The 115,343-nt window shown below is 62.8% G+C and carries 96 protein-coding genes, 1 tRNA gene and 1 pseudogene (1 of these 98 running past the window's edge); 56 read left to right on the top strand and 42 right to left on the bottom strand.

The features are described from left to right. The first annotated feature begins 1,121 nt into the window (after positions 1-1,121). Positions 1,122-1,860, top strand: a pseudogene (locus ACVWVY_RS07885) (F0F1 ATP synthase subunit A). A 273-nt stretch (positions 1,861-2,133) separates the two neighbouring features. On the opposite strand, the gene ACVWVY_RS07880 reads toward ACVWVY_RS07885, so the two are convergent. Continuing rightward, positions 2,134-4,104, bottom strand: coding sequence for a methyl-accepting chemotaxis protein (locus tag ACVWVY_RS07880; RefSeq protein WP_456632140.1), 1,971 nt, complete (start codon positions 4,102-4,104; stop codon positions 2,134-2,136). Between the two features lie 450 nt (positions 4,105-4,554). Between ACVWVY_RS07880 and ACVWVY_RS07875 the strand changes: the two genes are divergently transcribed. The 4 genes from ACVWVY_RS07875 to ACVWVY_RS07860 all read left to right on the top strand — a co-directional run bounded on the left by ACVWVY_RS07875 (position 4,555) and on the right by ACVWVY_RS07860 (position 9,562). Beyond that, positions 4,555-5,040 (top strand): (2Fe-2S)-binding protein, encoded by a 486-nt coding sequence (locus ACVWVY_RS07875; RefSeq protein WP_456625838.1) that lies wholly within the window; start codon positions 4,555-4,557, stop codon positions 5,038-5,040. An 84-nt stretch (positions 5,041-5,124) separates the two neighbouring features. Further along, positions 5,125-7,464 carry a xanthine dehydrogenase family protein molybdopterin-binding subunit gene (locus ACVWVY_RS07870; RefSeq protein WP_456625837.1) on the top strand — a complete coding sequence of 780 codons (2,340 nt, stop codon included), beginning with the start codon at positions 5,125-5,127 and terminating at the stop codon, positions 7,462-7,464. Positions 7,465-7,478: 14 nt separating this feature from the next. Further along, positions 7,479-8,279: an FAD binding domain-containing protein gene (locus ACVWVY_RS07865; protein WP_456625836.1), complete on the top strand. Its 801-nt coding sequence runs from the start codon at positions 7,479-7,481 to the stop codon at positions 8,277-8,279. A 173-nt stretch (positions 8,280-8,452) separates the two neighbouring features. Then, positions 8,453-9,562 (top strand): CaiB/BaiF CoA transferase family protein, encoded by a 1,110-nt coding sequence (locus tag ACVWVY_RS07860; RefSeq protein ID WP_456625835.1) that lies wholly within the window; start codon positions 8,453-8,455, stop codon positions 9,560-9,562. A 104-nt stretch (positions 9,563-9,666) separates the two neighbouring features. On the opposite strand, the gene hppD is transcribed toward ACVWVY_RS07860, so the two are convergent. Continuing rightward, entirely contained in the window at positions 9,667-10,782 is a 1,116-nt protein-coding gene (hppD, locus tag ACVWVY_RS07855; RefSeq protein ID WP_456625834.1) for a 4-hydroxyphenylpyruvate dioxygenase, read from the bottom strand. A gap of 120 nt (positions 10,783-10,902) precedes the next feature. Between hppD and ACVWVY_RS07850 the strand changes: the two genes are divergently transcribed. Together ACVWVY_RS07850 and ACVWVY_RS07845 are read left to right on the top strand one after the other, a co-directional pair. Beyond that, positions 10,903-11,370 (top strand): Lrp/AsnC family transcriptional regulator, encoded by a 468-nt coding sequence (locus tag ACVWVY_RS07850; RefSeq protein ID WP_456625833.1) that lies wholly within the window; start codon positions 10,903-10,905, stop codon positions 11,368-11,370. 87 nt (positions 11,371-11,457) lie between these two features. Then, positions 11,458-11,769: a DUF1272 domain-containing protein gene (locus ACVWVY_RS07845; RefSeq protein ID WP_456625832.1), complete on the top strand. Its 312-nt coding sequence runs from the start codon at positions 11,458-11,460 to the stop codon at positions 11,767-11,769. Positions 11,770-11,907: 138 nt separating this feature from the next. Here the strand turns inward: ACVWVY_RS07845 and fahA are convergent, their stop codons facing one another. The 5 genes from fahA to ACVWVY_RS07820 form a co-directional block, all read right to left on the bottom strand. Next, positions 11,908-13,179, bottom strand: a complete 1,272-nt coding sequence (fahA, locus tag ACVWVY_RS07840) for a fumarylacetoacetase (RefSeq protein WP_456625831.1) — start codon at positions 13,177-13,179, stop codon at positions 11,908-11,910. A 175-nt stretch (positions 13,180-13,354) separates the two neighbouring features. Further along, a complete protein-coding gene (gene hmgA / locus ACVWVY_RS07835) occupies positions 13,355-14,701 on the bottom strand; it encodes a homogentisate 1,2-dioxygenase (protein WP_456625830.1) in 1,347 nt (448 codons plus the stop codon). Between the two features lie 2 nt (positions 14,702-14,703). Next, positions 14,704-15,660, bottom strand: a complete 957-nt coding sequence (locus ACVWVY_RS07830; RefSeq protein WP_456625829.1) for an MBL fold metallo-hydrolase — start codon at positions 15,658-15,660, stop codon at positions 14,704-14,706. A 33-nt stretch (positions 15,661-15,693) separates the two neighbouring features. Then, positions 15,694-15,921 carry a DUF2783 domain-containing protein gene (locus ACVWVY_RS07825; RefSeq protein WP_456625828.1) on the bottom strand — a complete coding sequence of 76 codons (228 nt, stop codon included), beginning with the start codon at positions 15,919-15,921 and terminating at the stop codon, positions 15,694-15,696. Between the two features lie 9 nt (positions 15,922-15,930). After that, entirely contained in the window at positions 15,931-17,544 is a 1,614-nt protein-coding gene (locus ACVWVY_RS07820; protein ID WP_456625827.1) for an FAD-dependent oxidoreductase, read from the bottom strand. 183 nt (positions 17,545-17,727) lie between these two features. On the opposite strand from ACVWVY_RS07820, the gene ACVWVY_RS07815 reads away from it, so the two are divergent. Beyond that, positions 17,728-18,195 carry a MarR family winged helix-turn-helix transcriptional regulator gene (locus ACVWVY_RS07815; protein ID WP_456632139.1) on the top strand — a complete coding sequence of 156 codons (468 nt, stop codon included), beginning with the start codon at positions 17,728-17,730 and terminating at the stop codon, positions 18,193-18,195. A 5-nt stretch (positions 18,196-18,200) separates the two neighbouring features. Here the strand turns inward: ACVWVY_RS07815 and ACVWVY_RS07810 are convergent, their stop codons facing one another. From ACVWVY_RS07810 to ACVWVY_RS07800, 3 genes are read right to left on the bottom strand one after another with little or no spacing between them, the layout of a single operon-like run. Continuing rightward, positions 18,201-18,545, bottom strand: coding sequence for a RidA family protein (locus tag ACVWVY_RS07810; RefSeq protein WP_456625826.1), 345 nt, complete (start codon positions 18,543-18,545; stop codon positions 18,201-18,203). A gap of 13 nt (positions 18,546-18,558) precedes the next feature. Then, positions 18,559-19,440 carry an NAD(P)-dependent oxidoreductase gene (locus ACVWVY_RS07805; RefSeq protein WP_456625825.1) on the bottom strand — a complete coding sequence of 294 codons (882 nt, stop codon included), beginning with the start codon at positions 19,438-19,440 and terminating at the stop codon, positions 18,559-18,561. Positions 19,441-19,452: 12 nt separating this feature from the next. Beyond that, complete coding sequence (locus tag ACVWVY_RS07800; protein ID WP_456625824.1) at positions 19,453-20,259, bottom strand: N-acyl homoserine lactonase family protein; 807 nt, start codon at positions 20,257-20,259, stop codon at positions 19,453-19,455. 533 nt (positions 20,260-20,792) lie between these two features. On the opposite strand from ACVWVY_RS07800, the gene ACVWVY_RS07795 reads away from it, so the two are divergent. The 5 genes from ACVWVY_RS07795 to ACVWVY_RS07775 all read left to right on the top strand — a co-directional run bounded on the left by ACVWVY_RS07795 (position 20,793) and on the right by ACVWVY_RS07775 (position 27,820). Further along, on the top strand, positions 20,793-22,259 hold the full coding sequence (locus ACVWVY_RS07795) for a caspase family protein (protein ID WP_456625823.1): 1,467 nt from the start codon (positions 20,793-20,795) through the stop codon (positions 22,257-22,259). A gap of 146 nt (positions 22,260-22,405) precedes the next feature. After that, the gene (locus tag ACVWVY_RS07790; RefSeq protein WP_456625822.1) at positions 22,406-23,083 is read left to right on the top strand and encodes an OmpA family protein; all 678 of its coding nucleotides are present in this window, start codon (positions 22,406-22,408) and stop codon (positions 23,081-23,083) included. Positions 23,084-23,255: 172 nt separating this feature from the next. Next, positions 23,256-24,179 (top strand): efflux RND transporter periplasmic adaptor subunit, encoded by a 924-nt coding sequence (locus ACVWVY_RS07785; protein WP_456625821.1) that lies wholly within the window; start codon positions 23,256-23,258, stop codon positions 24,177-24,179. Further along, positions 24,179-27,343 (top strand): efflux RND transporter permease subunit, encoded by a 3,165-nt coding sequence (locus ACVWVY_RS07780; RefSeq protein ID WP_456625820.1) that lies wholly within the window; start codon positions 24,179-24,181, stop codon positions 27,341-27,343. The genes ACVWVY_RS07785 and ACVWVY_RS07780 overlap by 1 nt, the downstream gene beginning before the upstream one ends. 117 nt (positions 27,344-27,460) lie before the next feature. Beyond that, positions 27,461-27,820 carry a hypothetical protein gene (locus ACVWVY_RS07775; RefSeq protein WP_456625819.1) on the top strand — a complete coding sequence of 120 codons (360 nt, stop codon included), beginning with the start codon at positions 27,461-27,463 and terminating at the stop codon, positions 27,818-27,820. A gap of 263 nt (positions 27,821-28,083) precedes the next feature. On the opposite strand, the gene ACVWVY_RS07770 is transcribed toward ACVWVY_RS07775, so the two are convergent. Then, entirely contained in the window at positions 28,084-28,758 is a 675-nt protein-coding gene (locus ACVWVY_RS07770; RefSeq protein ID WP_456625818.1) for a Crp/Fnr family transcriptional regulator, read from the bottom strand. Between the two features lie 222 nt (positions 28,759-28,980). Here ACVWVY_RS07770 and ACVWVY_RS07765 point away from each other — a divergent pair, with 222 nt between their 5' ends. After that, on the top strand, positions 28,981-31,062 hold the full coding sequence (locus ACVWVY_RS07765; RefSeq protein ID WP_456625817.1) for an AsmA family protein: 2,082 nt from the start codon (positions 28,981-28,983) through the stop codon (positions 31,060-31,062). Between the two features lie 223 nt (positions 31,063-31,285). Beyond that, complete coding sequence (locus tag ACVWVY_RS07760; RefSeq protein WP_456625816.1) at positions 31,286-33,730, top strand: adenylate/guanylate cyclase domain-containing protein; 2,445 nt, start codon at positions 31,286-31,288, stop codon at positions 33,728-33,730. Between the two features lie 148 nt (positions 33,731-33,878). Here the strand turns inward: ACVWVY_RS07760 and ACVWVY_RS07755 are convergent, their stop codons facing one another. From ACVWVY_RS07755 to ACVWVY_RS07745, 3 genes are all read right to left on the bottom strand, one after another. Beyond that, positions 33,879-34,145 carry a DUF1127 domain-containing protein gene (locus ACVWVY_RS07755; protein WP_456625815.1) on the bottom strand — a complete coding sequence of 89 codons (267 nt, stop codon included), beginning with the start codon at positions 34,143-34,145 and terminating at the stop codon, positions 33,879-33,881. A gap of 201 nt (positions 34,146-34,346) precedes the next feature. Continuing rightward, positions 34,347-34,574: a tautomerase family protein gene (locus tag ACVWVY_RS07750; RefSeq protein WP_334391390.1), complete on the bottom strand. Its 228-nt coding sequence runs from the start codon at positions 34,572-34,574 to the stop codon at positions 34,347-34,349. A 140-nt stretch (positions 34,575-34,714) separates the two neighbouring features. Then, on the bottom strand, positions 34,715-36,295 hold the full coding sequence (locus ACVWVY_RS07745) for a winged helix-turn-helix domain-containing tetratricopeptide repeat protein (RefSeq protein WP_456625814.1): 1,581 nt from the start codon (positions 36,293-36,295) through the stop codon (positions 34,715-34,717). Positions 36,296-36,643: 348 nt separating this feature from the next. On the opposite strand from ACVWVY_RS07745, the gene ACVWVY_RS07740 reads away from it, so the two are divergent. The 3 genes from ACVWVY_RS07740 (at position 36,644) to ACVWVY_RS07730 (ending at position 39,433) form a co-directional block, all read left to right on the top strand. Next, entirely contained in the window at positions 36,644-37,504 is an 861-nt protein-coding gene (locus ACVWVY_RS07740) for a class I SAM-dependent methyltransferase (RefSeq protein ID WP_456625813.1), read from the top strand. An 81-nt stretch (positions 37,505-37,585) separates the two neighbouring features. After that, on the top strand, positions 37,586-38,467 hold the full coding sequence (locus ACVWVY_RS07735) for an alpha/beta fold hydrolase (RefSeq protein WP_456625812.1): 882 nt from the start codon (positions 37,586-37,588) through the stop codon (positions 38,465-38,467). A gap of 72 nt (positions 38,468-38,539) precedes the next feature. Then, the gene (locus ACVWVY_RS07730; RefSeq protein WP_456625811.1) at positions 38,540-39,433 is read left to right on the top strand and encodes an efflux RND transporter periplasmic adaptor subunit; all 894 of its coding nucleotides are present in this window, start codon (positions 38,540-38,542) and stop codon (positions 39,431-39,433) included. A gap of 90 nt (positions 39,434-39,523) precedes the next feature. Here the strand turns inward: ACVWVY_RS07730 and ACVWVY_RS07725 are convergent, their stop codons facing one another. Further along, positions 39,524-40,363 carry a caspase family protein gene (locus ACVWVY_RS07725; RefSeq protein ID WP_456625810.1) on the bottom strand — a complete coding sequence of 280 codons (840 nt, stop codon included), beginning with the start codon at positions 40,361-40,363 and terminating at the stop codon, positions 39,524-39,526. 375 nt (positions 40,364-40,738) lie between these two features. Here ACVWVY_RS07725 and ACVWVY_RS07720 point away from each other — a divergent pair, with 375 nt between their 5' ends. The 7 genes from ACVWVY_RS07720 (at position 40,739) to ACVWVY_RS07690 (ending at position 49,870) form a co-directional block, all read left to right on the top strand. Next, positions 40,739-42,466, top strand: coding sequence for a hypothetical protein (locus ACVWVY_RS07720; RefSeq protein ID WP_456625809.1), 1,728 nt, complete (start codon positions 40,739-40,741; stop codon positions 42,464-42,466). 221 nt (positions 42,467-42,687) lie between these two features. Then, complete coding sequence (locus tag ACVWVY_RS07715) at positions 42,688-43,419, top strand: thermonuclease family protein (RefSeq protein ID WP_456632138.1); 732 nt, start codon at positions 42,688-42,690, stop codon at positions 43,417-43,419. A 54-nt stretch (positions 43,420-43,473) separates the two neighbouring features. Then, on the top strand, positions 43,474-44,310 hold the full coding sequence (locus ACVWVY_RS07710; protein ID WP_456625808.1) for an LssY C-terminal domain-containing protein: 837 nt from the start codon (positions 43,474-43,476) through the stop codon (positions 44,308-44,310). Positions 44,311-44,461: 151 nt separating this feature from the next. After that, positions 44,462-45,646 carry a pyridoxal-phosphate-dependent aminotransferase family protein gene (locus ACVWVY_RS07705; RefSeq protein ID WP_456625807.1) on the top strand — a complete coding sequence of 395 codons (1,185 nt, stop codon included), beginning with the start codon at positions 44,462-44,464 and terminating at the stop codon, positions 45,644-45,646. 196 nt (positions 45,647-45,842) lie between these two features. Continuing rightward, positions 45,843-46,904 carry an ABC transporter ATP-binding protein gene (locus ACVWVY_RS07700; RefSeq protein ID WP_456625806.1) on the top strand — a complete coding sequence of 354 codons (1,062 nt, stop codon included), beginning with the start codon at positions 45,843-45,845 and terminating at the stop codon, positions 46,902-46,904. 24 nt (positions 46,905-46,928) lie between these two features. Further along, positions 46,929-47,996 carry an extracellular solute-binding protein gene (locus ACVWVY_RS07695; RefSeq protein WP_456625805.1) on the top strand — a complete coding sequence of 356 codons (1,068 nt, stop codon included), beginning with the start codon at positions 46,929-46,931 and terminating at the stop codon, positions 47,994-47,996. Between the two features lie 155 nt (positions 47,997-48,151). Continuing rightward, positions 48,152-49,870: an ABC transporter permease gene (locus ACVWVY_RS07690; protein ID WP_456632137.1), complete on the top strand. Its 1,719-nt coding sequence runs from the start codon at positions 48,152-48,154 to the stop codon at positions 49,868-49,870. Positions 49,871-49,922: 52 nt separating this feature from the next. On the opposite strand, the gene ACVWVY_RS07685 is transcribed toward ACVWVY_RS07690, so the two are convergent. Further along, the gene (locus ACVWVY_RS07685) at positions 49,923-50,723 is read right to left on the bottom strand and encodes a hypothetical protein (protein ID WP_456625804.1); all 801 of its coding nucleotides are present in this window, start codon (positions 50,721-50,723) and stop codon (positions 49,923-49,925) included. Positions 50,724-51,168: 445 nt separating this feature from the next. Between ACVWVY_RS07685 and ACVWVY_RS07680 the strand changes: the two genes are divergently transcribed. Further along, positions 51,169-53,280 (top strand): S9 family peptidase, encoded by a 2,112-nt coding sequence (locus tag ACVWVY_RS07680; RefSeq protein WP_456625803.1) that lies wholly within the window; start codon positions 51,169-51,171, stop codon positions 53,278-53,280. A gap of 3 nt (positions 53,281-53,283) precedes the next feature. Here ACVWVY_RS07680 and ACVWVY_RS07675 read toward each other — a convergent pair whose 3' ends face one another. Next, positions 53,284-53,889 (bottom strand): TetR/AcrR family transcriptional regulator, encoded by a 606-nt coding sequence (locus ACVWVY_RS07675; protein WP_456625802.1) that lies wholly within the window; start codon positions 53,887-53,889, stop codon positions 53,284-53,286. Positions 53,890-54,075: 186 nt separating this feature from the next. Here ACVWVY_RS07675 and ACVWVY_RS07670 point away from each other — a divergent pair, with 186 nt between their 5' ends. Continuing rightward, complete coding sequence (locus ACVWVY_RS07670) at positions 54,076-55,284, top strand: efflux RND transporter periplasmic adaptor subunit (RefSeq protein ID WP_456625801.1); 1,209 nt, start codon at positions 54,076-54,078, stop codon at positions 55,282-55,284. 138 nt (positions 55,285-55,422) lie between these two features. Next, complete coding sequence (locus tag ACVWVY_RS07665) at positions 55,423-58,611, top strand: efflux RND transporter permease subunit (RefSeq protein WP_456625800.1); 3,189 nt, start codon at positions 55,423-55,425, stop codon at positions 58,609-58,611. Positions 58,612-58,743: 132 nt separating this feature from the next. Here ACVWVY_RS07665 and ACVWVY_RS07660 read toward each other — a convergent pair whose 3' ends face one another. From ACVWVY_RS07660 to ACVWVY_RS07630, 7 genes are all read right to left on the bottom strand, one after another. After that, the gene (locus ACVWVY_RS07660) at positions 58,744-60,186 is read right to left on the bottom strand and encodes an aldehyde dehydrogenase family protein (RefSeq protein WP_456625799.1); all 1,443 of its coding nucleotides are present in this window, start codon (positions 60,184-60,186) and stop codon (positions 58,744-58,746) included. A 55-nt stretch (positions 60,187-60,241) separates the two neighbouring features. After that, on the bottom strand, positions 60,242-60,961 hold the full coding sequence (locus tag ACVWVY_RS07655) for a ribonuclease activity regulator RraA (RefSeq protein WP_456625798.1): 720 nt from the start codon (positions 60,959-60,961) through the stop codon (positions 60,242-60,244). A 63-nt stretch (positions 60,962-61,024) separates the two neighbouring features. After that, positions 61,025-62,116: an SMP-30/gluconolactonase/LRE family protein gene (locus ACVWVY_RS07650; RefSeq protein ID WP_456625797.1), complete on the bottom strand. Its 1,092-nt coding sequence runs from the start codon at positions 62,114-62,116 to the stop codon at positions 61,025-61,027. A gap of 155 nt (positions 62,117-62,271) precedes the next feature. Continuing rightward, on the bottom strand, positions 62,272-64,008 hold the full coding sequence (gene araD, locus ACVWVY_RS07645; RefSeq protein WP_456625796.1) for an L-arabinonate dehydratase: 1,737 nt from the start codon (positions 64,006-64,008) through the stop codon (positions 62,272-62,274). Beyond that, the gene (locus ACVWVY_RS07640; RefSeq protein WP_456625795.1) at positions 64,005-64,868 is read right to left on the bottom strand and encodes an ABC transporter permease; all 864 of its coding nucleotides are present in this window, start codon (positions 64,866-64,868) and stop codon (positions 64,005-64,007) included. The genes araD and ACVWVY_RS07640 overlap by 4 nt, the downstream gene beginning before the upstream one ends. A 12-nt stretch (positions 64,869-64,880) precedes the next feature. After that, the gene (locus ACVWVY_RS07635) at positions 64,881-65,645 is read right to left on the bottom strand and encodes an ABC transporter ATP-binding protein (RefSeq protein ID WP_456632136.1); all 765 of its coding nucleotides are present in this window, start codon (positions 65,643-65,645) and stop codon (positions 64,881-64,883) included. A gap of 5 nt (positions 65,646-65,650) precedes the next feature. After that, on the bottom strand, positions 65,651-66,655 hold the full coding sequence (locus tag ACVWVY_RS07630) for an ABC transporter substrate-binding protein (RefSeq protein WP_456632135.1): 1,005 nt from the start codon (positions 66,653-66,655) through the stop codon (positions 65,651-65,653). A 109-nt stretch (positions 66,656-66,764) separates the two neighbouring features. Between ACVWVY_RS07630 and ACVWVY_RS07625 the strand changes: the two genes are divergently transcribed. The 3 genes from ACVWVY_RS07625 (at position 66,765) to ACVWVY_RS07615 (ending at position 71,732) form a co-directional block, all read left to right on the top strand. After that, the gene (locus ACVWVY_RS07625) at positions 66,765-67,484 is read left to right on the top strand and encodes a GntR family transcriptional regulator (protein WP_456625794.1); all 720 of its coding nucleotides are present in this window, start codon (positions 66,765-66,767) and stop codon (positions 67,482-67,484) included. Positions 67,485-67,728: 244 nt separating this feature from the next. After that, a complete protein-coding gene (locus tag ACVWVY_RS07620; protein WP_456625793.1) occupies positions 67,729-68,160 on the top strand; it encodes a response regulator in 432 nt (143 codons plus the stop codon). Positions 68,161-68,225: 65 nt separating this feature from the next. After that, complete coding sequence (locus ACVWVY_RS07615; RefSeq protein WP_456625792.1) at positions 68,226-71,732, top strand: PAS domain S-box protein; 3,507 nt, start codon at positions 68,226-68,228, stop codon at positions 71,730-71,732. Between the two features lie 46 nt (positions 71,733-71,778). Here the strand turns inward: ACVWVY_RS07615 and ACVWVY_RS07610 are convergent, their stop codons facing one another. Next, the gene (locus ACVWVY_RS07610; RefSeq protein WP_456625791.1) at positions 71,779-72,417 is read right to left on the bottom strand and encodes a response regulator transcription factor; all 639 of its coding nucleotides are present in this window, start codon (positions 72,415-72,417) and stop codon (positions 71,779-71,781) included. Between the two features lie 142 nt (positions 72,418-72,559). Here ACVWVY_RS07610 and ACVWVY_RS07605 point away from each other — a divergent pair, with 142 nt between their 5' ends. Together ACVWVY_RS07605 and ACVWVY_RS07600 are read left to right on the top strand one after the other, a co-directional pair. Continuing rightward, complete coding sequence (locus ACVWVY_RS07605; RefSeq protein WP_456625790.1) at positions 72,560-72,886, top strand: hypothetical protein; 327 nt, start codon at positions 72,560-72,562, stop codon at positions 72,884-72,886. Positions 72,887-72,919: 33 nt separating this feature from the next. Continuing rightward, a complete protein-coding gene (locus tag ACVWVY_RS07600; RefSeq protein WP_456625789.1) occupies positions 72,920-73,165 on the top strand; it encodes a hypothetical protein in 246 nt (81 codons plus the stop codon). A gap of 43 nt (positions 73,166-73,208) precedes the next feature. Here ACVWVY_RS07600 and ACVWVY_RS07595 read toward each other — a convergent pair whose 3' ends face one another. The 8 genes from ACVWVY_RS07595 to ACVWVY_RS07560 form a co-directional block, all read right to left on the bottom strand. Continuing rightward, positions 73,209-73,532 (bottom strand): PilZ domain-containing protein, encoded by a 324-nt coding sequence (locus tag ACVWVY_RS07595; protein ID WP_456625788.1) that lies wholly within the window; start codon positions 73,530-73,532, stop codon positions 73,209-73,211. A 3-nt stretch (positions 73,533-73,535) separates the two neighbouring features. Then, positions 73,536-74,402 (bottom strand): CheR family methyltransferase, encoded by an 867-nt coding sequence (locus ACVWVY_RS07590; protein ID WP_456625787.1) that lies wholly within the window; start codon positions 74,400-74,402, stop codon positions 73,536-73,538. Positions 74,403-74,432: 30 nt separating this feature from the next. Next, positions 74,433-74,822 (bottom strand): response regulator, encoded by a 390-nt coding sequence (locus ACVWVY_RS07585; protein ID WP_456625786.1) that lies wholly within the window; start codon positions 74,820-74,822, stop codon positions 74,433-74,435. Between the two features lie 28 nt (positions 74,823-74,850). Next, positions 74,851-75,324, bottom strand: a complete 474-nt coding sequence (locus tag ACVWVY_RS07580; RefSeq protein ID WP_456625785.1) for a chemotaxis protein CheW — start codon at positions 75,322-75,324, stop codon at positions 74,851-74,853. A gap of 72 nt (positions 75,325-75,396) precedes the next feature. Then, positions 75,397-78,168 carry a hybrid sensor histidine kinase/response regulator gene (locus ACVWVY_RS07575; RefSeq protein ID WP_456625784.1) on the bottom strand — a complete coding sequence of 924 codons (2,772 nt, stop codon included), beginning with the start codon at positions 78,166-78,168 and terminating at the stop codon, positions 75,397-75,399. A gap of 246 nt (positions 78,169-78,414) precedes the next feature. Next, positions 78,415-78,795 (bottom strand): flagellar biosynthesis repressor FlbT, encoded by a 381-nt coding sequence (gene flbT / locus ACVWVY_RS07570; protein ID WP_456625783.1) that lies wholly within the window; start codon positions 78,793-78,795, stop codon positions 78,415-78,417. Between the two features lie 171 nt (positions 78,796-78,966). Next, positions 78,967-81,228 (bottom strand): DUF1522 domain-containing protein, encoded by a 2,262-nt coding sequence (locus ACVWVY_RS07565; protein WP_456625782.1) that lies wholly within the window; start codon positions 81,226-81,228, stop codon positions 78,967-78,969. Between the two features lie 292 nt (positions 81,229-81,520). Next, positions 81,521-81,937 carry a response regulator gene (locus tag ACVWVY_RS07560; protein ID WP_456625781.1) on the bottom strand — a complete coding sequence of 139 codons (417 nt, stop codon included), beginning with the start codon at positions 81,935-81,937 and terminating at the stop codon, positions 81,521-81,523. Positions 81,938-83,010: 1,073 nt separating this feature from the next. Between ACVWVY_RS07560 and ACVWVY_RS07555 the strand changes: the two genes are divergently transcribed. The 3 genes from ACVWVY_RS07555 (at position 83,011) to ACVWVY_RS07545 (ending at position 84,858) form a co-directional block, all read left to right on the top strand. Then, positions 83,011-83,703, top strand: coding sequence for a Crp/Fnr family transcriptional regulator (locus ACVWVY_RS07555; protein ID WP_456625780.1), 693 nt, complete (start codon positions 83,011-83,013; stop codon positions 83,701-83,703). Between the two features lie 285 nt (positions 83,704-83,988). Then, a complete protein-coding gene (locus tag ACVWVY_RS07550; RefSeq protein WP_426531007.1) occupies positions 83,989-84,381 on the top strand; it encodes a response regulator in 393 nt (130 codons plus the stop codon). Positions 84,382-84,612: 231 nt separating this feature from the next. After that, on the top strand, positions 84,613-84,858 hold the full coding sequence (locus ACVWVY_RS07545; protein ID WP_456625779.1) for a hypothetical protein: 246 nt from the start codon (positions 84,613-84,615) through the stop codon (positions 84,856-84,858). A 112-nt stretch (positions 84,859-84,970) separates the two neighbouring features. On the opposite strand, the gene ACVWVY_RS07540 is transcribed toward ACVWVY_RS07545, so the two are convergent. Continuing rightward, positions 84,971-85,543: a LuxR C-terminal-related transcriptional regulator gene (locus ACVWVY_RS07540; RefSeq protein WP_456625778.1), complete on the bottom strand. Its 573-nt coding sequence runs from the start codon at positions 85,541-85,543 to the stop codon at positions 84,971-84,973. Between the two features lie 740 nt (positions 85,544-86,283). Here ACVWVY_RS07540 and ACVWVY_RS07535 point away from each other — a divergent pair. Beyond that, positions 86,284-86,676 (top strand): hypothetical protein, encoded by a 393-nt coding sequence (locus ACVWVY_RS07535; RefSeq protein WP_456632134.1) that lies wholly within the window; start codon positions 86,284-86,286, stop codon positions 86,674-86,676. A 36-nt stretch (positions 86,677-86,712) separates the two neighbouring features. On the opposite strand, the gene ACVWVY_RS07530 is transcribed toward ACVWVY_RS07535, so the two are convergent. Further along, positions 86,713-86,919, bottom strand: coding sequence for a hypothetical protein (locus ACVWVY_RS07530; protein WP_456625777.1), 207 nt, complete (start codon positions 86,917-86,919; stop codon positions 86,713-86,715). A 101-nt stretch (positions 86,920-87,020) separates the two neighbouring features. Beyond that, positions 87,021-88,025, bottom strand: a complete 1,005-nt coding sequence (locus tag ACVWVY_RS07525) for a glycoside hydrolase family 3 N-terminal domain-containing protein (RefSeq protein WP_456625776.1) — start codon at positions 88,023-88,025, stop codon at positions 87,021-87,023. Between the two features lie 214 nt (positions 88,026-88,239). On the opposite strand from ACVWVY_RS07525, the gene ACVWVY_RS07520 reads away from it, so the two are divergent. The 5 genes from ACVWVY_RS07520 (at position 88,240) to ACVWVY_RS07500 (ending at position 92,981) form a co-directional block, all read left to right on the top strand. After that, positions 88,240-88,497: a hypothetical protein gene (locus ACVWVY_RS07520; protein WP_456625775.1), complete on the top strand. Its 258-nt coding sequence runs from the start codon at positions 88,240-88,242 to the stop codon at positions 88,495-88,497. Between the two features lie 480 nt (positions 88,498-88,977). Continuing rightward, positions 88,978-89,799, top strand: coding sequence for a tetratricopeptide repeat protein (locus ACVWVY_RS07515; RefSeq protein WP_456625774.1), 822 nt, complete (start codon positions 88,978-88,980; stop codon positions 89,797-89,799). A 16-nt stretch (positions 89,800-89,815) separates the two neighbouring features. After that, complete coding sequence (locus tag ACVWVY_RS07510; protein WP_456625773.1) at positions 89,816-91,021, top strand: efflux RND transporter periplasmic adaptor subunit; 1,206 nt, start codon at positions 89,816-89,818, stop codon at positions 91,019-91,021. 5 nt (positions 91,022-91,026) lie between these two features. Further along, positions 91,027-92,265, top strand: a complete 1,239-nt coding sequence (locus ACVWVY_RS07505; protein ID WP_456625772.1) for an ABC transporter permease — start codon at positions 91,027-91,029, stop codon at positions 92,263-92,265. Beyond that, entirely contained in the window at positions 92,262-92,981 is a 720-nt protein-coding gene (locus ACVWVY_RS07500) for an ABC transporter ATP-binding protein (RefSeq protein WP_456625771.1), read from the top strand. Before ACVWVY_RS07505 ends, ACVWVY_RS07500 begins: the two co-directional genes overlap by 4 nt. An 87-nt stretch (positions 92,982-93,068) precedes the next feature. Here the strand turns inward: ACVWVY_RS07500 and ACVWVY_RS07495 are convergent, their stop codons facing one another. Beyond that, positions 93,069-94,061 carry a Bug family tripartite tricarboxylate transporter substrate binding protein gene (locus ACVWVY_RS07495; protein ID WP_456625770.1) on the bottom strand — a complete coding sequence of 331 codons (993 nt, stop codon included), beginning with the start codon at positions 94,059-94,061 and terminating at the stop codon, positions 93,069-93,071. A gap of 206 nt (positions 94,062-94,267) precedes the next feature. On the opposite strand from ACVWVY_RS07495, the gene ACVWVY_RS07490 reads away from it, so the two are divergent. The 5 genes from ACVWVY_RS07490 to ACVWVY_RS07470 all read left to right on the top strand — a co-directional run bounded on the left by ACVWVY_RS07490 (position 94,268) and on the right by ACVWVY_RS07470 (position 101,272). After that, entirely contained in the window at positions 94,268-95,032 is a 765-nt protein-coding gene (locus tag ACVWVY_RS07490; protein ID WP_456625769.1) for an IclR family transcriptional regulator, read from the top strand. A gap of 108 nt (positions 95,033-95,140) precedes the next feature. Continuing rightward, on the top strand, positions 95,141-96,742 hold the full coding sequence (locus tag ACVWVY_RS07485; RefSeq protein WP_456625768.1) for an FAD-dependent monooxygenase: 1,602 nt from the start codon (positions 95,141-95,143) through the stop codon (positions 96,740-96,742). Positions 96,743-96,813: 71 nt separating this feature from the next. Continuing rightward, positions 96,814-98,547 (top strand): thiamine pyrophosphate-requiring protein, encoded by a 1,734-nt coding sequence (locus ACVWVY_RS07480; RefSeq protein WP_456625767.1) that lies wholly within the window; start codon positions 96,814-96,816, stop codon positions 98,545-98,547. A gap of 70 nt (positions 98,548-98,617) precedes the next feature. Further along, on the top strand, positions 98,618-99,592 hold the full coding sequence (locus tag ACVWVY_RS07475; protein ID WP_456625766.1) for a Bug family tripartite tricarboxylate transporter substrate binding protein: 975 nt from the start codon (positions 98,618-98,620) through the stop codon (positions 99,590-99,592). 24 nt (positions 99,593-99,616) lie between these two features. After that, positions 99,617-101,272 carry an FAD-dependent oxidoreductase gene (locus ACVWVY_RS07470; protein ID WP_456625765.1) on the top strand — a complete coding sequence of 552 codons (1,656 nt, stop codon included), beginning with the start codon at positions 99,617-99,619 and terminating at the stop codon, positions 101,270-101,272. Between the two features lie 173 nt (positions 101,273-101,445). Here the strand turns inward: ACVWVY_RS07470 and ACVWVY_RS07465 are convergent. Beyond that, positions 101,446-101,535, bottom strand: a tRNA-Ser gene (locus ACVWVY_RS07465). Positions 101,536-101,658: 123 nt separating this feature from the next. Here ACVWVY_RS07465 and ACVWVY_RS07460 point away from each other — a divergent pair. Next, positions 101,659-102,522: an alpha/beta fold hydrolase gene (locus ACVWVY_RS07460; protein WP_456625764.1), complete on the top strand. Its 864-nt coding sequence runs from the start codon at positions 101,659-101,661 to the stop codon at positions 102,520-102,522. Between the two features lie 190 nt (positions 102,523-102,712). On the opposite strand, the gene ACVWVY_RS07455 is transcribed toward ACVWVY_RS07460, so the two are convergent. After that, positions 102,713-103,813 (bottom strand): ROK family protein, encoded by a 1,101-nt coding sequence (locus ACVWVY_RS07455; protein ID WP_456625763.1) that lies wholly within the window; start codon positions 103,811-103,813, stop codon positions 102,713-102,715. Positions 103,814-104,175: 362 nt separating this feature from the next. Between ACVWVY_RS07455 and rplU the strand changes: the two genes are divergently transcribed. From rplU to ACVWVY_RS07440, 3 genes are all read left to right on the top strand, one after another. Further along, complete coding sequence (rplU, locus tag ACVWVY_RS07450) at positions 104,176-104,625, top strand: 50S ribosomal protein L21 (RefSeq protein WP_456625762.1); 450 nt, start codon at positions 104,176-104,178, stop codon at positions 104,623-104,625. Positions 104,626-104,715: 90 nt separating this feature from the next. Next, the gene (gene rpmA, locus ACVWVY_RS07445) at positions 104,716-104,985 is read left to right on the top strand and encodes a 50S ribosomal protein L27 (RefSeq protein ID WP_065744718.1); all 270 of its coding nucleotides are present in this window, start codon (positions 104,716-104,718) and stop codon (positions 104,983-104,985) included. Positions 104,986-105,111: 126 nt separating this feature from the next. Next, positions 105,112-105,714, top strand: a complete 603-nt coding sequence (locus tag ACVWVY_RS07440; protein WP_456625761.1) for a GNAT family N-acetyltransferase — start codon at positions 105,112-105,114, stop codon at positions 105,712-105,714. Between the two features lie 61 nt (positions 105,715-105,775). Here the strand turns inward: ACVWVY_RS07440 and ACVWVY_RS07435 are convergent, their stop codons facing one another. Then, positions 105,776-106,690, bottom strand: a complete 915-nt coding sequence (locus ACVWVY_RS07435) for a DMT family transporter (RefSeq protein WP_456625760.1) — start codon at positions 106,688-106,690, stop codon at positions 105,776-105,778. Positions 106,691-106,991: 301 nt separating this feature from the next. On the opposite strand from ACVWVY_RS07435, the gene ACVWVY_RS07430 reads away from it, so the two are divergent. Beyond that, positions 106,992-107,474 (top strand): MaoC family dehydratase, encoded by a 483-nt coding sequence (locus ACVWVY_RS07430; protein ID WP_456625759.1) that lies wholly within the window; start codon positions 106,992-106,994, stop codon positions 107,472-107,474. 12 nt (positions 107,475-107,486) lie between these two features. Here the strand turns inward: ACVWVY_RS07430 and ACVWVY_RS07425 are convergent, their stop codons facing one another. Next, positions 107,487-108,467 (bottom strand): phosphatase PAP2 family protein, encoded by a 981-nt coding sequence (locus ACVWVY_RS07425; RefSeq protein ID WP_456625758.1) that lies wholly within the window; start codon positions 108,465-108,467, stop codon positions 107,487-107,489. A 38-nt stretch (positions 108,468-108,505) separates the two neighbouring features. Next, entirely contained in the window at positions 108,506-110,251 is a 1,746-nt protein-coding gene (locus ACVWVY_RS07420; protein ID WP_456625757.1) for an adenylate/guanylate cyclase domain-containing protein, read from the bottom strand. Positions 110,252-110,657: 406 nt separating this feature from the next. On the opposite strand from ACVWVY_RS07420, the gene ACVWVY_RS07415 reads away from it, so the two are divergent. The 4 genes from ACVWVY_RS07415 to ACVWVY_RS07400 all read left to right on the top strand — a co-directional run. After that, the gene (locus ACVWVY_RS07415) at positions 110,658-111,827 is read left to right on the top strand and encodes a S8/S53 family peptidase (RefSeq protein ID WP_456625756.1); all 1,170 of its coding nucleotides are present in this window, start codon (positions 110,658-110,660) and stop codon (positions 111,825-111,827) included. Between the two features lie 130 nt (positions 111,828-111,957). Beyond that, positions 111,958-113,010: a GTPase ObgE gene (gene obgE, locus ACVWVY_RS07410; protein ID WP_456625755.1), complete on the top strand. Its 1,053-nt coding sequence runs from the start codon at positions 111,958-111,960 to the stop codon at positions 113,008-113,010. Between the two features lie 92 nt (positions 113,011-113,102). Beyond that, positions 113,103-114,245: a glutamate 5-kinase gene (proB, locus tag ACVWVY_RS07405; RefSeq protein WP_456625754.1), complete on the top strand. Its 1,143-nt coding sequence runs from the start codon at positions 113,103-113,105 to the stop codon at positions 114,243-114,245. A 214-nt stretch (positions 114,246-114,459) separates the two neighbouring features. After that, positions 114,460-115,343 carry the 5' portion of a glutamate-5-semialdehyde dehydrogenase gene (locus ACVWVY_RS07400; RefSeq protein ID WP_456625753.1) on the top strand. It continues 409 nt past the right edge of the window, so the window shows 884 of its 1,293 coding nt (coding positions 1-884); the start codon lies at positions 114,460-114,462; its stop codon lies beyond the right edge, outside the window.

Here is a 115,343-nt window from a genome sequence, read left to right as displayed (position 1 = left end):
CTGATCATTTTAGTCCCTCCCTTGTGTAGGGACAAGCCATTCAGTAGCCGTTGGTAAGGGGCGGCTCAAACGAGCCGCCCCTTCGTCGAGTTTTGTGTCTACTGGCAGCGATACACCAAGCCGTTGTCGGCTTTGATCAGGGTACCGGGCGTACATGCAATGCCGTTGCGCGCCGCGTAGTCCCCCCATCCGCTATAGCTGTACCAGGGGCCACCCCCGTAGTAGGCCCTAACCGCGTCCCAATTGCCGGCAGTGGCTGCTGGAGCCGGGTCACCATAGTAGGCTGCCCTGGCTCCCAAAACTCCTGCCCCATAAGGGCCGCCTCCGTAGTAACCTGTACGTCCGTAATATCGGCCGTCTCCCCATCCCCAGTTGGGTGATGTAGCCGCCACGGCAGCGGCCGTGCCGAGGGCGGCAGCGCCGGCGACGCCAGCGCCGACTACCCCGGCCCCATACCCGTACGCAGCCCGCCGGTTTTGTCGGCGGGCAACACCCGCAACGCTCACTGGGGTCAGCGGGCGACCGACCCGCGCCTGAGCGCTCTCGACTGACAGTGAGATGCCTTCTTGCTGCGACCAACTGAAGGAGAACAATGCCGCACACGTAATGGCGGAAGCTGCAAGGGCAGCCTTTCTTACATGTTTCATGAGCTTTCTCCGTGCGCAAAAGCCCCATACGAAATTCTGCGGCGCTCCTTCGTCGCCGTACTTGACCAAGATCAAGGATCCGACAGTTGCATTGATCACGTTCATGTCACTGGGGCCGGCAAGGGTTAGCGCTCCTGCGTCCACTTCTTGCAATGGATTTCAAGGCGAAATCACCGCTTGTCCGCCAGGGTCCATTCGCGGTCATCCGCCCCCGTGCAGTGCCTTGATCTATCGCAACATGCGGACCCACGATTGGCTTGCACTTTGACGACGTCATCAACTGTGGGAACTCAACTGGAGGGGCGGGCGCTCAACTTGGGGAGGCGCAGGCGTCGCTCGGTTGCGTAATGCGACAGGGTTACCTTGGTGGTTCGTGGCCCAGATTGGGTGTGGGCCATCGATCAATTTGGCCCGTGTCACCATAACAATGATATGACAGCAACTGCTGCTGTTGCTGGTCCGGAGGACCCGCGGATGACCCTCGATCCCATCCATCAGTTCAACATCAACAACATCTTCACGATTGGCCATATCGGCAGCCACACGATCGCCTTCACCAACTCCTCCGTTTACATGTTGCTCACGGTAGCGGTGATCTGCCTGTTCGCGGTTCGGGGGATGAAGGGCCGGCAATTGGTTCCCGGCCGTTTCCAGTCGGCCGCCGAATTGAGCTACGTGTTCGTGGCCACCATGATCCGCTCCACCGCCGGCGAGGACGGAATGAAGTTTTTCCCGCTGGTGTACTGCATCTTCATGTTCATTCTGGTCGCGAACCTGATCAGCATCATTCCCTACACCTTCACGGTAACAAGCCACATCATTGTCACAGCCGCATTCGCGCTACTCGTCTTCTTTACAGTGCTGATCTATGGCTTTTACAAAAACGGCCTGAAATTCTTCAAGATCTTTGTGCCGCCGGGCGTTCCGATGTGTCGCAATCGAGATCATTTCCTTTCTGTCGCGGCCGCTGTCGCACAGCGTACGTCTGTTTGCCAACATGCTGGCCGGCCACATCACGCTGAAGGTGTTTGCGGGTTTCGTCGCCATGCTCGGCACTTCGCTCGGCGCGATTGGCTGGGTCGGCGGCATGGTGCCGCTGGCATTGACCGTTGCGCTGACCGCCCTCGAACTGCTGGTGGCGTTTCTGCAGGCCTACGTGTTTGCGATCCTGACCTGCATCTATCTCAACGATGCGCTTCACGCAGGGCATTAAGGCATACGCGAGAGCCGCGATAATTCGGCCTCCAGCGGCGAACTTGCACACGACCGCAAGGCTGGAGCGCGCGAAGGTGGAGCTGAAGCACCAGCTCGGCTGGGAATGAAAAATCTCCGGCCGTCATGCCCGCGAAGGCGGGCATCCAGTACGCCGCGGCTTCTCGGTCTATCACTACCCGTCTCTGGAATACTGGATCATCCGCCCCAGTGCGCAATTGCGCACAAGGCGGATGATGACACCATATCCTGTTTGCGCGATCGGATTACGAGCTCACGCTGCCCTGATATTCGCCATGAAGCGATCGAGCTCTTCGCGCAAGCGGGCGCTTTCGGTCGACAGCGTGCGCGCCGAATTCAGCACCTCCTCGGAAGCCGAGCCGGTTTCGGTCGCGCCGCGATTGACGTGCATAACATTCGTCGCCGCTTCCTGCGTGCCTTGGGCGACGTTCTGGACGCTGCGCGCGATTTCCTGCGTCGCCGAGCTCTGCTGCTCGACGGCGCTGGCGATCGTCGATGCGATGTCGGAGATTTTTCCGATGGTGCCGCCGATCTCCTTGATCGCGGCGACCGATTCCTGCGTCGCGCCTTGCATGCCCGAGATGTGATTGGAAATCTCGTCGGTCGCCTTCGCAGTCTGGCTGGCGAGCGATTTGACTTCCGACGCCACCACGGCAAAGCCGCGGCCGGCATCGCCGGCGCGGGCGGCCTCGATGGTGGCGTTCAGCGCCAGCAGATTGGTCTGCTCGGCGATCGCCGTGATCAGCTTGACGACGTCGCCGATCTCCTGCGCGGCGCGCGACAGCTTGCCGATCCGCCCGTCGGTCTGTTCGGCCTGGCGCACGGCTGCTTCCGCGATCTGGCTCGATTCCTTGACGCGCCGCCCGATCTCGTCGACGGAGGCCGACAGCTCCTCGGTGGCGGATGCCACCGACTGCATGTTGGTGGAGGCTTCTTCCGAGGCGCCGGCGACCTGACTGGACAGACTTTGGGTGGTCTCCGCGGTCCGCGTCAGCGTGCCCGCCGCGCTCTCGAGCTGCACCGCGGACGATGAAACGTTGGAGACGATGGCGCCGACCGCGGCCTCGAAATCGTCCGCAAAGCGGATCAGTTCAGCGCGGCGCGCATCGCTCGCCGCCTTGTTCTGCGCTTCCTGGGTGGCGGCGTCGCGCTCGGCGCGGGCGACAGCCTGCACCTTGAACTCTTCCACCGCGCTCGCCATCTCGCCGAGTTCGTCCCTGCGGCCGAGACCAGGCAGGACGACATCGAAATGGCCGGCGGCGAGTTCGCGCATCGCGCTGCACATCTTCGTCATTGGCCGGGAAATGCCCGTGCCGAGGAAGACGGCCCAGGCGCAGCCGAGCAGGAAGCCGCCCGCGGCGAGGATCAGGATCAACCGCTCGGTCTCGCCGATGGTCTCATCCGATTCGGCCTCTAACCGCTTCTGATCGGACAGCAGATCCGACTTCATCGCGCCCGAGCCCTTGTTGATGGCGGCGGCCGACTCCGTCATTTCCAGCGTCAGTTCATCGATCTCCTTGGCATTATCGACCAGCTTGGCGAGCGACTGCCGGTATTCCTCCAGCATTCCGGAGACTTCCTTGATCCCCTCGCGGATCTTTTCGTTGGTCGACGAAATCGCCTTCAGCGAGTTCTCGACGAATTTCAGGCGCGCCAGCGCACTGGTTGCGACCGCCTTGTCCGAATTGACGACGAACGTGTTGGCGAGCGCCGTGACCGCCTGAAACTGCTCGGTCACCTTCTTCGCCCCGAGCGTGATCACCGGCATTTCGTCGTCTTCGGCATTGCTCGGGAGATCGTCGAGCTTGTAGCGCAGCGAGTTGCCGGTGCGCATGAGCTGATTTTGCGCGATGCGCGCGCTCTCGTCCTTGACCTTGAGGATGTCGGCAAAAATCTTGGTGAAGGTGCGGAATTCCCGCTCCAGTTTTACGATCTGCTCGAGCCGCGTCGGGTTGGTGGTTGCCTTCATCGAGGACGTGATCGCGTCCTTCAGGCCGGTTTCGGCTGCCAGCGCCGCCTTGCCGTCCTCTTCCTTTCCGGTCGCCACGAAATAGCGGGCAAGCGAGCGATAGGAGATCAGTTCGCGATCGATGTCGCGCGACAGGTCCGCCTCCTGCACGCTGCGCCGGTAGGAATCCACACCGGCCGAAACGCGCTCGAATCCGAGATAGGCAAAACCCATGCTGGCGGCCGAAATCGCCAGCACGACGGCAAAGCCGAGCATGATCTTGGCGCGGAACCGCAGGGTTGGGAGCTTGAAGGACGAGCCGCTACGTTTCAAAAATCGCACGTCACACCCCGTTTTCGTTCTGAAAAACAGGCATTGGGGGTCCAGCCCCCAATCCGGTGCGCAAAGTTAAGGCAGAATGGATAAGGGCGCGTAAATTCGGGAAAGATTGGCAAGGGTGCCTACACCCTCCCCTTGAGGGGGAGGGGCGACGCGCGTGTTGGGGTGAAGGTCTCTCTGCGTCTAACAGTGCCCGAGTTGAGAGAGCACCCACCCCGTCACGCATCTAGCGATGTCCGAGACGAGCAAAGCTCGCTCCTGGGTCGGCACGCGCGCGCGGTTGGCGAATGTCATCACAATGACAGGGGCGACCAAAATCCTAGTTGCAAGTTCCCTCTCCCGTGTTTCTAATTGGAATAATTATAAAACATCGGGGAGGTACCACGCGTGTCTACAGTCAAATTGACGGTGAACGGCAAAGCCGTGTCAGCCGAAGTCGAGGACCGGACGCTTCTGGTCCATCTCCTGCGCGAAAATCTGAACCTGACCGGAACCCATGTCGGCTGCGACACCAGCCAGTGTGGCGCATGCGTCGTCCATATCGACGGCCGGGCGGTTAAATCCTGCACCGTGCTGGCCGGCCAGGCGGCAGGCTCGAACGTCACCACCATCGAAGGCATCGCCAAAGGCGACGAACTGCACCCGATGCAGGCGGCGTTCCGCGATAATCACGGCCTGCAGTGCGGTTATTGCACCCCCGGCATGATCATGTCGGCGATCGATATTGTGCACCGCCATAGTGGCAATCTCGACGAGGAAACCGTCCGGCAGGAGCTGGAAGGCAACATCTGCCGCTGCACCGGCTACCACAACATCGTCAAATCGGTGCTCGATGCGGCCGGCCGCATGAAGGTCGCGCAGGCGGCGGAATAGCCGCCGCACGCCATTAAATCCGAATTCAAGACCGCGTTTCGATGGAAACGGCGGAAACAATAACTCCGGTTGGGAGGACAGGACATGGGCGTTGAAGGCATTGGCGCAAGCGTTTTGCGCAAGGAAGACCGCCGTTTCATTACCGGCAAAGGCCGCTACGTCGACGATATCAAGCTGGTGGGGATGACCCACGCACACTTCATCCGCAGCCCGCACGCGCATGCCAAGATCAAGAGCATCGACACGTCGGCGGCGATGAAGATGCCGGGCGTGGTCGGCGTGCTGACCGGCCAGCAGATCGTCGATGACAAGATCGGCAATTTGATCTGCGGCTGGGCCATTACCTCCAAGGACGGCACGGGCATGAAGATGGGCGCATGGCCGGCGATGGCGCCGGAAACCGTTCGTTTCGTCGGCCAGGCCGTCGCCGTCGTGGTCGCCGAGACCAAGAACCAGGCCAAGGACGCGGCGGAAGCCGTGGTCGTCAATTACGAAGAACTGCCCGCCGTTCCGGACATCCGCGCCGCGATCGAGCCGGGCGCACCGCAGTTGCACCCGGAAGCCCCGGGCAACGTGATCTACGACTGGACCATCGGCGACGAAGGCGCGACCGATGCCGCCTTCAAGTCGGCGGCCAATGTCATCTCCCTCGACATCACCAACAACCGGCTGGTGCCGAACGCGATGGAGCCCCGCGCGGCGATCGCCGAATATAACGAGCCGGAAGAGCATTTCACGCTCTACACGACCTCGCAGAATCCGCATGTCGCCCGCCTCGTGCTGTCGGCGTTCTACAACATCGCGCAGGAGCACAAGCTGCGCGTGGTGGCGCCCGACGTCGGCGGCGGGTTCGGCTCGAAAATCTTCATCTACCCCGAGGAGATGGTGGCGCTGTGGGCGTCCAAGAAAGTCGGCCGTCCGGTGAAGTGGACCGGCGACCGTACTGAGGCCTTCCTCACCGACGCGCATGGCCGCGATCACCTCACCAAGGCGGAGATGGCGTTCGACAAGGACAACAAGGTCACCGGGTTGCGCGTAAAAACCTACGCCAATCTCGGCGGCTACATGTCGCTGTTCTCCTCCTCGGTGCCGACCTATCTCTACGCGACGCTGCTGTCGGGCCAGTACAACATCCCCAACATCTTCGCCGAAGTGATCAGCGTCTACACCAATACGGTGCCGGTCGACGCCTATCGCGGCGCGGGCCGCCCCGAAGCAAGCTTTGTGGTGGAACGGCTGATGGAGACGGCGGCGCGGCAGTTGAAGGTCGATCCGGCCGAACTGCGCCGCAAGAATTTCATCACCCAGTTCCCGCATCAGACGCCTGTCATCATGGCCTATGACATCGGCGACTTTAACGCCTCGCTCGACTCCGCGATGAAGGCGATCGATTACGCCGGCTTCCCCGCACGCAAAGCGAAAGCCAAGTCTGAAGGCAAGCTCCGCGGCATCGGCGTCTCCTGCTACATCGAGGCCTGCGGCATTGCGCCCTCAAAGGCGGTCGGCAGTCTCGGCGCCGGCGTGGGCCTGTGGGAATCGGCGGAAGTGCGCGTCAATCCGGTCGGTACGATCGAAGTGCTGACCGGATCGCACAGCCACGGCCAGGGTCATGAGACGAGCTTCTGCCAGCTCGTCGCCGAACGCCTGGGCATTCCGATCAGCCAGGTGCAGATCGTCCATGGCGACACGGACAAAGTGCAGTTCGGCATGGGCACCTACGGTTCGCGCTCGGCGGCCGTCGGTCTCACCGCGATCCTGAAGGCCATGGAGAAGGTCGAGGCCAAGGCCAAGAAGATCGCAGCCCATCAGCTCGAGGCATCCGAAAACGACATCGTCATCGAGAACGGCGAGTTCAAGGTCACCGGCACCGACAAGTCGATCGCCCTGCCGATGGTCGCACTCGCCGCCTACACCGCGCACAACCTGCCTGACGGCATGGAGCCGGGCCTGAAGGAAGGCGCGTTCTACGATCCGACCAACTTCACCTTCCCGGCCGGCGCCTATATCTGCGAAATGGAAGTTGATTCCGCCACCGGCAAAACCTCCTTCGTCAACTTCGTGGCGGCGGATGATTTCGGACGGCTGATCAACCCGATGATCGTCGAAGGCCAGGTCCATGGCGGTCTCGCCCAGGGCATCGGCCAGGCGTTGCTCGAAGGGGCGGTGTACGACAGTTCAGGCCAGCTCCTGACCGCCTCGTTCATGGACTACGCCATGCCGCGATCCGACGACCTGCCGTCGTTCAAGCTGTCGCACACCACGACGCTGTGTCCGGGCAATCCGCTCGGCGTCAAGGGTTGCGGCGAAGCCGGCGCGATCGGTGCATCGGCTGCCGTCATCAACGCCATCACGGATGCGATCGGCAACAACAAGCTCGAAATGCCTGCGACGCCCGATCGCGTCTGGCATGCGATCCACGGCTGAGAGGGAGCAAGAAAATGTACCAGACCACTTACCATCGTCCTTCCTCCGTCGACGAAGCTGCGGCAGCCTTCGCCAAGGGTACGGAAGCGAAGTACCTCGCCGGCGGCCACACCCTGATCCCCGTGATGAAACAGCGGCTGGCCGCGCCGTCCGACGTGATCGATCTCGGCAAGATCAAGGAGCTGATCGGCATCGAAGTGTCTGCTGACACGCTGACCATCAAGGCGGCCACGACCTATTTCGACATCATGCAAAGCGCCGACGTCAAAAAGTCGATCCCGGCAATCTCCTACCTCACCTCGGTGCTCGGCGATCCTGCTGTGCGCCATCGCGGCACGATCGGCGGCTCGATCGCCAACAACGACCCGGCAGCGGATTTTCCCGCCGCCCTGGTTTCGCTCGGCGCCACCGTGAAGACCAACAAGCGCTCGATTTCGGCGGATGACTTCTTCAAGGGCCTGTTCACGACGGCGCTTGAGGACGGCGAGATCATCACCGCCGTGTCGTTCCCGATTCCCGCAAAGGCAGGCTACGCCAAGATGCGGCATCCCGCGTCCCGCTTCGCACTGACCGGCGTGTTCGTGACCAAGACCAAGGCTGGTGACGTCAGGGTCGCGGCGACCGGCGCCTCGCAAGATGGCGTGATGCGGGTGTCGGCGATCGAAGCGGCGCTGAAGGCGAACTGGGCCGCAGGCGCGATCGACGGCGTCAAGGTTTCCGCCGATGGCTTGATGAGCGATATCCATGGAACGTCGGACTATCGCGCCAACCTGATCAAGGTGATGGCGCAGCGCGCGGTGACGGCGGCGGGTTAATAACGTCTAAACGCAACTTCCAAGCAGGCGGCGCGCAGCGATGCGCGCCGCCTTCGTTTTTGACCAGATTCTCGGCAAAAAGAAGCTTGCCACGCTCTCGCTTCGGCGTGACAATTTAGCTAATCAACTAATTAAGACGTTTCTAGAGACGCTGCCCCTGGGAGAGAAAACAAGTGCTCGACAAACCAGCCACCCAATCCGCCACCCGCACCTCCGGCCCGCTCGCCGGCTTCCGCATCGTCGAATTCGCCGGCATCGGCCCGGGCCCGTTCGCCTGCATGATGCTGGCCGACATGGGCGCTGAAGTCGTGACGCTCGATCGCGTCGGCGCGAAAAAGAACCTGAAATCGGTCGCGGGGCGCGGCCGAAAGGTGGTCGAACTCGATCTAAAGGACAAAGCCGCAATCGCGCAGGTGCTGGACCTGCTCGCTGGCGCCGATGCGCTGATCGAGGGCTTTCGTCCCGGCGTGATGGAGCGGCTTGGCCTCGGACCCGACGTGGTGATGGCGCGCAATCCGCGGCTGGTGTTCGGCCGCATGACCGGCTGGGGCCAGGAAGGCCCGCTGGCGCAGGCCGCCGGCCATGACATCAACTACATCTCTGTCACCGGCGCGCTTGCCGCAATCGGCACGAAGGAAAAGCCGGTGCCGCCGCTTAACCTGGTCGGCGATTTCGGCGGCGGCGCGCTCTATCTCGTGGTCGGCGTGCTGGCAGCACTTCTGGAGGCGTCAAAGTCCGGCAAGGGCCAGGTGGTCGACGCCGCGATGTGCGACGGGGCGGCCTCGCTGATGTCGATGTTCTTCGACATGACCGCGATCGGCCGCTGGGTTGAGGGACGCGAGCAGAATTTCCTCGACGGCGGCGCGCACTTCTATGGCATCTATGAATGTTCCTGCGGCAATTTCATTTCGATCGGTTCGATCGAACCGCAATTCTACGCGCTGCTGCGTCAGCATGCCGGCCTCACGGACGCCGACTTCGACGCGCAGATGGATCGCAAGGCCTGGCCGGCGCTGAAGGAAAAACTGACAAAAGTGTTCAAGAGCAAGACCCGCGAGGACTGGTGCAAGATCATGGAAGGCACCGACATCTGCTTCGCGCCGATCCTGACCATGGCGGAAGCACCGAAGCACCCGCACAACGCCGCGCGCAACATCTTTGTCGAGCGTCACGGCGTGACGCAGCCCGCGCCCGCGCCGCGATTCTCGCGCACGCCGTCGGCGATCCGGGATGCGGAGAAGGCCGATATCGGTGAGCTGACGAGCGCGTGGACTAAGCGATGAACCGTAGGGTGGGCAAAGGCGCTTTGCGCCGTGCCCACCACAACTAGCGAAATCGCTCGTTGGCGAAGATGGTGGGCACGCTTTGCTTTGCCCACCCTACGAAGCTACGCCGCGTCCACCTTCAGCACGCCCCGGCGAATCTGATCCTCCTCGATCGATTCGAACAGCGCCTTGAAGTTGCCCTCGCCGAACCCATCGTCGCCCTTGCGCTGGATGAATTCGAAGAAGATCGGCCCGATCGCGTTCGCCGAGAAAATCTGCAGCAGCACCTTGGTGTGGCCGCCATCGACGACGCCCTCGCCGTCGATGAGAATGCCATCGCGCTGCAGGCGGACGACGTCTTCGCCGTGCTGCGGCAGCCGCGCGTCGATCTTCTCAAAGTAGGTAACCGGCGGCGACGGCATGAACGGCAGACCGTCAGCGCGCAGCCTCTCGACGGTGGCGTGGATGTCCCGTGCGCCGCAGGCGATATGCTGGATGCCCTCGCCGCGATAGATGTTGAGATATTCCTCGATCTGGCCGGAATCGCCGGCATCCTCATTGATCGGAATCCGGATCTTGCCGTCCGGGCTGGTCAGTGCGCGGGAGAACAGGCCCGATGCCCGGCCTTCGATGTCGAAGAAACGGATCTGGCGGAAGTTGAACAGCTTTTCATAGAAGCCGGTCCACACATCCATCCGCCCACGATGGACGTTATGGGTGAGGTGATCGATGTAGTACAGCCCCGCTCCCGCGGGCCGCGGGTCGATCGCGCCCAGCCATTCGAACTCGAGGTCATAGGCCGAACCCTTGGCGCCGTAGCGGTCGATGAAATAGAGCACGCTGCCACCGATGCCCTTGATGGCGGGAACGTCGAGCGTCTTCTGCGCGGCAGAAATATCGGCGGCCTCCGCACCCAGCGAGAGCGCCCGCTCATAGGCGAGCTTCGCATCGACCACGCGAAACGCCATCGACGGCGCGCAAGGCCCATGCGCGGTGACGAAGCCATGGCCGTGGGTGCCGGGTTCTTCGTTGACGAGATAATTGATGTCGCCCTGGCGATAGACGGTGATCTTCTTGGTCTTGTGGCGGGCGACCGGCGCATAGCCCATCAGCCTGAACAGCGCGTGAAGCTCTTCAGGCTTCGGGTGGGCATACTCAACGAATTCGAAACCGTCGGTGCCCATCGGGTTGTCGGCGCTGATGGTGGCGGCTGGCGCGTCGTGCGGAAACGGACCCATGGCGATCTCCTGAAAATTGATCTGGATCAATATCGGTCGAAATGACTGCAAAGTGTGTGCAAACGGGACCGCGTTCAGCTAGTATGATGCACGATCCGTGCACTATGGCGGTATTTTTGCATGATTTCCGTAGACGCCTTCGACATCAAAATGCTGGCCGCGCTGCAGGACGATGGCCGGCTGACCAACCAGCAACTGGCCGATCTCGTCGGCCTGTCGGCCTCGCAATGCTCGCGGCGGCGGATGCGGCTGGAGGAAGAAAAGGTCATCGCGGGCTACCACGCCGACCTCGCCGGCGAAGCACTCGGCTTCAACCTGATCGCCTTCATCCACATCACGCTGGCGACGCATTCGCCCGACAACGCCAAGAAGTTCCGCGCGCTGGTCAATCGCGTTGACGATATCCAGGATGCCTATTCGCTGACCGGCGACGCCGATTACGTGCTGAAGGTCGTGCTGCGCGACCTCAAAGACCTCTCCGATCTCGTCAATAACGTGCTGATGCCGCACCAGAGCGTGGCGCATGTGCGCTCGTCGATCGTGCTGGACCGGCTGAAGGAGAGCGCGAGGTTGCCGCTACGGGGTTAGCATGGCCCAAATCGAGGGAAATCTGTCATTCGCGAATCCCATTCGATTTGCGATGATCCGCGCATCAAATCAACTTACGAGACCGCCATGGCGTTGCAACTCCGGCCGAACTGCGAATATTGCGACAAGGACCTGCCGCCGAACGCTGTGGACGCGCGGATATGCTCCTACGAGTGCACGTTCTGCGCGGATTGCGTGGAGAACAAGCTGCACAACGTCTGCCCGAACTGCGGCGGCGGTTTTGAGCGGCGGCCGATCCGGCCAGCGACAGAGCGACGGCCAGGGGTGTGCGCCACCAAGCAGTTGCCGTCGGACAAGCGCGTGCATTTGAAATACAGCGTCGAGGACGTCGCGGCGCATTGCGCGCGGCTCAAGGATATTCCGCCGCAGGAGCGGTGAAACCTCACGTCGTTGCGAGGATCCGTAGGGTGGGCAAAGCGAAGCGTGCCCACCATTTCGCAGCGCGGCAGCTGATCGATGGTGGGCACGGCGCTTCGCGCCTTTGCCCACCCTACGGATCCTCTTACGCTCCTAGAATTACTCAGAGGCGACGATCGTCCCCTCGACCTCGCCGAAGCCGACGCGGTAGCCGTCACCCTGGCACCAGCCGCGCATCACCAGGGAATCCCCATCCTCCAGGAACGTGCGCTTCACGCCTCCGGGCAGTTCGACCGGCTCGGTGCCGTTCCAGCTAATCTCCAAAAGACTGCCGCGCTGGTCCTTCTCCGGACCGGAGATGGTGCCAGAACCCAAGAGATCGCCGACATTCATGGCGCAGCCGCTCGAAGCGTGGTGCACGAGCTGCTGCACCGACGACCAGTACATGTATTTGAAGTTCGTCCGGCTGATATTCACGGCTTCGTTCATTGTCGCCGCGCGCAGGCCGACCTCAAGCGCCATGTCGTAGTTGTTCGGCTGCACCTGCTGTAGATAGGGCAGCGGCTTTGGATCCTGCGCAGGCCCGTGCAACCGGAACGGCTCCAATGCCTCGCGCGTCACCACCCACGGGCTGATCGACGTACCAAATGCCTTGGCCTGGAACGGCCCGAGCGGCACATACTCCCACTGCTGGATGTCGCGCGCACTCCAGTCGTTCAGGATCACGAAGCCGAAGATCATTTCCTCGGCCTGCTTTTCCGTCAGCATCTCGCCCATGTCAGACGGCTGGCCGACCACCACGCCCATTTCGAGCTCGAAATCGAGCCGCTTGCAGGGGCCAAAACTCGGCACATCGGCGGTCGGCGGCTTCAGCTGCCCGCGCGGCCGGCGCACCGGCGTGCCGCTGACCACGACGGTCGACGCGCGGCCATTATAACCGATCGGCATGTGCAGCCAGTTCGGCTGCAAGGCGTTGTCCTTGCCGCGGAACATCACGCCGACATTGGTGGCGTGTTCCTTCGACGAATAGAAATCGGTGTAGCCGGGGACGGCGAAAGGTAGATGCAGCTTCACATCCGCCATCGGGACCAGCGCGCGCTTGCGCAATTTTTCGTTGTCGCGCAGTTCCGGATGGTCGCGCCGCAGAAGTTCGCTGATCCGCGCGCGCGTGCTCGACCACACCTTTGGCCCCAGCGCCATGAACGGATTGAGCTGAGGTGCTGCGAACACCGCCGGCTCGACGACATCGAAGCGGCAATCCTGCGCAAGCTGCCAGAGATCCAGCACGTAATCGCCGATCGCAACGCCTATGCGCGGGGCGAGGCCATCCCTGGCGGAGAACACGCCGTAGGGGAGGTTCTGGATCGGAAAGTCGGAATCGGGCGCGACGTCGATGAAGGAGCGGAGTTTGGGGTCGTTGGGGTGGGGCATACTTGGGGCTCGTCCTTTCTTCCTTCTCCCTTTGTGGGAGAAGGTGGCGAAATCGACCGGAGGGAGATTGCGCCGGATGAGGGGTTCTCTCCGCGGAGACAGACCCCTCACCCGTCTCAATCGCGCGACGCGCGATTGATCCACCCTCTCCCACAAGGGGAGAGGGGAAGAATCGTTACGGCTTGTTCGGGTCGAACCGCTTCTCAAGTCCCTTCCAGCAATCCGCATAATCGTCCTGCAGGGTCGCCGACTTCGCCGCGTGCGCGGTGACGCGCTGCGGGTATCGCGTCTCGAACATGAAGGCCATGGTGCCGGTCAGCTTCACCGGCTTCAACTCGCCATTGCTGGCGTGATCGAACGCCTGACGGTCCGGGCCATGTGGCAGCATCATGTTGTGGAGCGAGATGCCACCGGGGACAAAACCTTCCGGCTTGGCGTCGTAGACACCGTAAATCAGCCCCATGAACTCCGACATGATGTTCATGTGATACCAGGGCGGACGGAAGGTGTTTTCGGCAACCGCCCAGCGCTCCGGGAAAATGACAAAATCGATGTTCGCGGTGCCGGCGGTTTCCGACGGCGAGGTCAGCACCGTGAAGATCGAGGGATCGGGATGGTCGAAGCCGATGGCACCGACGGGGGAGAACGTGCGCAGGTCGTATTTGTAGGGCGCGTAATTGCCGTGCCAGGCCACCACGTCGATCGGCGAATGCGGCAAGGTGGTCTTGAACAGCGAGCCGCCCCATTTCACGTAGAGCTCGGTCGGCGTGTCCTTGTCCTCGTAAGCCGCCACAGGCGTAAGGAAGTCGCGCGAATTGGCGAGGCAGTTGGCGCCGATCGGCCCCCGCTCCGGCAGCGTGAAGGCGCCGCCATAGTTTTCGCAGAGGTAGCCGCGCGCGGGTCCTGACGGGATCTCAACACGGAATTTCACGCCGCGTGGAATCACGGCGATCTCGCCCGGCTCGATATCGATGCGGCCGAACTCGGTGACAAGGCGCAGATTGCCCTGCTGGGCCACGAACATCATCTCGCCGTCGGCATTGTAGAAGTGCTGATCGACCATCGACCTGGTGATGAGATAGACATGCGCGGCCATGCCGGCCTGGGTGTTGGCATCGCCCGCCGTCGTCATGGTCTGTACGCCCTGCAGGAAGGTCGTGTCCTCCTCAGGGATCGGCGCCGGATCCCAGCGCAGCTGCTCGACCATGATCTCCTGCTCATGGCACGGCGCTGTGCGCCACAGCCCGGCATCGGCTTTGGCAAAGCGTCCCGAATGCTTCACCGAGGGACGGATGCGATAGAGCCAGGATCGCTCATTGCTGCCGCGCGGCGCGGTGAAGGGCGAGCCTGACAATTGCTCGGCATAGAGTCCGTAGGCACAGCGCTGCGGCGAGTTGCGTCCCATCGGCAACGCGCCGGGCAGTGCCTCGGTCTCAAAGCTGTTGCCGAAGCCGGACATATAGCCCGGCGTCAATTGCGCGGTGCTGCGAACGATCTGATCAGGCGAGGTATTGATATTCATGGTCATCCTCCTCCTTGCAGGGCGGCCCACATTTCCTGGTCGCGCTTGTCGGTCCAGATTACGGGATCGTCGATTCCCGAAGCCTCGTCGAACGCGCGCGAGACGTTGAACGGCAGGCAGTGCTCGTAGATCGCGAAGCTGGAGAACTTCGGGTCCATCACCTCGCGCGTCGCCGCCATTGTCTCCTTCAGCGTGCGGCCCTTGGCGACCGAGCTTTCCGCCGCGCCATAGAGCGAGGTGACGAAATCGCGGGTCATCGCGATCGCGTCGCGACCGGTGGAAAGTCCCTTCAGTGCATCGCCGCGGCCCGGCGCGATCGCCTTGGGATTGAAGGCGCGGATTTCATTCAGCGTGGGAGGCCATTCGCGCAAATGCGCGTCGCCGCAATAGCAGGCCGAGTGATACTCGATCAGGTCGCCGGAAAACATCACTTCGGCATCCGGCACCCAGGCGACGATGTCGCCGGACGTGTGTCCCGCGCCGAGCTGCATCAGCCGGACCTCTCGCTTGCCGAGATAGATCGACATCTCGCCTTCAAAAGTCAGCGTCGGCCAGGTCAGGCCGGGAATGCTCTGCGCATCCTGGAACAGGCGCGGAAAGCGGCCATATTCGGAATCCCAGTCCTGCTGGCCGCGCTCCTCGATCAGCCGATGGGTTTCGGCTGACGCCACGATGCCCTGCGCCTTGTAGGCGGAAGCGCCCAGCACGCGCACGGCGTGATAATGCGACAGCACGACATATTTGATCGGCTTGTCGGTGACGGTGCGAACGCGTTCGATCACTTTGTTCGCCATCGCCGGTGTCGACTGTGCGTCGAACACCAGGCAGCCGTCGTCGCCGACGATGATGGCGGAGTTCGGATCGCCCTCGGCGGTGAACGCGTAGAGATCAGTGCCGATTTCGGAGAAGGTGATCTTCTTCTCCGCCATGTCGGTCGTGGACGCGAAACCCTTGGCCATCTATTCGATTCCTGACTTCGTTCGAGACGTGAATTATTGCTGCTGTTGTTGCTGCTGCTGGCTCGCGTCGAGCATCCGCCGCTTGGCGAGCGCGATGGCCTCGTTGAGCACGGCGATATCGCCGATGTGGTTGGCGAGCACGAGAACCAGCGCCGCGTCGAGATCGGCGCTTTGTTCGTCGCTCAAGCCGCGATGCGCCTCGACAACAGCGCGAAAGGCGTCGTCCGGTTTCGCAAAATTCGAACTGGTCGATAATGCCATGACGCAACCTCAGTTGATGCCTGCCGCTCGCGCCAGCGCAGCGTCAAGCCCCTCGCGGGTCGGGTGTCGGAACCGCGCCGCCACATAGCCGTCGGGACGGAGCAGATAGGCAGTGCCCGGTTCGGCGTCGTAGCGCGCAGCGGCGAGGCCTGCCGGATCAATCAGGCCGCTTTTCCCGCCGATCCGGATGGTGCCCAGCCCTTCGGGCGCTTCCGCCGTCGCGCCATTGCTAAACTCCAACAGCGTGAACCGCGTTCCGGCTCCGATGAAAGCGTCGGTGAGGAACATCGGTTCGCCGCCCGGGCCTGCAACGGGCGCATCCAACATCGAGGCGCCAGGACATGGGCCGCCGCGCCAGGAACCGCCATCGGCGGTCGAGAGCGGCGTTGCATAGATCGAGGGTGTCGAGAGCCGCCCTCCGTTCACCATGCGCTTGCCGAATTCGGTTTCCTTGGCGAGCGACAGCACCGCCTTGCGCAACCGCGCCTCCTGGTGCGAATTGGGAGCCATGAAGTCGGTCGAGCGGGTGGATTCGCGGATGTTCTCGTCGGCTGCCGCACTGCGTTCGGCGTGATAGCTCTCCAGCAGCCCCTCGGGCGACGTTCCGCGCAGCACGCGGTCGAGCTTCCACGCCAAATTCTCGGCGTCCTCGAGCCCGGAATTGGCGCCGCGAGCGCCGAACGGCGAGACCTGGTGCGCGGAATCGCCCGCAAAGATCACGCGGCCATGAATGAACTTGTCCATCCGCCGGCACTGGAACTTGTACAGCGAGATCCATTCGAAATCGAACTTGTCATGGCCGAGCATGCGTGCGATGCGCGGCCGCACGTTTTCCGGCAGCTTTTCGACGGTGGGATCGGCAAATCGACTGAGCTGCAGATCGATCCGCCAGATGTCGTCGGGCTGCTTGTGCAGCAGCGCCGAGCGTCCGGCATGGAATGGCGGATCGAACCAGAACCAGCGCTCGGTCGGGAACGCGGCCGTCATCTTGACGTCGGCGATCAGGAACTGATCCTCGAACACCTGTCCTGCGAATTCCGCGCCCGCCATTTGCCGCAGCGAGGATCGGGCGCCGTCGCACGCGATGACGTACTGCGCATTCAGCCGATACGGACCATCCGGCGTCTGGATCGTCAAAGCCACATGGTCGTTGCGCGGCTCGAGCGCCGTCACCTTGTTGCGCCAGCGCAGATCGATTGCGGGAAGCTCGCCGACGCGGTCGACCAGATAGGCCTCCGCGTAGAACTGCTGCAGGTTGATGAAGGCCGGCCGCTTGTGCCCCTGCTCCGGCAGCAGGTTGAACTGGTAGAGCTGTTGCTCGCCGTGAAAGATCTTGCCGACGCTCCACACCACGCCCTTGTCGACCATGCGCTGGCCGATGCCGAGCCGGTCCCAGAATTCGAGCGAGCGTTTTGAAAAGCAGATCGCCCGTGAGCCCTCGCCGATGCGGTCGGCATCGTCGAGCAGCACGATCTTTTGCCCGCGTTGCGCCAGATCGATCGCCAGCGACAGCCCCACCGGACCCGCGCCGACCACCACGATCGCGTGTTCGGCAATGTTCGCACCCGCCCGATCCTGATCGGGATGGCGGCGATAGCCGAACTGGGTTTTAGTCAGCGCCATGCGGCTCAACCCCGTGACTAGCCAAGGGTCTCCGACCCTGCTAAATTAGTCGCATCTGCAACTATCTTAAACCCCGGGCCGGGTTCGGCGTCAACTCAAATTGGAGCGATTTTGCCAAAAGCGTCATCCAGCGAAGTAGCTGCCGGCCCGCGAGAAGAGAGCGCATCCAAGCGAAGCGCCAGGCTGGACCTGTTCGGCTTCGTGCCATTTCGCCTGAACCGGCTGGCCGCCGAAGTCAGTTCGGCGCTCTCGGTCGAATATGCGGCCCGCTACGGGCTCGACATTCCGGAATGGCGCGTGCTGGCGACGCTCGGCTTCCGCCACGACCCCTGCAGCGCGCAATACATCGCCCAGTGCACCCGCACGCATAAATCCACCATCAGCCGCGCCGTCACGGCATTGATGAAGCGGCAGATCGTCGAGCGCGTCGAAAACGAGGACGACCGCCGCGAATTCCGCCTGCGCCTGACGCGCAAGGGCGCAACGCTTTACGAAGAACTGATCCCGCGCCTGTTGCGCAAGGAGCAGGAGATCTTGTCATGCCTGTCGGCGCAGGAGCGACGCGATTTCGCGCGGCTCCTGGGCAAGATCGAGGAGAGCCTCGATCTGGTGCAGACCAGCGAAGAGGCGGACGCGAAGGAGGCTTACTGACCGGCTCACTTCACCGCCGTCACCACGATCTCCACGATGTGCGGCGGCTCGAGATCGACGCCGAGGCAGGCGCGCATCGGCGGATTTTTGGTATCGACCCATTCGTCCCAGGCGCGGTTCATCTCGCCCTTTCGCTTGATGTCGGTGATATAGACGATTGCCGAGAGGATCTTGCTCTTGTCCGTGCCGCACAGCGCGAGGCTTTCGTCGATCCGGGCCAGCGCCTTTGCGCTCTGTTCGTACATCGAGGAACTGACCGGATCGGGCGCGACCGCCACCGTGAAAACCAAATCGTCGTGCGCGACGGCGCGGCTGCGGGTGGGCGTGAGCCCGGCAAAGCGAGTGATCATCAGGAATCTCCGGTTAGCGGCTATCAATATGCTTGGCGATGACAGGAAAATAATTGTCTCCCGATCCGGCATCGATGGCTTCCTGCAACACGGCGCCGATCAACTCAGCGCCGCGGATTTTCAATCCCGCATCCGCCGCCAGCTCCAGCGCATAGGAAAGATCCTTCAGGGCGTACTCGGTCGAAAACGCGCGCTCCGGAAAATTGCCGGGCACGATCGCCTTCATGCCGTGATTGCGTAGCGCAAAACTGTCGGCCGAGCCCTTTGAAAGCGTATCGAGCAGCAGTTTTGGATCGACGCCATTATGCTTGGCGACCGCGACCGCCTCGGCCAGCGCATTGACGGTTTCGAACAGCACCATGTTGTTGAGAATCTTCATCACCTGCCCGGCGCCGACCTCGCCGCAATGGGTGACGTCGGTCGCAAAGCAGCGGATCAGCGGCTCGACATCGGCGTAAAGCGCCGGCGTCGCTCCGACCATGACGCTGAGCGTGCCGTCCTGCGCCGCCTGTCGCGTGCGCGCGATCGGCGCGTCGGCCCAGGCCGCGCCCCTGGCCTGCAACTGCGCGGCAAAATCGCGGGTCTGGCTGACCGACGACGTGCCGAGGTCGACGACGACCTGCCCGCTCCGGATGTTCTTCAGAATGCCGTCGCCTTCGAACACTGCGCGCACATGTTTGGCGCTGGGCAGGCACAGGAAAAGCAGATCGCTTTGCTTGATCAATTCGGCAGCGGAGGCCGCGACGTCGGCGCCGTCGGCACCCAGCCGCGCCAATGGCTCCGGCGACCGATCATAGGCAAGGACGCGCTTGCCGCTCTTCTTCACGAGATTGCGGCAGATCGGCTCGCCCATTACGCCGAGGCCGATGAAGCCGACAGTCTTGTATGCTGACATCACAACCATCAGTTATTTTGCGAACGATCGCGACGGCGCGAGATGCAGCGCGAACGCATCGACCTTGTCGCTGGCGCGCGGGTAGATTTCGCTCACGATCGGATCGTGGCCGGGGATGAAACGGTCGGGATGGCCGGCCAGCCGCTCGACGATTTCCCAGCCCTGCGCCATGTCGCCGACATTGTAGACGATCGGAAACGGGCTGCGCTTGTGCAGATTGGCGTAGTAATGCGCCGCATCCGACGCCAGCACCACCGGCCCGCGCGCGGTTTCCACGCGCACCACCTGCAGGCCATCGGAATGGCCGCCGACGCGATGCACCGTCACGCCAGGCGCGATCTCGCCATCGCCGGAATGAAAGGTGACGCGCTCGCCATAGACATGGCGCACCATCGTGGTGACGTGCTCGACCGAAAACGGATGCCGCAGCATGCCGTTGCACATGCAGCGCCCGGTCGCGTAGCTCATCTCTCGGTCCTGCAGATGAAACCGCGCGTTCGGGAAGCGATCGAGATTGCCGGCGTGGTCGTAATGCAAATGGGTGACGATCACGTCGCGAATCGTGTCGGCGGCGACGCCGAAATTCGCCAGCGCATCGACCGGATTGAGCGTGAGCTTGCGCGAACGCGCCTTCGCCTCTTCGGCGTTGAAACCGGTGTCAACCAGGATGTCGCGGCCGCCCCCGCGGATCAGCCAGACGAAATAATCCAGGTCCTGCGCCGTGGTCTCGTGCGGGTCGGGGATCAGAAAATTCAAATGGGGGGTGCGCGGCGACATCGTCGCATAGCGCAGCGCGTAGATTTCGTAGGCGTTTCCCATCGGTGTCACTTTTTTCTTGGATGCTTGGATTGGCCGATCCCGGCAACAAGCCATCGTCATCCGCAAAGGTCAAACGCGGCGCGCGAATGACAGCCGCGCGACAGTGCTGCACACTATGTGAGACGGATCACATTACCACCGAGGGGCGTCGCCCGCGAAGGTAGGTGACGCGGTATCAGCGGCAGCGATAAACCCGACCGGCCGCGGCCCGCTGGAAACTCCGCGTTCGCGGGTACGACGGGTCGTGTCGGGACGCGAAGCCGGGCACTTGCGCTAAAGCATCATCGGCTGATCAGGAACCGTTTGCACCGACCAAATCGCAAGCTGTGGTTCTGCCATCACAGACGATTTTATTCCCTTCATCCGCCCGGCCCTGTCGCGGTTAATTGTCGCAATTAGTGACGACATCGCAAGCAGTTGACGGGCCGCGGGCGCGGTTTGATAATGCCGAAAGCGTAGAGTAAGGTCGCCGCGGCGCGAGCTGGCATCGGCGCTATTTGGGCTGGACTGCCGTGATCTGGACTGCCGTCATTATGAAAATCCGCCTCGCATTGATCCTCACATTGCTTTTTTCAGTCGCGTCGGTAGCCCCGTCGTTCGCAGCCGGCGAGCGCTATGCGCTGGTCATCGGCAACGCGAAATATCCGGACGCCGAGGCGCCGCTGAAGGAGCCGATCAACGATGCGCGTGACATCGCCGAGGAGCTCAAGCGCGACGGTTTCAATGTCGATATCGGCGAGAACCTGACCGCCGAGCAGATGCGCCGGGCTTTCGAGCGCCTGTACGGCAAGATCAAGCCGGGCTCCGTCGCGCTGATCTTCTTCTCCGGCTTTGGCGTGCAGTCGAGCCGCCAGAGCTACATGATCCCCGTCGATGCCCAGATCTGGACCGAGCCCGACGTCCGCCGTGACGGGTTCAGCCTCGAGGCCGTGCTGGGGGAGATCAACAGCCGCGGCGCCGGCGTCAAGATCGCGCTGATCGATGCCTCCAGGCGCAATCCGTTCGAGCGTCGCTTTCGCAGTTTTTCCGCAGGCCTTGCGCCGGTGATTGCGCCGAACGGCACGCTGGTGATGTATTCGGCCGCGCTCTCGTCCGTCGTTTCGGACAATGGCAGCGACCGCAGCCTGTTCGTGAAAGAGCTGCTGAAGGAAATTCGCACTCCCGATTTGATGGCGGAGGAAACGCTTAATCGCACCCGTGTCGGCGTGACCCGCGCCTCGCGCCAGGAACAGGTGCCGTGGATTTCGTCGTCGCTGGCCGAGGATTTCTCCTTCATCCCCAGCGGCTCAGGCCCGCGGCCGGCGAGCCAGCCTTCGACCCCTGTGGCCACGGCGCCTGCAGCGCCACCCGCTCCTGCTCCCGCGCCTTCGCCCCCGACGGTGGCAGCCCCGGCACCTCCGCCTCCGCCGCCCGCGGCACAAAAACCGGTTGAAGCCGCGATTTCGCCGCCACCGCCGCCGGCCAAGCCGCCCGAGAGCCCCAGCCCGCCGGGGTCCGCGCTTGCCGACGACCCCACCATCAAGAGCCTGAACGACAAGCTCAAGGACAATCCGGACGATGCGGCCGCGCTGTACCGGCGCGGGCAGGTCTATGCGAGCAAAGGCGCCTACGAACTCGCCATCAAGGACTTCAACAATTCGCTGCGGCTGAACCCGAAGGATGTGGAAGCCTTCAACAACCGCTGCTGGGCGCGCACGGTGATCGGCGACCTGCAGGCGGCCCTGAAAGATTGCAACGAGGCGTTGCGGCTGCGACCGAATTTCGTCGACGCGCTTGACAGCCGCGGCCTCGTCAACCTGAAGAGTGGCCAAAACAAGAATGCAATTGCTGATTTCGATGCCGCTCTCAAGATCAACCCGAGATTGACGTCGTCGCTGTATGGCCGGGGCCTTGCCAAGAAGCGCAACGGCTCGATTTCGGAAGGCGACCTGGATATCAACAACGCGAAGGCGATGGACCCCAATATCGTCAAGGAATTCGCCGATTACGGGGTGCAGTGACGTTTTTTTGGATGAAGGCTGGGGGCCCTTCGAACCCCGCGGCGGGGCGCACAGACTAAAGTAAGCAGCCGGCCGCAATCCAAGGGTCCGGCAGCTCAATTGGATGACGTTGGAACGCGCGGGACGCCCGCAGGAGGGGACAGGCAATGGCAAATATCTCAGCAGCGAAAACCTTCACCGCAATCGTCTCGGTTGCCACACTCGGCGCCGCAATTTCGTTCGGTGCGGGAACCGCGCTGGCGCAGGACAAGAACGTCACCGAGGATCAGATCGTCCGCGCGCTGGCGCCGGAAAAGAAGCCGCTGACCCGCGGCCTTTCTACCGGTCCGCAGACCGTTGTCGACCCGGCAGTCGCCGCCGCCGAAGGCAAGTTCGTCCAGAAGATCCGCGGCCGCTCCACGCGCTCGCTTTCGAGTGCGGAACGCGAAGAGATCGCCGCCATCGTCAAGGACAAGCCGAAGATCGATCTGGAGATCAACTTCGACTACAACTCGGCCGATATCAGCACGAAGTCGCTGCCGTCGGTTCAGGCGCTCGGCCGCGCACTCACCAACAACGATCTCAAGGGCTCGACCTTCGTGGTCGCGGGCCATACCGACGCGGCCGGCGGTGAAACCTATAACCAGGATCTCTCCGAGCGCCGCGCCGACGCGATCAAGCGCTATCTCGTCGACAAATATGGCATCAACGGCACCGATCTCGTGACCGTCGGATATGGCAAGAGCAAGCTCAAGGATCCAGGCCAGCCGATGGCGGAAGTGAACCGCCGCGTCCAGGTCGTGAACATGGAAAACAAGTCCACGGCGTCGAACGCAGCCAAATAAGGCCTTGCAGGCAAAGACCTGCAAGTAAGGGCGTGCGCCGACCAATAGTTTCCGGCTACAATACGTCCCGCAGCACCCGTGCGGGACGTATTCGTTTTGGGCTCCATTGCAGGCCTTCGGCCGGCCAAATGCGCCCTGTTTGATTTGACTTCCAGTCTGGATTGATCCGGCGATGAAACTCTCCGAATACCTCAAACCTGCGCTCGGCGTGGCTTTCGTTGCCGTTGTGGCCTTCGGCTATTACTGGTTCGAGCTCCGTTCGCACCCGGAAGAGAAAGACACGCCGGGCCAGGCGCTGGTGATCGTGACCAAGTCCACCAATGCCTGCTTCTCCGACATGGTGCGCGTCACCGGCTTCATCGTACCGCGCCGCGAAGCGCAGGTCGGCGTTGATCAGGAGGGCTCCCGCGTCACCGACCTGCTCGTCAAGGAAGGCGACACGGTCACCGAAAATCAGGAACTGGCACGCCTCACTGCACCGCCGCAAATACCAGGCGCCCCCGCCGGCAAGCCCGGGCCGGTCTCACTGCGCGCCCCCGCCGCCGGTCTCGTCACCGAGGTCAGGACCGCGGTCGGCGCTCCCGCCTCACCGCAGGCCGGCCCGATGTTCCGTATTTCCGTGAACAACGAAATCGAGCTCGAGGCCGAAGTGCCGAGCGTTCACCTGCTCAAGCTCAATCCGGGTGCTACGGTGCGGATCAGCCGTGACGACGCGCCCGACGTGGTCGGCAAGGTCCGGCAGATCTTGCCGCAGATCGACCGCACCACGCAGCTGGGCAAGGTCCGGATTTCGCTGAACAACAATCCCTCGCTCAAGATCGGCATGTTTGCCCGCGCCAATATCGACGCCAAGCGCTCCTGCGGCGTCGCCGTTCCGCGTACCGCCATCGACCGCCTGACGCTGCAGGTCGTGAAAGGCAACATCATCGAGACGCGAAGGGTGCGCGTCGGCCTGACTTCCGAAACCTCCACCGAAATTCTTGAAGGCCTCGACGTCGGCGAAACCGTCGTGGCCGATGCTGGCACGTCCTTGCATGACGGCGACCAGGTCAAGACCATGTTCGCCGACGAACTCGAGCGCACGCGGGCACGCTAATGGCTTTGAATATCTCGGCATGGTCGATTCGGAACCCGCTGCCTTCGATTGTCTTTTCGATCATTCTCCTTGTGCTGGGCTGGGTCAGCTTCACCAAACTCGCGGTGACACGGCTGCCGAGCGCCGACATCCCCGTGATTTCGGTCGCGGTCGCGCAATTCGGCGCCGCACCGGCCGAACTGGAAAGCCAGGTCACCAAGACGATCGAGGACGGCGTATCCGGCGTCGAGGGCGTTCGGCATATTTCGTCGTCGATTACCGACGGCCTGTCGGTGACCACGATCCAGTTCGCGCTGGAGACCAACACCGACCGCGCGCTCAATGACGTCAAGGACGCCGTCACGCGCGTACGTTCCAACCTGCCGCAGAACGTCAATGAACCGCTGATCCAGCGTGTCGACGTGATCGGCCTGCCAATCGTCACTTACGCTGCGATCTCGCCCGGCAAGACGCCGGAACAGCTTTCCTATTTCGTCGATGACGTCGTCAAACGCGCGCTGCAGGGCGTACGCGGCGTGGCGCAGGTCGAGCGTATCGGCGGTGTCGAGCGCGAGATTCTTGTCTCGCTCGATCCCGACCGGCTGCAGGCCGCGGGGCTCACGGCCGTCAACGTCAGCCAGATGCTGCGCGGCACCAATGTCGACGTCGCCGGTGGCCGCGCCCAAATCGGCAAGAACGACCAGGCGATCCGTACGCTAGCCGGCGCCAAGACGCTGAACGAACTCGCCGGCACCATGATCCCGCTGTTCGGCGGCGGCGAAGTGCGGCTCGACGATCTCGGCACCGTTACCGACACCATCGCCGATCGCAGCACCTTTGCCCGCTTCAACGGCGAGCCTGTCGTGGCACTGGGCATCAAGCGATCCAAAGGCGCCAGCGACGTGAAGGTCGCCGATGCCGTGCAGGTTCGAATCGATGCGCTGAAGGTCGCCTATCCCGACGTCGATCTGAAGCTGATCGACACCTCGGTCGAATTCACCAAAGGCAATTACCATGCGGCGATCTCGACCCTTTTCGAAGGCGCGATCCTCGCGGTCATCGTCGTCTTGCTGTTTTTGCGCGACATTCGCGCAACCATCATCGCCGCGATCTCGCTGCCGCTGTCGATCTTCCCGGCGTTCTGGGCGATGGACCTGCTCGGCTTCTCGCTGAACCTGGTCTCCTTCCTCGCCATCACGCTGTCCACGGGTATTCTGGTCGACGACGCCATCGTCGAGATCGAGAACATCGTGCGCCACATGCGCATGGGCAAGTCGCCTTATCGCGCGGCCCTCGAAGCGGCCGACGAAATCGGCCTCGCCGTGATCGCGATCTCGCTGACGATCATCGCGATCTTTGCGCCCGCCAGCTTCATGTCGGGGATCGCCGGGCAATTCTTCAAGCAGTTCGGCATCACCGTGTCGGTGCAGGTGTTCTTCTCGCTGCTCGCGGCTCGTTTCGTGACGCCGGTGCTCGCCGCCTACTTCCTGAAGGACCACCCGCACGAGGATCCGCCGCCCGGGCGCGTTCTGCAGACCTACACCAAGCTCGTGACCTGGTCGGTGCGGCACTATTTCATCACCGTCTTGATCGGCTTCGGCGTGTTCGCGGCCTCGATCTGGAGCATCACGCTGTTGCCGCAAGGCTTCCTGCCGGCGCAAGACACCGCGCGTTCGCTGCTGGCGATGGAGCTGCCGCCCGGTTCGCAGCTCGCCTACACCGAGAAGGTGACGGAGGAAATCGTCGCCCGCCTGCGCAAGCGGCCCGAGGTGAAGAGCATCTTCGTCGATGGCGGCAGGGTGCCGCCGGGAACGCAGGAAGTGCGCCGCGCCGCGCTGATCATCAATTACACGCCGAAAGCCGATCGCAAGATCACGCAGCGGCAGCTCGAACTCGAGATCGGCCAGGACCTGGAAAACGTTCCGGACATCCGCTTCTGGTTCCTCGATGAAAACGGCCTGCGCGCAATTTCGCTGGTGGTGACCGGGGTCGACAGCAACATCGTCAACAACGTCGCCAGTGAGCTGGCGACGCAGATGAAGCGGATTCCGATCGTCGCCAACGTGATTTCGGAAACCTCGCTCGACCGGCCCGAACTGCGTATCCGGCCGCGCGCGGAGCTGGCGGCGCGGCTCGGCGTCTCCACCGAAAGCCTGTCGCAGACCATTCGTGTCGCCACTATCGGCGACGTCGGACCGGCCTTGGCGAAATTCGATGCCGGCGATCGTCAGGTGCCGATCCGCGTCCAGCTCGAGGACAGTGCGCGCAGCGACCTGCAGATGCTGCAGCAATTGCGGGTGCCGCTCGGCCAGCGCGGCGAACGCGGCGGTGTGCCGCTGTCGGTTGTCGCCGACATCCAGCTCGACCAGGGTCCGACCAGCATCAACCGCTACGACCGCGAACGGCAGGCGACGGTGGCCGCCGACCTCGTCGGCACCGCAGCGCTGGGTGATGCGACCAAGAAGATCTACGACCTTCCGGTCATGAAGAGCCTGCCGAAGGGCGTGAAGGTGAGCCCGTCGGGCGACGCCGAAAGCCTCAACGAATTGTCGGAAGGCTTTGCCACTGCCATCACCGCCGGCCTGATGATGGTCTATGCCGTGCTGGTGCTGCTGTTCGGCACGTTCCTGCAGCCGATCACCATCCTGTTCTCGTTGCCGCTTTCGATCGGTGGCGCCATCGCGGCATTGCTGCTGACCGGCAAGCAACTCACCACGCCGGTGTGGATCGGCATCTTGATGCTGATGGGCATCGTCACCAAGAACGCGATCATGCTGGTGGAGTTCGCGGTGGAAGCGATCCGCGAGGGCAAGCCGCGCGACGAGGCCATCATCGACGCCGGCATGAAGCGCGCGCGCCCGATCGTGATGACGACGATCGCGATGGCCGCGGGCATGATGCCGTCAGCCCTGGCGATCGGCGCCGGCGGCGAATTCCGCTCGCCGATGGCGCTCGCCGTGATCGGCGGCCTGATCTTTTCGACCATCCTGTCGCTGGTATTCGTGCCGGCGATGTTCATGGTGATGGACGATCTCGGCGCGCTGTGCTGGCGCTTCGGCAAGAAGCTGCTGGTGTCAAGCGGCGAGACCGAGGCCGCGCCCGCCAGCCACGGATCGGATCATCACCAGCCGCCCGCCAAGGGACCGCCGTCGGTGCCGCCCGCAATGTCGCCCGCGGCGAAGTGAGGGTGCAATCTTTGGAATGCGAGCTGAAGAGTGAAGCCGATGGCGAGCCGAGACCTCCGAGGAGCCGCCTATCATGAAGCCGGACACGCGGTTGTCGCATCAGTTCTAGGATTGAGAGTGGGCCGTATAGAAATCGGCATCGGCGGAGATGAAGCCAAGGGCTCCGCTGATATCGAACACGATCCGGATCTTCCGCTAACAGAGGCGCTTGCAGTTTGTGCGGCGGGGCTGGAGGCTCAGAAGTTATTCAAGGCTCCCACGCATCCTGGTGCTGGATGGGGCGACTACGGAATGATGATCGAATTGCTTGATGGCTTCGAGGAGGCCGCCAGCATTGCGCTTAGAGACGCGGGCCATCAAAGAGCTTATGAGTTGCTCATAACGCACTCCGATCAAGTTGAAAAAATCGCGAGGGCGCTAATTGTCCACCGTAAGATCGAACCTGACGCAGTGCACGATTTGCTAAAGCAATCGTAGCTCACCTGTCGTGACGTTCGCGGTTTCATTCGACACGAATTCCCCGCGATCGGCCTCAGCCAAACCCTTTGCGACCGCCGACCGCTCATCGTCTGACATCGAGTAGACGCCGGTCCGGCGCGCCTCGATTTCGCGAGCGTACTCGGCGAGTTATTGCTGATCCTCCACGGGCCAGGCCTCAGCGTGCTCGATCACTTCTTTGAGTATCTTGTTCATTCGGTCATCATACCACAGCAGGTCATGGTTGACGAAGGAGGGAAACCTCACTCGTTCCGTGCCACCGCCGTCAGCTTGGTCATGTTCTGCAGCAGGATGCGCCCGCGCTGCAGATCGAGAATGCCGTCCTTGCGCCAGAGCTGCAGTTGACGGTTGACGCTTTCGCGGGCGGCGCCGACGAAGACGCCGAGTTGCTCCTGCGAGATGTGCACTTCGGAACCGAAATCGGAGGCGAGTGCGCAGAGCCGCCGCGCCAGGCGCACCGGCAGCGGCTGCAGCACGGATTCTTCCATCCGCTCGCTCTGCCAGCGGATGCGCTGGCACAACAGCATCATGATCTTGATCGCGACCTTGGGCTCACGCTCGAGGAAGGCCAGGAAATCCTCGCGCCGCAGCACGAACAGTTCCGAGGGCTCGCCGGCAGTGGCGTCCGCGGTGCGGCTCTCACCGTCGAGGACGGCGACTTCGCCGAACAGATCGCCGGGGCCCATGAAATTCAGCGTCAGGCGGCTGCCGTCGGAGGCGCCAGTCTCGATCCGGATCTGGCCGCGTCGCACACCATACAGCGCGTCGCCTGCATCGCCCTTCTGGAACAGCATTTCGCCAAGGCCGAGCTGCGCAGTGTGGCAAAGACCGGAGATGCGCTGCAATTCATCCGCGCCCAAATCCGCGAACATCGGGTTCATTTTCAGGATGACCGCAAATTCGGCCTGTTTGCTCATTGTACTATTACCTTCTAAATCGTCCCGGACCTGCCCACCTCGGCGGTTAGCAGGATTCCAGCGCCTACGAGTGTGTCATAAGTCACATAACATTGCAGCACCCCCGGAATATTTTTGGCTTCTTTGGGCCCGACCCCTTTCCGGGATAAGCTCGCCTGACCGGTTGCGCTCACGTCTCGCGCCACCGAAATAAGTGCCGTTTGCGCGGTCTGGAATGTCGATATGAAAGCACTGAAAATTGCCGGCGCCGTCATCGCAGCCGTGATCGTCGTCATCGCGCTGCTGCTGGTGATCGGCATCCCGTCGGGCTTCCTGACGGCGCAGATCCAGGAGCGGGTCGAGCGGGAAACCGGCTACAAGCTCGCCATCAATGGCGGCGCCAGGATCGGCCTGTGGCCATCGCTCAACATCACGCTGAACGATGTCACGCTGCAGAATCCGAAGGACCGCGAAATCAACCGCCACTTCGCGGCCGCTAGCATCGAGGCGGACGTGACGCTCGCCAGCCTGTGGGCCGGCAAGCCGCATATCACTGAGCTCGCGATCATACGCCCGGTGGCGAATTTGCCGCTGCGGCGCGAGCGCGACAGGGAGGTCATTCCTCCGTCGAAGCCCACTGCCGGCAAGGCGACCGATGCCTTTTCGATCGAACATATCAGCGTCACCGGCGGCACCATCGTGCTCTCCAACCTGCGCGACCGCGTCGAGCGCCGGTTCGAGACCGTCAACGCCGACGTCACCATCGATTCCGACCGCAAGGTCGTGCTAACAGGCGGCGCCCGCAGGGACGGCCATCCGCTGAAATTCGAGCTCAAGGCGACGCTGCCTGCAGCCCCGATCGAGCGGCAGAATATCCCGGCCGAGATCAAGATCGACGCGCCCGACCTGTTGCCCGCCCCGCTCACGGCCAAGGCCGAAGCCCGCCTCAACGGCTCCGTCGTCATGATCAACGGCGTCACCGGCGCGCTCGGCGATGCCGCGTTCAATGGCTGGGCCTCGGTCGATCTGTCGAGCAAGCCGCTGGTGAAGCTCGACCTCGATTTCCAGAAGCTCGCGGTCGCGACGACGCGCAGCACCGTTAGTTCCGCAGGCCAGCCCTGGAGCAGTGCGACGATCGACGTCAACGGCCTCAATTATATCGACCTGCAGGTGCGCATTTCCGCGGCCGAGCTCAAGATCGGCGACGCGCGTTTCATCCCCGCAGCGATCGATGCCACGCTCGCAAGCGGCGTCCTGAAGGCGCAGGTTTCCAACCTCGGCGCCTACGAAGGCAACGCCACTGGCGATCTGATCGTCGACGTCTCCACCGTCAATCCTACCTATGCGATGCGGGCCGACCTCACCGGCGTGCGCGCGCTGCCGCTGCTGGACGGCATCGCCGACTTCAACGGGATCGACGGTAAGATGCAGGCGAAGGTCAGCGTGCGCTCCGCAGGCACCAGCCAGCGCGCGATCATGTCGAACATGGCCGGCACCGCCTTCGTCGTATTTCAGGACGGCGCCATCAAGGGGCTCAACGTCGCGCAGATGATCCGCTCGCTGACGGCGAGCACGTTGTCCGGCTGGCAGGCGAGCGAGGAGAAGGCGACCGACCTTTCGCAATTGTCGGCGTCGTTCAAGATCGACAAGGGTCAGGCGCAGACCACCGATCTCAATCTGGTCGGCCCGCTGGTCAAGATGACCGGCGCGGGCACCATCGATCTCGGCACCAAACAGATCGGGTTCCGCGTCGAGCCGAAACTGGTGATGACCACCGAAGGCCAGGGCCGCGCCAGCGATCCGGTCGGGCTCGGCATCCCCGTGATGATCTCCGGCCCGTGGGGAAGCCCGCGGATCTATCCGGAGATGCAGGGCATCCTCGACAATCCCGACGGCGCCTATGCCAAGCTGAAGGAGATGGGCAAGGGCCTGTTCGGCGAGAAGGGCGCGGGCATCGGGGCGGCAATCGGCAGCCTGCTCGGCGGACAGAAGGGGACGGACGGCGGACAGCAAGGCGGGGCCGGTGGATCGGCTGGAGCCCAGCCGGGCAGTCCGCTCGGCGGCCAGCTCGGCGAGACCATCGGCAATCTCCTGCAGCAGGGCTTGGGCGGCCTCGGTCAGAACCAAGGCCAGAGCGGCAGCCGACCGAGCGGCCAGCGCAGCATCCCGAGCCGCACCTCGCCCGCCGAGGCGCCGACCCAAGCCACGCCGGCTGATGACGTTCCGGCCGCCGAGCCCGCGCCTCCCGCGCCGCCGAGCGAAACGACCGCCCAACAGGACAGTCAGCCGATGAACGACGTCTTGCGGCAGCTTTTCAACCGCTGAGGCCGCCCCCCTCTCCCCGCCAGCGGGGCGAGGTTAAGCAAGCCCGGGCATGACGAATCTCCGGTGATTCCCGCCTATAATTGGTGCTCAACCATGTGGGCGGACCCACAATCCCTGCCCCCAATTCGTGCTAGACAGGCCTTGATACCGGGGCTGCCGAGACAGGCCGGCACCAGTGAAATGCCGATGCGCGCGCGCGAGGCCGTGGCGCACGAGGGTCCGGATGAACGAGGTCAGGGACAGAATAGGGTTTCTGCGCGAAGGGCTGTTCGCCAAATATGTCGTCGCCCTGGTCGGCCTTGTCGTGTTCGTGCTGGCGGTCAACGGCGCGATCGAGACCTGGATCACCTATCGCGGCATCAAGAGATCGCTCAACGACGGCATGAGCGAGAAGGCGGAGGCGACCGCCAAGCGGATCCAGCAATCGCTGTCGGACCTCGAGCGGCAGATTTCCTGGGTGACGCGGGCCTCCTCCGACACGCGCGACAGGCGCCGCGACGATTACGGGCAATTGCTGCGGCAGGTGCCGCAGGTCAGCCAGCTCTCGCTGCTCAACGCCCAGGGCCGCGAACAGCTCCGCATGACGCGCCAGACCGTCACGCTCGACAGCAACGCCGATTTTTCCCGCGACGTCAGGCTGACCGAGACGCTCTCGCGCGGCACCTCTTTTGCGCCGGCCTACGTCCGCGGCGAGCGGCCGTTCACGTCGATCACGCTGCCGCATGCCGATGGTAGCATCACCATCGCCCAGATCGACCTCGACTTCCTGTCGGAATTTTTGATCGACGCCCAGGTCGGCAAGGTGGCGTTTGCCTATGTCACCGACGCCAGGGGCGACGTCCTCGCCGCCTCCTCGACCGGGCCCGAGGTTGGCAAGAACCTGTCAAAGCTGCCGCAGGTCCAAGCCGTCAGCAAGCCGGGCGGCGTGGCGCCGGCATCGGGCAAGGATGCCAGGGGCAACGCCGTGCTGACGACGTCGAGCCTGGTGCCAAAACTCGGCTGGCACGTGTTCTTCGAACAGGAGACGGCGCAGGCGCTGACGCCGATCCGCGATCAACTGGTGCGGATCGCGCTTTTGATCGGGCTCGGCCTCGTGGTCGCGATCATCGCCGGCACCATCATGGCGCGGCGGATGCTGGTGCCGATCACGGCGCTGCAGGCCGGCGCGCGGCGGCTCGGCGCCGGCGATTTCGGTCATCGCATCGAGGTGAAGACCTCCGACGAGCTGGAGGAGCTCGCCAACCAGTTCAACGGCATGGCCGGGCAGCTGGCCGAGACCTATTCGAACCTCGAATCCAAGGTGAAGGAACGGACGCGGGATCTGGCGCAATCGATCAACGAGCTCAAGGTGCTCGAGGAAGTCGGCCGCGCGGTCGCCTCCTCGCTCGACCTCAACGCCGTGCTGCCTACGATCGCCGCGCGGGCGCTGGAAATCACCCATGCCGACGCGGTGCTGATCTATGGCTATGACGCCGGCAATCACCAGTTCAACCTGACCGAAGCGATCGGCATCGACGAGGCCGCCGAAGGCCGCCACCGCGCCATCGACGCCGACAACTCGCCGCTCGGCGAGGCCGCAACCAGCGGCGAGCCGATCGCGATAACCGATCTCGGCGCCGCGCCTGATCATCCGTTGCGCGATGTCGTGATCGCGGCCGGTTTCCACGCGGTGCTGGTCGTGCCCTTGGTCGACCAGACCGGCATTTTGGGATCGCTGGTGGTGCTGCGACGGAACGCGGGCGAATTCTCCGCCAATCTGATCGGGCTGATGAAGACCTTTGCGCACCAGGCGGTGCTGGCGATGCGCAATGCGCGGCTGTTCACCGAGGTGGACCACAAGAGTCGCGAGCTTCAGACGGCGCACAACACGGTGCGCCAGCAGGCCGACAAGCTGCAGGAGCAGACCGACCAGCTGAAGGACTGGAACAAGTCGCTGGAGGAGCGCGTCGAGACGCAGCTGGGTGAGATCGAGCGCATCCGGCGGCTGGAGCGCTTCCTGGCGCCGCAGGTGGCGCAACTGATCGCTTCCTCCGACGGCCATGAGGGCTTGCTCGACAGCCACCGCCGCGAGGTCACTGTCGTGTTCTGCGATCTGCGCGGTTTCACAGCGTTCACCGAGACGACCGAGCCCGAGGAGGCGATGAATGTGCTGCGTGAATATCACGCAGCCCTCGGCGAATTGATTTTCAAGTATGAAGGCACGCTCGACCGCTATGCCGGCGACGGCGTGATGATCCTGTTCAACGCGCCGATCCAGTTCGACGACCACACCGCGCGCGCCGTTCGGATGGCGGTCGAGATGCGCGACACCATCGGCGGGCTGACCGACAAGTGGCGCAACCGCGGCCACAATCTCGGCTTCGGCATCGGCATCGCGCTGGGCTACGCCACGCTCGGCCAGATCGGTTTCGAGCAGCGGCTGGAATACGCCGCGATCGGCAGCGTCACCAATCTGGCGTCGCGGCTATGCGACGAAGCCAAGGCCAACCAGATCGTGGTGTCCCGGCGCGTCTACGGCATGGTCGAGCCGTGGGTCGAGGGCAAGCCGATCGACGATCTGAATCTGAAGGGATTCAATCATCCGATTCTGGCCGCGGAGATTTTGAGCTGGCGCGAGGAAGTCGACAACGTTGTGGATGCCGCGGCGCGGATGAAGAAAAAATCCTAGTTTTGTAGGGTGGGCAAAGCCAACGGCTCCGCCCGTTTGTCAAACACCCCTAGCTCAACCCGTCATCCTGCTGAAACGCGCGAAGCGCGTCTCGAAGGACGACGGCCCGACTGCGGCCGATCTACTGACAACAGGCCGCACCCACCCGTCAGTGCCAGCCGGGCTGCTGCATTCGCGCGCGCATTTGCGCCAATTCTTCGAGCCTGCTCTCGATCTCGGAGCGGGTCATCGCGAGATCCTGGAGCTGGCGGTCGTCGAGCCTGTGCAGGGCGACGCGCGCGGCGTGACGCTCGTGGCGGGCGATCACCGCCGCGAGGAAGCGGTTGACGAGACGGCGCAGGCGCGCCAGCCAGATTGCAGTTCGCCAGGCAAATGGCCTGGTGGCGGACGTCGGAATGGTGGTCAGTATCGTCATGGCTATTTTCTTTCAAAGCGTAGCCGGAAGCCGGTGAGCTTGCCGGCACCCTTTCTATCGAAGGCCTGCTGCCAGCATGGTGTCAGCAGGCTTCAGCGCGGCGATGAGCACCGGACACGGCTGCGTGAACGATCAAGATAAGGAAGCGCCGCGCCGCACCGTTGGCAGGACCGGCCCGCTGGCGATGCAAGGCGCCGCGCGTCAGGCCACCTTGCGGCCGGCCGCGAGATCCTTGACGGCTTCCGTGGTCAACGACTGACCGCCGATGCCCCAATCGCCGCTTGCGACTTCGGAAATCTTGACCCAGGTGACGCCGCGCATGGCCTCGCCTTCGATCGACACCATGGCGTCGGTGAGCTTGCTGATCATCTGGCGCTTCTGCTCGGCATTGAACACGTTCTCGATGACGTGAACCTCTATCAACGGCATGTCGTTCTCCTTGATGCTTGCCTCGCGAAAGCGAGGGCAGCATCAACATGCCCGTGACAGCCGGCGAAGACTTTCAGACAGCTATGATTTGTCGTCCAGTTCAGCTTGAGATATCGCCGCGCGAGCTATTGCGGTCTCAATTATTTCAAGCCCGCGCGCCGAAACCCTTCCAGGTAATGCGCCTTGTCCGCCTCGTGCTCGAACGGCAATCCGGTCGCCAGCCAGGCGAGCGAGATGTTGGGCTGGGCGCGGCAGAGGCCCTCGAGGGCCGTTTTGGCGGCCTCGGTGCCGCCGGCCATGCCGAGGGCGGCCGTCAGCACGCGGTGGGCGCCGACAAAATCGGCGCGCTGCCGCAGCGCTTCGCGCGACAGCCGGATCGCCTCCGCGTAATTCTTGCCGACATACTGGCAATAGGCGGCGACGCCGCAATAGATCGCGGCAAAGGGATCGCGCGGTGAGAATTTCAGCGCCTCGCGCGCGGCGCGATCGCCCTCCTCCCAGCGCCCGCGATAGGACAGCGCAACGCCGTAAATGCCGCGCGCGGGCGAGAAATTGGGATTGAGCCGCAGCGCCAGTTCGAATTCGGCGATGCAATCATCAAAACGCTCCTGGAACAGATAGACGCTGGCGAGTGCATAGTGCGCCCACGCGTCCTCGCTGTCGGCCCGGATCGCCGCCAGCGCCGCGCGTTCCGCGACCGGAATGACCTGGGACAATTCCTGCCAGCCCATATGGGCGCTGAACGTATGGCAGGCAGCCAGCAGGCTGAGCGCCTGGCCGTAACCGGGATCGACAGCGATCGCCTTTTCCAGAAGCGCCTGCGCCACCAGATTGTCCTGCCGCGTCACGCGCCAGTAATGCGATAGCGCGCGCATCACCAGATCCCACGCATCCATGTTGTCAGGCGCCTTGCGCCGGGCCCGGAAATCCTCGGCGGCGTAGAGTTGCGGCTCGATCGCCGCGACGACGGCCTGGGTGATCTCGTCCTGCACGGCGAAAACGTCGGCGAGATTACGGTCGTAGCGCTCCGCCCAGAGGTGACTGCCGGTGGCCACGTCGACGAGCTGGGCGGTGATGCGCACATGGTCGCCGTCCTTGCGCACGCTGCCTTCCACGACGTAGCCGACGCCGAGCTCTTCGCCGATCTGCTGGTGGTGGACGGATTTCTGCTTGTAGATGAACGAGGAATTCCGCGCGATCACATAGAACCAGCGCAGCTTCGACAGCGCGGTAATGATGTCCTCGCTGATGCCTTCCGAAAAATATTCCTGTTCCGGCTCGCCGGAGAGATTGGCAAACGGCAGCACCGCGATCGCGGTGCGATCAAGCGCCGGGAGCGGCGGATGCAGCGGCTCGCCCGTGGGATCGAGCGGCTGGAGCGCACCTGTGCGCGCTTCGCCACCGCTCGCAGCTTTCGGCTGCACGTCGCCGACGAAGCGAAAACCTTTTCGCGCCAGGGTGCGGATCATCATCTGATCCTTGCCGCTGTCGCCGACCGCCCTGCGCGCGGCGTTGATCCGGCTCGTCAACGTGGATTCGGAGACGATGCGGCCATCCCACACCGCCTCGATCAGATCGTCCTTGGTGACGACGTGGTCGCGGTTTTCGACCAGGTGAACCAGCAGATCGAACACCTGCGGCTCGACCGCCACACTCTCGCCGCCGCGGGTCAGCTCACGAAGGTCGACATCAAGCACATGGTTGGAAAAGTGAAATTGCACGGCTTCATCCCGGTTAAATCATCAGAGCTCATTTCGTCCCGGTACGCGATTTCCGGTCATTTTGTTTGTCCCGCACTTCTTGTCTGAGCATGACCTCCGGGCAAACACTTCGCGCTTGTCCCGAGGGAAAACCGGTGTCCACTTTTCCGGATCATGCTCCTGTCAAAGGTAGAGCGAATTTACCGTCAGGAATGTGTGAGAAATCTCACAAAAAAGAAATCTCACTGAAAAATCAGGATGGTCTCAAGGCAAAATCAGCCCGGCATCAGAGTCTTTAGGTCCGCCCAAGGCCATGTTCGGTTCATCGCGGCCCCATTCCGTGGCTGCATAACACCGGAGGAGACACCGATGGCCGCCCAGACCGCGACCGCAGCGACCCAGACCCAAGCCGGTTCCGCCCCACTCACCCCGGACCTTGCCGCCCTCAAGACGCGTCAACAGGCCGCATGGTCGTCAGGCAATTACGCGATCGTCGGCGCGACGCTCCAGATCGTCGGCGAGGAACTCTGCGAGGCGCTCGATATCAAGGCCGGCTCAAAGGTGCTCGATGTCGCCGCCGGCAATGGCATGGCGAGCCTTGCCGCAGCACGGCGGTGGTGCGACGTCACCTCGACCGACTACGTGCCGGCGTTGCTGGAACGCGGCCAGGCGCGTGCCGCGGCGGAAGGCATGCAAATCGAATTCAGGGAAGCCGACGCGGAAAACCTGCCGTTCAGCGACAATAGCTTCGACACGGTGCTCTCCACCTTCGGCGTCATGTTCACACCGAACCAGGACCGCGCGGCGGCCGAGCTGATGCGGGTCTGTAGACCTAAGGGCCAGATCGGCCTGGCGAACTGGACGCCGGAAGGTTTTATCGGGCAGGTCTTCAAGACGCTCGGCAAATATCTGCCGCCCCCCGCTGGGGCCAAATCGCCGGCGCTGTGGGGAACAAGCGCGCGGCTGACCGAAATGTTCGACGCCGGGGCGCGCTCGATCAGAGCGGAATCGCGCCTGTTCAAGTTCCGCTATCGCTCGCCGTCGCACTTCCTCGACGTATTCAAGACCTATTACGGGCCGGTGCTGAAAGCGTTCGCAGCCCTCGACCCCGTGAAACAGGAAGAACTGCATAACGACCTGCATGCCCTGATCGTTCGGATGAACAGGTCCGGCGACAGCACGATGGTCGTCCCCAGCGAATATCTCGAGGTCGTCATCACCAAGCGGTGAAACCTCGCTCCAGAAAATTCCAGCGGGGCCATTCGCATGGCTCCGCTGCTGGCGTCCCATGCACAAACCAGGAATTTTCCGATGACGAATGTGATTGAGATTTCGCGCGCAGCGCGCGGCAAGGAGCGCGACAAGGCTTGCGTCGTGGCGCTGCATTGCTCGCTCGGCTCGGGCCGCCAATGGAAGGCGCTCGGAGATGAGCTCGGGCGCAGCCATCGGTTCTTCGCCCCTGACATCTCGGGCTATGGCGCCAATGGATGCGCGCTGGACCTGCCACTGACGCTTGCTGAAGAAGTCCGAGCCTTGAGCGGCACGCTTAACGACGCGGAGGGACCGATCCATCTCGTCGGCCATTCCTACGGCGGCGCGATAGCGTTCAAGATCGCGACCTGTTCGGCGTTCGCGCATCGCCTGCGCAGCCTGACGCTGATCGAGCCGGTGCTGCCGACGCTGCTGCGCGAGAGTGACGCGGACCGAAGGCTTCACGGGCGCTTCGCAGAGGTCGCGAATGAGGTTTCCGAAGACATCTGGAATGGATCGGTGCTCGAGGCGATCGACAAGTTCACGGCGTTCTGGAACGGGTCCGGTCCGCAGGATCCGCTGCCGGCCAGCGCGCGCCTTCGCATGATCGAGCGCGCGCACAAACTCGCCTTCGATTTCTCGGCGGCGTTCGCCGAAGAGAATGTCACGATTGCCGCAGCCTCGCTTCGCGTTCCGACGCTGCTGTTTTCAGGCGGGCTGTCACCCTATCTTACCCAACGCATCGTGCAGCGGCTCGGCGCAATCATGGACGACGCCGAAATCCAGCATTTGCCGGCCGCCGGCCACATGCTGCCGCTCACCCATGCCTCATCAATCAATCCCGCGATCGTGCGGCATATCGCCCGCGCAGACGAACTGGCCGGCGTTTCGCTGGCGGGAGAGCCCGCGCCGGCGGAGGCCGTCAGCATGGCGGAGGAGTGACATTCTTGGCGCTTGGCTCTGCTATCGGCCTTCTGGTAACGGTGAAGGCCGAAAAACGGGAACGAAATGCCGATGACCATCCGCGCGCGCGACCTTTCGCCCAAGCTGGCCCCCCTGATCGCAGCGGGGATGTTCTGCCTTTGCATCTTCCCCGCCCGCGCCGCCGACGATGAAGCCCCGGCCAAGGGCGCCGCCGTCACCGTGCTCAAGGCCGCAAAGGCCTGTTTCGCCAATATCGTCGAAGTCTCCGGCACCGTCATTCCGCGCGAGGAGAACCAGGTGCGGCCCGAACGGATGGGGCTGAAGGTTTCCGAGGTGATGGTGGATGCGGGCGACAGCGTTACCGCAGGCCAGGTGCTGGCGCGGCTGAGCCTCCCGGAGGGCGGGCAGATCACGGTGCAGGCGCCGGTGGGCGGGGTGATCTCGGCCTCGACGGCGTCCGTCGGCGCGATGGCGTCGGCCAAGGGCGAGGCGCTGTTCTCGATCATCGCGCGCGGCGAGTTCGACCTGGTCGGCATGGTGCCGACGCGCGACATTCAAAAGCTCGCCGTCAACCAGACCGCGCGGATCAAGATAATCGGCGCCGGCGAGGTCGACGGCAAAGTGCGGCGGCTGTCGACCACCGTCGAGCCGAACAGCCAGCTCGCGCAGGTGTTCCTCGGCGTTACCACCAATCGCCGCCTGCTCGTCAATTCCTCAGGCCGCGCGCAGATCAAGACCGGGCAGAGCTGCGGCGTCTCGGTGCCGCTCACCGCCATCCTCTACGGCTCCGCCGGCACCGTGGTGCAGGTGGTGCGGCGCGCGCGCGTCGAAACGCGGCGGGTGGAGACGGGGCTGATGTCGGCCGGACAGGTCGAGATCACCTCGGGGCTGGCGGAAGGCGATATCGTGGTGGCGCGCGCCGGCGCGCTATTGCGTGAAGGCGATCCGGTGCGGGCGGTGACGGCGAGCGCTGATCCGAAGTAGGCGAACGGCGGCAGTACAGCGGACGCGATAAAAAAAGCCCCGGCGTCGGCCGGGGCTTTTTTGTTTGAATGCCGTGTCTGATGGCTGCCCTTACCCGCCGATGCGGACGTCTTCCAGGAGCGACGACGACACCTGCGGCACCTGCTCGCCGTCGGAGGCGCGGGAGACGGAGATGCGGGTCTTGTTGAAGGCGGTGGCGGCGCCGGATTGCGAATCCAAATTGTTCAAGAGCTCGGTCACCAGCACGCTGTACTGGCCCTTGCCGTCATCGGCGACCTTGCCCGGCGTTGCCGAGGTCAGGATCAGCGCGTTTTCCGGCGCGGAGATCGGGGCAAGGCCATGGGAATAGGAGCGGAAGCGGCGCTCATAGGGGTTGCGGCGGGAGGCGTCGACGACGACGAGCTTGGCCTTGGCGCCCTTCTCGGTCATCGCGTCCAGCACCTGTTCGATCGAGACGCCGTCGCGGCGGACGTCGGCTTCCTTCCAGATCGCGGCGTCGACCGGGACCATGAAGCTTTCGCGGCCGACCTGGACGCCATAGCCGCCGAAGAACAGCATCGCCACGGTATCCTTGTTGATCTTGGCCTTCAGCCGGACGATGGCGCGGGCCATGTCGTCCTTGGTGGCGTCCTCGACCACATCGACGTCAAAACCCTTGGCGCGCAGCGCCGCGGTGAGGCCGCGGGCATCGTTGATGGGCTGGGCGAGCGGCGCGGAAGCATCCGGGTAATGGCCGTTGCCGATCACGAGCGCAACGCGGCTGGCGGACCCGCCGATCGAGCCGGTCTGTTCGGTCCCGATCGCCTTGGCGGCGTCCAGCGAGCGCTTGTTCAACGCGGCATGGGCGCCGATCGCCAGCGACACCAGGCCAACGAAAGCCACGGCAATGGTGACGGTGCGGCGGGAGATGCGGAGCTGACCGAGGTTCATCGCGTTACCAATCCCAAGTTTGTCCAAAGGCGCCGAGCAAAACCGCGCCAGTTAGTCGCGTGAGGACCGTTCAGGTTTGAAGGGGTTGCAGGGTATGTGCCGTCGAATTGCGCTCAATTTGCGGCACCGCAACAACCGGGCTTTTAGCCTGCTGGCCCTCCCCGAACAACCTCATTTGACGCATGGACCCCCAGAGCTGCAGATACCGGTGGATAGTTAATTTCACTTAAGTGATCCACATCACATTTGTGTTTTTCGCAGATTTGGCTAGTTTTCAATGGCTTGCGGGCCCGATCCGGCCGGCGGTGGCCGCCTTGAGCTATTCGACATGCTCAACGCGGCCCTCCCCTCACCGTTCCGGCGGAAAGAAACTGCATGGGCTTCCAAACCATCGCCGGCGCCGCATTTCGGTCGCTGACCGCGCGGAAAGACGGCCCCTCGCTGTACGACGTATGCGATCCCGTGCTGCTGAAATACCGCGGCGGCGACCCCCATCTCGGCAAGTTCTATCGGACGGCACTGGGCAATCCGGCGCTGCGGCCGCTGCTGCGGCGGACCGGGCTACCCGCGCTGCGGGACGAGAAGCGGCTTGGCGCGCTGCAGGAGGCGCTGCGGCGGGCGCGCGACGAGGCCGATCCGGACTGGGCCGCAGTCGGCGCCCCGATCGCCGAGCTGATGGCCGATATCGGGGTGAATCACCCCTCCCCGCAGTCGGTGGCGGCAAATGGCCGCGCTCCTGACGGAAGCGAAATCGACCGGGTGATCCGCCGCTGCGGCGCCCATCTGCTGGGCTCGTTTGCCAAAAACGGCTTCATCCCGACCTATGCCGCCTTCAACCTGATCGGCGACCCCGACATGGGCGGGCGCGAAATGCTGATGGCGCTGACCGGGCTGAACTCACGCGGCTACAAGAACTCGACACTCCTGTTCAGCCTGGCGCGGATATTTATCGCCCATTCGCCGGCCCGCGCGCTGATCAACCCGCCCTGGACGGGGATCGCCGAGCCGATGTGGCAGCCGATGCAGATCCGCCACCGCTCGGCCTATTACGACGCCTTCTTCACCGAGGCGCTGCTGAGCTTCATCGAAACCGGGCTGGTGTCCGCGGACCAGGCCGCGGCGTCGCGGCGGGCGATTTCGGAGATGGTGGATTTCTGCCTGAAGACCTCAGCCGAGGAAGTGTCCTCGCATGACGGCTCCACGGCGCGTGTGATCACGGCGCTGGCGCCGCTGCCGCATCCGCGCTTCTCGCGCTTCTTCGCCCAGATCAAGCAGGATCTGGGTTTTGGCATCTACGTGCCGGACTGCGACACCACCGCGTGCTCGTTCTCGGCGGCGACCCAGGCCGGTTCGACCGATCCGATCCTCGACCAGCCGCTCCTGGATTTCTACCGCGGCTATCAGGTGCGCGAGGGCGCCAACGAGCCGCGCGTCACCGTGCCCTTGAACGACAACATCGATTACGAGGGCGGCGTCGTCACCTGGATCGACAATCTCGCTGGCGACCGGCCCTACGGCAACGACCTCGATCCCACCCTCAATCTCGATATTCTCGAAGTCTCGTTCCGCAACCTTTCGCGCTGGAAGATCCTGGAGACGCCTGCGCGGCTGGAGACGGTGCATCGCATCCTGGGCTTCCAGCGGCGGCTGGTGGAAAGCGGCGCGTTCAAGAACCCGCGCTCGCACATCTATTATCTGCCGGAACTCTACTCCGCCTATTTCGGCCGCTGCCATGCCGCGTTCATGGCGTTGCCCGATGCGGCGCGGCGGGCGATCGATCCGGACGGCACGTTCGCGTTCATCCGCAGGCATGTGTTGGCCTATGTCGAAGGAGAATTGATCGCGCGCGAGATGAACGCGTTCGACGCTGCGCTGGCGCTGATGGCGCTGGCGCATCTCGGCGCCGACGTTTCGACGTTTGCGCCGGCGCTCAACTGCATCATCGCCCAGCTCGGCGAAGGCGGCAGGCATGGGCCGTACAAGGCCTATGAATGGAACAAGATGAAGACGCCGACGCGGATTCTGGTCGGCGGGCCCGAGGTGACGTCGGCGTTCGTGCTGATGGGATTGGCGCTGGCAAGAAGGGCGATGGTGAAGTCGTAGGGTGGGCAAAGCGAAGCGTGCCCACCCTCAATAGTGATGAGCGCGGATCGATGGTGGTCACGGCGCAAGAGCGCCTTGCCCAGCCTGCGATTCCGGCGCTTGCGGACGCACCGCGCAATGACAGGAAGTTGAAAGCGATGCGACGCTACGGCTCTGGCAAGGCGGACCCTTTGTCCGCACAATCCGCCGAATTGTTGCGCACCATTCCGCTGGGACTGCCGATGAATTTATGGAAATTGCTGTCCGCTGTCCTGCTGCTGTCGCTCCCCGCCGTGGCGCAAGCGGCCGACATCACCGGCGTCCCGAAAATCCGCGAAGGCGATCATCTCCAGATCGGCAACAACCGCATTCGTTTGGGCGGCATCGACGCGCCGGCCGTCGATCAGCTCTGCCTCAACACCAACGGCGAGCGCTGGACCTGCGGCGCCGCGGCGCGCGACGAACTGATCAAACGCTTCGGCGGCAAGAGCTGGACCTGTCACACCCGGTCGGTAACGGATCGCCGCGGCCGCACCGTGGCGCGCTGCGAGGCCGACGGCGAGGACATTCAGAAGTGGCTGGTGTCGAACGGCTGGGCGCTGGCGCTGACGCGAATCTCGCGCGACTACGAGGCGGATGAAAAAGCGGCGCGCGAGGCCAAGGCCGGGATGTGGCAGGGCGCATTCATCGCGCCATGGGACTGGCGCGTCCGCAACAAGAAGACCGCCATTCTCGGCGCGGTCAAGCCGCCGGAAAATGCCAAATCGATCCTGCTGGCATCGGCTTCGGGACCGGTGGCGCCCTCGCCCGACTGCACCATCAAGGGCAACGTCAACCGATCCGGCGAATGCATCTATCATCAGCCGACGAGCCGCTGGTATGCGAAGATCGAGATGAAGATCTCAAAGGGCACGCGCTGGTTCTGCTCGGTCGACGAAGCCGAAGCCGCCGGCTGCCGCGAGACGCGGCGGTAGCGCCACAGCCCAGACGTGCTACCCTTCGGCGCCCGACATCGTGGAGCGCTGGATGTGACCGACACCAATGGCGCGCAATCCCCGGTCAAGCCGAAGCGTTCGCGGTGGAAGCGCGCGGCCTGGATCTTGCTGCTCGTTGTCATCGTCTATGGCGCCATCGCCTATCTGGCACTGCCGTTGTTCTGGACCCATTACGAGCATCAAAAAGGCCTCGCCCAATTGCCTATGGTGACGCGGACCGGCCAGGACATTCCCGGCGATCCCATCAATGTCGGGCTGGTCGGCGACACCAAAGACGTGATCTGCGCGATGCACGCGGCCGGCTGGTATCCGGCCGATCCGATCACGCTGAAATCATCGATCGAGATCGTCGGCAGCGTGCTGCTCGATCGGCCGTACAAGGACGCGCCGGTCAGCAATCTCTATTATCTCGGTCGCCGCGAGGATCTCGCCTATGAAAAGCCGATCGGGGCCAGCGCCGATCGCCGCAATCACGTGCGGTTCTGGAAGGTGCTCGACCAAGGCGAGGAAAAGCGCCCAGTCTGGCTCGGCTCGGCGACGGAAGATCGCGGCGTCGGCGTCAGCAAATACACTGCAGCCGTTACGCACCACATCAGCCCCGATCTCGATGCCGAACGCGCGATACTTGCGACTGATCTGGAAAACGCCGGCATGGTCGAGGCGAAATATCAGGTCACCGGCATCGGGCCGACGATTGCGGGCCATAATGGCGGCGGCGACCTCTATTACACCGACGGCGAAATCTGGGTGCTGCGGCTGGTCGAGGCCTGCAAAAAACGCGAGGGACCTGCGGTGACGATCCCGAGCCCGCCGGCGACCGAGCTGAAGGATCAGATCTGGCGTGCGATCGCCAATGCGGTGGGGAAATAGCTTGCGCAGGCACCACTGCGGAGCGGAGCAATGAGAGCAATCGGTTTTTGCAGCTTGGGATTGCTTCGCTGCGCTCGCAATGACGGCTGCGATAGCCTAATATCAGTATGACACCGAGATTGAATCTCCTGCCGACAAGGAAAAGCAAAAAATGACCGTTCGCGCGGGCCGGGAATTTCTGGCCATCCCGGGACCCACCACCATGCCCGACGAAGTGCTGCAGGCGATGCATCGCCCGGCGCTCGATATCTATTCCGAACAGATGCTGGAATTGACCGATAGCCTGCTCGCCGATCTGTCGAAAATGTTCGCCACCAAGGGCCAATCCTACATCTACATCGCCAACGGCCATGGCGCATGGGAAGCCACGCTGTCCAACGTGCTGTCGCGCGGCGACAAGCTGCTGGTGCTGGAAAGCGGACGCTTTGCGATCGGCTGGGGTCAGGCGGCCGCCGCGATGGGCGTCGAGGTGGAGGTGCTCAGGGGCGACTGGCGCCGCGCAATCCGTCCCGCCGAAGTCGAGGCGCGGCTGAAGCAGGACAAGGATCACAGCATCAAGGCGATCGTCGCGGTGCAGGTCGATACGGCGTCAGGCGCCTATAACGACATCGAAGCGATCGGCAAGGCGATCAAATCAACGGGACATCCGGCGCTGTTCATGGTCGACACCGTGGCCTCGCTCGGTTGCATGCCGTTCGAGATGGACAAATGGGGCATCGATGTCGCGATGTCCGGATCGCAGAAGGGCCTGATGACGCCGCCGGGCCTCGGCTTCGTCGCCGCCAACGACCGCGCCCGCGAAGTGCACAGACGCGCCAACCTGCGCACGCCCTATTGGGACTGGACCGAGCGCGAAGGCGCCGAGCACTACCGCAAATATGCCGGCACCGCGCCGGTGCATCTGCTGTTCGCGCTGCGCAAGGCGATCGACATGCTCCATGTCGAGGGACTTGAAAACGCCTTTCTGCGTCACCGCCTGCTCGCCGAAGCGGTGCGCCGCGCGGTGGCGGCGTGGTCCGAGGGCCAGGTGCTCGGCTTCAACATCTCCGAAGCCAATGAGCGTTCCAACACCGTGACGACGGTGACGATGAACGGCTTTGATCCGGCCGCGCTGCAGCGCTACTGCAAGGAGAAATGTGGCGTGGTGCTGGGCACCGGGATCGGCGACCTCTCCGGCCAGGCGTTTCGCATCGCCCATATGGGCCATGTCAACGCGCCGATGGTTTTGGGTACGCTGGGCGTGATCGAGGTCGGACTCAACGCGCTGAATATCCCCCACGGCAAGGGCGGAACCGAGGCCGCGATCGAATATCTCGGCGAGAACGTGGGGGCGTAATGGTTACGCACCGCTACGTTACCGGTTAGTCGTCGTCCCTGCGCCCGTGCGCAATTGCGCACTAGGCAGGGACGACAACGTCACCAATCATTCCCTGCCGGCGCTCCAACTCCCTTTCCCATCCTGTTTTTGTCCGTATACTGGCATACCAAGCCGGGCGCTGATCCGTGCACGAACAAGAGTGGGAGTGAGGCGATTGGCGTCCGTTGATTTGCGCGGCCTGACCAAGCGATTTGGCTCGCTTGCGGTGGTCGATAACGTCTCATTGAAAATCGACCATGGACAACTGGTCTGCCTGCTCGGCCCATCCGGCTGCGGCAAGACCACGACACTGCGGCTGATCGCGGGTTTCCTCGAACCTTCCGACGGCGAGATCCATGTCGGCGAGCGGCTGGTATCCTCGAAGGCGCGCACGCTGCCGCCCGAGCAGCGCAGCATGTCGATGATCTTCCAGAGCTACGCGCTGTGGCCGCACATGACGGTGACGGAAAACATCGTCTACGGCCTGCGGCTGCGCAAACTCGACCGCGACACCATTGCGAAGAAACTGGCGGCGATTCTTGCCACCACCAAGCTCGAGGCGCTGGCGCAGCGCTATCCCGGCGAACTCTCCGGCGGGCAGCAGCAGCGCGTGGCGCTGGCGCGCGCGCTGATCGTCGAGCCGGAGACGCTGCTGCTCGACGAGCCGCTGTCCAACCTCGATGCCAATCTGCGCGAGGAGATGCGGTTCGAAATCCGCCGCCTGCACGACGAATATCGCTACACCACGGTCTATGTCACCCACGACCAGTCCGAGGCCATGACCACGGCCGACCTGATCGCGGTCATGAATGGCGGCCGGATCGACCAGCTCGGCACGCCCGAAGACATCTACGCGCGCCCCGAGTCCGAATTCGTCGCCCGCTTTATCGGCGCCAGCAATGTCATCAAGGGAACCGCGCTCGATGCCAACCATGTCGCCTTTGCGGGCGCGACGTTGAGAGTGGTCGGCGCGCCGCTCACATCGGGCCAAAGCGCCGTGGTTGCGATCCGACAGCATGATGTCGGGCTTTCGACGCAGCCGCCGGCTTCATCCGAGAATGCGATCAGGGCGGTCGTCACGCGGCAGGTCTATCTCGGCGCCGCGCGAGACTACATGGTCGAGGTGGCCGACGGCACCAGTTTGCGCGCCACCACGCCGACCGAAACCAGCGTGCAAAGGGGCGGCGAGGTATGGCTGACGCTGCCACCCGAGCGCTGCCGGGCGCTGGGCCGGTAAAACAAGAAGAAACGGGAGGACGCGATGAAGCGGCGAAGACTTTCGAGACGCGACATCCTTCAAGGCGCGGCCACGCTTGCCACTGGCGCCGTGTTCGCCGCTTCCGTTCGCGCCCAGGCACCGGAGCCGGCCGCGATCACGCCGGCGCTGGTGGAAGCGGCGAAGAAGGAAGGCAAACTGATCCTGTACTCGTCGATGGACCTGCCGGTCGGCGAAAAGCTCGGCAAGGCGTTCGAGGCCGCCTATCCCGGCGTCACCGTACAGATCGAACGCTCCGGCTCGGAGCGATTGTTCCAGCGGATCGACCAGGAGTTCGGGTCCGGCATCCGCGCAGCCGATGTGATCAACACCTCGGATGCGTCGCACGTCATCACCTGGAAGCGGAACAAATGGTTGGCGCCATTTGTATCGGAAGATATGGCCCGGCATTTTCTTCCTGAGTATCGCGACCCCGACGGCATGTCCGCCACCTCGCGGATCTATTTGTCGTCGATGGCCTACAACACCAATCTGGTAAAGCCCGAAGACGCACCGAAGAGCTTTGCCGATCTGCTTGATCCCAAATGGTCAGGCAAAATGGTCAAGGGCCACCCGGCCTATAGTGGCACCATCATGACCGCGACCTTCCAGCTGGTCCGTGAACTGGGCTGGGATTATCTGGAGAAGCTGTCGAAACAGCGGGTAATGCAGGTGCAGTCGTCGACCGATCCGCCAAAGAAGTTGTCGCTCGGCGAGCGCGCGGTGATGGCCGACGGCAATGAATACGGCGTCGTGCTGCTGAAGGAAGCCGGCCAACCGGTTGAGCCGATCTATCCGGCCGAAGGCGCGCCAACGATCTCGGGGCCGACAGCCATCTTTGCGTCAGCGCCGCATCCAAATGCCGCGCGGCTGTTCCAGGCCTGGCTGCACACCCGCGAGACGCAACAATTCTTCACCGACTTCACTGCACAATATTCGGTTCACGCGCAGGTGCAATCGAAGCCGGGGCGCCGCAAGATTTCGGACATCAAATTGATGAAGGAAGATGCAGTGGGCGTGGAGAAGATGGCCGAAGAGATCAAGACGCGCTATGCGCGGCTGTTCAGGGTTTGACCTATTTCCTCATGGTGAGGAGGCGCAAAGCGCCGTCTCCGGACGATGCTTTGCATCGCCGGGAGAACCATGAGGCCCCGCTGGTGCCATTCATCCTTCGAGACGCCGCTAAAGCGGCTCCTCAGGATGAGGGAAACATCTGACTCGTGGATCAAATGACCGTCACCATCACCACCGCCGACACCCCGAAATCCCGCATCGATCTCACCCGCCCTGTCCTGTGGCTGTTCGCGGCCTTCATGATCGTGCTGATCGTGCTGCCGATGTCGTGGCTGGCGGTGTTCGCTTTCACGGACAAGGCACGGCATCCGACGCTGCAGAATTTCGTCACGCTGTTCACCGACCCTGCCTTTCTCGATCCCCTGCTGACGACCGCGATCATCGCCACCACCTCGGCGGTGATCTGCTGCCTTGTCGCAGCCCCGATCGGCTGGCTGGTGTCGCGCACCGACATGCCGGGACGGCAGACCATCCGCGCGCTGGTGACGGCTTCCTTTGTCACGCCGCCGTTTCTCGGCGCGGTCGCCTGGGAATTGCTGGCGGCGCCGAACAGCGGCCTGCTGAACCAGCTCTATCGTCATCTCACCGGCGCCGAAGATCCCCTGTTCGACATCTATTCGCTGACTGGGCTGATCTTCGTGATCTCCTGCTACACCTTCCCGTTCGTCTTCGTGCTGGTCGCCAACGCGCTCGACAACATGCCGGGCGAGTTGGAGGACGCATCCGCCATTCTCGGCGGCAAGGCATGGACCACGGCGCGGCGCGTCACGATCCCCCTGGCGCTGCCCGCGCTGGTCGCCGGCGCCTTGATCGCGTTCCTGCAGGCGATGACGCTGTTCGGATCGCCTGCGATCCTGGCGCTGCCGGCCGGCTTCCACACCATGACGACGAAAATCTGGAGCCTGTTCCAGTATCCGCCAAAGCTCGAACTTGCCGCGGCCGCCGCCGTGCCGCTGCTGCTGCTGACGATCCTGCTGCTGCAGGGCCAAAAATTCCTGCTCGGCCGTCGCGGCTTTTCGGTCGTCGGCGGCAAATACGGCGCGCCGCGTCAGGTCGAGATGAAGGGCTGGCGCTGGGCGGCGCTGGCATTCTGCCTCATCGTGCTGCTCAATCCGGTGTTCCTGCCCTATTTCGCGCTGCTCAATGCGGCGTTTTCGCCGAACGCCACCACGCTGGTGACGCCGTCGACGGCGACGCTGCACAACATCGTTTTCGTCTTCACCGAATTGTCGTCGACCCAGCTCGCGCTGAAAAACACCGTGATCCTGGGTGCATCGACGGCGACTATCGGCACGATCCTCGCCCTCGTCGTCGCCTATGTCACGACCCGCCGCGTGATCGCGAGCCACCGCATCCTCGGCTTTCTCGCGACCGCGCCGGTCGCGGTACCCGGCATCGTGCTCGGCGTCGGGCTGTTCCTGAGCTACACCCGGCCGCCCTTCGTGCTCTACGGCACGCTGTGGATTCTGCTGCTGGCGTTCCTCACCATCAATCTCCCGTCGGCCTACCAGCAATTGCAGGCAGCGTTCGCGACCATTCATCCCGAGCTGGAAGACGCCAGCCGCATCCTCGGCGCGACGCGGCTGCAGGCGCTGTGGCAGATCACCGCGCCACTATTGCGCACCGGCGTGATCGCGACCTGGTGCTTCATATTCATCGGCGTGATGCGCGAACTATCCGCCGCGATCGTGCTGTTCACCTCGCAGACCAAGGTGCTGTCGGTTTTGATTTACGACCTCAACGAAAGCGGCGACCTCGCCGCCATTTCGGTGCTGGGTATCGCCATGCTGGTGATCACGTTCGCGGTGGTGCTGGCGGTGAACCGGATCCCGGTGTTCGGCGGCGGCGCTGCTGCGAGGTTGCGGAACAGTTAGCCGGTCGACGCGCGTCGCGCGACGTCCTTTGCCGCGCAGCTATCATGCGAAGTCAGTCGATTCGCATGAGCTGGTTACTCGCCCCGACTTCATACACGCTGACGGAAAGCGATTCTCGCGCGCTAACGTAAGCGGGCCGGTCAGCGAGGATGCATGTCGCGTATTTCGGGCCACCTGGCTCTCCGGGAGTAAATCGTTCGAGCGCCGACTCCGTAATGGAACGGCAGAGCCGGCGGGTAAATGGCCGCATCCAGGGATCGCCGTCCGCGCGGCTGACGGTGATGAGCATCGCCCCGGGTTGCTGTCCTTTCCAGGTCACCACGCAGGCCGTGCCCTCACGCAGAAGCAGCGCACTGCCGACCCTTCCAAGGCCGAGGCCATCGGGCAACGCAACACAGCGATCTATCGTCCGTTCGCTATCGTCGAACTCGAACCACTGCTGAGGCGCACTCTTGAAACGGTTCTTGAACCAGTCGCGGACCGGCCGATTGGGCGACGAGGACTCCTGCCGGACCGCGATGCTGAACGGGAATCGCGTAAGCGCCTGCGTTTTTCGGTCGACGACGAATATTCCATACACTCCGTTAAACGTCCTGATCTGTTCGTGGGTTTCGAGAACCTTTCCATCTCGCTCGACACTGACGGTTCCGCTACCGCCTTCCAGCGAAACCTCGATCCCCTCGCCGTATTTGCGCTTGCTCTCGGCTTCGAGCTTGGTTAGGTCGGCCATCAGCACGCTGTAGGTAACGGCCATCGCTGAATTAATGGATTGACTCGAGCGCGGAACGCGCCAGTCGCGAACAAATTCGCCATAAGCAATGAAGCCGACAACGGCCAGCATGGCTGTCCACATCACAGGTCTCGGCATCAGTCGCATGCAGGCAGGGCTCGCGGTTCACGCACCCATTGGTTGTGGCAACGGACCGGTTAAATCTTCGTAAAATGGGCTGCCAGCTTCCAATACCAAGCCGACATGGTCCACGCCTCGTCAAATCCTCTCGTGCATTCTAACGCTCCACCTTGTACGCCTTCGATCTGCGCCTTGAGCCGCTCCAGCGACGGCAGCGGTTTTGCTGGACCGACAACATATCTGCCCTCGGCCAGCCACGACAAAATCTTCAGATCGATCGCCGGCGGCGAGGCCGAAATGCCTAACCATACAACACGCTAGCCAACAAGATTGAGGTACGCCGCCGATCTGGCAATTCGCGTTTTCGAGCCGATATAAGGGTGTCGGCGATGCCCGGCCTGATCGTCATGCGCCGGCTTGGCCCGCGCATCCAGCTAACGAGGATTGAGTGACACAACCCAGGAAGACTTCTCTGCCCGCCCCCATCGCCCCGCGCCGTCCGCATTCCTTCGCCACGCACGGCATCACGGTGACGGACGACTACGCATGGCTGAAAGACGCCCGATGGCAGGAAGTGCTGCGCGATCCCTCGATCCTGGATCCGGATATCCGAAAATATCTCGAAGCTGAAAACGACTACACCGATAGCCTGCTGGGCCATACCGCGCCCTTGCAGAAGAAGCTGGTTGCGGAAATGCGCGGGCGGATCAAGGAAGACGATTCCAGCGTGCCCGCGCCGGACGGTCCGTTTGCCTATTTGCGAAAGTTTCGCGAGGGCGGGCAGCATGAACTGTTCGGCCGCACACCGCGCGACGGCGGCGACGTCGAGATCGTGCTCGACGGCGATGCGCTGGCCGCGAACCATGAATACTTCAAGTTCGGCAGCGCGCGGCATTCGCATGACCACAAACTGCAGGCGTGGAGCGCCGACACCAAGGGCTCGGAATATTTTTCGATCCGCGTGCGCGATTGGGCTAATGGCACCGATCGCGACGACCTCGTCGAGGAGACCGACGGCGGCATCGTCTGGAGCAAGGATTGCAACAGCTTCTTCTACGTCAAGCTCGACGACAACCACCGGCCGATGCAGGTGTGGCGGCATCGACTTGGAACCAAACAGGCTGACGACACGCTTGTTTATGAAGAGCAGGATTCCGGCTGGTTCACCCATCTGCACGAGAGCTCGTCCGGCCGCTTCTGCGTCATCGCCGGCGGCGATCACGAGACCTCGGAGCAACGGCTGATCGATCTGGCCAACCCCGAAGCGCCGCCGCGCCTCGTCGCCGCGCGCGAGGAAGGCGTGCAATATTCGCTCGCCGACCGCGGCGACGAGCTGTTCATTCTCACCAATGCGGACGATGCCATCGACTTCAAGGTCGTCACCGCACCGCTCGCCGCGCCCGAGCGCGCCAACTGGCGCGACCTGATTCCCTATCGCGAGGGCGTCTATGTGCTCGATGTCGAACTCTATGCCGGCCATATGGTGCGGCTGGAGCGCGCCAACGCGCTGCCTGCGATCATCATCCGTGACCTCGAGAGCGGCGGGGAGCACGCCATCGCCTTCGACGAGGCCGCCTATTCGCTCGACACCATGGGCGGTTACGAGTTCGAAACCACCAATTTGCGGTTCTCCTATTCGTCGATGACGACGCCGGCGGAAGTCTATGACTACGACATGGCTACGCGGGCGCGCCTGCTGCGCAAGCGGCAGGAAATTCCGTCGGGCCACAACCCCGCCGACTACGTCACCACGCGCATCATGGCGACCTCGCATGACGGCGCGCTGGTGCCGGTCTCGATCCTGCACCGCAAGGATCTGGTGCGCGATGGCCGCGCGCCGCTGCTGCTCTACGGCTACGGCTCCTACGGCATGGCGATGCCGGCATCGTTTGCGGCCAACCGGCTGTCGCTGGTCGATCGCGGTTTTGTCTACGCCATCGCGCATATCCGCGGCGGCGCGGACAAGGGCTGGGGCTGGTATCTCGACGGCAAGCGCGAGAAGAAGACGAATTCGTTCGACGATTTCGCAGCAGCAGGGCGCGCGCTGAGCGAGGCAAAGTACACCAGTGCCAAACGAATCGTCGGCCATGGCGGCAGCGCCGGCGGCATGCTGATGGGGGCGGTCGCCAACCGATCAGGCGAATTGTTCGCCGGCATCGTCGCCGAAGTGCCGTTCGTCGATGTCTTGAATACGATGCTCGACGACACGCTGCCGCTGACGCCGCCGGAATGGCCGGAATGGGGTAACCCGATCGAAAGCGAAAAGGATTTTCGCACCATCTTGTCGTACTCGCCCTACGACAACCTCACGGCAAAGGAATATCCCGCGATCCTGGCGATGGGCGGGCTGACCGATCCGCGCGTCACCTATTGGGAGCCGGCCAAATGGATCGCGCGGCTGCGCCCCACCATGAGCGGCGGCGGCCCGGTGCTGCTACGCACCAACATGGGCGCCGGCCACGGCGGCGCGTCGGGGCGGTTCAACCGGCTCGACGAAGTGGCGATCGCGTACGCGTTCGCGCTGTGGGCGGTGGGAATGGCGGAGAAGGCGGAGGTGTGAACGTCAGACCGACGCCAGACTCGGCGGCGGCCACGTTCGCAGCGCCATCTCGGCAATCTTGCGCAATTGCTCGCGCGTCGTGCCGCCAGCCGCCTGCACCGCCATGCCCTGCAGGAACGCCGACAGGTAGGCCGCGAGATCGGCGGCATCGGATTCCTCAGGCAGGTCGCCTTCGGCGATCGCCCGCTCGAAGCGCTCGCGCAAATCCTGTTCGCCTTTGGCGCGGCGCGACATCAATTCCTGCTTGATGGATTCAGCAGCATCGCCGCAGCTCAGGGCGCCTTGGACCGCCAGACATCCCGGCGGATGGTTCGGGTCAGTGACGGCATCGGCGCTTTCGTACAGCAAGTGTTCGACCACGGCGCGCGCGGTCGGCTTGGCCAGCGCGGCCTGAAAGTAACCGCCGGGGCCGTCGACGTAACGATCCAGCGCCTTGCGAAACAGTTCTTCCTTGTTGCCGAACGCGGAATAAAGGCTTGGCTTGGTGATCCCCATGGTTTCCGTGAGGTCCGCCATCGACGCGCCTTCGTAGCCTTTGCGCCAGAACACCTGGAGCGCCAGGTCGAGCGCCTTGTCGACATCGAATTCGCGGGGCCGTCCCATGGCCATGATGGGTTCTCCGAGTTTCCTACCAATCGTTAGATAAGTGACTTGACAGGTCATGTCGATGGCCCATTTATACCGGACGTTACGAAAGTGTGCGCTGCAGCGTGGACGGTAATCGGGTGTCGTCACCGGTCCGATCTATTCAAACCGGGCTAACAGCGCCGAATGTCCTGCCGAACTGGGGTCTCCATGAAAAATATTATAAAAAACAAACGCTTGGCTGGGACGGGGCTGGTGCTGACCGCCTTGGCCATCGCCGCGGGTGCGACCTTCCTGAGCGATCGAGGTGGAAGCGCACAAGCCGAGACGGCGACAGCAGCACCCGCGGCCCTGCCGGTCTCGGTCTCCGTCGTCGCGCCCCGGCAGACCGTGCCTTGGGACGAGTTTTCCGGCCGGCTTGAGGCCGTCGAACGGGTCGAAATCCGCTCCCGCGTCGCAGGCGCGATTCAGGAAATCCACTTTACGGAGGGTGCGCTGGTCAAACAAGGAGACCTGTTGATCCTGATCGATCCGTCGCTGTATGCGGCCGATGTGGCGCGCGCCGAAGGCCAGGTGTCCGCGGCCAAGGCGCGCCTGATCCTCACCAAGAGCGATTTCGAGCGCGGCCAGCAATTGACGGATTCGCGCACGATCTCGCAGCGCGATTTTGACGGTCGCGTCAACGCCTACAGCGAGGCCGAAGCGAATCTGAAGGCGGCCGAGGCGACGCTGCAAACGGCAAAACTCAATCTCGGCTATACCGAAGTACGGGCGCCGGTCTCCGGGCGGGTCGGCAAGCTCGAAATCACCGTCGGCAATCTGATCGCCGCTGGACCCGGCACGCCGGTTCTGACCACGCTGGTCTCGGTCAATCCGATCTATGCCAGCTTCAATGCCGATGAGCAGGTGGTGACGCGCGCATTGCGGACGCTGGCGGATGAATCGACGCCGTCCGAGATCGGACGCATCCCGGTGCAGATGGGGACCGGCACCACCGACGGCACACCCTACAAGGGGAAGATGCAACTGATTGACAACCAGGTCGATGCGCGCAGCGGCACCGTGCGGGTGCGCGCGGTGTTCGACAACGCCGATGGCAGGCTGATGCCGGGCCAGTTCGCGCGGCTGCTGATGGGCCAGCCCAAGGCCGAGCCGGTGTTGCTGATCAGCGAACGCGCCGTCGGCACCGACCAGAACAAGAAATTCGTGATGGTCGTCGACAAGGACAGCAAGGCGGAATATCGCGAAGTTGCGCTCGGCGTATCGATCGAGGGCATGCGCGTCGTGACCGGCGGGCTACACGCCGGTGAACGCATCGTGGTCAAGGGACTGCAGCGTGTGCGTCCCGGTGCGCTGGTCGCGCCCGAGGTGGTGGCGATGGGTTTTGCTTCTTCCGCGACCGAGGTGGCGCAACGCTAGCAGTCTGATCCCGGTGCTTTTGCGAGAGAGCACCGGACAACAATCAAAAAACAACAGAAGTGAATCAGTGCGGTCGATCACGGTCGACCGCGCCGGGACCCTTGCGCTTTGCAGCCCGGCTACCAGCGAGACAGTGTCATGAACTTTTCCAGATTTTTCATCGATCGGCCGATCTTCGCGGGCGTGCTGTCGACTCTGATTTTTGTGGCGGGACTTCTGTCGCTGCCGGCGCTGCCGATCTCGGAATATCCGGAAGTGGCGCCGCCAACGGTGGTGGTGCGCGCGCAATACCCCGGCGCCAACCCCAAGGTGATCGCCGAGACGGTATCGACGCCGATCGAGGAGCAGATCAACGGGGTCGAAGGCATGCTCTATATGAGCAGCCAGGCCACCACCGATGGATTGATGACGCTCAACGTGACGTTCCGCCTCGGCACCGATCCGGACAAGGCACAGCAACTGGTGCAAAACCGGGTGGCGCAGGCCGAGCCGCGACTGCCCAGCGAGGTCCGTACCCTCGGCATCACCACGATCAAGAGCGCGCCCGATCTCACCATGGTGGTGCATCTGCTGTCGCCGAACGGCCGCTACGACATGACCTATTTGCGCAACTATGCCGTGCTCAACGTCAAGGATCGGCTGGCGCGCATCGAAGGCGTCGGCCAGGTGCAGTTGTTCGGCTCCGGCGACTATTCGATGCGGGTCTGGCTCGATCCGCAGAAGGTCGCCGAGCGCGGGCTGTCGGCCGCCGACGTGGTGCGCGAGATCCGGGCCCAGAACGTCCAGGCGGCGGCGGGCGTGGTCGGGGCATCGCCAAGCGAGGTCGGGCTCGATTTGCAGCTCTCCATCAACGCACAGGGGCGGCTGCAGACTGAGGAAGAGTTCGGCGAAATCATCGTCAAGAATGGCGCCAACGGCGAAGTCACAAGGCTGCGCGACATCGCCCGGATCGAGCTCGGCGCCGCGGACTATTCGCTGCGCTCGCTTCTGGACAACAAATCAGCGGTCGCGGTACCGATCTTCCAGTCGCCGGGCTCCAATGCGATCCAGATTTCCGACACCGTCCGCAAGAAGATGGTCGAGCTGAAGGCGAATATGCCGGATGGCATGGACTACAGTATCGTCTATGACCCCACGCAATTTGTTCGCGCCTCTATCGAGGCGGTGGTGCACACGTTGTTGGAAGCCGTGGCCTTGGTGGTGCTGGTGGTCATCCTGTTCCTCCAGACCTGGCGCGCGTCGATCATTCCGCTGATCGCGGTGCCGGTTTCCATCATCGGCACCTTTGCCGTCATGCATGTGTTTGGCTTCTCGATCAACGCGCTGACACTGTTCGGGCTGGTGCTGGCGATCGGCATCGTCGTCGACGACGCCATCGTTGTGGTCGAGAACGTCGAGCGCAACATCGAGCAGGGGTTAACGCCAAAGGACGCCGCATATCAGGCGATGCAGGAAGTCACCGGGCCGATCATCGCGATCGCGCTGGTGCTGATCGCGGTGTTTGTGCCGTTAGCGTTCATTACCGGATTGACCGGCCAGTTCTACAAGCAGTTCGCGCTGACGGTGGCGATCTCGACGGTGATTTCCGCGTTCAATTCGCTGACGCTGTCGCCGGCGCTGGCGGCGGTGCTGCTGAAATCCCACGACGCACCGAAGGACGCGCTGACCCGCGGCATGGATCGCGTGCTCGGCTGGTTCTTCCAGCGTTTTAACCGCTTCTTTCACCGCAGTTCAGACGCCTACAGCCACGGCGTCAAACGGGTGATCTCGCGCCGGGCAATCGTGATGGTTGGCTATGTCGCGCTGATCGGCGTCACTTTTGGACTGTTCAAGGCGGTGCCCGGCGGCTTTGTCCCCGGCCAGGACAAGCAATATCTGGTCGGCTTCGCGCAACTGCCCGACGGCGCGACGCTCGATCGCACCGAAGAGGTGATCCGCCGCATGGGTGATATCGCCTTGAAGCTGCCGGGCGTCGAAAGCGCCGTGGCGTTTCCCGGCCTGTCGATCAACGGTTTCACCAACAGCTCGAACTCAGGGATAGTGTTCGTCACGTTGAAGCCTTTCGAAGAACGCAAGGCGGCCAATCTAAGCGCGGGCGCGATCGCCGGTCAGCTCAATGGCAAGTTTTCCGCGATCCAGGAAGCTTTCATTGCCATGTTCCCACCGCCGCCGGTGGCGGGACTAGGCACCATCGGCGGCTTCAAGCTGCAGATCGAGGATCGCGCCGGGCTCGGCTATGAGGCGCTCAACGACGCCACCAAGGCGTTCATCGCCAAGGCTCAAGCGGCGCCACAACTGGCCGGGCTGTTCTCCAGTTATCAGGTCAATGTGCCGCAGCTTTATGCCGATATCGACCGCACCCGGGCACGGCAGCTCAGCGTGCCCGTGACCAGCGTGTTTGACACCATGCAGATCTATCTCGGCTCGCTCTACGTCAACGACTTCAACAAGTTCGGCCGCACCTATTCGGTGCGGGTACAGGCGGACGCGAAATTCCGCGCCCGCGCCGACGATGTTGGGCTATTGAAGGTGCGCACCGACACCGGCGAGATGGTGCCGCTGTCAGCGCTGCTGAAGATCAAGGAAAGCGCCGGGCCGGAGCGCGCCATGCGCTACAACGGCTTCCTCACCGCTGACCTCAATGGCGGTGCGGCGCCCGGCTATTCGACCGGGCAGGCCCAGGCAGCGGTGGAGAAGATCGCGGCAGAGACCTTTCCGAAGGGCATCGCGTTCGAGTGGACCGACCTGACGTATCAGGAAATCATTGCCGGCAATTCGTCGCTGGTGGTGTTTCCGGTGGCGCTGCTGCTGGTATTCCTGGTGCTCGCCGCGCAATACGAGAGCCTGACCCTGCCGCTATCGATCATCATGATCGTGCCGATGGGGCTGCTGGCGGCGATGCTCGGCGTCTGGCTGACCAAGGACGACAACAACGTGTTCACCCAGATCGGCTTGATTGTTCTGGTGGGACTGTCGGCCAAGAATGCCATCCTGATCGTGGAATTCGCACGCGAGCTGGAATTCGCCGGACGTACGCCGGTGCAGGCCGCAGTCGAAGCCAGCCGCTTGCGGCTGCGGCCGATCCTGATGACTTCGCTTGCCTTCATCATGGGCGTGGTACCGCTGGTGATCTCCAGCGGCGCAGGCTCCGAGATGCGTCATGCCATGGGGGTTGCGGTGTTTTCAGGCATGATCGGCGTCACGGCGTTCGGCATCTTCTTCACGCCGATGTTCTACGTGCTGCTGCGCGCGTTGGCCGGTAACCGGCCGCTGACGCAGCATGGCGAAGCATCGGTGGGAAATATCTCGCGCAGTCCGGCCGAGTGAGACGACGAATGTGCGGCCGTCACGGCGCAAGAATTCGCAGGCGCGCAACAACCCAGCGAACCCGCTCTTGAAGGTCGCATTGCGGCGATACAAGAATCACCCGGCGCTAAGCGCCGGGTGAGGCGAAGGCCCTTATGGCAGCGTGTAAGCCGTCTTCACCGTCGTATAAAATTCGGCGGCGTAGCGGCCCTGCTCGCGGGCGCCGAAGCTGGAGCCTTTTCGGCCACCGAACGGCACGTGGTAATCGACGCCGGCGATCGGCAGATTGACCATCACCATGCCGGCTTCGGAATTGCGCTTGTAGTCGCTGGCGTATTTCAGGCTGGTGGTGCAGATGCCGGATGACAGGCCGAAATCGGTGTCGTTCGCGGTCGCCAGCGCTTCGGCATAATCCTTGACCCGGATGACCGCGGCCACCGGCCCGAAGATCTCCTCGCGCGCGATCCGCATCTTGTTGCTCACATCGGTGAACAGCGCCGGCTGCAGGTAGAAGCCGGGTGCCTCGCGGTTGAGGCGCTCTCCGCCGAAGGCGAGCTTGGCGCCTTCGTCCTTGCCGATGCTGATATATTTCATATCCTGATCGAGCTGGCTCTGATCGACGACGGGGCCGATATCGGTTCCGGCTTTCACCGCGTCATCGACCTTCAGGCCGCGCATCCGCTCGGTCAGGGCCTCGACGAACTTGTCGTGAATGCCTGATGTGACGATCAGCCGCGAGGCGGCGGTGCAGCGCTGGCCGGTAGAAAAGAACGCGCTGTTGGCGGCGCATTCCACGGCGACCTTGAGATCCGCATCGTCGAGCACGACCAGCGGATTCTTGCCGCCCATTTCGAGCTGGAACTTCTTCATCGGCCGCGAGGCGATGCAAGCCGCCGCCACCTTCTGGCCGGTGGCCACCGAGCCGGTGAAGCTGATCGCGGCAACATCGGGATGCTCAAGCAGGACCGCACCGACTTCCGAGCCGCGCCCGATCACAAGGTTGAGCACGCCCTTGGGCAGGCCGGCGCGATGCAGGATATCGACCAGCGCCCAGGTCGAGCCCGGAACAAGATCGGCGGGCTTGACCACCACGGTATTGCCATAGGCCAAAGCCGGGGCGATCTTCCAGGCCGGAATGGCGATCGGAAAATTCCACGGCGTGATCAGGCCGACAACGCCCAGCGCTTCGCGTGTAATCTCGATGTCGATGCCGGGGCGAACGGAAGCGAGTTTCTCACCGGCCATCCGCAGGCATTCGCCGGCAAAGAACGCGAAGATCTGGCCGGCGCGCGCGACTTCGCCGACGCCTTCCGGCAACGTCTTGCCTTCCTCGCGCGACAACAGCCGGCCCAGTTCGTCCTTGCGGGCCAGGATTTCGTCCGACGCCTTTTTCAGGATGTCGTAGCGCGCTTGCGGCGTCGATCGCGACCATGCCGGAAACGCCGCTTTGGCAGCCGCAATTGCAGCCTCGGCTTGGGCACGCGTGCCGCGCACGGCTTCGCCGACGATGTCCTTGGTATCGGATGGATTGACGTTCGGCGCGCGAGCGCCATCGGACAACCATTCGCCGTCGATCAAATTGTTGAACATCAGCATGGGTGTTTTCTCCACTGTTACGTCGTTTCTGGATCGCGCGTCCGGGAATGGAAGACTATCGTCCGTTGGCCTTGCGCCAAGCAGCAAAATCCTTCGGCGTCTGCTCGTCGGTTGCGGGATAGAGTCCGAGGATCGAGCGGCCCTTGTGCACTTCCTCTGTAACAAAATCCTCGAACGCAGTCATCTCGACCGCCTCGTCCGCTATCTCATCCGCCAGGTGCGCGGGGATCACAATGACGCCGTCGTGATCGCCGAGGATGACGTCGCCGGGGAATACCGGCGCGTCGCCGCAGCCGATCGGGACGTTGATTTCGATCGCCTGATGCAGCGTCAGATTGGTCGGCGCGCTCGGGCGGTGGTGATAGGCGGGGAAACCGAGAGCCGCGATTTCGGCAGAATCGCGAAAGCCGCCGTCGGTAATCACGCCGGCGCAGCCGCGCTGCATCAGCCGCGTCACCAAAATGGCGCCGGCGGACGCGGCGCGGGCGTCCTTGCGGCTGTCCATCACCAGCACCGCGCCCGGCGGGCAGTCTTCGATGGCCTTGCGCTGCGGATGCGCGCGGTCGCGAAACACGTCGATCTTGTTGAGATCCTCGCGCGCCGGCATGTAGCGCAGCGTAAAGGCCTCGCCAACCAGCACCGGCTGATCGGGACCGAGCGGATGCACGTCCTGGATCATCTGGATGCGAAAGCCGCGCTTGAACAGCGCGGTGGCTACGGTGGCCGTGGAGACCGTCTTGAGTTTGTTGCGGGTGGCGTCGCTCAATTTTGTCATGTGCCTTTTCCAAATCCTGGTCATTCCCCGGTGCACAGTAGCGCATCGGGGAATGACGGTTACTCACACCGCGCCGTGGGACTCTACATAAAGCGCGTAGATCGAGTGGCTGCTCGTCATATAGAGGCGGTTGTTCTTCGGGCCGCCGAAGGTGAGATTGGCGCAGCGCTCCGGCAGGCGGATATGGGCAAGCGGCTTGCCGGCCGGGCTGAACACCATCACGCCGTCGAGATCCTCCGGCTTGCCCTTGAGCTGGAATACTTTTCGGCTGCCAACGTCGGCCGGTTCGGACTGCAGCGCGCCGTTCGAACCCCAGCCGCACCACAGATTGCCGTCACGGTCGACGCGAAAGCCGTCGAGCGCGCCCTGATCCGCAGCATCGATCAGCTTGGTCTTGCCGCCCACCGTGCCATCGGCATTGACGTCAAAACTCCAGATGCTGCGGTTGGGCGTGCCCTTCCACTCCACGACGTATAGCTTCTTCTCGTCCGGCGAGAAGGCCAGCCCGTTGGGATTGACGATGTCGGTAATGACGGCGCTGAGCTTGCCGTCCTTGGTGAGACGATAGACGTTGGTGGTGGCCTGTTCGGGCTTTTCCTTCTTGCCTTCCCATTCGCCGTTGATGCCGAACAGGGGATCGGTGAACCAGATGGTGTCATCGGACTTGACCACAATATCATTGGGCGCGTTCAACCGCTTGCCCTCGAACTTGTCGGCCAGCACGGTGATCTTGCCGTCCTTCTCGGTGCGCGTGATGCGGCGGGTGACCGAATGCTCGCAGGTGACGAGCCGGCCCTGGCGGTCGCGGGCATTGCCGTTGGCATAATTGGCATTGGCGCGGAACACGCTGGTCTGGCTGGTCTTCTCGTCGAACTTCATGATGCGGTTGTTGGGGATGTCGGAGAACAGCAGATAGCCGCCCTCGGGGAAATAGGCCGGACCTTCGGCCCACCGCATGCCGGTCGCGACCTGTTCGACGGTCGAGGAATAGATCCGGTATTTTGCAAAACTGGGATCGAGGATCTGCACCGCTGGATCGGGATAGCGCTGGTTCGGCGAGAACGGGAACGATTGCGCAGCCGCACTGCGGGCGAGAAGCGTCGTGGCAGCGGCGGCGCCCGCCCCTGCGAGCAGATTGCGTCGGTTGATGTTCATCGGTTGGTCCTCCGCTGTGATGCTTTTATTTGGTCTTGGCGCTATCCACGTCATTGCGAGCAAAGCGAAGCAATCCATTCTTTCTTTATGCAGCGAGATGGATTGCTTCGCTTCGCTCGCAATGACGGTTGACGGTTGGTGCCTCGGAACGGCAGTCAGTAGATCGATGGCTCGTCGACCGGTTTCCCAAAGCCGGTCTCCAGAAAGTCGAAGTCGCAGCCTTCATTGGCCTGCTTGATGTGCCTGGTGAACATCCAGCCGTAGCCGCGCTCGTAGCGCGACTCCGGCGCCTTCCACTCGGCGCGGCGCTTTGCGAGCTCCGCCTCCGGTACATCGAGATTGATGGTGCGCGCGTTGACGTCCAACGTGATCTTGTCGCCGTTGCGCACCAGGGCCAGCGGCCCGCCGATGTAGGACTCCGGCGAGACGTGCAGAATGCAGGCACCGTAGCTGGTGCCGCTCATGCGCGCATCCGACAGCCGCACCATGTCGCGCACGCCCTGCTTCACCAGTTTTGTCGGGATCGGCAGCATGCCCCACTCCGGCATCCCGGGCCCGCCCTGCGGCCCGGCATTGCGCAGGATCAGGACGTGATCGGCGGTGACATCCAGATTCGGATCGTCGATCGCCTTCTTCATCGAGGGGTAATCGTCGAACACCAGCGCCGGGCCAGTGTGCTTGAGGAAACGCGGTTCGCAGGCGCTCGGCTTGATCACGCAACCGTCCGGCGCGAGATTGCCCTTGAGCACCGCCAGCGCTCCCTCGGCGTAGATCGGATCCTTCACGGTACGGATGACGTCGTCATTGTAGACTTCGGCGCGCGCGATGTTTTCGCCGAGCGTCTGGCCTGTCACCGTCATGACGTCGAGATGCAGATGCTCTCGGATACGGCTCATCAGGCCGGGCAGGCCGCCGGCATAGAAGAAGTCTTCCATGAGATATTTGTCGCCGCTCGGCCGCACATTGGCGATCACGGGCACCTTGCGGCTGGCGGTCTCGAAATCGTCGAGCCCGATGTCCTGGCCGGCGCGGCGGGCCTGCGCGATCAGATGGATGATCGCATTGGTCGAGCAGCCCATCGCCATCGCAACCGTAATCGCGTTCTCGAAGGCTTTTCGGGTCTGGATCTTGCTCGGTGTCAAATCCTCCCACACCATCTCCACAATCCGTCGGCCGCATTCGGACGCCATGCGGATGTGGCCGGCGTCGGCGGCGGGAATGGAAGACGCGCCCGGCAGCGTCATGCCGATCGATTCCGCGATCGCCGTCATGGTCGACGCGGTGCCCATGGTCATGCAGGTGCCGTAGCTGCGGGCGATGCCGGCCTCGACATCGACCCAGTCCTTGTCGGAGATTTTTCCGGCGCGCCGCTCGTCCCAGAATTTCCAGGCGTCCGAGCCCGAGCCCAGCGTCTTGCCCTTCCAGTTGCCGCGCAGCATCGGACCGGCCGGCAGATAGATCGTGGGAAGATTCATGCTGGTGGCGCCGAGCAGCAGGCCCGGCGTGGTCTTGTCGCAGCCGCCCATCAGCACGACGCCGTCCACGGGATGGCCGCGCAGCAATTCCTCGGCGTCCATCGCCAGCATGTTGCGGTAGAGCATGGTGGTCGGCTTCAGGAACGATTCCGACAGCGACAGCGCCGGCAGCTCCATCGGGAAACCGCCGGCCATCAGGATGCCGCGCTTGACGTCATCGACGCGGCTCTTGAAGTGCATGTGGCAGGGCTGCGCGTCCGACCAGGTGTTGAGGATCGCGATAACGGGCCGGCCTTTCCATTCCTCCGGCGCGTAGCCCATCTGCATCGCGCGGGACCTGTGCCCGAAAGCGCGGAGATCGTCGGGAGCGAACCAGCGCGCGCTGCGGAGGTCGGCGGGGTTCTTCTTGTGGCTCATGACTGGGTGCCCCATTTCTGGACGGTGTTGCGCTCGATCGGGCGGAAGATCAGGTTCTCGACAATCAAGCCGATCACGATCACCGTCAACAGGCCGGCGAACACCGCGGGAATATCCAGGAGATTGCGGTTTTCGAAGATGAACCAGCCGAGGCCGCCCTGCCCCGATGACACGCCGAACACCAGTTCGGCGGCGATCAGCGTGCGCCAGGCAAACGCCCAGCCGATCTTCAGGCCGGTCAGGATCGAGCCGAAGGCGGCAGGGATCAGAATGCGGGCGACGTAAGGCAGCCCGCGCAGGCCGTAATTGCGGCCGACCATGCGCAGCGTGTTCGACACGCTCTTGAAGCCGGAATGGGTGTTGAGCGCGACCGGCCACAGCACCGAATGGATCAATACGAAAACGAGACTGCCATTGCCAAGGCCGAACCAGATCAGCGCCAGCGGCAGCAGCGCGATCGCCGGCAGCGGATTGAACATCGCCGTGATGGTTTCGAGGAAGTCGGTGCCGATCCGGGTCGAGATCGCCAGAATGGTGAAGATCGCCGCGAGGATGATGCCGGCGGCATAGCCCATGAACAGCACCTTCAGCGAAGCCCAGGCCCGCATCGGAATGGTGCCGTCGCGCACCTTGTCGAACATCGTCAGAATCGTGTCGTGGAAGGTCGGAAACAGCAGCGGATTATCGAGTATGGTGCCGTAGACTTCCCACGCCACCGCGAGGAAGATAATGATGACGGATTTGCGGACGAAGCCATCGTTCCACAACCGCTCCAGCACCGTCAGCTTGCGCTCGACTTCCGCCGGAGCAACCGCCGCCAAATCTGCGGCATCGCGCAGCAGGATTTTTGCCTCGCCCATCGCGCGCTCCTCTCAGTGTGCCGTCACGGCGTCGGCGAACAAGAGATCATGGATCTGCTTTTCCAGCCGGGCGGCGCTGCCGTCCTCGCCGGAAACCTTGTCGACATCGACGACCTCGGCCTTGACCCGGCCGGGATGTGGCGACAGCAGCAGAATGCGGTTGCCGATCTTGATAGCTTCCGCGATCGAGTGGGTGACGAACAGGACGGTGAATTTTGTTTCCGCCCAGAGCTGCAGCAGCTCGTCCTGGCAGGTGCGCCGCGTCAGCGCGTCAAGGGCGGCGAACGGCTCGTCCATCAACAGAATATCCGGCTCCATCGCCATGCCGCGCGCAATCGCGACGCGTTGTTTCATGCCGCCGGACAGCGTGTGCGGATAGGCATCGACGACGCGGGTGAGGCTGACCTTCTCGATATAGGCACGCGCCCGCGCCTCGGCTTCCTTGCGCGGCAACCGGCGCGTCATCAACAGCGGAAACATCACGTTTTCCAGCACCGTCTTCCACGGCAAAAGCTGATCGAATTCCTGGAAGATCATCATCCGGTCGGCGCCGGGCTCCGAGATCTCGCGGCCTGAAATTCGCATCTTGCCTTCGCTCGGCGTCATGTAGCCGCCGACCGCCTTCAATAGCGTGGACTTGCCGCAACCGGAGGGGCCGAGCAGCACGAAACGATCGGAACGATCGACCGTGAAGCTGACCCGCTCGGTCGCGGTCACGACCGCGCTCGAAGTCTTGTAGCGCAGCGTTACGTCAGTGACATCGAGAAGCGCGGTCATGTCGATCAATTGCCCTTCAGGTCGTGCGCGACCGGCAGATAGTAATCGGTGAAGGCTTTTGGCATGGTCTTCAGCGTGCCGGTCTTGAACAGATGAGCAGCGAATTTCATGGTGCCCTGCGGCTGCAGGTTCCACTCCATCATGCCGGGCTCCTTGAGCCACGCCAGCAGATCCTCGACGCTGGTCTTGTCACCGGTGACTTCCTTGTAGATCTCGACTGCAGCCTTGGTGTCGCTGCGGATCAGGTCCTGCGCTTCCTTGGTGGCATCGCGCACCGCCTGCACGATCTTCGGATTGGCGTCGGCGAATTTGGTGGTGGTGAAGAACTGCGCCTGGCTGAGCGGGCCACCCATCACGTCGGGCGAGGTCAGCACCACGTGCGCGCCGGGCACATTCTTCAATTCGAGGAAGGTGAACGGCGGAATCGAAAAATGATTTCGGACCTCGTGCTGGGCGTTGGTCAGCGCCACATAGGCGTCGGGATGGCCGAGCTGCACGGTGTTGACGTCGAGCTTCGACCATTGATCGGCACCGAAGGCTTCGGCGGCTGCGATCTGCAGCACGATCGCTTGCGTCGAGACCTTCACGGTGGGCACCGCTATCTTGTCGTTGGGGCCGAAATCCTTGATCGACTTGACGTGGGCGTCGCGGCTGATCAGCGTCATCGGCTGCGCCGAGGTGGCGACGATGCCCTTGACGCCGCCGCGGGTGCGATCCCACAGCAGCAGCAGATTGCCGGTCCCGGTGTTGAGGATGTCGACGCTGCCGGCCAGCAACGCGTCGGTCTGCGCGCCGCCGCCGCTCAGATTGATCCATTTGGTGGTGACGCCGGGAACGCCGAGGGAAGCCGCGTGCTTCTCGATCAGCTTGTTCTTTTCCATGATGTGGGAGGGCATGTAGAAAATGCCCGGCTGCCGCGACAGCGTGACCTCCGATTTCTGCTGGGCCGATGCCTGCGAGCCCGGCAGCAACATCAGCATCGCGACGGCGCCCGCGCAGGCGCTCCACATCCCGTTTTTCATTGTGCATCTCCTCCGGCGTCTCGTTGACGCTTCTGGCGAGATGCACTAATGTATTAGTGTATCTGAAGCAAGCCCTTTTGAAACGGCCGGTCGCCCGATGGCTCTCCCGCAAATCGTCTCCCGCCGCGCAGCCCCGCGTACCAAAGGCGGGCTCGATCGCGACCGCCAGGCCGCGCCGCAGGTGTTCGAGCGCCTCCGCGGCATGATCATTTCGCTGGAACTGCCGCCGGGCTCGCCGCTGTCGCGCGCCGCATTGGCCGGCCAGTTCGGCGTCAGCTCGACGCCGATCCGCGATGCGCTGATGCGGCTTGAAGAAGAAGGCCTCGTCGACGTCTTCCCGCAATACGCCACCGTGGTCAGCCGGGTCGACATCCGGCTGGCGCAGCAGGCGCATTTCCTGCGGCAGGCGGTCGAACTCGAAATCGTGCGTGGGCTCGCGATCCAGCACGACGAGGCGCTCGTCGCTGAACTTCATGCGACGATTGCCCGCCAGCAGCAGTACACCAAGGCCGGCGACTTCGAAAAATTCATGGCCGCCGATAACGAATTCCACAGCCAGCTCTATGCGGCTGCCGACAAGCAGGACATCTGGGCGCTGGTGCGCAGCCGCAGCGGGCATATCGACCGGCTGCGCCGGATGCATCTGCCCTCGCCCGGCAAGGCGCAGGATATCGTGCGGCATCACAGACTGATCGCGAAGGCAATCGATGCCGGGGAGTCCGACGAGGCGCAGAAGCACCTGCGCACGCATCTGTCGGGCACGCTCAGCGAACTCGCCCGGATTCGATCGCGCTATCCGGAATATCTCAGCAACTGATGCTTATTGCCCGTTGGGCCTCGCTCCATGCGCCGGGGCTCGCGCAGGCGAATCATGCTTCGTTTTTACAGGGCTTTGTGTTTGTCTGCCCGGCAACAGGATGATAACTGCGTTTTAATCCGGGCTTTTTGACGGTCAACCGGAACGTTCGTGCCGGCGGAGCAGTTGCAGCAACACGAAGATTCGGCAAAACTCGCAACTTACCGTTGACCTGATTCCAGCCTGGCCCGGAGAACTTCTTACTTTGGCAAGAATACTGGTCGTGGATGACGATGTGGCGGTCCAGATGACCGTCCGCCTGTTGCTGGAACGCGCCGGCCATAGCGTGGTTACTGCCGGTGATGGGCGGAAGGGCCTGGCATTGTGCCAGACCGGCGATTTCGATCTGCTGTTCCTCGACATCTTCATGCCCGGAATGGATGGGTTCGAAACCATGCGGATGGTTCGCCAGCACCGGCCGCAGATTCCGATCATCGTCATTTCCGGCCGGCCGATCTCTTCGGAGGCGGACGCCGGCCCGGACTTCCTGACCATGGCGACCAAGCTCGGAGCGATCTCCAGCCTGCAGAAACCGTTCCGGCCCGCCGACCTCCTGGCAGCCGTCACGGATTGCCTGGAAGCGGCCCGGCGCGGCTCCCCGTCCCGACCTGCCGGCGGTATTGCTTCCTCCCCGTGATGCGCCATAGCATCCGATCGTTCGGCAATTCGCCGGGCCGGAGCGGGAGGGCGAGCGAACCCAACATGACGCTCACAACCAGGCTTGCCATCGCGATGATTGCGTTGGTCGCGATCGCGGTTTCCGCGGTCGGATGGCTGAACTATCGCAACCTGGAACAGGCACTCCTGCTGCGCGCCCGCGACCGCATCGAGACGCATTCGCGGCAGCTCGCCACCGACCTCGAATACTACGCGGCCAGCGCGATCGGAGACGTTACGGCCTCTCGTTCCGCAGTGGCGCTGCACGGATTGGTCCGCGCCCGCAGATCGGGAGGCATAGATCCGATCGATGGCGTCTCCGAAAAGACCTGGCGGGACCGGCTGGCATCACGTTTCGCGGCCGAGCTCGAAGCCAAGCCCGCCTATGCGATGCTTCGGATCATAGGCCTTGATGATGATGGCCGTGAGCTTGTGCGCGTCGATCGCGCGGGACCGAACGACACAGTTCGGATCGTGCCCGAAGAGGGATTGCTGACAAGAAACAGTCGCAGCTACTTCCCGGAAACGGTCCGGCTGGACCCCGGACAAATCTACGTCTCACCGCTCGATCTGGGTCGCCGCAACGGACTGATCGAGGCGGTGCACAGGCCGACGCTTCGCATCGCGGCGCCGATATTCGCAGACGACGGTAAACGGTTCGGCTTTTTCATGATCAATCTCGACATGCGGCGCGCGTTTGACCGTGTCCGGTCGTCGGTGTTGCCTGGCGAGACCATATATGTCGTCAACAAGCAGGGCGACTATCTCATTCATCCAGATCGTTCGCGCGAATTCGGCGCGTTGCTCGGCAAGCCAAACGACTGGAAAGCCGACTTTCCGCATCTGGCGTCGCTGGCCGGGGCCACGCAAGGCAGCGCGGACATCGTCCTGGATCAAGCCGGAAAGCCGGGCGGAATAGCCCTCGCGCCTGCCCTGCTGGCCGGCGTCGAATGGATTGGAGTCATCGAAATCGCCCCTAACGCCGTCATCATGGCGCCGGCCGCAAGCATCAGGAACACCTCGCTTCTGGTCGGAGCGATCGCGGTGTTATCGGCGGCCGTGCTCGCCCTGTTGATCGCGAGGTCGCTGACGCGACCGATCGTCCGGCTGACCGAAGCCGTTCAGCGCGTAGCCAGCAAAGGCAAGGCTGTCATTCCGGTCGACGCGGGCGGCGAGACCGGTGTGCTCGCGCGCGCGTTTGCGCAGGCAATCGGCGAAGTGAATGCAAAGACCGCCGCGCTCCAGCAAGAGGTGCAGGAGCATCGCCGCACCGTGGCGGCGCGCGACCATCATGCCGAGCGGGAGCGGTTGTTCAGCGCGGCCGTCGAATCCTCCAACGACGCCATCATCACCACGTCGCTCGACGGCACCATCACCGGCTGGAACTCGGCGGCAGAGCGGCTGTTCGGATACAGCGCGGCGGAAGCCTCGGGCCAGAACATCGCGCTGATCGTACCTGAAGATCGACTGCCGGAGTTACAGGACGCGCTGCGCCGGATCGGCTGGGGCGAAAGCATCGAGCACAGTGAAACGGAGCGGCTGCGAAAGGGTGACCAGCGGATCGAAGTCTCGCTCAGCATCTCCCCGATCAAGTCCCCCTCAGGTGCCACCATCGGCATCTCGAAGGTGGCGCGCGACATCACCGAGACCAACAAGACCAGCCAGGTACTGCGGCGCCAGACCGAAGAGCTTCGCCAAATCTTCGAGACCTCGCAGGATCTGATCATGGTGGTGGATGCCAGAGGATTTCTGGTTCAGCTCAGCCCGAGCTGCGAGGCCATATTGGGTTACCGGCCGGAGGAAATGATCGGCCGCAGCGGCGAGGACTTCATTCATCCCGACCATCTCGAGACCTCACGCAAGGAAATGCGCGCGGCACGGCGTGGGCAGCGCCCGAAGATTTCCGACACGCGCTGCATCCACAAGAACGGGCGGGAGGTGTGGCTGTCATGGCTCGGAACATGGTCCGAGCCGGCCAGGCGCTTTTTCTTCGTCGGCCGCGACATGACCGAGAGCCGGCTGACGCAGGAGGCGCTGCGCGAAAGCGAACGACTGGCGCGCGGCATCGTCGACACGGCGCTCGATGCCTTCGTCCAGATCGACCAGAAGGGCTTCATCCGGGACTGGAACGCGCAGGCCGAAAATATCTTCGGATGGTCGCGCGATGAAGCGCTCGGGAAAAACGTGTTCGAACTGATGGGCCGGCCGGACGGGCAAGGCCCTCTCAAGAAAGCCCTGCAAGCCTTCCTGCTTTCCGGCAACGACGTGGTCCGTCAGCCCCGCCGTGAACTCGAGATAAGGCGACGGGACGGAAGGAAGTTCACTGCGGAGCTGAGCATCGCCGCGCTGAGGACGCGCGGTGGTTTCGTGTTCAACGGATTCGTCCGCGATCTCACCGACAGGATCGCGGCCGAGGACAGGATCCGACAGGCCGAGAAGATGGAGGCGGTCGGCCAGCTCACCGGCGGCATCGCTCACGATTTCAACAATATCCTGACCGTGATCACGGGAACGATCGAGATCCTGGCCGACGCGGTCAAGGGCGAACCGCAGCTTGCCGCCATCACGCGAATGATCGACGAGGCCGCGTCGCGCGGCGCCGACCTCACCCAGCATCTGCTCGCTTTCGCGCGCAAGCAGCCGCTTGAACCGAAGATAACCGACGTCAACACGCTGATCATCGACACCGCGAAACTGCTGCAGCGAACGCTCGGCGAGCATGTCGAAATCGAATCCGTGTTCGAAGACGAGATTTGTCCAACGATCGTCGATCCCAATCAACTCGCCACCGCGATCCTCAATCTGGCCCTCAACGCCCGCGACGCCATGCCTGACGGAGGCAAGCTGATCATCGAGACCGGCTTCGTCATTCTCGATGAAAATTATGCGAGGACGCACGGAGACGTCCGGCCCGGCCGCTACGCCATGATCGCGGTGAGCGACACCGGAATCGGTATCCCGGCTGCGATGCTCGACAAGGTATTCAATCCGTTCTTCACCTCGAAGGGCCCCGGCAAGGGCACCGGCCTGGGGCTGAGCATGGTGTACGGCTTCATCAAGCAATCGGCCGGCCACGTCATGATCTACAGCGAGGAGGGCCATGGCACGACGATCAAGATGTACTTGCCGCCGGCCACGGGCGCCTTGCCGGTGGCAGAGCCGGTGTCGGTACCGGCCGTCGAGGGCGGCCATGAAACAATTCTGGTCGTGGAAGACGACGCGCTGGTGCGCAACTATGTGCTGACGCAACTGCATTCACTCGGTTATGTCACGCTGGATGCGGCGAACGCCACCGAGGCACTGGCGCTCGCCCGCGCCGGCCATCCGTTCGACCTGCTGTTCACCGACGTGATCATGCCCGGCATGAACGGCCGCCAGCTCGCCGACGAAATACTGAAGTTCAAGCCCAGGTTGAGGGTACTGTTCACCTCGGGCTATACCGAGAATGCCATCATTCATCACGGCCGGCTCGACGAAGGCGTGCTGCTGCTCGCCAAGCCCTATCGGAAATCGGACATGGCGATCATGATCCGCAAAGCGCTCGCCGATTGAACGCCGCTGCGGCGCCCGCATCCGGCTTGCCTGCGATCACCTGTACTCAGATCTGGCCCTGACGCTGCGTGGTCATCACGATCCGGACCAGGTCAGCCGCATTCCGCGCGCCGAGCTTCTTCATGATATTGGCGCGGTGATCCTCGATCGTGCGCGGGCTGATACCGAGATGCCGCCCCGCCTCCTTGTTGGAAGCGCCGGCGGTGAACTGCTCCAGCACCTCGCGTTCGCGCCGCGTGAGCGGTTCGCGCCCGGGAAAATGCAGCGTCGCAATGCGCGAAGACGCGTTTTCCGCCTGCCGGCGAGCGTAAGCCTCGATCGCCTCATCGAGTCTTGCCACGATTTCACTGCCGCGAAACGGCTTTTCGATGAAGTCCAGCGCGCCGTTCTTGATGGCGCTGACCGCCATGGCGATATCGCCCTGCCCCGAGATCATGAAGATGGGCGCAGGGTAATCCTCACCATGCAGCTCTCTGAGAATATCGAGACCGGACTTACCGGGGATATGCACATCGAGCAGGATGCAGGCTGGCGTCCGCGTTCGCGCAATCGCCAGCAATGCCGCGCCGTCAGCGAAACAGATGACCTGATAGCCGCCTGCCGACAGGACCATCGAAAGCGTGTCGCGAACGGCAGGGTCGTCGTCGACTACAAAGATCTCCCCACGGGAGGCTTTCTCAGCCATGTTCCATCGTCCATGCGTGGTTGAATGTGACGCACACTCGGATAACGGTATCGAACTCCATACCGGACCGTATTTGTACGGGACCGCAGCTTAACGCACAAGTAGCAACGCGCCCCTAAAAAAGTAACTAGGGAGTGCAGCCATGCGGAATGCAGCAGGCGAGCCCCACGACCAGAATGCCGCCTACCGCGTCGTGGTTTCCGACCTCGTCAGCCTGGTCGAGCACGTTCAGAACAGTCTGCGGCTGATCGAACAGACGATCGCAAGGGAAACTTCGCCGGAAACGTCGCCCGGCGGTCCCGAGAGTTCCACCAGCGTCATCGTACTCGACGACGTATCTCCCCGCTACATGAAGGCTGCCGCCGCGCTGCAAGCCTGCGACGTCAATCTTGGCATCGCCCTGCGCTCCCTGCTGGATCCCGATAGCGATCCCGCGAGCCTGCCGGCGCTCTCAGTCATCGGGGCGTAAGGCCGACACGGCACCGTCCCGCCGGAGCGCACGATGTTCCGCAAATTTTCTCCCGGATTTTCTCGCACGGTTAACCGCCTGCTGCGATCGCTGCCCGGCATCCGGCATACCACGGCCACGGCGGCGGACCCGGACGCCGCCACGACGATGGAGAAGCTCGACGCGGCGCTCAACACTATGAGCCACGGCCTTTGCCGGCCCGCGCGAGAACATCGTCGGCGCCCGGTGAACCGGCCACAGCCTTTCCGATTGAATCGGAACAGGACTCCGGATTTTTGATTGGACGCGTTTTCTTGACGCGAACCGCGCGGCACGATCGGCCTCAGCGCATCGCCTCTTCGGCTTTTGACGAGGCGGCCGGCCGCTTCTTGCCGTGCTTGCCTCTCAGGAAGCGTATGTCCATTTCCGTGCCGTTGACGCGAACGAGTTCGCACCGGCGATAGGCGAGGCCGGTCGACGACAGCAGCAGGAAGAACTCCTTGAGATTGAGGCCTTGAATGGAGCCTTCCACGGTCAGCGTGGCGTCGGTGTCCGAGATCGCGTTGAGCTGGCAGTCCCTGCGCCAGGTCCCATCGATCGCCATGAGGCAGACGTCATAGCCCCGGCTGAACGTGACCCGCTCCGCGCCTTTGCCGTCCTCCGTCATCACTCACCGTCCCGCCATCGCCGCAATTTTTGGCGTCGACGATACGCCCTGCGCGACACGCGCGCCGCTCGGCCGATAGAGGCCGCGCTTGTCCGGGAACGGCTTGAAGACATCAGTCAGGCCGACGACCGTTTCCGCCGCGCCCAGCACCAGGAAACCATCGCCTTCCATCGCCCTGGCGAGCCGGCCGAAGATATTGATCTTGGTGTCCTGATCGAAATAGATCAGGACGTTGCGGCAGAAGATGATGTCAAAGGTGCCGAGCTGGGAGAAATCGTGCAGCAGGTTCAATTGCCGGTGCTGAACCATCGCGCGCAGCTCCGGGCTGACCTGCCAGAGTTCGCCGTTCTGCTTGAAATATTTGACGAGCAATTGAATCGGAAGGCCACGCTGGACCTCGAACTGGCTGTAGACGCCCGATTTCGATTTCTCGAGCACTTCCGTAGACAGGTCGGTCGCGATGATTTCGACACGCCATCCCGCAAGCGCCGCGCCCATTTCCTTCAGCGACATGGCAAGCGAATACGGCTCCTGGCCGGTCGAGCCGGCAGCGCACCATATCCTGATGCTCTTTCGGCTGGCGCGCGCCTTCAACATCTCCGGCATGATCGCATCGCGGAAATGATCGAACGGCACCTTGTCGCGGAAGAAGAAGGTCTCGTTGGTGGTCATGGCTTCGACCACCTGGGCAATGATCGATGACGACCCGCCCTTCATCTTCTGCACGAGTTCGCCGATGCCCGGCACACCGCATTTGCGCGATAGCGGAAGCAGACGGCTTTCGATCAGATATTGCTTGTCTGCGGACAGGTCGAGACCCGAATGATCCTTCAGGAGCTTTCGCAGATACTCATAGTCTGGCGGAGTCACGGGAGCCTCTTACGGGTAAGCAGAAAAATTTCAAACGAGGCTCAGGTCCTCGAGCTCGATCAGGCCGACTTCCTGGAACTTCGCCGCGATGATGTCCTTGTCGAACGGCTTCATGATGTATTCGTTGGCGCCGCCGTCGATCGCGCGCTCGATATGAGCGATGCCGTTTTCGGTGGTGCAGAACACCACCTTGGGCTCATCGCCGCCAGGCATGCGGCGCAGATGACACATGAAGTGGTAGCCGTCCATGACAGGCATGTTCCAGTCGAGCAGAACCGCTTCGGGCATGGCGCGCTTGCAAACGACCAAAGCGTCCACACCGTCTTCGGCTTCGATGACCTCAAAGCCGAGTCCTTCCACGATGCGGCGCGCGATTTTGCGAACGATGCTGGAATCATCGACCACAAGACAGGTTTTCATTTTGGGCCTCCTTGGTTGACGAGCGGCACTAAGCGGCGAGGGTTGTTTTCGGCACGATTTCGAGAACGCGATCGACGTCGAGGACGACCATGAGCTGGCCGTCGAGACGGTGAACACCGCCGGCGAGCTTGGCCATGCGGGGATCGAGATTGACGGGGTTTTCCTCGCGGCCGTTATCGTGGAGTTTCAAGACCTCGCCGATCTGGTCGATCAGCAGGCCATAGGACTCGCCGCGCGAATCGACGCCGACCGCCATCGGCGGCTTGCCGTCGTCGTTCTTGGGCAAGCCCAGCCGGGCGCGCATGTCGACCACGGTGACGATGCGGCCGCGCAGGTTGAGCACGCCGGCGATCTCGCTAGAGGCCAGCGGCACCCGCGTCAGCCGTTCCGGCATGAACACGTCCTGCACCCGCGAGATCGGCAGGCCGAACAGTTGCCCGCCGATCACCGCGGTGACGTATTCGGCGACAGTGCCTTCGGTGGTCTCGGTCTTGGTTGTCATGTGCACTTACCTTGTTTGAGCATGATCTTTTCGGAAAACCGGTTCCCACTTTTCCGGATCATGCTCTATTCCTTACGCCGCTTTCCTGGTCTCGGCGGTCTGTTCCTTCAGCGCCGCGATCAGGCCGGGACGGTCGAACTTGGCGACGTAATCGTGGAAGCCGGCCTGCCGCCCGCGCTCGATCGCCGCCGGCGACACCAGCGAGGACAGAGCGATGATCGGCATCGTGCTCAGATTGTTGTCGGCGCGGATCGTTTCGGCGAACTCGAAGCCGTTCATGTCAGGCATTTCGATGTCGGTCAGCACCACGTCGAAGGTGTGGCTCGAACGCAGCGCGGCGAGGCCCTCCTGTGCGTTGACGGCGACCCGCACCTTGTAGCCGGCGGCTTTCAGCACCGGCGCCAGCATGTTGCGGAAGAAGGCACTGTCGTCGACCAGCAGCACCGATTGCGCCGTCGACGATGTCCGCATCTCCTTGCGCGAGAACCAGTCGGCAAACGCCATCGGCAGGAAGTGGCCGACGTCGATCACTTCCGTCGCCTGGCCCTTGATCACGGCCGAACCCAGAATGCCGTCCTGCTGGCCGGCGACTTCGATGTGCAGCCGCTCCTCGACGATGTCGATGATCTCGTCGACCACGAGCCCCATCGAGCGGCCGTCGTCGGCGAACACCAGGATCGGCTGCGAGCCCTGGGTCTGGACGCTGACCCCGGCCATCTGCACCAGCGGCATCAGCTGCTCGCGGTACTGCACCATGTAGCGGCCGTTAGAGAGCTCGATCTTGTCGGTGGCGATCTCCTCCAGCCGGGTGACGAGGCCGAGCGGCACCGCCTTGGGCTGGCTCGATCCGGCGCGGAACACCAGCAACGAGGTGAGCTGTTCGCCGCCGATCGCATGCGCTGCAGACGCTTCATCCGCCATCTCATGGGCCGAAGCGCCGGAGGCGCCGAGCGCCTTGGCAATGCCGTTGGGATCGATGATCATGATCACGGCGCCATCGCCCAGAATGGTGTTGCCGGAGAACATGTCGATGTGCCGCAGTTTTGTCGACATCGGCTTGACCACGATTTCTTCGGTGTGGAACACGCCGTCGACCACGATGCCGAAGGTCTGGCTGCCGACCTGGGTCACCACGATGAAGCCGTTCTCGGGATCGGACGACGAGCCGTCGTCGATCTTGAGCAGCTTCTTCAGGTGCATCAGCGGCAACAGCTTGTTGCGCAACCTGAGCACCGCGGTGTCCTTGATGCGCTCGATGCGGTGTTCGGAGTTGGCGCGGGCGCGCACCAGTTCGACCACAGAGAGCTGCGGGATCGCAAAGCGGTCACCGGCGGCTTCCACGATCAGGGCCGAGACGATGGCGAGTGTCAGCGGGATCTTGATGGTGACGGAAGAGCCCTCGCCGGCCACCGACTTGATGTCGATGGTGCCGCCGATCTGGTCGATATTGGTGCGCACCACGTCCATGCCGACGCCACGGCCGGAGACCGAGGTGACGGCAGCCGCCGTCGAGAAGCCCGGCGCGAAGATGAACTTGTGGATCTGGGCTTCGGTCATCTTCTCCAGCTCGGCCTCGGTGACGAGACCGTTCTGAAGCGCCTTGGCCTTGATCCGCTCGGTGTTGAGGCCGCGGCCGTTGTCCGCGATGCAGATGATGATGTGGCCGCCCTCGTGATAGGCGGACAGCCGGATGGTGCCCTGCTCGCCCTTGCCGCTGGCCAGCCGCTCGGCCGGCGTCTCCAGGCCGTGGTCGGCGGAGTTGCGCACCATGTGCGTCAACGGATCCTTGATCAGGTCGAGCACCTGGCGGTCGAGTTCGGTGTCGGCGCCGTGCATCTCGAGTTCGATCTGCTTGCCGAGTTCGCCCGAGAGGTCGCGGACGATCCTTGGCAGCTTCTGCCAGGCATTGCCGATCGGCTGCATCCGCGTCTTCATGACGCCTTCCTGCAGCTCGGCGGTGACGTTGGACAGCCGCTGCAGCGGCACCTTGAACTCGGTGTCCTCGTTGCGGCGGGAGATTTCCAGGAGCTGGTTGCGGGTCAGCACCAGCTCAGAGACCATGGTCATCAAATGTTCGAGCGTGTCGACGTTGACGCGGATCGACTGGTTGGCGATCTTGTCAGCTTCCTGGACATCGGTGTCGGCGACAGCGGCGCGTTTGGCGGGTTTTGCCTTGACGGTTTCCTTGGCAGTTTCCTTGGCAGTTTCCTTGACAGCTTCCTTGGCTTCCGGCGCGGGCGCAGGTGCGGCCTGCTTGGCGACAGGGGCCGGCGCGGGTTTGGGCGCGGGTGCGGCTTCGGTCTCGGTCTCGCGGAAGGCGCGTTCGAGGTCGTCGAGCGAGACCTCGCCGGGACGCAGCGCGCGTTCCAGCACCTGCTCGATCAGCGTGCCTGATGTCACCGCCGGCTGAACGGGCGGTGCAGCAACGACGGGGACTGGCGCAGGCGCGGGCTCGGCCGCCGCATGCTTGGCGCCTTCGGCCATCGCGTGCAGTTGCTCGATCAGGTCTTCGTCGGTGCCCTCGGGCTCGGTTTCGGTGGCCTCGAGGCCGGCCAGAATCTCTTTGATGCGGTCGATGCTCGACAGGATCAGCGTCACGGCTTCGGCCTTGACCGGCATGCCGTCGCGGAATTTGCCCATCAAAGTCTCGCCGGCATGCGCCAGCGCTTCCAGCCGCGGCAAGCCCAGGAAGCCGCAGGTGCCCTTGATGGTGTGCACCAGGCGGAAGATGTTATCCAGAATTTTCGCGTCGCTCGGGTCCTGCTCGAACCGCACCAACTGATTGTCGACCGTATCCAGGCTCTCGCTGGTCTCCGTCAGGAACTCCCGCAAAAGGTCGTCCATATCAGCATGCCTTCTAAAAAGATCAGATATCGGCCTTGCGCAAAACTAGCCCTTCGAATTTCACGGCTACGTTAATTTCACCGTCCGTGCTAATACGGATATGGTGAACAAAATGTCGTCATGGGCCATTCGCGGCAACGCGGTCGACGACATCCGCGCGTCGACGACATTTGAAAGTCTCGACGGCAAACGGCCGGTGCTACGGATAACGATTTGGAGACTTGCGCGTGGCGAAGGTCGAGACGATCAGGCTGCGAGCAGCTCGTCTTCGCGCTTCACCAGCTTCCTGATTTCCTTGAGCGCCTTGTAGAGCGCGCCGGCGGCAACATGGTTGTTGGCGGCATCGATCGTGATGCGGGCGCCCGGATTGGCCTCGCGCAGTTCGCGCAGGAAGCCTTGATAGGCGGTCCGGTAACGCGGAATATCGTTCTTCAGATACATGGTCTGAAGGCAGAGATAGAGACGCTTGGCCGGCGTATTGGCGGTCTCGGCCGTGATGGTGTCTCGCTCACGGAGTATCGGCGCATCGCCGTCGATCAGGAACGAGGTGCGCGTGCCGGAATTGACGAGAACGGTTTCGCCGATCACGATCCGTTCGAATGGTTTCAGTTCAACACGTAGCGGCACAATCGTCCCCCGTTCGAACACGCACGTGAGCGCTATGCCCCACGCCGTTTACGAAACATCGTTCGTGCAAATGCGCGGCGAACATGCCGCAGTATAATTTTTAGGGATCTTGGATCGATGGTGGCGGCGGGGTAAGCCCCGCCGCCTTGATCGTTGACGTCGCCGTCCCGCTTAGCGGAGCAGCTGCAGCACGCTCTGCTGCGACTGGTTGGCCAGCGCCAGCGCGGACACCGCGATCGACTGGCGGGTCGACAGCGCCTGGCTGTTCGCCGCTTCCTCGTTGGTGTCGGCCAGCGTCAGGTTCGACGAGCCGGTCTGCAGCACGTTGATCAGGTTCTTCGAGAAGTCCTGACGGATCTGCACGATCGAGAGGTTCGAACCCAAGGCGGAAGCCTGGGTACGCAGCAGCGTCGAGGCGGAGCTCAGGTTGCCGATGACCTTGTTGGTCGCCGAGTTGTCGATGAAGTCAGAACCCTGGACCAGGTTGGCGAGACCGAGACCCGCCGCGTTGAACGTCACGCCCGTGATGTTCAGCGTCGACTTGCCGGTTTCGTTGAACGTCAGCTTGAGCTGATCGCCGCCGAGCAGGTTGACGCCGTTGAACGACGCGTCCTGCGAGGTGGTGGTGATCTGGGTCAGGATGCCGTTGAACTGGTTCACCAGGTTGCTGCGGACAGCCTGCGCCGAGGCGTCGACCACCGGGGCCGATGCGATCGTGAAGCTCACCGAGCTGGTCAGCGTACCGCCGATCGCGCCGCCCGCCACCGCCGAACCGAGGGTCGACGAAGCATAGTCGTTGGTGGCGGAGATCGTCAGCTTGCCGGTGGAGTCCACCGTCGACGTCAGGTTGTTGGCCAGCAACGAAGCATTAAGCTGGTCGAGGGTCTTGACCGTGCCGTTGCTGCCATCGCCGAACGTGATGTTGACCGCCGCACCGCCGTTGAAGGAGGTGAAGGTCAAGGTCTTGCCGGAGAGGCTGCCGGCGGCCGCGCTGCGGCCAGCGGTGAAGCTGGTGCCGGTGCCGGTGTTGCCGGTGAGGCCGAGCGCCGAGAGCGCGTTGCCCGTGCCGGAGATCGCGAGGTCGGCGCTCGTGCCGGTCGAGATCTGCAGCGAGCCCGCCACGATCGACGACGCAACCTGGCCGGAAGCAACCGTGACCGTCGCCGTGCCGCCCGCGTTGCTGGCGGTCTGCACACCGGTCGCGAGGTCGATCGCCTTCAGAGTGTCGTTGATCGTGCCACCCTGCAGGTAGACCGTCGAGTTGCCGTTGCCGTCGGTGACGAGATTGCCGTTAAAGCCCGAGCCGGTCGGGACGTTGGCAGCAGCCGGAACCGCGGCGTTCTTGAACGTGATGGTCTTGCCATTGACGTTCAGCGTCGAGCCATCCTGGATCAGCGTGCCGGTCGAGGCAGAGGTGATCTGACGCTGCTTGGTGACCGTGGCGTCGCCGGAACCGACCGACGTGGTCAGGCCGAGCGCCTTCAGCAGATCTGCGCGGCCGGTGATGCTGAGATCAGCACCGGTGCCGGTGTGCAGGGTGAGAACGCCGGAAGCGATGGCGGCGTTGGTGCCCGAAGAGTTGGCAAGCGTCGCCAGGCCGTTGGTGACCGTCGTGACCTTCTGGACACCGCTGGCGAGGTCGATGGCGTTCGCCAGATCCTGCACGGTCGCCGTCGGGGTGCCCGTGGTGCCGATATAGACCGTGGAGTTGCCGTTGCCGTCGGTAACGATGTTGCCGTTGTAGCTGGAGCCGGCGGGAATCGCTGCCGCAGCCGGGACCGAGCCCGACTTGAAGGTGATGGTCTTGCCGTTGACGGTCAGCGTCTCGCCGTCCGTCGGCGCACCGTTGGCCGCGATCGTCGTGGCGCTGGCCGCACCCGCGAGGGTCAGGCCAAAGGCAAGGCTGGCCGCAGTACCCGCACCGTCGGCAGCAGCAGCACCGACCAGTGTGGCGGACGTGCCGCCGAGGGTCGTCGTTCCGGTGGCAGCCGTGACGCCGCCAGCCGCGCCGGAGAACAGCACGTTGGAGGACGCCGTCGCGCTGGTGTAGCTCGTGGTGCCGCGCAGGTCGTTCGCGGTCGCGCCGGTGATGGTGGCGGACACGTTCGACTTGGTGGAGTAACCGACCGCGCTCTGCAGCGCCTGGTTGGCCAGCGACTTCGCGGTGTCGACCAGCTTCTGCAGCGAGGTGATGCCGGTGTTGGCGGCCTGCAGCACCTGCACGCCGTTGCCGATACCGTCGAGGAGATTGTTGATGTCACCGGCGCGCGAATCGAGCGACTGCGCGGTGAAGAAGTTGGTGGGGTTATCGAGGGCGGTGTTGACCTTCTTGCCGGTGGCAAGGCGATTCTGCGTGGTGGCGAGCAGATCAGCGGTCGACTGCAGCGAGAGGAGGTTCTGGCGAACCGACGACGAGAGAACAATACCTGACATAACTCATATCCTTCTGGATGAACACACGATTGACGCGACGCCAAACTTCATTGGACGACCGTGCCACACTGGTCCTGCACCGCTACTCACAGGTTAACGCGCCCATCCGTACGAATGGGAAAGGCCAAAAATTATTCGTCAATGAAATTTATGGTAAACAGAGTCTTACCGAGGTTGGCCCCGGTCTCGACGCCAGCGGATGCTGCATCATCGGTTGATCGCGCGAGGCGCCAATAGCTGCACATCGAGCCGCCGAACGATCCGCGCCGGGCGACAGAGGAAGATCCGGTCGCTAGTTCGATTGGACGACGCCGCTGAAACGGGACCGGGCTTCCGCAAGACATTCGTTAACGATCGCCAGCAGCGCCCCCGGCGTGAACGGTTTGCGCAGGCAGCGCGCAGCGCCGAGCTCGAGCGCCATGCGCAGAAAGTCCGGCGCCGGCGAGTCGAGGTTGGCAAAGGCGTATCCCGACATCGCAACCAACGGAACCGTCGGCGCGCGCTCGTGGAATATCCTGATCGATTCGAAGCCGCGCATGTGCGGCATGAAGATGTCGACGAGCATCAGGTCAAAGCCGGCATCTTCCAGCGCACGAAGCCCCGCGTCGCCGCCATCGGCTATCGTCACGTCAAAGCCGTGACGCTCGAGATAGATCTCGATGGCCGCACAGACCATGGGATCGTCATCGACGATGAGAACGCGTGTCATGTCAGCCCCCCGGAAGCGGATAGCTTACTTTCAGTCCAATCATTCCTCAGTCGCATTCATAGTTGGCTGTCTGGTATTTCTGGTTTGGTGGAGGTGCCGGTGGCTTCCGTCGCCTCCTCAAGGTCGACGCATGGCCTCTCCCTGGCAGCTCAGCCCGTATTTGCCCTCTCCTTCAAAATGTTCCGCGGCGCGCCCGCTTGAGCCATATGCTTATGGCAAGGCGGGTGTGCAGGTCGTCATCGACCACCAAGCTGCGACGCAAGACCCACCTCCCTCGTGGCGCGGACGCGCTCAATGCGCTTTGCAGCCGTCCTTGCAAAGAGAGACGACCTTCCACACGATCGCGCGGGCAGTTTCGCCTTGCGAATCAGTGCACTACCGCATTTCTTCTGCAAATCGCCGGTCTGTCTGCCCGGCACAGTGTATAGGGTCGGTTCCACCACCTGGCGCGATCGGACCGCGATGTATGCCAGGTCCTGGCACGCGCCGCGCCGTAGCGTGCCATCGTTGACGCGAGAGGCTCGATCTGTCGCGGTCGATGCAACCGGCATTGCCGTCCCATTGATTGTTGCGGGTTCTGGCGTTCGCATCGCCCTGCCCGTATCTCGAAACAGCCCCGGCGGTGCTCGACGACAGACCGGTGCTGACCAATGCCGACCCATCGTGGCGCCTCCGTCGTCGTCGACGCGGATTTTCGAGCCGCCGCCGAGCAGAGCAGCGCTTTTCGAAACAGCCATTTCGAAGAACCCATTTTGAAAACACCTGGCACGGCATGAGCAGCCCCGGTCGATGCAACGTCCGGCGATCTGCTGCGTGCAAATGCGTCGTCCCCGGTCCAGCTGCGTTCGTCGAGCCTGTTGTTGCCCGCGCGGCGTACCTGGCCGGGTGCTCACTTCTCTATACGGCCCGACGCAACGCCGACTGTGCGTCTATTTTGCCCATTCTTCTTGCCGACGAAATGTGCAAGAATGCATCCTTCATTTCGGACTGTACGCATTGGACGCCAGAGACCGGCTTGGCCCGTAAGGCAGGAGACTGCTTTGGATTCAGCCCCTCGTTCTCAGAATGGATTCTTGTCCTCGCTGACCGCGGACGACTTCGAACTGCTTCGTCCGCATCTGCGTACCGCCGATCTCAACCAGGATATGGTGCTGGTCGAAGTCGACGAAACGCTCAAGCGTGCGTACCTCCCGCACAAAGGCGTCATCTCGCTGGTCGTCAAACTCGCGCGCGGCGAGCACGTCCAGATCGCGATGATCGGCCGCGACAGCATTTTCGGTGCATTCTCCGCGCTCGGCGATTCCATTGCGCTGAACACCGCCGAGGTGCTGGTCCCCGGCGCCGCCTCGACGATCGATCTCGATCAGCTCCGTGTTGCCGCAGACCAGAGCGCAACGCTGCGTACCGCGCTGGCGCGGCACGGCCTCGCCGTCTATGCGCAAATCCAGCAGACTGCCGGCTGCAATGCCTCGCACACGGTGGAGTCCCGGCTGGCGCGATGCCTGTTGCACACGCGCGACCTCTCCGGCAGTGACAAGCTCGTCCTGACCCAGGAAGCGATGGCCCAGATGATCGGCGCGCGCCGCAACAGCGTTTCGCTGGTGGCCAACACGCTGCAGCAGGCAAACTTCATCCACTACAGCCGCGGACATATCGAAATCACTAACGTGGACGGCCTGATCAAGACTTCCTGCGAGTGCTACGGAACGGTCAAGTCGCAGTACACGCGGCTGCTGCATCCGCGCATCCACTGCGCGGCCGCCTGACCGCTTTCCACAACCAGCGGCGGCACAGCCCGATCTGTGATACGCATCGCGCCGTCGTTGCGCGCGAGGATTGCGCAATCCTTACCGCCTTACCGTATTACTACGACCAATCCCGGTCTTTGCGGCGTTTCGGCCGCCGCCGAATTAACGCGCTGTTCAAAGAGCCCTGATAGTTGTCACGGTGCTGACGGGTGCGGGTTCGAGAAGAAACTATCGAGACTCTTTTCGCGTGCAATGCGTATTCACCTGTGTTCGGCGGCTTGCTGTTTGCGCGGAGTTAAGGACATGGCTTTTGACTTGTCGATGCCGATCCTGGTGGTCGATGACTACAGCACCATGATCCGCATCATCCGCAACCTTCTGAAGCAGATTGGCTTCGAGAATGTCGACGAGGCCAGCGACGGATCAGCCGCGCTCGCCAAGATGCAGACCAAGCGGTACGGCCTCGTGATCTCCGACTGGAACATGGAGCCGATGACCGGCTACGACCTGCTCAAGGAAGTCCGCGCCAGCCCGGAATTCTCCAAGACGCCCTTCATCATGATCACGGCGGAATCCAAGACCGAAAACGTCATTGCCGCCAAGAAGGCCGGCGTCAATAATTACATCGTCAAGCCGTTCAACGCGGCAACGCTGAAGACCAAGATGGAAGCGGTGTTTCCCGACGCAGCTGGCTGACATCCGCCGGGAGCGCATCGCCGCCTTCCAGGGCCACACCGCACATCCATCACATCCGCCGCTCCCGATGCAACGATCTGCGAGCGGCGCACCTCACAAGACGTCTTTTCGAGAGCCGGACAGGTTCGCTCCGCATCGCCGATGCGGGTTAGCCGTACTACTACGGTTAGAGATTTTCACCTCCGGATAACGTTGACTGAGGATAGTTGCGGGGACCAATGGAGTCCCCTCATGTTCACATTTGAAACGAGCGATCAGAAGGAAGTGCGACGTTTCCGTATCGCCCAGTTCAATGGCAGGACCGCGACCGTGCGTTCGGCCGAATCGCCGGTCACCGGCCACGTTCGCTCGATCGTGGAAAACAAGTCGAGCGTTCCGGCGGCGTGGACCATCACGATCATCCCGGAAGAGCCCAAGCCGACGCTCGCCTTGCGGCCCGCGCCGCGCGCTCGCGCCTTCATGGAAGACCTGTGCTGAACGGCAGAACGCGCGATCTGGCGCCTTCTGGGTTTCGATGAAATCGAAACGCAGCTCTAACGCCGATGAGATCAGGTTGAACCCGCATCGCGGGCATCATTTTCGGGCAAAATCAGGCGGGCTGCAGCAGCGCCTTGCGAACCAGATCCGCGGTGTTGCGGGCGCCAAGTTTGCGCATGGCCTCGGCGCGATGGCTCTCGAATGTCCTGGGGCTGATACTCATCCGCAAGGCGCCCTGCTTGTTGGAGCAGCCTTCGCTGATCAGGCTCAGCACCTCGCGCTCGCGCTTGGTCAGCGGCTTCTGGCCGGTCTCCGGGGCGAACATCTGGCCCGGCCTGCGGGCGCCATCCGCGGGGTGGCGGGCCTGGGCCTCGCTTGTCTGCTTAGACGCGGCATCGGAGCCCGACGCCGGATAATTGTCCGACATCTGCTTCACCAGGGCGCAGACGCGCTCGGTTTGCTGAAGCGCATTCTCCACCACCTGTTGCAGATAGAGCCGGTTGCCGGGCGCTTGCGAAAACTGGTGGCTGTGCTGCTTGATCTCATTCATGTAGAGCAGCAACGCCGTCAGGGGCCCGTTCAACTGCCGGGCAATCGTAGCGCTCGCCTCTTCCGTGACACGCGAGCGCGCGGCGGACAGTTGGACGATCTCAGGATTCTCTTCGAGAGGTGTGATGCTTTCCATCCACTTCGTGAAGTGCGAATCAGCGGTGCGACGATCTTGTCCTGACATATAACTATTTTATCGGCACCACCCTCTTTCATGGTTAATTTCTCAACCAGTAAGAATACGGAGAAATCGGTCGAAACGCTCCATTGTTGGGCCCAAACCGACCGAAATTTACTCGAAACCGGCTGATTCAGATCAAAATGGATGGTTCAAAGGTGAAGGCTGTAGCCGGTTACCCCCGCATTTTTACGTAGCCGCATTTACTTTGTTAATAGGCTTCAACCGAGGGACCTCCCCGCTTTCCGCAGCGATCGGCGCGCGGGTCCCCGCCTCCGTTCCGGCGCACGGTTCCGCGCACCTCGGCGTCGCCCGGATGAGAGATCCGCCGGGTTGAGGGATGAGCCAGGCGGCTGTCGTTACGGCGACGGATCAGGGGCGACGCAGCCTTAGGAATTTTTCGAGAAATCGTCCCGAGACGACGAACCTGAACCACCAATAGGCCATCCGCCGCGTTTTCATCGGTTCGATCCTTGCTGACTGGGGCGGCCGCGCTTGGCCACGGATTAGCGCAAGCCCCGTCACGCGCATATGATTTGCTTCACAACCGGCCGCGAAAACACGCGGCGGCGCCCCCCCGTTCGCCGATTCCGATTTACAGGCCCCAGCAGCCTCGCGATGATCGAGGCCCAAAATCATCCCGCAACGAATCCAAAAAGGAGACGGCGATGTCGCAGGCAAAGGGATCATGGACGAGAATGGCGGTGCTGGCCGGCGTCCTGGCGTTCGGTTCGGGCGCGGCGGCTCAAACCTCATCGCCACCGGCGGAGAACGCGGCCCCGACGGCCGACAACGCCGTGATGCTGACCGTGTTCCTGAAGCACGACCAGTCGCGGCCGCTGAGCGAGCTCAACGCGCAGCTCCAGCGGCAGGGATATTACAAGGCTTTCCCACCTGACGGCGTCGAGGTCGTGAGCTGGTATGTGATGATGGGAGTAGGCCAGGTGGTGACGCTACGGCTGCCGGCATCGCGGTTGCGCGAAGTCAACCGAATCCTCGAGAACACCGCCTGGGGCAGCTACCGCACCGAGTTCTATCCGACCTATGATTACAAGTCGATCGGCATCGCGGCGCACGAGAAGGCCCAATAGGCCGGCGCCGAACAGTTCCGATGCGCCCCGGAGGGATCAGCCGAGCCTGGAGATCTGCTCCTCGGTCACAACGCGCTCGATATTCTCGGTCTTGCTCTTGATACGATAGCGCGGGCGGCCGTCGGACTCGATCGGCAGGCAGGTAACGATGGTGTAGATGCTGCGTTCCTTCGCCGTGGCGCGGCCCTGCGGGCCCTGCTGCTGGTGATGAACGTCGTCGTTGATCGCGTAGTTATGGGCCATCGTCGGGTCTTTCCGGTGAAAAAAGGCTTTTAGTCTCAACGGCCTCGCAAGGCAACAGATGGTTCGGCGGATTTGACCTCGATGATCCCGGGTTCCGCCCCTCAGGCCATCAAGAGCGCCTTTCGCCTGGCTACCCGCGCGATCGATTTCTCGATTGCCGAACCGGACAAGGTCCTGTCGCGCAGGCCCTGTTCGACGCATTCGGCGATGGCGACCATCTCCTGCTCCTGATCGAACAGGTTGTTGCCGATGCAGAGCATGTCCATGCCTGCGTTCAGCGACTGCAGGCTGGCCTCCCTGGTGCCCAGGGCCTTCTGCAACCCCTGCATCTGCATGTCGTCGGTGATCAGCAGCGTGTCCGGAAGGCGCTTGCGCAAACGGCCAAGCCCCGCCGCGGACAGCGTCATCGGCCGGTCCTTGTCCCATTGCCTGACGATAGCGTGGCTGACCAGCACCGCATCGCCGAACATCTTTGGCGCGAGCGAATAGAACAGCTCTTCCTGTTCGGGGACAAGCGCATCGGAAATATCCATGAATTCCTGATGCGAATCCACGACCGCGCCGCCGATGCCGGGGAAATGCTTCAGGCACAGGCCGATGCGCTGCGCCCGCGCGACCTCGTTTGCCAGCAGCGCATTGGCTTCCACCTCGGCGATATCAGCGGAAAAGGAACGCTTGACCCCGCCGATATTGGGGTTTTCGGGGTTGTAATCGACATCGACCACCGGCGCAAAATCATAGTGGATGCCGAGCCGGCGCATCTCGGCAAAGCTCGCGGTGAGGATCGCGCGCTTGCGATCCGGCGCGAGATGGTTGAATTCCTTGGCACTCGGCAACGGCGCAAAGCCGCGGCTTTCCTTCAGCCGCCGCACCAGGCCGCCCTCCTGATCGATGAACACCATCGGGTTGGACGGCAGCGCGGCAATCTCCGCGCAGAGGCGCTGCACCTGTTCGGGCGATTCGATGTTGTTGTCGTATGCTTGCGTCCGGCAGGAATAGTCGAACAGGATCGCGCCACCGAGGCCGTAGCGGGCGGCGAATTCCTTCAACCACACCGGGACCGTCTTGCCGAAGAAGCCGAGGATGAAGAGTTCGCCGATTTGCATGCGATAGCCTTGAGAATAGCGCTTTGAGCCCGGGCCAGGTTCAGCAAATCATCGCGCCAGCGTGACGAAGATACCTGACTCCCCCGGTCACACCAATTGGGTGATCCCGCCAGCTCGCGTGATCCTCATCACATCGCATCGCATCGCAGCCAGCGCCTCTAGAGGTGGATCATCGCGGAGCGATCCTCGCTCTGGCCAACCTACGGAGACGTCCATGACGAAGATCAAGACGATCATTACCGCCGCGATTGCTGCTCTGGCGTTGACCACCGCTTCCTTGGCCATCCCGGGCCAGGCTTTCGCGGGAGGTCACGGCGGGCATGGCGGACACGGGGGCTACGGCCATCACGGGTTTGGCCATGGTCTTTTTGGGCATGGTCATCACCACCATCACCATCGTTTCTTCGCTTACAACAGCTGCTGGAAATGGAGCCCCTACGGCCCGGTCAACGTCTGCTACCGCACTTATTGATTCGAGATGACGAAAAGAAGCTCGCTCGGGCCAAGAGGCTCGGGCGAGTTTTCGATTCCAGGATGACCTCCGTGATCGTCTGCCTGGGCTCTGCAACCAGTCTCGTTGCAAGCGCATCGGCGTGCCAGACCGTCACCATCCTGGCTTCCCCTGGCGAGACCTGATCAGGATCGACGGGCCGTCGAAGCCCCAGGTTCGATTGCGGGCTTGAGCCTCAGCGTTGGCTCCGTAAGCGCCACATCATCGAGCGCATTTCCCTTGGCTTCGCGCTCAATACGCGCCGAACGGAACTGGCAAAGAAAACCCGAGTTCCGGCGGCGGCAGGCTAGATGTGTGATGGGCCGCACATTTGTCGGCGCGCAGGTGGGCTAGGGTTCAATTCGCGAGAGGTCTGTGGGGAGACTTTGGTCCGTCAGCCGCTCGTAACAAGCAGGCGATCGTCGATCCCGGCTGAGAAGCCAAGCTGAAGGCGTGTACAACATGCGGCGCATCCCAAATTTGCTATCGATCGACCAGACCTCAAGCCGATCACTGCGGGCAGGATTTCGTTACGCAATTTCGGCGGCCATCAAGCGAGCAGTTGTCGTCATGGCCTGCTGCTCGACTCTGCTGATCGCCCCCCACACGGCCGTTGCCGATTACGCGTCCGATCAGAAAATGGCCAATTATTACGAACAGGCGGCGCAAGCGGGCGATGATGATGCCCAGTTCTATCTTGGGGCGCTTCATTCAGCAGGCATCGGCCGTACGCGTAGCGACGCGGAGGCATTTCGCTGGTTCTTGCGCGCTGCCGATCAGGGGCACGCCCATGCCAGTTTGATCGTTGCCGGCCTCTACGCGAGCGGCCGCGGCATCGCCAAGGACAATGTGAAGGCCTATACCTGGGCCTACATCGTTGCTTCGGCGAGCAAACTCGACGAGGACCGCAACGGTGCGCGGCAACTGATGTCGCTGCTCATGAAGAAGATGACGAGCGATGAGATCGGCCGCGCGGTAGTGGCCGCGAGAGCCTGGCGCGCCGTGCGGGTCGCTGGCGCGGGCAAGGCTGCGAGTATCGAAAGAGCTTTAGAGCCGGACCAGCCCGCGGCGGCGGCGCCCCCACCGGCACCCCCGGTCGTGCAGCCGGCGCCCGTAGCCGCTGTGGCGCCCGCGGTCTCGCAACCGGCGTCATCCAACGTCGCCGTATTGCCGGCAGGGCCCAAGACCACGGCGGCAGCTCCCGTGAAGAATGCAAAGCGAGACGACGCCCGTGACTTGCTCGACCAGGTTCCGCCGGGCCTGCGCAAGCGATTTGGCTTCTGAGTTAAGGGGACGCACCATGAAATTACAGCATCTCGTCGCAACCGGAATTCTGGCCATCGCCACCGCAGGGGCCGGCTATTACGCCTATTCCAACCTCCTTCATCCACCGTTGGTGACCACCAGCTTTGCGAGCCTCGCGGCGGTTTCCGAAGCCGTTTACGGAACAGGCACCGTCGAGCCCGAGCGCTGGGCCAAAGTGGTGCCGCTGCAGCGCCGCCGGCTGGTCGAGCTTTGCAAATGCGAGGGACAGGTGGTCAAGGCCGGCCAGATCCTCGGCCGCCAGGACGACGCCGAAGAGCGCAGCGCGCTGGAGCAGATGGACATCAATCGAGGCCAGCTCGAACGTGATCTGGCGCGCTCCGAGAAGGATCGCGACAAGAATGACGCTGCGCGTACCGAGTACGAGCAGCGCTGGACCAAGCTCGAGGAAGCAAAATCGAAGATCGCCGCGCAGAAGGTGCGGCTCGACTCGCTGCTGCTGAGAGCTCCGCTCGACGGCATGGTCCTGCGGCGCGACAGCGAGGTCGGCGAGATCGCCGGCCCCACCGATGTCCTGTTCTGGGTGGGACCGCCTGCCCCGATGCAGGTCGTTGCCGAAATCAACGAGGAAGAAATCAACCGCATCGCGGCCGGCCAGAAGGCTTTTCTGCGAAGCGAGGCTTTCCCCGGAAGGGCGCTGCGCGCGACGGTCTCCCAGATCACGCCGAAGGGCGACCCGACCCGCAAGACCTTCCGCGTCTATTTGCGGCTGCCACAGGATACGCCGCTGCGGATCGGCATGTCAGTCGAGACCAACATCATTTTCCGCGAAAAGCCGGCGGCCATCGTCGTGCCCGCAGAGGCCGTCGCAGGCGATTCGGTTCAGATGGTCGATGACGGCCGGATCAAACGCGTGCCCGTGACGGTCGGCATTCGCGGCAGCCGCAACACCGAAATCATCGGCGACATATCCAAGGGCACCACCGTGCTTTCGCCCGCCCGCAGGGATCTCGCCGACGGCGCCAGGATTCGCATCGACAACAGCCTGACCAGAGCCGCGGAACCGGCGCCCGTGAGTGAACCGACCGATCAGCCGGGCGCAACACCCGAAGCGACCGTGGTAGCCTCGGTCACCACAGCGCCTTCGGATCCCGATGATGCGGTGATTTCGGCAGCCATGACCGCCCACATCGATTCCGTCGTCAGTGACGCGCGTCGTAGCTTCATCAGCAACAGCCGGTAACCGCCGTGAAACTTCTGTTCAGCATTGCATGGACCCATGTCAGCTCCCGGGTGCGGCAAACCCTGGTGGGTATGGCCGGTGTGTCCATGGGAGTAGGCTTCACCATCATGATGGCGGGCCTGATGCAGGGTTCGCAGATCGACTTCCTGCGGCAGCTCGTCGACACCATGCCGCATATCACGGTCGAGGATGAGCGGCGCTCGGTGCCGACGCAGCCCGCAGAGCAGGAATATGCGGCGGTCCAGATGCCGGACATTGCCAATGTCGGCAAACGGCCCGGCATCAAATATCCGGAATCGGTGATGAGCTCGCTGCGCTCCTGGATACCTGGCGACGTGGCTCCCTCGGTGAGAACCACCGCGATCATCAATCACGGCGGCGCGCGTATCGGCATCACCTTGTCCGGTATCGACCCGCGCCGCGAGGTCAACGTCTCGAAACTCGCCGCGCAAATGCGCGAGGGAAAGCTCGACGACCTCCAGCGTACGCCGAACGGCATCATCGTCGGCGAGGCGCTGGCCGAAAAACTCGGCGTAAAAACCGGCAACACCGTTCTCCTGATCGGCGGCCAGGGCGTCCAACTGAATTCGACGGTGGCCGGGCTCTATCGCTCCGGTTTGAAGCGCGTCGATGAGAGCCAGATCTATTCGCTGATGGGGCCGGCGCAGCTCATGATGGGGCAAAGCGGGGTCGTCAACCAGCTGCGGCTGCGGCTGACCGATCCCATGGCGGCGCAAAAGGTCGCAGCCCAGGTCGAAGCGCAGACCGGCTACAAGTCGGTGTCCTGGCAGGAGGCCAATGCGGACTTGCTGTCGACCTTTTCCGTGCGCGATTTCATCGTGCTCACCGTGATGGGCGCGATGCTGCTGACGTCGTCCTTTGCCACCTACAACATCATCTCGACGATCACCCACGAGAAGCGCCAGGACATCGCGATCATGAAGTCGCTGGGCATGCGCGAATATGCGGTGCGACGGATCTTCATCATCGAATCCATCATCATCGGCGTGGTCGGCATCCTGTTCGGGTGGATCCTCGGCTACCTGCTCTGCTACGGCTGGTCGAAGATCACGATCTTCAATCCGCTGACGGGCACGACCGTACCGCTGCAGATCTATTACTCGCTGATGCACTACGTGATCGCCGGCGGCATATCCCTGCTCTGCTGCGCAGGTGCGGCCTATTTCCCGGCGCGCAAGGCGACGCGCGTCCATCCAGTTGAAATCATCCGGGGGGCATCATGACCGAGGTCGCTTTGCAGGCGGTGGATCTGGTTCGCCGCATCGAGGGCGCTGTTTCGCACACCCTCGTCAACGGCATCGATCTTGCGGTGAACAAGGGCGAGTTCGTCGCCATTACCGGGCCGTCGGGATCGGGCAAATCGTCGCTGCTCTATCTGCTGGGCCTACTCGATGCGCCCAGCGAAGGCGAGGTCATCATCTGCGGTCAGCCGACCTCGAAATTGTCAGAGTCGGACCGGGCCGATGTCCGCCTGACCAAATGCGGCTTCGTGTTCCAGTTTCATTTCCTGCTGCCGGAGTTCACCTCGCTCGACAATGTGCTGCTGCCGATGCGCGCCGCGGGCATTATGGCCGAATCTGAGATGCGCGAGCGCGGCCTGGCCCTGCTGGACTCGCTTGGACTTAGTGAGCACGCCAACAAGCGTCCCAACCAGCTCTCCGGCGGTCAGCGCCAGCGCGTCGCCATCGCCCGCGCGCTTGCCAACCGCCCCGAGATCATCGTGGCCGACGAGCCGACGGGCGCTCTCGATACGGCCTCGACCGAACAGGTGTTTTCGATCCTCCGCGACATCGCGGACAAGGGCCAGACCGTGGTCGTGGTGACCCACGATCCAGCACTGGCCGCCCGCGCCGACCGCCGCATCCACATCGTCGACGGCAAGATCGCGGAGATCACCGAGCGGGGTAGGGCCGAGCTGGTTTGTGTAGAGGCGAGTTGATCGGAAGCTGGAGCCGGAGGAACTCTCCGGCACCTTCATCCGATGCCGCTTTATTCCGAGAGAAGCTCCGCACAAGCCTCTACCCATCTATTCTGAAGTAATCTCGGCATCCTTGACTACTTTGGCCCAGCGCAGGCGATCCTTGGCGATCAGCTCTGCCAGGCGCTCCGGCGCGCCGCCTTGGGCGATCAAACCTTGCTTGCCGAGAATTTCGCGAACGCCCGGCTGCGCAAGGATTTCATTGAAAACCGCATTGTAGCGATCGACGGTGGCCTTCGGTGTACCGGCCGGAGCAAGGACCGCATACCACAAATCGACGTCGAAACCGGTTACGCCAAGCTCGGCCAGCGTCGGCACCTGCGCCGCCTGCGGCGCCCGAGCCTGGCTGCCCACAGCCAGGATCCGAATTTGACCCGTTTCGGCGAGGGGAAGCGCGGTGTGGATCGGTAAAAACATTGCCGAGACGTGTCCGCCCGCAAGGTCCTTCAGCGCGCCGGCCGAGCCCGGGTAAGGAATGTGCGTCAGGTTGATCTGCGCCGTCAGCTTCAAGAGCTCCATGGCGAGATGTTGTGGCGTGCCTCGGCCGGGCGAAGCATAGTTGACCTCGCCCGGCTTGCCGCGGGCAAGTGCGATCAATTCCGGGAACGTGGTGACGTTGAGCGATGGATGAACAGCCAGCGCAAGGACTCCGGTCGCGATCTCCACGATCGGAGTGAAGCTTTTTTCCGGATCGTAGGGGATCGAGCGATACAAGCTCGCATTCATCACAAAAGTATTGACGGTCACCAGAAGCGCGTGGCCATCAGGAGCCGCGCGCGCCGCCAGGTCCGTGCCGATGTTGCCGCTCGCACCGGGCTTGTTCTCGACGATGACCGGTTGATTCCAGCGCTGCCGCAATTCCTCGCTGAGGATACGCGCGAGCAGATCGGGCCCTGTGCCTGGCGAGAACGGAACGTGGAGCCGGATCGTTTGTTGCGACTGCCCGTGAGCCCGGCCGGGTATCATGGGGGCAACGGCCGCGGCGAGAATCCCCAGCACCGTTCGGCGCGAATGCATGCCGCTTGCGGAATCGATCGCCACGCTTTCCTCCTATTTGCCCACCGGCAAGTCAGCCCGCGGACTTTTTTTTGCTAAAATCTCTTAATGTGAGATTATATTGTATAATGCGCCGATCATCCGCCAGTTCAAGATTGATTCTGCCGGATCGGGAAAAGTATCTGCCCTTAAGCAAATCAACGCCGCCCGCGCGGAAAACTGGAGCGATGTCAGACCATGCGGCGTGAGGCATGAAACCAACGAATAGTCTGGAACGGGTGCTGGCGGTTCTCGAAGTGTTTTCCGAGGAACGGCTGGAATGGATGCCCGAGGATCTGATGCGCGAGCTCGGCTATAGTCGGCCGACGCTGTACCGCTATCTGAAGATACTGAAAGACGCCGGCTTCCTGATGTCGACCCGCAACTCCGGCGTCACGCTGGGGCCCAAGGTCGTCGAGCTGGATTACCTGACGCGGCGCTCAGACGCGCTGGTTCTGCACGGCGTGCCTTATCTGAAAGAACTGACTGCGGCCTATTCCTGCACGGCGATGGTTTTGCGCTGGTATGGCAACAAAATTCTGTGCGTAGCCTCCGAATCCTCCACCAAAAACCCGATCAGCTCCTACCCGCGCGGCCGGCCGATGCCGCTTGGGCGCGGCGCGATCGCGCGCTCGATCATGGCGTTTCTGACGCGGCCACGGCTTTTGCCGCTGGTCGAGCGTAACCTCGCCGACTTGCAATCGGTCGGCCTCGGCGACACCGCCGATGATGTCTTGAAGAGCCTGAAAAAGGTTCGCAAGGCCGGATTTTCCGTAGCCTATGGCGAGGTCACGCCCGGCGCGGTCGGCATCGCCGCACCGATCCTCGACGACCGCCATTATCCGATCGCCAGCGTCTGCGTCACCATTGCCGGCAGCCTGGTGACCGGCGCCCTGATTGATCAAATCGGCGCCGAGGTCCGGCGCGTGGCGCTCGATATCTCGGCCTGTCAGGCTTCGGCCGCGCCAAAACTATAGGCCAAAATCTTATATTATAAGATTATGATTGACTCGACGGAGGTACTGCTCTCATTTCGCCGTGCGCGCGCGCCGAGCCGATAATTCACGCCAATCGCAAGAAGCCAGATGAACACGCCCCCCGAATCTCCAGCGCAAGTCATCATCGTCGGGGGCGGGCCGGTGGGTCTTGGCCTCGCCATCGAACTCGGCCAGCGCGGCGTGCGGTGCATTCTGGTCGAGCGCCACATCAGTCCGCAACCGATCCCGAAGGGTCAGAACCTGACCCAGCGCACGCTGGAGCACTTTTACTTCTGGGGCGCCGAGCCGGAACTTCGTGCGGCGCGTACGATTCCGCGCGACTACGGCATCGGCGGCATGACGGCCTACGGCACGCTGTTGAGCGGCTACAAATATGACTGGCTGCAGCGCGAATTGGTGCGGCCATATTACTTCACCGACAACGAAAGGCTGCCGCAATATGCCACCGAAGCGGTGTTGCGGCATCGCTTGAGCCAATTGCAGAGCGTCGAAACAATCTACGGCTGGAGCGCCGCCGGCATCGAGCAGGATCCGGACGGCGTGCAGGTGGCGATTGCCGATCGCAACAGCGATCGTCGTCGCACCCTGCGGGCGGATTATGTGGTCGGCTGTGACGGCAGTCGCTCCTTGGTGCGCGACGCCGCCGGCATCACGCAGACCCTGTCCGACCACGACCGGCTGATGGTGCTGCTGGTATTTCGCTCGACCGGCCTGCACAGGCTGCTGGAACGCTTCCCCAACAAGTCATTCTACAATGTGTTGCATCCCGACCTGAAGGGCTACTGGCAGTTCTTCGGCCGCGTCGATCTCGGCACCACCTGGTTCTTCCATGCGCCGGTGCCGCTCGGCACCACAAGGGACAATTTCGATTTCCGCCGCTATCTGTATTCGGCGGTAGGTGAAGAATTCGACGTCGAATTCGAGCACACCGGTTTTTGGGACCTGCGCGTCGCGATCTCAGATCAATATCGCGTCGGGCGCGTCTTCATCGCCGGCGACGCCGCGCACAGCCATCCCCCCTATGGCGGCTACGGCATAAATACCGGCCTCGAAGACGTCGCCAATCTCGGCTGGAAGCTTGCCGCGACCCTGCAGGGCTGGGCCGGAGCCGATCTGCTGAATTCCTACGGAGAGGAGCGGCGGCCGGTATTCGCATCGACCGCGCGAGATTTCATCGAGAAGGCGATCCACGCCGACAAGGAGTTCCTGGCCAGGTTCGATCCCGCGATCGACAAGGATGCCTTTGAGGCCGAGTGGCTGGCGCGCTCGTCCGGCGCGCGCTCGGAAGTCAATTCGTTCGAGCCGAATTACGAGGGCTCGTCCATCGTCGCGGGTCGGCCCGGAACCACCTGCAGCGCAATCGGGTCGCATGAATTCGCAGCCCGAGCTGGACATCATCTGGCGCCGCGCGAGCTCGCATCGGGCCGCAATGTCTTCGAGGAACTGGGCTCCGGTTTTACGCTGCTCGATCTCGGCGCGCCGGAAGCTGCCACCGCCGCGATCATGCGCGCCGCCGAGGCCAGCGGCGTGCCACTGAAGCTGGTCAGGGACGACAATGTGGAAGCGCGGGAATTCTACGAGGCGGCGCTCGTGCTGGTCCGGCCCGATCAATTTGTCGTCTGGGATTCGGACGGCGATGTGACAGACGCCGCCGGCATCATCCGTCGCGCGGTCGGCGGCCACCCCTGACAGACCACGTCAGATCCGTCATCGAATAAGAACAGGAACAAGGCCGCCAAGGAAGCACAAGGAGAAAGCTAGTGAGCCGTCACAGTGCCGCGCATTACTTCCTCGAAGGTCTCGTCGACCTCGGCGTCGACTATATCTTCGCCAACCTCGGCACCGATCATGTCTCGCTGATCGAGGAGATCGCGCGCTGGGACCGGGAGGGCCGCAAGCATCCGGAAGTGATCCTCTGCCCGCACGAAATCGTCGCCGTTCATATGGCCGGCGGCTACGCACTGGCGACCGGCAAGGGACAGGCGGTGTTCGTACACGTCGATGCCGGAACGGCCAATGCCTGCATGGCAATTCAGAACCTGTTTCGTTATCGGCTGCCGGTGATGCTGTTCGCCGGGCGCGCGCCCTACACGCTGCATGGCGAATTGACCGGATCGCGCGATACCTATGTGCACTTTGTGCAGGATCCCTTCGACATCGCCAGCATCGTGCGGCCTTACGTCAAATGGGAATATTCGCTGCCCTCGGGAATCGTCGTGAAGGAAGCGCTGGCCCGCGCCGGCGCCTTCATGCACAGCGATCCACCAGGGCCGGTCTACATGATGCTGCCGCGCGAAACTCTCGCCGAGGAATGGGACGAAGCGCGGATGCCGACCTATAATCCCGCGCGGTATGGCGGCGTCGCGGTCGGTGGCATCGACCCTGCCCGCGTCGACGCCATCGCCACGCGATTAATGGCGGCGGAAAATCCGATCGCGCTGACGGCCTATCTCGGGCGCAATGCCGACGCCGTCGCGGCGCTCGAGCGCCTCGCACTTGCCTGCGGCATCCGGATCGCGGAGTTCAATTCGATCTATCTCAATGTTTCGCAGGAATTGCCGTGCTTTGCCGGCTTCGATCCGTTGCCTCTGCTGGAACAGGCCGACGTCGGATTGCTGCTCGATACCGACGTGCCTTTTGTGCCGCAATACGCCAAGCGCGTCGAAGCCATCGACTGGATCCAGATCGACATCGACCCGTTGAAGTCGGATTTCCCGATGTGGGGATTCCCGACCGACATCAGGGTCCAGGCTGATTGCGCGACTGTTCTGCGGCAGGTGCTCGAAGCGGTCGCGGCGCGCGCGGATGACGGCTATCGCAAACGCGTCGTCGACCGGATTGCTGGCTGGAGCAGTGCCCGCGAGGCTGCGGACAGGCGGCGTGCTGCCGGCGCTGCGACCAAGGGCGCGCCAGGGGCGATCAGCGCGGCCTATCTGTTCGCTACCTTAAACCGCGCGCTGTCGCAGGAGGATATCGTCGTCAACGAAGCGATCCGCAACGCGCCGCTGGTGCAGGAGCATATCCGCCGCACGCGGCCGGGAAGCTATGTCGGGCTCGCCGGCGGCGGGCTCGGCTTTAGCGGCGGCATGGCGCTGGGCCTGAAGCTGGCGCAGCCCGGGCGGCGCATTGTGCAGATCATCGGCGATGGCAGCTTTCAGTTCTCTTCGCCCGACTCGGTATTCGCTGTCGCCCAGCAATATCAAATTCCGATTTTCACTGTCGTGCTCGACAATGGCGGCTGGCAAGCGGTCAAGTCGTCGGTACAGCGGGTTTATCCGAAGGGCGTCGCCGCCGAGACCGGTTCGTTTCAATCGCAGTTGCGCTCGGGCCGGCAAGGCGAGCAACGACGCTTTTCCGACATCGGCCGCGCCTTCGGCGCCCACGGTGAATTCGTCAACGAGCCGGATGAACTCGCCGCTGCGGTCGATCGCTGCCTCGCGGCTGTCGACGGTGGAATTGCTGCCGTCCTGCATGTCCAGATTACGCCGCTCTAGCGGGCCATCAAAACTTGTTCAGCCTGCTTCAAGTTGCGCATGAATGCATCTTGCCCCGGGAGGGATCGAAATGATGAAAATCTTTAGCCGCCTGGCGTTGGCCACCATCTGTTTGAGCTATCTCGGTCCTGCACATGCGGCCGACGAGGACAAATATCCCAGCCGGCCGATTCGCATCGTGGTCGGTTTCACGCCAGGAGGCGGCAACGACATCATCGCCCGCGTCGTCGGGCAAAAGCTGTCGGAAAGTCTTGGCCAGCCGGTCATCATTGAAAACAAGCCCGGCGCGGGCGCGATCGTTGCCACCGAATACGTCGCACGCTCCGCACCCGATGGTTACACGCTGCTGGTCGGTGCCAGCGGCGCGATGGTGATCAATCCGGCAGTCTATGAGAAGCTGAGTTACGACACGATGCGGGATTTCCAGCCGGTGTCCGAGCTTGGATCGTTTCCGTTGATCCTGATCGTCAACGCCACGTCGCCGTTCAAGTCGCTGGCCGACCTCGTCGCTTACGCAAAGGCGAATCCGGACAAGGCGAACTACTCCAGTTCCTCCGCCGCCTTCCAACTCGCGACCGAGCTGTTCAAACAGAAGACCGGCGTGACGATGCAGATGATCCCCTACAAGGGGGCCAACGATTCCGTCACCGCGGTGATCTCGGGCGATGTGACCGCCACCATCGCCGATGCCGGGCCGGTAACCAGTCAGGTCAACGGCGGTCAAGCCCGCGCGCTTGGAGTTGCTGCGCCGAAGCGGATGGACAGTTTGCCCGATGTGCCAACCATGAAGGAGGCGGGCGCCGACGTCGAAGCGGTGTTGTGGAGCGGCATATTCGTGCCCGCGGCAACGCCACCCGAGATTGTCAGGAAGCTGGAGGCTGAATTCGTCCGCATCGCGCGGTTGCCGGACGTCGTCTCCCGCCTGAAATTGCTCAACATCGATTCTGTCGGTAATTCATCGGAAGAGTTTTCGCGCATTATCGCGGCGGATCTCGAACGGTGGCGAGAGGTTGCCCGTGCCGGCAATATCAAGATAGCCCAATAGACAGCCGTGCGCGGAGACAGGGAAATGGCCGAGCGACTTCATGCCGATGTCGTTGTGGCGGGCGCAGGTCCGGTCGGGTTGACCTTGGCAATGGACCTGGCCTGGCGCGGCGTCGACGTCATCGTGCTGGAATCCCGCGCGGCGGGCGAGCCGCCCAGCGTCAAGTCGAACCACGTCTCCGCGCGTTCGATGGAAATCTTCCGCCGGCTCGGCGTCGCGCAAAAGGTGCGTGACGCCGGATTGCCGGCGGATTATCCCAACGATGTGGTCTATCGCACCACGTTTCTCGGACGCGAGATCACGCGCATCAAAATTCCGTGCCGCGCCGAGCGCTACACGGCCAAGGACGGCCCGGATACCTGGTGGCCGACGCCGGAGCCGCCGCACCGGATCAACCAGATCTACCTCGAACCGGTGTTGTCCGCCCATCTGTCGGCAATGCCAGGCGCACGCATTTTCAACGCCACGTCCCTGGTCGATTTCACGCAAGGCGCGGAGGGCGTCACGGCCCTTGCCACCGCGGACGGCAGAACGATCGAGATTTCCTGCAAGTTCCTGATCGGCTGCGACGGCGGCCGCTCGCTGGTGCGCAAGAAAATCGGCGCGACACTGAGCGGCGACGTCGCCTTGCAGCATGTGCAGTCGAGTTACATTCGCGCGCCGAAGCTGCTCGGCATGCTGCTCGAACAAGGCGGCACTCCGGCATGGGGATCCTTCTCACTGAATGCGCGGCAATCCGGCAACGTTTACGCCATCGACGGCAGGCAGAACTGGCTGGTCCATGTCTATCTCAAGCCGGGAATCACGGACTTTGAGGCGGTCGACCGCGACGCCGCAATCCGCACCGTGCTCGGCGTCGACCAGGATTTCGAATACGAACTGCTCAGCAAGGAAGACTGGGTCGGGCGCCGCCTGATCGCCGACAAGGTGCGCGACGACAAGGTTTTCATCTGCGGCGATGCTTGTCATCTCTGGGTACCCTATGCCGGGTACGGCATGAATGCCGGCATTGCCGACGCCGCCAATCTGGGCTGGCTGTTGGCGGCGCGGCTCGAAGGCTGGGGCAAGCAAGGAATTTTGGCGGCCCATGCAGCCGAGCGGCTGCCGATCACCGATCAGGTTTCGCATTTCGCGATGGACCATGCGCATGCAATGGCCCAAGCGCGAAAATCCGTGAGCCACGAAATCGAGGCCGACGGACCGCAAGCCGACGCCTATCGCGCCGCGATCGGCAAGACGACTTATGACCTCAACGTGCAGCAGTATTGCTGCGCGGGATTGAACTTCGGCTATTTCTATCGGGGATCGCCGATCATCGTCTACGATGGTGAAGCCGCGCCCCCTTACACGATGGGAGAGTTCACGCCATCGACCGTTCCGGGCGCCCGCCTGCCCCATATCTGGCTCGCCGATCGACGTTCGCTTTATGACGCGTTGGGACCGTTCTACACCCTGCTGCGCCTGGACCCGGACATCGACGTATCGAGCCTCACGAATGCCGCAGCGGCTGCAGGCGTTCCGCTGACAGTGCTCGATATATCAAGACCTGAAGCGGCGACGTTGTTTGCGCGCAAGCTGATCCTCGTCCGGCCTGACCAACATGTGGCGTGGCGGGGAAATGACCTCCCGGCAAATCCCGACGGGCTGGTGAACATCATCCGCGGCGCGGAATCCGAATAGCAAGCCCCACGGCGAGGCCGACGGTCCGCATGGAATGCGCCCACCGAACGTGGAAAAGCGGGTGCTCCCCGCAAATAGCAGTACGCGCTTCGCACTTGCCCCCTCGTGCAGGCCGGAAACGCATTTTTTTCAAAAGCTTCTCGCGGGGAGAAAGTGGCGGAAGATTTAAGAACTGGCGGAGAGGGAGGGATTCGAACCCCCGATAGGCTTGCACCTATGCCGCATTTCGAGTGCGGTGCATTCGACCACTCTGCCACCTCTCCAGGCGCCATGACGGGCAGATTCGGCCCGCGGTCGGGGCGAGTTCTAGGCGAGGATGGCCGGCCAGACAAGGCACGGGGCCAAGAAATCCGCGTCGGCGCCAGAATGCAAAAATGGAGGCAAAAATGGAGCATTTGACGGTTCAGGCCAATGGCGCGGCACTTCACGTGGCCCGCACGGGTGCCGGGCGACCGCTATTGTTGCTGCATGGCTGGCCCGAATTCTGGCTGACCTGGGAGCCTGTCATGACGCGGCTCGCCGATCGTTTCACGCTATATGCACCCGACCTGCGCGGCTTCGGCGACAGCGACAAGCCGGAGGGGCCGTTCGGACCCGACCAGCAGGCCGCCGACATGCTGGCGTTGATGGATGCGCTTAGGCTGCCGCAGGCCGGTATCGTCGGTCACGATGTCGGCGGGGCATTGATGCAGCCGCTGGCGCGGCTGGCGCCCGAGCGCATCGCCGGGCTCTTCTTCTTCGATTTCGTCTATCCCGGAATAGGACCCCGGATGGCGGAGCCGGAGCGCCTCAACAACATCTGGTATCAATCCTTTCACCAGATGGAGATGGCGCCTGCCCTCGTCGGCGCGAGCCGCGAAAGCTGCCAGCGCTACATCGGGCATTTCCTGAAAGCCTGGTCGCATCGCAAGCACGTCTTTGACGATCAACTCGAGGCGTTCACCGACAATTTCCTTAAAGACGGAAACCTTGCCGGTGGCTTCGCGCATTACCGCGCAGCCCATGCCGGCCGGGTCAGGATGATGAAGGGTGAAGCGCCGGCGCTACCACCGATCGGCGTGCCGACCTGTGTTCGCTGGGCCGAGCATGACCCGCTGTTTCCCTATGAATGGACCGACCGGCTTGGCGAGACCTTTTCAAATCTCGATCTCGCGATGTTTGGAGATGTCGGCCACTTTCCCCATCGCGAGGATCCCGATCGCGCAGCATCAGAGATCGCGGCGTTCTTTACCCGCATCGGCTCGCGCTAAAGGAAAAGGGGTGGGACCGCCAGACGCGACAAAACACTGACGGTCCCGTGCCGCTGCTTTGCAATTCTGGCCGGGAAGTGCGGCTTCGGCGGCCAGCGGAGCGACGAAATGACGGTAGCAAGGCGGAGCAAAACGGCAACGCGAACCCGGTCTTAACCTAACCAGTCAACCTTACTACCCGCGGAAAACGTTAATCCTTGGCCTTTTTCGTCTTCTTGTCGTCCTTGCCGTTCTCTTTCCGTCGGTTTGTGAACCGCGCATTGCCAAGCCCGGTGCCGATGGTCAGCACGCCCCAGTGCTCGACGTCCTGCATGAAGGGAGCTTCGGAAAGGCCCTGCACCACGCCGTCATTGTGCATCAGCACGGCGGTGTCATGATCGCCGATCTCCGGGATCGCTTCCACCAGGCTTGCCGGCAGGTTGAACTTGCTGCTCTCCCAGTTGCCCGGCAGGTTCTGCGCGCCCTTTTCGATCGAGCCGTCCGCGTCGATCACGCCGGGACAGGCGATGCCGATGAAAGGCGCAAGCTTCAGGCCTTCGGCCTCTGCGGACGTAATCAGATCCTTCAGCATCTTGACCAGCCGCTTCACCGCGCCTTCGCGCGTCGGCTCATCGTCGGCGTGCCGCCACAGCTCGGACTTCCAGACCTCGGCCTTGGAAAGGTCGGGCGCCTTCTTCCAGCGGGTCTCCACCACGCCGCAGCGGATGTTGGTGCCGCCGATATCCACCGCGAGAATGCTGTCATGGCCCTCGAATATCCACGACGGCGCCAGGTGCAGCGTGCCGATCAGGCCGGCGTCGTCGGGATGAAAGCGGATCGGCACCAGATCGACCTCGAAATCCTCGGCCTTGAGGATGATGTCGGTGCGGGCGATCGCGAGTTCGCCGACCCGGCTCTGCCTGAAGCCACCGCCAACCACGATGCGCTCGGTACCGGCCCACGCCTTGGACTTGAGAAACCGCCGCGTCACATAGGCCAGCTCCTGGGCGAATTCCTCGATCGCGCCATGCACCAGGGCTGCGGCGCCGACGTCGTCGCCAACCAGCGCCTCATCGAGTTCGGTCTTTGCAATCTCGCTAGTGGATTTTTTCCCTAAGGGATCGTCGCCGTTTTTCTTCAATGGCTTGCGCAAGCTGTCCAGTATCTTGCGGAAGGCCCCCTTGCTGGCGCGGTCGCCGAGAAAACCTTCGTCATCCTTCATTTCAATATTGAAGCTGTCCACCTCGACCGACGGCAGTCGGGTGGCTCCGTGGCGGGCGATGCCCGTGGTCGTTATGGTGTCTTCTGCCATGTGCCTAAGCCCCTGCCGGATTTCGCTGGCGACAACGGGCGGGGAACCCATTGGTTTCAATATTCAATAGGGGGCCCGGCGCGGCCCCGCCGCAGTGGGCGGGGACCAGCGAGAAATGCGCCAAATCCTTCATTTTTGGCCGGTTTTGAGGTCGCTTTGCCTTGACTCACGGCTTTCTCAGGCTATAAGTCCCCGCATCCGGCGCGGGATTTCTCGCGCCGCTTGTTTTTGCGCGAATTCTTTGGGGGCTTGCTCCCCGGCCGCGCGAAAATCGTACCCATAACGACTGACCAAAAAGCCGACCCGGGCAGCCCTGTTGGGAATATGTCCGAGGCCGGGATCGAACACGAAGGAAAAAAACGATGTTCGCAGTCATCAAAACCGGCGGCCGGCAATACCGCGTCGTTCCGGATGATGTGCTCGAGATAGGCAAGATCGCCGGCGATGTCGGTACGATCGTGCAGCTTGGTGAAGTTCTGGTGGTCGGCGGTGACACGCCGGTGCTGGGCATGCCGACGGTGGCAGGCGCTTCCGTTGCGGCCGAAGTGCTGGATCACAAGCGCGGCCCCAAGGTGATCGCGTTCAAGAAGCGCCGCCGCAAGAATTCGCGCCGCAAGCGCGGCTATCGCGACGAGATCACGGTGCTTCGCATTACCGAGATCCTCACCGATAGCGCCAAGCCTTCGATCGGCCCGCGGCCGAAGCGGGAAAAGGTCGCAGCACCCGCCGCCGATGGCGACGAGGCGCCGAAGGCCGCCAAGAAAGCGCCTGCCAAGAAAGCGCCTGCCAAGAAGGCAGCCGCGAAGAAGTGATGCGCTTCAACGAAAAGTTGAAGCGTGACAAAAGGTGAAATGATTCCGTCAAGGAATTGATCTAAATATTAGCGAAGTCGGAGACGGGCCATGGCTCACAAAAAAGCAGGCGGTTCATCGCGAAACGGACGCGATTCAGCGGGCAAGCGCCTGGGCATCAAAGCCTATGGCGGCGAGCACGTGATTCCCGGCAACATTATCGCGCGTCAGCGCGGCACCACCTGGCATCCCGGCCTTAATGTCGGCATGGGCACCGACCATACTCTCTTCGCCAAGGTCGAAGGTCATGTCGAATTCCGTGCAAAAGCCAATGGCCGCACTTTCGTATCGGTAGTTCCGATGGCGGAGGCGGCCGAATAGACGGTGGACACATTTTGAGTCCGCCGGGTCCTGTTGAACCGGCGGAGTCGAAAAGGGCTCCAAGGGGAGGCGGGAAACCGGCCTCCCCTTTTTATTTTTGCGCATTTTCGCAATCAGGAGCCCGACATGTTGCAGGACATCCCGATCCCAACCCCGGCCTTGCGCGAGGCAAGTAGCTGCGTCCTCGAGACCGAACGGCTGACGTTGCGCCGGCCGACGCTCGCGGACGTAAAAGCGATTGCGCTTCTCGCCAACGATCGCCGCATTGCGGAAAACACCCGCCGCCTCCCGCACCCCTATTTGCAGGATCACGCGGTCGAATTCGTGCGCGCGACGTCCACCGATAACACCGATACCGTGTTTCTGATCGAACAGAACTATTCGCCGATCGGCATGGTCGGCATCGATCGCAGCGAACGGGGCGCGCCGGAACTCGGCTACTGGCTCGGCGTCGCGCATTGGGGCCAGGGTTTCGGCACCGAAGCCGCGCGCGCGGTGATCGATTTCTTTTTCGAGGAATTCGATGGCGAGCACCTGATTTCAGGCGCCCGCGTCGCCAATCCGGCCTCGCGCAACATCCTGGAGAAATGCGGCTTCCAGTGGAGCGGCGTCGAGCTGCACCGCTTCGAGGCGCTGGGATCCTCAACCCCGGTCGACCGCTTCCGCCTGTCGCGCGGTGTCTGGTCGTCGCTGAAGAACTGGGGGAGTTCGACCAGGAGAGAGCGGTAGCCAGCCAAGGACAGTGGTTGTCGTCCCCGCGACCGCAGGGACGACAGCTGTGCAAGTTTGCTCACGCTGGCGGATTGACCACCGTTTCCTCGCGCCCGAGCTGCTGTTCGCGCAGGAAGATGTAGAAGCCCGCGCCGATGATGATGACGGCGCCGATGATGGTCGAGATCGACGGCACATCGCCGAACACCACGAAGCCGAAGATCACCGCCCATACGATCATCGAATATTGATAGGGCACCACGACGCTGGCCGGCGCCAGCTTCAGCGAACGGTTGATGCAGATCAGCGCGCCTACCGAAACAATTCCTGCCGCGGCGAACAGGCCCAGACTGCCGATGGTGGGCGTCACCCAGCCAATCGGTGACATCAGCGCGCCGAGCAGAAACGTGCCGCCAAATTGCGACGACGCCAGCACGATATCGGGCGTCGCCCGCAGCGAGCGCGTAATGAGCATCAGGAACGCGAACGACAGGCTGCCGCCGAGCGCGATCATCGCGGGCCAGCTCACGGTCTGCGTGGACGGCCGAAGCGCGATCAGGACGCCGCAGAACCCGATCAGGATCGCGGTCCAGCGCCGCCAGCCGACGCGCTCGCCGAGCACGATGCCCGACAGCGCGGTGACGAAGATCGGCGAGGCCAGATAATAGGTGATGACGTCGGCGAGCGGCAGATAGACGGTGGCGAGAAAGAAGGCGGCGACTTCCAGCGTCGAGAGCGTCACGCGAAGCAGTTGCAGCCACGGCCGCTCGAGACGGGTGAATTCGGCACGCTGCTTCCAGATCATCGGCAGCAACACGAGCAGTGCCGCGCAAGCGCGCAGCCACAGCAATTGCCCGACCGAATAGGTCGCGACCATATATTTCCCGAGCGCATCGCCGAACGAAAACAGGAAGATCGACAGCAGCATCAAGCCGATGCCGGCCAGCCGCGCGGAACGCTCGTCATAGGTGGAGATCTTGGCGAACAGGCTCATTGATGAATTCGGCGCTTCCCGTCATGGCCGGACATAGCCGTCGAAGGACAGCGTCGCTACCGCTCGCTTATGCTTCGGCCACCCACGTCTTCTTGTTGCTTCGGTGCTTTAAAGACGCAGACGCCCGGGATGTCCAGCGGTGCACCGCTGGGCCCAGACACAAAATCGCGAAAACAACCCCATGCAAAGGAGAATGGGGACACCGGCAGGGCGATCAGAACCCGTTGAATTGGACCAATTGTCGCGGCTTGATGGCTGCGCTACCGGTATCCTGTCGACATCCACATCCGCAGGAACCGACATGGCCGACTTCGACCCCGCACAACATCGCATGGTGCGCGAACAGCGCTGGTTCGAGGATTTCGTGCTCGGCGAACGTTTCGTGATCCCGAGCCGGACCCAGACCTCGGCGGTGTTCGCCGCGTTCCAGACCGCGAGCGGCGACACCCATCCGATCCACTACGACGTCGAATATTGCCGCGCCCGCGGCATGCCGGACCTGCTCGCGCATGGTTTTCAGACCCTGGTCCACACCGCCCCGGGCGCCGGGCTGTTTCCCTATATCGTCGAGGAATCGCTCGTCGGATTCCTCGAACAATCGAGCAAGTTCCTGAAGCCGGTCTATGCCGGCGACACCATCTACCCCGCACTCGAAGTGACCGAACTGGTCCCCGGTCGCTCGACCGGCGTCGTGACGCTGCGCTCGACCGTGTTCAACCAGCGCAAGGAGCTCGTGCTGGAAGGAATGCAGAAATTTCTGATCCGACGGCGACCAACAGGTTAAGCGCCACGGGCGTTATAGCCATTCCTGCTGGGCTTCGTAGAGGAGCCCAACGTTGGGATTGTTGGGATCCCGGATTGATGGGCACTCCATCAGGATCTCGAACGTCCTGATCGCGAGCCGTCGCCCCGCCTTGCTGTCGGACGGAAAGTGCAACCCCAGCACTTCGCGATTGCGGGCAATCCGCGCCGCCATTTGCTGCAAGGGCGATATGCCGGGATAAGGCGGCGGCGGATTGTCCGGCGCAGCTACGGCAGGAGTCCTTGCGGCGGCAGGCATCACCGCCTCAAGAATCAGGGCGATGAGATAGGATTCGGTCGCGTGGCCGCTTGGAAACGAAGCATGACCGGGCACCTCGATCGGCGGCAGCAACGCCGGCGAATATTGCGACGGCCTCGGACGGTGGAAATACATCTTGTAGTACATCACCACAAACTGCCCGACGACGTTCGCAATCGTGACCAACTGGTGGGTCACAGGTGCAGACTTGGAATTGCACATCAGAATGCCGCGAAACCACGCCCAGGGATTGGTGCGTTGCGTCAGCGCCTCCGCCATGACACCGGAGCGATACTCGATGAGCGTGACCAATTCCCTTAACTCCGCGGCAATAGCCGCGGGGGTCGCAGGGAGAAACGCCGCAAGATCGTTGTTAAGCTGATCCCATCCAGGGTTCCCCGCGGGAGGCGGCACCTGCACGAACTCGGCGAGAATCGTGAGTGCAACCAGTTTCGGGTCCCAATATTTCTGCGGAAAAGTGTTCGGACTTGCGTTAGTCCAGTAAGCAGCAAAATCCGCTGGCGGCCATTTGTAGCCGTGATACCAGTCCTCCATCACGCCGTTTTGGTCCGGCACGGTTGCCAGCGCCGGGGAAACGCCGACCGGCCTGAAGACGCCCGAGCGGCCCGAGGACGAAGCGCCGCCCGTACCGAAGTCAAAGTCGAAATCGAAGTCGAAATCAAAATCGAAATCTGCCGATCCAATCCCACCTGTCATCGCTACCCTCCTATGCTCGCCTCGATGAAGCTCCGCGGTTAATGGGGCAGGCCTGCCTTGCTTAGGTGCTCGATGTGCTTTTCCTTTAACTCTGAAACCTGAAAGGGCTGAAGCGTCCGCTCGAATGTGCTCAAGCGGAACGCCGGGTCCATCTCCAAATACTTTCTCCCCGCCTCGCGGGCCTCCTCGATCCGGCCGAGCGCCGCCAGTCCCGCAGCCAGGTATCTCAAATTGGCCGTATGGCGCGGACTTTCATTAGCCCCCATGGATGCCCATTTCACGGCTTCGACGTAATTGCCGATGGCGTAATAAGCGAGACCCAGAAGGGCGTAATAGTAGAACAGGCTTCGGTCCAACGGCGACAATCTTAATGCATGCTCTGCATGCCTGACGGCTTGCTCGCCGCGCCCGATGTAACTCAGCGTCGGACTCGACAGCAACCAGGCGAGGGAGTGGCTGGGACAGGCCGCGAGGGCACGATCGAAGTAGACCAAGGCCATGTCATAGTCGTGAGAGAGCCATGATTTCAGGTGGCCGTAGGTCGCGAGTGCGAGAGCATTCTGGCCGTCCAGCTCGATGGCCCTGGCAGCGAGTTCAAGAGCCTTGGCACGATCTGCGGCCGGGTCAACCGACCAACTTTGCCCTAGCCACAAGCCATACCAGCGCGCCGCCCAGGCGATCGGCATGGCGAATTCAGGATCTTCCGCCATCGCCTTTTCCAGATAGTCCCGCGCCTGCATGAACGTGTTCTTGTCGAGGCTGTGCATGATATGCAGCGCGCGTAGCGTGCAGTCGTAGGCGCTGAAGTTTTCCGGCTTCTTTCTCATCGCATTGCGCAGTTCTGCCGCGCGCACATTTGGCGCGATGCCACCGACAATCTTTCTGACGATGCGATCCTGAACATCGAACAACTCGCTCGGCCCAACTTCGGATTTTTCTCCCCAAAGCGTAGCGCCGGTTTGGCTGTCACAGAGCTCTACCGATATACGCACCTGCCGTTCGGATCTTCGCAGGCTGCCGCTCAAGACGTAGCGGACCCCGAACATCCGGCCGACCTCACGGGGATCCGAACGACGCCCGCGATAGGCAAGCGTCGAACCACGTGAGATCACCATAAGCTCATGCAATCCGGCCAAAGAAAGTGTGATATCCTCCACACATCCATCACAAAAATAATCGTCCGCCGGATTGCCGCCGATGTTCTCCAGCGGCAGCACGGCGATCGATGGCAAGCGTCCGGGGGATTGAATATGCGGCACTTCGATTTGATGATCTGCGATGTCGAGAGCGAACGCGCGCACCGGATGCTCAAAGTTCTTCAGATGCAACGGACCGAGGTCGCGCATCGCCGCACCGACGCTGCCGCGCACGAGATTGTGAACGGCCTCGGACACGACGATGCCGCCGGTTGGAGCGTGCTCCTGCAGCCGCGCGGCAAGGTTCACGCCATCGCCGAACACGTCGAAATCGGCCGTGATGATGTCGCCGACATGCACTGCGATACGCAACGCGATCGGTGGTAGCCCATCACCAGCGTCTTGCAGCTGCACGGCCCGCTGGACATCGGCCGCCCACTGCACGGCGTCGAACGCACTGGGGAATTCGGCCAGAACGCCATCGCCGGTCGACTTCACGATTCTGCCACGGTGCAGCGCTGCCTGGGGATGTAGAATGTTATCGAAGATGGCCATCCAGCGCTGATGGGTGCGCGTTTCGTCACGCGCCATCAGGATCGAGTAACCGACGATATCGGCGAAGGCGATGGCGGCAAGCCGTCGATCCATGCGTGGAGTGCTACCGCCGTTAGGTGGGCAACTGGGCATCGCTCTGCACCGCGCGCACTAATTTTTTAGCCGACTTGCCATTTTTCTATTATGCTCCCCCTGATTGCAAGGTCCAGTTTGACATAGGACCTCCAAGCGCTACCGAATTGCACAACCGGAGCGATTGATCATGACGCAAAACCCGATCAGGTATTACGTCGTCGTGAGGGCAAAGGGCGAAGGCGTTAAGCCCGAACTTTTCAACGCCGATACCGATGATGCTCGCCGAAAGGCGGCGAGCCATCTCTACTTCCTGCTGTTCGGCACGCAGAACGACCATCCGCCCTTCGACATCCGGGCAATACCCTCCAATGACGTTTTCTTCGGATCGGAACGGCCAGGCCCGGCGAAGACGCTGGAAATCGTCGTGGCGCTCGATGTGCCAGGCGACGACAAGCAACGCGCCAGCGACGTGGTTAACGACATCATCAAGGCGGTGGGAGAAAAGTCGAAGATATTTGTAGGCGAAAGTCCCGACCTGCCTTTTGCCGCGGCGGATCATTGGTGCATCGGCGAAGCATCCGAGCCGTTCTTTGCGGACCGTTCGGCGGCAGAGCGCCTGCTTGGCATCGACTACCTGCGCCTGCAGACCCAGACGGACGGGCAAGGCGTTAACGTCGTCATTGTCGATCAGGGGCTCGACCGTAACGTCTTGGGTAACAGCTATGGCGGCGGATGGACGGTTGGTCAGGCGAATCCCGGAGTCCCCCAGCCGCAACCGGGCTCGGTGCGGCGTCCGCACGGAATGATGATCGCCCACAACATTCTCAAAGTAGCGCCAGGAGTGAAGTTGTTCGATATGCCGCTAGCGCCGGTAGCGAAGATTTCGAACATTTCCACCTTCCTCAGTGTGGCTGACGCGGCGTTTCGGCAAATGCTGTTCGACATTGCGATCTGGCGGCAATTGGGCACGTTCCCTGGACAATGGATCCTGGTGAACCCCTGGGGAATCTACGACCGCAGTTCGGAATATCCGCTCGGACACTACACCGAAAATCCACTCAATCTCTTCAACCTGCTGGTCGCCTTCGCCGTGCTGCAAGACATCGATGTCGTATTCGCCGCCGGCAATTGCGGCCAGTTCTGTCCCGACAATCGCTGCGGCAAGAGAGACCGCGGACCCGCGCATAGCATCTGGGGCGCGAATTCGCTCGAACCCGTGCTGACTGTCGGCGCCGTTCGTGCCGACGACATGTGGCTCGGATACTCGTCGCAAGGTCCCGGTCAGCCACGGCTCGCGCTCGGAGCGGAAAAGCCCGACCTGTGCGCGGCGAGTCAGTTCCGCGAAGACGATGATGCCTTCAGTATCAATTCGGGAACGTCAGCCGCATGTGGGCTCGCCGGCGGAGTCGTTGCGGCCTTGCGGAGCCGATGGGATACCGGTTCCGTCCCGCCGCGTCGGCTAAAACAGATTCTGAATCAGACGGCGAGAAGGCCGGTCGGCATCCCCTGGGGCAGAAGTCTTCGGGAGCGACTGGGACACGGCGTACTGGACGCAAAGGAGGCGTTCGACGAGTTGGCAAGCCTTTATCCTTGAAGAAGGCCCGCAACGCAGCGCGATCTCAACGCCCTGGACCCCAAAAAGGCCCGAAAATTAAGGCTTTTCTCCAATGTTGGGCCGCTTGAGGGTTGCCGCGACGGCCCCCCTGCCTTACCTAGTGGCGATCATGAAATTCCTTGACGAGGCAAAGGTCTATATCCGCTCCGGCGATGGCGGTAACGGCTGCGTGGCGTTCCGCCGCGAGAAGTTCATCGAGTTCGGCGGCCCCTCCGGCGGCAATGGCGGCCGTGGCGGTGACGTCATCGTCGAGGTGGTCGACGGGCTGAACACGCTGATCGACTATCGCTACCAGCAGCACTTCAAGGCACCGAAGGGCACCAACGGCATGGGCAAGGACCGCCATGGCGCCAACGGAAAATCGATCGTGCTGAAGGTGCCGGTCGGCACCCAGATTTTCGATGAGGATCGCGAAACCCTGATCCATGACTTCACCGAGCTCGGCGAAAAATTTGTGCTCGCCGAAGGCGGCAATGGCGGCTTCGGCAACGCGCATTTCAAATCCTCCACCAACCGCGCGCCGCGCAACGCCAATCCCGGACAGGAAGGCGAGGAGCGCTGGATCTGGCTGCGGCTGAAACTGATTGCGGACGCCGGCCTCGTCGGGCTGCCCAATGCCGGCAAGTCGACCTTCCTCTCCGTCGTCAGCGCAGCCAAGCCGAAGATCGCCGACTATCCCTTTACCACGCTGCATCCGCAGCTCGGCGTCGTGAGTGCACAGGGCCGCGAATTCGTGCTCGCCGACATTCCCGGCCTGATCGAGGGCGCGCATGAAGGCGCCGGTCTCGGCGATCGATTCCTCGGCCATGTCGAGCGCTGCCGCGTGCTGCTGCACCTGATCGATGCGACCTGCGAGCATGCCGGCAAGGCCTACAAGACGGTTCGGGCCGAGCTCGAGGCCTATGAGGGACATCTCGCCGACAAGATCGAGATCGTCGCGCTGAACAAGATCGACGCGGTCGAGCCGGATGAATTGAAGAAGCAGCGCGATCGCCTGAAACGCGCGGCGAAAAAGACGCCGCTGCTGCTCTCGGGCGTGACCGGCGAAGGCGTGCCCGAAGCGCTCAAGGCGCTGGTCGAGGTGATCGGCGAAGCTCCGGTCTCGCTGAAGGCCAAGGGCAGCCAGGCCGAACCGTGGGCACCGGTGCCTCCGCAGGGCTAATACAAACTTAAGCGCTCCGCCGGCCGCGCCACTTCCAAATCCGGGAACTGGCGTGTATTGCTTCCAGCTATCCGCATTGCCCGATCGCACCCATGAAACGCCCCGCGCTCAAAAACTTCCGCCGCATCGTCGTCAAGGTCGGCTCCTCGCTCCTGATCGACTCCCATGCGGGCGAGGTTCGCTCGGCGTGGCTGGCGGCGCTGGCGGCCGATATCGCCAAACTGCACGGCGAAGGCCGCGACGTTCTGGTGGTCTCGTCGGGCTCGATTGCGCTCGGCCGTAGCCGCCTGAAATTGCCGCGCGGTCCGCTGAAGCTTGAGGAAAGCCAGGGCGCCGCCGCCGTGGGCCAGATCGCGCTGGCGCGGATCTGGTCGGAAGTGCTCGGGGCTCACGGCATCGGCGCCGGACAGATTCTGGTGACGCTGCAGGATACCGAGGAGCGCCGCCGCTATCTCAATGCGCGCTCGACGATTGCGAAATTGCTGGAATGGCGCGCGGTGCCCGTGATCAACGAGAACGACACGGTTGCGACCAACGAAATCCGCTATGGCGACAATGATCGCCTCGCCGCGCGCGTCGCCACCATGGCGAGCGCCGATCTACTGATCCTGTTGTCCGATATCGACGGGCTCTATGACGCGCCGCCCGGCGCCAATCCCAACGCAAAACTGATTCCGATCGTGGAATCCGTCACCTCGGAAATCGAAGGCATGGCGGGCGCGGCCGAATCCGAACTGTCGCGCGGCGGCATGTTCACCAAGATCGAGGCGGCGAAGATCGCGACCACGTCAGGCACGCATATGCTGATCGCCTCCGGCAAGATCGAGCATCCGCTGCAGGCGATCTCGGATGGCGGCCGCTGCACCTGGTTCCTGACGCCGGCCAATCCCGTCACCGCCCGAAAACGCTGGATCGCAGGCTCGCTGGAGCCGAAGGGCACGCTGACCATCGATGCCGGCGCGGTCGCCGCACTTCGCGCCGGCAAAAGCCTGCTGCCGGCCGGCGTGATCCGGATCGACGGCCAGTTCGCCCGCGGCGATGCGGTCGTGGTACGCGGCCCCGACACCCACGAGATCGGCCGCGGCCTCGTCGCCTACGACGCCGAGGATGCCGAAAAGATCAAAGGCCGCTCCTCGCCCGACGTGATGGCCATTTTGGGCATCAGCGGCCGGGCGGAGATGATCCACCGTGATGATCTGGTGGTGGGGCCGGCCGGGGCCATTCCGGCCAAATAGAGCGTTTTCAAGCGAAGTGGGCACCGGTTCGCGTGAAGAAAACGCGTCAGACCAATATCTAGAGATTCGGTTCTGATCTATTCAGAACCGAATCTCTAGGCCATTGGCCGAGCTGCCTATTTCTATCACGCCAGCCAGCCATGCCGGTTCCGGACCTCGCAAAAGCGGGATTTCCGTGCTAGGACATGGCCTTAATCAAGCCACGAGCCCCTCCATGACCGCGCCTCTCAAGGCAATCGACGGCACCGCCGATCTGCCCGCTTTGATGACCGACCTCGCTGCCCAGGCGCGCGCCGCCGCGCGGGTGCTGGCGTTGGCGCCGCCGGAGCAGAAGGATCGCGCGCTGGAGGCCATCGAGCGGGCGATCCGCGCCAACGCGGCAAAGATTCTTGCAGCCAATGCCGAGGACGTCGCGGAAGTACGCGCCGGCGGCACGACGTCTGCCTTCATCGATCGCCTGACGCTGACGCCGGGGCGGATCGATTCCATGGCTGACGGCGTCGCCACGGTGCGCGCCATTCCCGATCCGGTCGGGTCAGTCACCGAGAGCTGGCAGCGGCCGAATGGCATGACCATCGAACGCGTGCGCGTGCCGCTCGGCGTCATCGGGGTGATTTTCGAGAGCCGTCCCAATGTCGCCGCTGACGCCGGCGTGCTGTGCCTGAAAGCCGGCAACGCCGTGATCCTGCGCGGCGGCTCCGACAGTTTCCGCTCCTGCCGCGCGATCCATCACTGCCTGGTGCAGGGCCTGCGCGAGGCGGGCCTGCCGGAGGCCGCGATCACGCTGGTGCCGACGCGCGACCGCGCGGCGGTCGGGCTCATGCTCGGAGGACTGGGTGGCGGTATCGACGTCATCGTGCCGCGCGGCGGCAAGAGCCTGGTCGCGCGTGTCGAGGCGGAAGCGCGCGTGCCGGTGTTTGCGCATCTCGAAGGCGTCAACCACGTCTATGTCGATCGATCCGCCAAGCTCGAGATGGCCAAGTCGATCGTGCTGAACGCCAAGATGCGCCGCACTGGCGTCTGCGGCGCCGCCGAGACGCTGCTGGTCGATCGCGCAGCCGCAGCAACGAATTTGAAGCCGCTGGTCGAGATGCTGAT

This window comes from Bradyrhizobium sp. URHC0002 (assembly GCF_054059515.1).
Note: the sequence above shows the minus strand (reverse complement) of the source record. Positions and strands in the feature narration are given on the sequence as shown.

Excerpts from the sequence above, each read along its gene's own strand:
- ACVWVY_RS07525 (WP_456625776.1), bottom strand. The coding sequence starts at position 88,025 with ATGCAAATCGGCGAACTCTTCATCCTCGGCTTCTTCGGCAAGACGGTC.
- ACVWVY_RS07625 (WP_456625794.1), top strand. The coding sequence starts at position 66,765 with ATGGCTCTCCCGCAAATCGTCTCCCGCCGCGCAGCCCCGCGTACCAAA.
- ACVWVY_RS07685 (WP_456625804.1), bottom strand. The coding sequence starts at position 50,723 with ATGTGGACAGCCATGCTGGCCGTTGTCGGCTTCATTGCTTATGGCGAA.
- ACVWVY_RS07850 (WP_456625833.1), top strand. The coding sequence starts at position 10,903 with ATGATTTCCGTAGACGCCTTCGACATCAAAATGCTGGCCGCGCTGCAG.
- ACVWVY_RS07825 (WP_456625828.1), bottom strand. The coding sequence starts at position 15,921 with ATGGCATTATCGACCAGTTCGAATTTTGCGAAACCGGACGACGCCTTT.
- fahA (WP_456625831.1), bottom strand. The coding sequence starts at position 13,179 with ATGCCCCACCCCAACGACCCCAAACTCCGCTCCTTCATCGACGTCGCG.
- ACVWVY_RS07485 (WP_456625768.1), top strand. The coding sequence starts at position 95,141 with ATGAACACGCCCCCCGAATCTCCAGCGCAAGTCATCATCGTCGGGGGC.
- hmgA (WP_456625830.1), bottom strand. The coding sequence starts at position 14,701 with ATGAATATCAATACCTCGCCTGATCAGATCGTTCGCAGCACCGCGCAA.
- ACVWVY_RS07635 (WP_456632136.1), bottom strand. The coding sequence starts at position 65,645 with ATGACCGCGCTTCTCGATGTCACTGACGTAACGCTGCGCTACAAGACT.
- ACVWVY_RS07540 (WP_456625778.1), bottom strand. The coding sequence starts at position 85,543 with ATGGAAAGCATCACACCTCTCGAAGAGAATCCTGAGATCGTCCAACTG.
- ACVWVY_RS07750 (WP_334391390.1), bottom strand. The coding sequence starts at position 34,574 with ATGCCGTTGATAGAGGTTCACGTCATCGAGAACGTGTTCAATGCCGAG.
- ACVWVY_RS07565 (WP_456625782.1), bottom strand. The coding sequence starts at position 81,228 with ATGTCAGGTATTGTTCTCTCGTCGTCGGTTCGCCAGAACCTCCTCTCG.
- ACVWVY_RS07785 (WP_456625821.1), top strand. The coding sequence starts at position 23,256 with ATGAAACTCTCCGAATACCTCAAACCTGCGCTCGGCGTGGCTTTCGTT.
- ACVWVY_RS07790 (WP_456625822.1), top strand. The coding sequence starts at position 22,406 with ATGGCAAATATCTCAGCAGCGAAAACCTTCACCGCAATCGTCTCGGTT.
- ACVWVY_RS07780 (WP_456625820.1), top strand. The coding sequence starts at position 24,179 with ATGGCTTTGAATATCTCGGCATGGTCGATTCGGAACCCGCTGCCTTCG.
- ACVWVY_RS07580 (WP_456625785.1), bottom strand. The coding sequence starts at position 75,324 with ATGACAACCAAGACCGAGACCACCGAAGGCACTGTCGCCGAATACGTC.
- ACVWVY_RS07770 (WP_456625818.1), bottom strand. The coding sequence starts at position 28,758 with ATGAGCAAACAGGCCGAATTTGCGGTCATCCTGAAAATGAACCCGATG.
- ACVWVY_RS07695 (WP_456625805.1), top strand. The coding sequence starts at position 46,929 with ATGAAGCGGCGAAGACTTTCGAGACGCGACATCCTTCAAGGCGCGGCC.
- ACVWVY_RS07530 (WP_456625777.1), bottom strand. The coding sequence starts at position 86,919 with ATGGCCCATAACTACGCGATCAACGACGACGTTCATCACCAGCAGCAG.
- ACVWVY_RS07740 (WP_456625813.1), top strand. The coding sequence starts at position 36,644 with ATGGCCGCCCAGACCGCGACCGCAGCGACCCAGACCCAAGCCGGTTCC.
- ACVWVY_RS07615 (WP_456625792.1), top strand. The coding sequence starts at position 68,226 with ATGACGCTCACAACCAGGCTTGCCATCGCGATGATTGCGTTGGTCGCG.
- ACVWVY_RS07605 (WP_456625790.1), top strand. The coding sequence starts at position 72,560 with ATGCGGAATGCAGCAGGCGAGCCCCACGACCAGAATGCCGCCTACCGC.
- obgE (WP_456625755.1), top strand. The coding sequence starts at position 111,958 with ATGAAATTCCTTGACGAGGCAAAGGTCTATATCCGCTCCGGCGATGGC.
- ACVWVY_RS07550 (WP_426531007.1), top strand. The coding sequence starts at position 83,989 with ATGGCTTTTGACTTGTCGATGCCGATCCTGGTGGTCGATGACTACAGC.
- ACVWVY_RS07735 (WP_456625812.1), top strand. The coding sequence starts at position 37,586 with ATGACGAATGTGATTGAGATTTCGCGCGCAGCGCGCGGCAAGGAGCGC.
- ACVWVY_RS07560 (WP_456625781.1), bottom strand. The coding sequence starts at position 81,937 with ATGACACGCGTTCTCATCGTCGATGACGATCCCATGGTCTGTGCGGCC.
- ACVWVY_RS07665 (WP_456625800.1), top strand. The coding sequence starts at position 55,423 with ATGAACTTTTCCAGATTTTTCATCGATCGGCCGATCTTCGCGGGCGTG.
- rplU (WP_456625762.1), top strand. The coding sequence starts at position 104,176 with ATGTTCGCAGTCATCAAAACCGGCGGCCGGCAATACCGCGTCGTTCCG.
- ACVWVY_RS07535 (WP_456632134.1), top strand. The coding sequence starts at position 86,284 with ATGGCGGTGCTGGCCGGCGTCCTGGCGTTCGGTTCGGGCGCGGCGGCT.
- ACVWVY_RS07425 (WP_456625758.1), bottom strand. The coding sequence starts at position 108,467 with ATGACAGGTGGGATTGGATCGGCAGATTTCGATTTTGATTTCGACTTC.
- ACVWVY_RS07510 (WP_456625773.1), top strand. The coding sequence starts at position 89,816 with ATGAAATTACAGCATCTCGTCGCAACCGGAATTCTGGCCATCGCCACC.
- ACVWVY_RS07470 (WP_456625765.1), top strand. The coding sequence starts at position 99,617 with ATGGCCGAGCGACTTCATGCCGATGTCGTTGTGGCGGGCGCAGGTCCG.
- ACVWVY_RS07655 (WP_456625798.1), bottom strand. The coding sequence starts at position 60,961 with ATGACAAAATTGAGCGACGCCACCCGCAACAAACTCAAGACGGTCTCC.
- ACVWVY_RS07800 (WP_456625824.1), bottom strand. The coding sequence starts at position 20,259 with ATGGGAAACGCCTACGAAATCTACGCGCTGCGCTATGCGACGATGTCG.
- ACVWVY_RS07805 (WP_456625825.1), bottom strand. The coding sequence starts at position 19,440 with ATGTCAGCATACAAGACTGTCGGCTTCATCGGCCTCGGCGTAATGGGC.
- hppD (WP_456625834.1), bottom strand. The coding sequence starts at position 10,782 with ATGGGTCCGTTTCCGCACGACGCGCCAGCCGCCACCATCAGCGCCGAC.
- ACVWVY_RS07475 (WP_456625766.1), top strand. The coding sequence starts at position 98,618 with ATGATGAAAATCTTTAGCCGCCTGGCGTTGGCCACCATCTGTTTGAGC.
- ACVWVY_RS07690 (WP_456632137.1), top strand. The coding sequence starts at position 48,152 with ATGACCGTCACCATCACCACCGCCGACACCCCGAAATCCCGCATCGAT.
- ACVWVY_RS07595 (WP_456625788.1), bottom strand. The coding sequence starts at position 73,532 with ATGACGGAGGACGGCAAAGGCGCGGAGCGGGTCACGTTCAGCCGGGGC.
- ACVWVY_RS07810 (WP_456625826.1), bottom strand. The coding sequence starts at position 18,545 with ATGATCACTCGCTTTGCCGGGCTCACGCCCACCCGCAGCCGCGCCGTC.
- ACVWVY_RS07670 (WP_456625801.1), top strand. The coding sequence starts at position 54,076 with ATGAAAAATATTATAAAAAACAAACGCTTGGCTGGGACGGGGCTGGTG.
- araD (WP_456625796.1), bottom strand. The coding sequence starts at position 64,008 with ATGAGCCACAAGAAGAACCCCGCCGACCTCCGCAGCGCGCGCTGGTTC.
- ACVWVY_RS07725 (WP_456625810.1), bottom strand. The coding sequence starts at position 40,363 with ATGAACCTCGGTCAGCTCCGCATCTCCCGCCGCACCGTCACCATTGCC.
- ACVWVY_RS07585 (WP_456625786.1), bottom strand. The coding sequence starts at position 74,822 with ATGAAAACCTGTCTTGTGGTCGATGATTCCAGCATCGTTCGCAAAATC.
- ACVWVY_RS07675 (WP_456625802.1), bottom strand. The coding sequence starts at position 53,889 with ATGGCCATGGGACGGCCCCGCGAATTCGATGTCGACAAGGCGCTCGAC.
- ACVWVY_RS07600 (WP_456625789.1), top strand. The coding sequence starts at position 72,920 with ATGTTCCGCAAATTTTCTCCCGGATTTTCTCGCACGGTTAACCGCCTG.
- ACVWVY_RS07715 (WP_456632138.1), top strand. The coding sequence starts at position 42,688 with ATGAATTTATGGAAATTGCTGTCCGCTGTCCTGCTGCTGTCGCTCCCC.
- ACVWVY_RS07575 (WP_456625784.1), bottom strand. The coding sequence starts at position 78,168 with ATGGACGACCTTTTGCGGGAGTTCCTGACGGAGACCAGCGAGAGCCTG.
- ACVWVY_RS07435 (WP_456625760.1), bottom strand. The coding sequence starts at position 106,690 with ATGAGCCTGTTCGCCAAGATCTCCACCTATGACGAGCGTTCCGCGCGG.
- ACVWVY_RS07870 (WP_456625837.1), top strand. The coding sequence starts at position 5,125 with ATGGGCGTTGAAGGCATTGGCGCAAGCGTTTTGCGCAAGGAAGACCGC.
- ACVWVY_RS07795 (WP_456625823.1), top strand. The coding sequence starts at position 20,793 with ATGAAAATCCGCCTCGCATTGATCCTCACATTGCTTTTTTCAGTCGCG.
- ACVWVY_RS07830 (WP_456625829.1), bottom strand. The coding sequence starts at position 15,660 with ATGGCCAAGGGTTTCGCGTCCACGACCGACATGGCGGAGAAGAAGATC.
- ACVWVY_RS07515 (WP_456625774.1), top strand. The coding sequence starts at position 88,978 with ATGCGGCGCATCCCAAATTTGCTATCGATCGACCAGACCTCAAGCCGA.
- ACVWVY_RS07865 (WP_456625836.1), top strand. The coding sequence starts at position 7,479 with ATGTACCAGACCACTTACCATCGTCCTTCCTCCGTCGACGAAGCTGCG.
- ACVWVY_RS07755 (WP_456625815.1), bottom strand. The coding sequence starts at position 34,145 with ATGACGATACTGACCACCATTCCGACGTCCGCCACCAGGCCATTTGCC.
- proB (WP_456625754.1), top strand. The coding sequence starts at position 113,103 with ATGAAACGCCCCGCGCTCAAAAACTTCCGCCGCATCGTCGTCAAGGTC.
- ACVWVY_RS07760 (WP_456625816.1), top strand. The coding sequence starts at position 31,286 with ATGAACGAGGTCAGGGACAGAATAGGGTTTCTGCGCGAAGGGCTGTTC.
- ACVWVY_RS07460 (WP_456625764.1), top strand. The coding sequence starts at position 101,659 with ATGGAGCATTTGACGGTTCAGGCCAATGGCGCGGCACTTCACGTGGCC.
- ACVWVY_RS07845 (WP_456625832.1), top strand. The coding sequence starts at position 11,458 with ATGGCGTTGCAACTCCGGCCGAACTGCGAATATTGCGACAAGGACCTG.
- ACVWVY_RS07765 (WP_456625817.1), top strand. The coding sequence starts at position 28,981 with ATGAAAGCACTGAAAATTGCCGGCGCCGTCATCGCAGCCGTGATCGTC.
- ACVWVY_RS07660 (WP_456625799.1), bottom strand. The coding sequence starts at position 60,186 with ATGCTGATGTTCAACAATTTGATCGACGGCGAATGGTTGTCCGATGGC.
- ACVWVY_RS07545 (WP_456625779.1), top strand. The coding sequence starts at position 84,613 with ATGTTCACATTTGAAACGAGCGATCAGAAGGAAGTGCGACGTTTCCGT.
- ACVWVY_RS07705 (WP_456625807.1), top strand. The coding sequence starts at position 44,462 with ATGACCGTTCGCGCGGGCCGGGAATTTCTGGCCATCCCGGGACCCACC.
- ACVWVY_RS07430 (WP_456625759.1), top strand. The coding sequence starts at position 106,992 with ATGGCCGACTTCGACCCCGCACAACATCGCATGGTGCGCGAACAGCGC.
- ACVWVY_RS07610 (WP_456625791.1), bottom strand. The coding sequence starts at position 72,417 with ATGGCTGAGAAAGCCTCCCGTGGGGAGATCTTTGTAGTCGACGACGAC.
- ACVWVY_RS07520 (WP_456625775.1), top strand. The coding sequence starts at position 88,240 with ATGACGAAGATCAAGACGATCATTACCGCCGCGATTGCTGCTCTGGCG.
- ACVWVY_RS07500 (WP_456625771.1), top strand. The coding sequence starts at position 92,262 with ATGACCGAGGTCGCTTTGCAGGCGGTGGATCTGGTTCGCCGCATCGAG.
- ACVWVY_RS07640 (WP_456625795.1), bottom strand. The coding sequence starts at position 64,868 with ATGGGCGAGGCAAAAATCCTGCTGCGCGATGCCGCAGATTTGGCGGCG.
- rpmA (WP_065744718.1), top strand. The coding sequence starts at position 104,716 with ATGGCTCACAAAAAAGCAGGCGGTTCATCGCGAAACGGACGCGATTCA.
- ACVWVY_RS07490 (WP_456625769.1), top strand. The coding sequence starts at position 94,268 with ATGAAACCAACGAATAGTCTGGAACGGGTGCTGGCGGTTCTCGAAGTG.
- ACVWVY_RS07820 (WP_456625827.1), bottom strand. The coding sequence starts at position 17,544 with ATGGCGCTGACTAAAACCCAGTTCGGCTATCGCCGCCATCCCGATCAG.
- ACVWVY_RS07880 (WP_456632140.1), bottom strand. The coding sequence starts at position 4,104 with ATGCTCGGCTTTGCCGTCGTGCTGGCGATTTCGGCCGCCAGCATGGGT.
- ACVWVY_RS07440 (WP_456625761.1), top strand. The coding sequence starts at position 105,112 with ATGTTGCAGGACATCCCGATCCCAACCCCGGCCTTGCGCGAGGCAAGT.
- ACVWVY_RS07720 (WP_456625809.1), top strand. The coding sequence starts at position 40,739 with ATGGGCTTCCAAACCATCGCCGGCGCCGCATTTCGGTCGCTGACCGCG.
- ACVWVY_RS07730 (WP_456625811.1), top strand. The coding sequence starts at position 38,540 with ATGACCATCCGCGCGCGCGACCTTTCGCCCAAGCTGGCCCCCCTGATC.
- ACVWVY_RS07630 (WP_456632135.1), bottom strand. The coding sequence starts at position 66,655 with ATGTGGAGCGCCTGCGCGGGCGCCGTCGCGATGCTGATGTTGCTGCCG.
- ACVWVY_RS07650 (WP_456625797.1), bottom strand. The coding sequence starts at position 62,116 with ATGAACATCAACCGACGCAATCTGCTCGCAGGGGCGGGCGCCGCCGCT.
- ACVWVY_RS07455 (WP_456625763.1), bottom strand. The coding sequence starts at position 103,813 with ATGGCAGAAGACACCATAACGACCACGGGCATCGCCCGCCACGGAGCC.
- ACVWVY_RS07420 (WP_456625757.1), bottom strand. The coding sequence starts at position 110,251 with ATGGATCGACGGCTTGCCGCCATCGCCTTCGCCGATATCGTCGGTTAC.